The sequence below is a fragment of the Streptomyces vulcanius genome (assembly GCF_042653945.1).
Classification (GTDB): domain Bacteria; phylum Actinomycetota; class Actinomycetes; order Streptomycetales; family Streptomycetaceae; genus Streptomyces; species Streptomyces mangrovi.
The window spans coordinates 1-111,152 of record NZ_JBHSFK010000040.1 but is presented as its reverse complement, the minus strand read 5'-3'; the positions used below and the strand labels follow the sequence as shown (position 1 = coordinate 111,152).

Genomic DNA, 111,152 nt, shown 5'->3' with positions numbered 1-111,152 from the left:
CAGCGGCGGCGACATGCGCCCGGCACACGACCGGGGTGTGTAAAGCCAACAGCCCGCATCCGCGCGGCTCGACGGCGAAGTGCAAGGACAGCACCTACTCCTACAGCACCCATTTTCGCGGCACGTGCTCCAGCCACCGCGGCGTGAAGTACTGGTACCGGTAGGACCTGCACTTCGCGTCCCGCCCCGACCAGGGAGCCGAGGCGGGACGCACCGCATCCGGGCCGACGGCTGCCCGGAGCGGCACCGTCCCGGTCTGCCGACTCACTACGGTCGGTGCATTCCAAGAGCGCCCGGGTAGGGGCGTCCCTCCAGGTATGCCTGCATGTTGACCACGATGCCGGCGATACGGCGGGGCCCCCAGGAAGCAACGTCGGCGTTCACGGGGGCCGCGGTCGTGACGAAGTTCAGGATGAAGGCGTCACGCAGGAGCAGGTAGGGCTCCAGGAGGCGGGAGAAGTCGGTGGGCAGGGGGCGCACCTGGGTGTAGCCGTCCAGGTAGCCGCGGGCGAATTCCTCGTAGCCGCCCGGTTCGTTGTGCGCGATGCGGTGGACGGAGGACAGGATGGTGGCGATGTCGAGGAGGCAGTGGCCGGTGCCGCAGTCGTCGAAGTCGATGACGCCGACGCCGCCGTCAGGCAGGGCGATCATGTTTTCGCGGTGCAGGTCGCCGTGGATGCGCCCCCGGTCGGTCGGGCCGCCTTCCTCGAGGGCCGGGGTGATCAGCTCGGTGACCTTGCGCAGTGCGGCGGTACCGTCGGCGCCGAGCTGCTCGTGGGTACCCGGGCCGGTGAGGGCGTGGCCGTGGTGGAGGATCGTCTGCGCGTCCCAGACCGGCCGGTCGAAGTCGGGCAGGTGCACGGTGGCCGCGTGCTCGTGCAGGTGAGCGGTGGCGGTGCCCATCTTCTGCGCGGTGCCCGGTCGGCGGTATGGGGGTTCCGCCGTGCCGGGGAGCCAGTGCAGCAGGGCGAGGGTGGCCGGCTCGTCGTGGTCGGGGACCTCGATGGGGACCACGTAGTGGCCGCTGGTGGTGGTGACGGGATCGGGAACGGCGACCGTATGGGCGGAGGCGAGGCTCTCCAGCCATCGCATCTCGCTGCGCTGCTGGTGGGCGGGGCGTCCGTCGCGGATGGACAGGCGGGCGACGAAGGAACTGTCGTGGTCCGGCGGGGTGATCCGCCAGACCGCGTTGTCCTCGTACTGCTGGACCTCCACTGCTGCGGCTGCGCCGTCGAATCCGTAGTGCTCGGTCAGCGCGGCCCGCGTCAGTCGCTCAAGCAGGTCGAGCTGCGCGGCGTGGGAGAGGTCGTGGGAAAACTTCGGCACGGGTTTCCTCGGTGGTTGGCTCGGAGATGCAGGCTGGTGATGCGGCGGCCCGGTTAGGCACGGGCTGCGGCTGTGCGGGTTCGGTGGGGCCGGTCGGCGCTGGCACAACCGTGGCCTGGGCGGCTGTTGTGCTCTTGGTTGCGCTACGGGGACGATCCGGGGCGGAGGCGGCGCCTTTTTCGACGCTATCAGGAGGATGCGGTCATTCCGGATCATTTTCTCGCCCCCGTGCCCGCCTCTGCTGGAGCGCGGAAGCCGCCTCGGGAAGGAAGAACTGCTGGCCGTACAAGCGCTCTTGGAAGCAGCTGTTCACCGGCTTGGGCTCCTTCCGGCATCGAGGACGGACCGGTGCGGGAGCGCGCCGGTGGGGGCGACGATGCCGAGGAAGGCGTGGGTGTAGCGCTCCCATTCGCCATGAAGGGTGGTGGTGTCGGGATGGTGGGGCTGGGGGTCGTGGAGCAGGGCGAGGAGGTGCTGGGCGAAGGCGGCGGTGTCGTCGACGGGGACGAAGGCGGCCGGGGAGGCCGCGGCGCCGTCGCGGTGGCCGGGGATGTCGGTGAGGACCAGGGGGAGGCCGTGCTGGCGGGCTTCGAGGACCGAGATCGGCACTCCTTCGAAGCGGCTCATGGACACGAAGCCAGCGGCGCCGACCAGCACGCTGTCCACGAGGTCCTTGCGCCAGACTGCGCCGAGCCAGATGACGCGGTCGGTGATGTTCAGGCGGTCGGCGAGCAGGCGCAGCGGGATCGTCTGGTCTCCGTCGCCGATGATGACGAGGCGGACGTGCTGGTCGGTCTGGTCGACGACGCGGGCGAAAGCCGTCAGGAGGGCGTCGTGGCCCTTGTGGGGGTAGAGGCTCTGGATGGCGACGACGTAGGGGCCGGCTGCCCAGGGCCAGGGTGGGGGTGCGGGGGTGGTGCGGGGTTCGGTGGCGTTGGTGAGGGTGCTGACCTTGGCGGCCGGGACCCGGACGTCGTCCAGGAGGAAGCGGGTGGAGCGGCCGCCCACGGCCACGACGTGGTCCTCCCAGCGTGCGAGGGTCCTGTCGAGGCGGTTCTTCGCCCGGGTGCGCAGGTGGGAGTAGTCGGAGTGGCAGAAGCGGATCACGGTGCGGGCTGTGTGCAGGGCCGGGCGGATCGAGGGGTAGAGGCGGCCGTCGCCGAACTGGAGCAGAACGACGTGGCCGCGCACGAGGCGGGCGAGGAAGGCGTGGCGGGCCAGGCGGCCTGGGGGCGCGGTGACGAGCCGGGCCTGCGCCGGGAGTTCGGCGATGAGGGCGTTGTCGCGGCCCGGGTCCAGGACGCAGACGGTGACCTCGCATCCGGCGTCCAGCAGGATGCGGGCGTGGGAGAGCAGGACGCGCTCCAGGCCGCCCACGGTGAAGTGGCGCAGGATCATCACCACATGGCGGCGGTCGGTCGGCTGGGCGGTGGGCATGGCGGTCTCCCCGGGTGCTGGTAGGGCGGGCCGGGGCCGTGAACGGGGCCCCGGCCCGGAGGGGGGTGGGGTCAGTGGGTGCGGTGGACCTTGTGCTGGGCGGCCTGGGCGAGGGGCCGTATCTCCATGAGGTCGATGTCGACGTGCGCGGGACGGGTGGCGCACCACACCACGCACTCGGCGATGTCCTCGGGGGTGAGCGGGTTGTCGACGCCCTGGTAGACGGCGGCGATGGCCGCGGGGTCGTTGTGGAAGCGGGTGCGCATGAATTCGCCGCCGTCGGCGTCGCCGCGCATCATGCCGGGGGCGATCTCGGTGATGCGGACGGGTAAGCCGTTCGCCTCCAGGCGCAGGGTCTGCACGAGCGCGGTGAGGGCGTACTTGCTGGCGGCGTAGGCGGCGCCGCGCTCGTAGGGGACGCGGCCGACGGTGGAGCCGATGAACTGGACGTGGCCGTGATGGCGGATGAGGTGGGGCAGCAGGGCCTGGGTGGTCTGGACGACGCCGATCACGTTGGTGTCGTAGGTGGCGCGCCAGTCGGCGAGGTCGCTGTCGGCGATCGTGGCGGCGTGGGTGGGGATGCCGGCGTTGTTGACGAGCAGGGTCAGCGGGAGGGGGTGGGCGGCGACGGTGCGTTCCAGGGCGGCCACCGAGTCGGCGTCGGTGACGTCGAGCTGGTGGGTGGCGATGCCGCTGTCCGCCGACGGGACGGTCGTCAGGCGGCGGGAGGCCGCGATGACCGTGTATCCGGCCTTCTCCAGGGCTTGGGCGGTGGCCTGGCCGATGCCGACGCTGGCGCCGGTGACGACCGCGAGACCGCGTGGCGCCCGGTTGTTGGAGGTGGATGTGTTCATGGACGTGTTCCCTTCATGACGGTGGGTGGTGCAGGGGGCAGGGCCTTCTGCGGGCGTGGGGCTCAGGAGTCCAGGAGCCAGGCGTGGGCCGGGTCGGTGTGCAGGGCGAGGTGGGTGTCGGTGTCGCCGTGCGCGGCCCACAGGTAGTAGAGGTCGTGGCCGGCCGCGGCGGCGATGGTGTGGTAGCCGCCAGGGACGGCGGCCAGGGACGTGTCCGTGAGCACCGTGGTGTTGGCGTCGCGGACGCTGTCGTCGTAGGCGAGCAGGACCCCGAAGCCGGTGTCGGGCCGTACCCGGAAGGCGAACGCCTCCTGGAGCTCGGTCTCCATGGGCGGGTTGCTGTGCTGGTGGCGGTGCGGCGGGTAGGTGGACCAGCGCCCGTCGAACGCGAGGGTCTCGCCGATCAGTAGCCCGGCGGTGCGCGGCGGTGTCAGCAGGGTGGTGACGTGCCGCTCGAACGAACCGCGGCCGCGGACCTCCCGCCCGGGCGCGGTGATCGCGGTGGGCTGTATGGCCTCGGGCGGTGCGGCGGTGACCGGTGCGTGCGCCTCAACGGCGTCGGCGCCGTCGGGGCCGGCGGTCAGGTCTGCGGTGGAGCCTGGCGGGAGGTACCAGCCGGCCGCGGGCTCGGTGAAGGGGTCGGTGCGCGCGATGGTGTGTTCGCCGTCGGGCAGGGTGGTGGTGAGTTGGCCGCAGAGCAGGATCAGCGCGCTCTCCTGCCCGGGGCGGGCGGTCAGGGCGAGTGGTGCGCCCGGGGCGAGCCGGTGGTGGGTCAGGTCCAGGCCGTTGGGGGTGCGGACGGTGGAGGGGGTCATCGTGGCTCTCCGGATATGTGGTGGGGCTGGGGTACCGGCAGGCGGCGGGCCTGGCGGCTGGCCTCGTACATGGCGGTGCCGGTGGCGACGGCGAGCGCCGCTTCGGCGGCGGTGGCGAACTGTGTTGGGGCGCCGGGCTGTTGGCGCAGGGCGTGGGGCAGGGCGGTGAGCATCCGGCGGTCCGCGCCCGCGTGGGGTCCTTCCTCCCGGGCGATCTGCCTGCGGGCACCGTCGCCGCCGGCGTCGCCGTTGGAGGCGGTGCGCAGCTGCACGGTGTGGGGGCCTGAGCGGGCGTCGTAGCGGACGGTGCAGACGCCGGCGGTTCCGCGGAGGGTGCAGGTGTAGCCCTCGGTGGGCGCGTCGGTGGTCAGGGTGTAGCGGGCGGTGGCGCCGGAGGTGTACTCGATCAGGGCGCTGAGGCTGTCGTGGATGTCGGCGTCGGCGGGGATGCCGTCGGCGCCGGGGAAGTAGTTGCGGCGTGCGAGTTCGGCGGTGACCGCGGCCGGTTGGGAGCCGAGCCACCAGGCGAGCAGGTCGAGGTGGTGGGAGGCCTTGGTGACTTCCAGGCCTCCGGAGGCGGCGCGGGTGCGGTGCCAGCGGGTGAAGTAGGAGCGGGAGTGCGAGGCGTTGAGGGTGTAGTGGAAGTCGGCGACGGTCACCGTGCCGATGTGTCCGTCCGCGAGCAGCGCGCGGACGTGGGTGTGGAGGTTGGTGAAGCGCAGGTTGTGGCCGACCAGCAGCCGTCCGCGCGAGACGGTGTCGGCGTGGACGAGAGCGAAGGCGTCCTCGGTGGTGGTCGCCAGCGGCTTCTCCACCAGCGTCGCTACGCCCGCGGTGAGGGCCTGCATCGCGTAGTCGCGATGTGCAGCGTCGGGGGTGGCGACGATCACCAGATCGGGCCGCTCACTCGCGAGGATGTGGTCCAGGTCGCTCGGGCGGGCGGCTGCCGCGCCCGGCAGCGCGGCAGCCACTTCACGGGCGGCTCGGACATCGGTGTCCACAACGGCCAGCGCCGCCACCGGCTGTTCCTGGTGGGGCGGCAGACAGGCCAGCCAGGGGCCATAGACCTTTCGGGTCCGCCGTCCGGCCCCGATCAGCACCACCCGCAGCGCCCCGGTCACCGGACGGGCTCCGCAGCAGTCGCGGCGAACGGGCGCCCGGCAAGGACGACGCGGCGCACGTTCAGGTCGGTGTCGAGCATGACGACGTCGCCGTCCGCGCCCGGGAGCAGGCTGCCCTTGCGCGGGTAGAGGCCGGCCGCGCGGGCGGGGGTGGCGGTCGCCATGGTCAGCACGTCCTCGATGGGCGCTCCGGTCATCTCCCGCATCCGGGCCACACATGTCGCGAGCGGGGTGACGCTGCCGCACAGGCTGGCATGATCGGCGGTGGCGGCGTAGCCGTCGTGGACCTGGCCGCGGCTCGCCCCGGTGCGGAACGTGCTGCCCGGGGGCAGGCCCATCCCGGCGGTGGCGTCGGAGACCAGGCACAGCCGGTCTGGTCCCAGGCAGCGCAGGGCGATAGTCAGCAGGGTGGCAGGCAGGTGGTGGCCGTCCGCGATGACTTCGGCCGTGACCGTGTCGGACGCGAGCGATGCCTCCAGCAGACCCGGAACACGGTGCAGGACGGGGCGGGTCAGCGCGGACTGGCCGCTCCACAGGTGGGCGAGGTGGCTGAGGCCGAGCCGGCGGGCCCGGGCCAGGTCCTGGGCGGTTGCCGCGCTGTGGCCGGCGGACACCCGCACCCCCGCCTGCGCGAGATAGGTGATCAGCGCGTCGGCGCCCGGGAGTTCCGGCGCGAGCGTCACCATGCGCAGGCCCTCCGGCAGCGGCGTGAGCTCGGCACGGAGCTGCCCGGGCGTGCACAGGTGGCCGGGGTCGTGCGCGCCACGCTGGCCGTGGGCCAGGCACGGGCCCTCGAGGTGGACCCCGGCCAGCGTAGGGGCGTCGGGGCCGGACAGCAGAGCAGCGGCGGTAGCCAGCGCGGCGGCCGTCCGTGCCGGGGACGTGCTCGCCAGGGTGGCCAGGACGGTGGTCGTGCCCGCGGCCAGGTGGGTGTCGAGCACGTCGTGCCAGGCGGCGGGCTCGGGCTCGGTGAAGTCGTGCCCGGACGCGCCGTGGACGTGGATGTCCACCAGGCCAGGGGCGACCAGCAGCCCGTCGGCGTCGACCGGCACCGGACCGTGCACGCAGGTATCGCTGACGACGCCCCGGCAGATCACCACATCGCCGCTGCCCCGGCGCCCGGGCGCAGTGTGGACCTGCAGGCCGGAGCGGACGACCGCACACCCGGCGCCGGACAGGCCGCTCACCGGTGTCCTCCCGGCCCGGTGACGGCCGCCGCGGTGGTGCAGGCGCAGGCGGTGCCGTCCGGGCCGCCGGGCAGGTGGCGGTCGTACGCCTTGCCGTCCCAGAGGAAGCGGGTGCCGTCCGGGACCAGCGGCTCAGTGAGGGCCAGCGCCACCGCGTCGGTCAGCGCGCCGCCGAGGGCGTCCAGGAGATCGACCTTGCGCAGCAGACCCAGCTCGTGCAGACGCCGGGCATGGACCAGCTGCTCGCTCTCTCTGATCTGCCGGGGAATCGCGATCGTGTTGGCCCTGGTCGCCAGGACCTCCCCCAGCATGTTCGACCCGGCCGCGCCGACGAACAGATCCGCCGCCCGCATCCACGGCAGCAGGTCCGGCTCGTACGTCCGGATCTCCACCCCGGGGTCGTCCTCCCACAGCTGCCGCAATGCCTCCTGGTCGGAGGGCTCCAGGTAGGGGCCGGTGACCAGCAGGGCCCGGTCGAAGAAGTGGCGGCGGCCGCGCAGGGCCGTCGACAGCGCGCGCCACAGGTCCCCGGCGCCCTGGCCGCCGCCCATCGCGGCGACGACCAGCCGTTCATCGGCGCCGATGCCGGTCTGCGCGCGGGCCTGGTCGCGGGGCAGGGTGCAGGGCTCAGCGAGGTAGCCGGTGTAGTGCAGCCGGTCGGCAGCCTCGGGCGGGATGTCGTAGTAGTCCGCGAGGTCGAACACCTCGGGGTGGGTGTGCACGTTGAACTGGCAGTAGTGGTCCAGCACCCACGGCCCGCGGCCGTCCCGGCCGAAGTACTTGCGCGTCGTCTTCTCCTTGTCCAGCAGCACGCCGCGCAGGCTGAGGACGGTGTGCTGCGCGTACCGGGCCTCCAGCGCCGGCACGAGTTCGTCATCGGTGCCGCGGGGGATGTGGTCGCTCAACAACACGTCGGGCCGGTAGTGGCGCAGGAACGCGGTGATGAGGTCGGCCCGCACCTCGTGCAGGGTTTCGGTGTCCATGGCCAGGCGCGGGCGCAGGTGCCATCCGTCGGGGTCGTCGAAGTTCGCGAAGGAGGGGATCTTGACGACGTCCACCTCCGGCGGGAGGAGGCCCAGGCCGCGGTAGGCGCCGGTGATCCCGGCGACCGAGTACGGGTGCTCCGAGCGCAGCAGGTAGTGGGCGACTTTCGCGGTGCGGGAGGTGTGGCCCAGGGAGCGGCCGTTGTGCCAGTACAGGGCGACGGTGCGGGCGCGGGCGCCGGGGTTCGTCATCGGCGTGCTCCTCAGGGTGTTGCGCGGGTGGTGGTGAGGGCGTCGGCCGCGCGGGCGGCGCGCTGCGCGGCGGCCGGGTCGGCCGGGCTGTCCAGGGCCGTGCGGAACGCGTGCAGGCTCCAGCCGGGGTCGACCTGGATCCGGGACAGGGCGTAGGGGTGGCGCAGGTCGGGCTGATGGTGGTCGTCGGTGGCCAGGGCCAGCGGGTACAGGCCGGCGACGGCGCGCTGCACGCGCGGGTCGTAGGCGCCGTAGGGGTAGGCGAAGGTGCGCGGCGGGCGTCCCAGCAGATCGGCCAGCGCCTCGTGGTCGCCGGCCGTCTGCCAGGCCAGTGCCCTCTCGCTGAGGGCGGTTAGGCGCCGGTGGGTGTAGCTGTGGGCGGCGACGTCCCGCCCGGACGCCGTCCACTGCTGCACCTGGTCGGGGTCTGCGGTCTCCTGTGCCGGGTGCGGCACGTGGCGGGGCCGCTGGTCGGTGAGGTAGCCGCCGCAGACCGCCATCAGCGCGGGCAGGCCGAGTTGTTCCAGCACGGGCAGCGCGGTGGTAACTGTGTTGGCGTAGCCGTCGTCGAACGTGAGCAACACGGCGTTCGGCGGCAGTGGCCTGCCTTGGGTGAGCATCGTGTGCAGGTCGTCCTCGGTGACCGCCGTGTACGGTCCGCCGGCCAGCAGTTCCATCTGTTCGCGGAAGCGGTCGGGGGGCACGGCCATCGGGCTGGGCAGGTCCTCGATCAGGTGGTACATCAGGATCTTCACCGGCTCCCCCGGGCATCGACGTGCGAGCGGGCGGGGTGCTGGTCCTGGTGCCAGGCGACTGTGCACTCGAGGCCCTCGCGCAGCGGCACCGCGCTCACGCCGGGGAACAGTTCGCGCAGTTGGGTGGGGTCGGCCTGCGAGTGGGCGACGTCCCCGGGCCGGGGCGGAGCGTGTTCGACCCGCACTGGGGCGTCGAGGACCTGGTCCAGGAGGGCGATGACGTCCAGCAGCGAGGTCCGGGTGCCCAGCGCGAGGTTGACCGGCCAGGGCGAGGTGACCCGGCCGGTGATCGCGGTCGTGATCACCTCGCACACCGTGTCCACGAAGGTCCAGTCGCGGGTCTGGGTGCCGTCGCCGTGGACGGTGACGGGCCGGCCGGACAGAGCGGCGTCGATGAAGGCCGGGACGACGGCCGCGTAGGGGTGCCCGGCCCGCTGCCGGGGCCCGAACACGTTGAAGAACCGCAGCGGCAGCACCTCGAGCCCGTAGCAGGCGTGGTAGGCGCCGAGGTACGCCTCCGTCGCCAGCTTCGACACCGCGTACGGGCTCAGCGGCATCGCCCGGCTGGTCTCCGTCTTGGGGAGGTCGGGCTGGGCGCCGTAGACGGACGACGAGGACGCCGCCACCACCAGCGGCCCGCCGGCGCGGCGCGCGGCCTCAAGGACCTGGAGGGTGCCGGTCGCGTTCGCGTGGTGGGTGGCCAGCGGGTCGGCCACCGACCGGGGCACGGACGGCAGCGCGGCCAGATGCACCACCGCGTCCGCGCCGGCCACCGCGTCCTCGATCAGGCCCGCGTCCAGGACGCTCCCCTGCCGGAAGTCGGTCTCCGCCGGGTCGCCGCCCAGCAGGCTGGTGCTGCCGGTCGACAGGTCGTCCACCACCGTGACCCGGCCGATCGCCGGATGCCGCAGCAGCCAGGAGACCAGGTTCGACCCGATGAACCCGGCGCCGCCCGTGACAGTGACCCGCAGTCCGCCGGTCACAGCTGTTCCACCACGGCCGTGGCGGTCCGGCCGGCCAGCCGTCCCCGGCAGTCCAGCACGAACGCCGGGCAGGCGGCCACCAGGTCGTAGTCGAAGACGTCGTGGTCGGTCAGCACGACCACGACGTCCGTAGCGGCCAGTTCCTGCTCGGTCGCGGCCACCAGCCGAACCCGGCCGACCGCCGCCGGGTCGACGAAGGGGTCCGCCGCGCACACCCGCGCGCCGCCGGCCTCCATCAGCCGGGCCACCTCCATGGCCGGGGACTCGCGCAGGTCACCGCTGCCCGGCTTGTACGACAAGCCCAGCAGCAGCACCCGCGCACCCAGCAGTGTCCGGCCCTGCGTAGCAAGGTGTCCTTCCACGCGGTCCACGACGTGGGCGGGGCGGGCGGTGTTGATCCGTCCGGCGAGGTCGATCAGCTGCGAGCCCCGGCCGTCACGCACCTGCGCCGCCCACCACGACAGGTACACCGGGTCGATGGGCAGGCAGTGCCCACCGATCCCGGGGCCGGGGGTGAAGGGCATGAACCCGAACGGCTTGCTTGCCGCCGCGTCCAGCGCTTCCCGTACGTCCAGGCCGGTGTCGTGGGCCACCTCCGCCAGTTCGTTGACCAGCGCAATGTTCACCGCCCGGAAGGTGTTCTCCACCAGCTTCGCGAGCTCCGCCTCCTCACACCGGCTCATCGGGACGACGACGTCGACCAGTCCGGCGTAGAAGGCGGCGGTGCGCTCCCGGGAGTCCTCGTCAATGCCCGAGACGAGCTTCGGGGTCGTCTCCAGCGTCCAGGCCCGGTTGCCCGGGTCGATCCGCTCGGGGCTGAACCCCAGCGCGAAGTCACGGCCCATCCGCAGCCCCGACGCTTCTTCCAGCACCGGCCCCAGGACGGTGCGAGTCGTGCCCGGATAGCTGGTGGACTCCAGCACCACCAGCGCGCCCTCGCGCAGATGACGGCCCACCGTCCGGCCGGCCGCGGTCACGTACGACAGATCGGGTATGCCCTCGCGCAGCGGCGTTGGCACGGCGATCACCGCCACGTCGAATCCCGCCACGTCCTCCGGGCGCGCTGTGGGCCGGTAGGCGCCCTGCCGCAGCAACAACTCCAGCTGCGCCGCGGTGACGTCTTCGACCGGCGACCGGCCGGACGCCAGGTCCTCGATCCGCCGTGCGTCGGTGTCCAGACCGATCACACGGTGACCTGCCTGCGCGGCATGTAACGCCAATGGCAGCCCCACATAGCCCTGGCCGACGACCACGACCCTCAAAGACGCCGTACGGGCGGGAGCGGGTACGGCGCACACAGCCGTGCCGGCCGCAACCGGCGCGCGCAGGACCGCTGGTGTGGACACACTCACCATCAACTTCTCCTCTTCGTATGGGGCGGTCGTGCGACGCGGCCGGAACGGCCCACGCCCCGGCAGCCGCGCCCGGTCAGGCCATGGGGAACGAAGGGCGGCGGCCGCGGTCCGCACGACAGCCGGGAGCCTCGAGGTCCGTCGTCGTGTCCGCCCGGTGCCCGGAGACGGGCCGGGCGCCGGGCGGCACGTTCTTCAGGTAACCGGAGCCGACTGGCGCGGTGGAGGCGCACAAAGGGGGCCAACAAATCGCAGGCTGTGTCTGGGTGTTGTGCACCCGCCTGCCCGTCCTACGCTCGTGCCCATTCCACGGCTACGGGGGCCGTGGGCCCCAACCCGATGGGGGCTCAGTGCCAGGCACACCACGACGGTCTCAGGGCCGCAACGAGGAGCTGGAGCGCCTCATCAAGGCGTCCGGCGCCAGTCACAAGTCGCTCGCCTTCCGGGTCAACCAGATCGCCCGGGCCTCAGGGCAGGACACGAAGTACGGTCATACAAGTGTCTCCAATTGGGTGAATCTCGGAATGATCCCGAGAAGCCCAGTTCCCCGATATCTGGCCGCTGCGCTGGGAGAACGCCTCGGACGGACGGTCTCAGTCGAGGAACTCGGCATGTATGAGCGTCAACGCGGCAAAGGTGACCTGGGGTTGGATTTCCCCCGCGATCCCTCCGACGCGATCAGCGTCGCCGCGACTTTCTGGAGAACCGTGGACCGCCGACACTTCCTCAGCAACGGCTTCGCCGTCTCCGCTTTCACCACGCCCGTCACGCGGTGGCTCACTCAGCCCGCGGACGCGGCCACCACCCACCAGGGCGGCCGGCGCGTCGGCCGCAGTGACCTGACCGAGCTGTGGCAGGCTGCCGACGAGGCCCGCCTGTGGGACTCCAAGTTCGGCGGGGGCAACTGGAAGACCAGCTCCGTCACCGAATGCCTGCGCCTGCGCGCGGCTCCCCTGCTCTCGGGCACCTACACGGAGGCCATCGGCAAAGAGCTGTTCGCCGCCACCTCCGAACTCTCCCGCGTCGCGGGCTGGGCAGCCTTCGACGCCGGCCGCCACGAAGAGGCACAGCGTCACTTCGTCCAAGCGCTGCGCCTCGCCCGGGCCGCCGGTGACGTGCAGGCCGGCGCCTACGTGCTGACCACGATGTCCCTGCAGACCATGCTCCGCGGATTCCCGCGCGAAGCCGCCGACATGGCCGAGGGCGCCTACGAGCGGGCCAAGGACTCTGCCGCGCCACGGGTCCTGGCCTTCGCCAAACTGGCCGAGGCCCGCGCCTACGGCCGCGCGGGCGACGCCAAGGCCGCCGGAGCCGCACTCGCCTGTTCCGAGGACCTGCTCGGCTCGATCCGCCCCGGCAGCGACGACGATCCCAACTGGCTGTCGTACTTCACGCACGCCCGGCTCGCCACGGACGCCACCGAGATCTACCGCGACCTCGCGCAGCCGCAGGCCGCGATCACCTGGAACGAGCAGGCCGACGCCATGCCCCCCGGGCGTTTCACCCGCGCCGTCGGCATCCGGCTGTCGGTCCTGGCCAGCACCCACCTCCAGGACGGGGACCTCGAACAGAGCCTCGATGTCGGGTCCCGTGCCCTGGAAGTCCTGCGCACCGTGTCCTCAACCAGGGCCCACGGCTACCTCCACGGCCTCACCACCGATCTCGAACCGTGGAAGACGGGCAACGCCGACGTGTCCGAGTTCATCGGCAGGGCCCGGAGCGAGCTGGCAGCTGCCTGACCGGTCACTCGGGAGACGCCTCAGCTGGAGGAGGTGGCCTGGAGCTTTTCCAGGATCTTCTCCACGCCGAGCAGGCGTCCAGGCCGATCTGCTGGAGCCAGTCGATGAGTGCGCGCCGTTCCGCCGGGTCTCGCTGGTCGACGCCCGGGCATCACATCCGTCACCGCCCTCACGACTGTCGAGCGAATCGCTGGCGGACTGAGCATTCCCGGTGCCCCTACTGGGGCTTGCTGCGCAACCCTGGGAAGACACCGCCGTTCTCAGCACGGAGTCCGACCATGGAGAAGATCCGATGAAGCGCCGCAACCTGCTGCGTGGCGCTCTGGCCACCGGCCTCACCGCTCCGGCCCTCGCCGCGCTCACCGCCGCCCGGACCGACGTCGCCCAGACCTTCTCCCCCGACGCTCCCCAGGACCTTGCCAACCTGGAAGCCGCTGCCGAGAGCTACGGGTACGGCTACCACGGACAGGCACCCACCCGCGTCCTGGCCGACCTGGTCACGGACTTCACCACCCTGCGCCCGCTGCTCACCGTCCCGCAACCCGCCAGGGTCCGGGCCAGGTTGTGCCGGACGGCCGGGCAGATGGCCGGGATGACCGCGATCGTCCTGCACGACCTGGGCAGCCGCCGCGAGTCCCGCGCCTGGTTCGCGACCGCCGCCCGGGCCGCCGCCGAATCCGGCGACGACCAACTGCACGCCTGGGTGCTGGCCCGGGAGGCGATGGTCCCGCTCAACTACGGCACCCCGCGGGCAGCGGCCGACCTCGCCGACCAGGCCCGGCTTGCCGCTGGCACCCGGCCGACCGCCGCCGCTGTGCTGGCGGCGGTCGTCGCCGCCCGCGCCTACGCCCTCAACCACCAGAGCGAGCAAGCCCGCGCCGCGCTCACCGCCGCGGACGCCCTCATGGCCCGGCTCCCCGAGTCCGAGCGTTCGGACACGTGGCTGACGTACGGCGAGCAGAAACACCACGTCCACCTCAGCCACGCCTTCACCACGCTCGGGACACCCGCCGCGCCCGGGAGAGCCAGCAGCGGGCGCTGGAGCTGTCCGCGCCGACCAGCACGATGACGCGCACCCTGCTGAACATCGACGCGGCGGCGTGCTCCCATCACGACGGCGACACCGAGCAGGCGTGCCACCGTACGGTCGCCGCCCTGACCGCGCTGCCCGTCGACTTCCGCACCGGCCTGGTCCGCCGCCGCGCCCTGGACCTGTACGAGGCGATCCCCGCCCAGCACCACCGCGAGCGCGCTGTGCGGGAACTACGCGACGTCGTGGCCGGCTGACGACTACGGCTCCCACAGTGGGAGGGCAAGCCCGGTCCCCTCGCAGTGGAAGCACTGGCCGCCACCTGGTGTGTTGCAGGCGCCGATGGTGCCAGCGGCGTTCTGGAAGAGCCGGGTGAGGCCGATGGTGTGCTCCGCGTGGATCGGGAGTTCCTGTCGTCTGCCGAGCGTGACGTCCAGCGCAACGTCAGGGCGGGCGAAGTGGGTGTAGGTAAGGTCGGCCGTCAGGGTGCGGAGCGTCTCGTGCAGTTCGCCCATCGTCTCCGCGCCGGACAGATGGACGCGGGCCGCGAGGATGGTGTCGGTGGCTGCGGTGAAGGACAGCAGCCCGGCTGGCCGGGCGAGCGGTCCGGTCCGGCCCACGGGGTCGGGGTGCGTGTGCTGGAGCCGGATCAGGGCGTGCCACAGGCTGCCCGGCAGGTCCGGGGCGGGTTCTTCTTCTCTGCTGCGTTTCATGAGCCCTGTCTACGGTCCGGCACAGACGTGCAGCCGTGTTCGGCCTCTGCTGTCCCGGACGGCGGCGTCCCGACTTCGAGAGCTGTCCCGCCGGGCGGGCGGTCACCGGCTGCCCGGCGTCCGTCGCCTCCTTGCGGACCGCCCCGGCCTGACCGGCGCGGTGCGGTCCGCGAGGGCGCTCCCCCACAGCTGTTGCGTGGGGGAGCGCCTTCGTCTCTGGCAGGTCTGCCTCAGCGGCAAGGCGGTTCGGGGTATCGGGCGCGGCGCCGGCCCGGGTCGTCGACGCCGATCTCGTACCAGGGCTCGCCCCGCTGGAGCCGGGGCAGGGTGTTCACCCACACCGCGACGGCGATGCCCTTCACGTCGTCGGCGAGCGCCTGGAGGCGGTTGTCGAGCAGGTGCTCCTCCTTGCCCGCCAGGACGACGTGCAGCCGCGGGAAGGTCGTTGAGCGGGTGTAGCGGTGACGCTGCCAGAACGGGAACGTCCCGCCGATCGTGCCGCGGGCGCCTTCCCAGACGCGGTGCCCGGCGTAGCGCTCGTAGTCCCAGACCTCCTTGGCGAGCCGGGCCTGGGACATGGTGCCGTTGTCGAGCTCGAAGTGGCGCACCTCGCTGGTCTTGGTCGGCAACGCGAGGACGGCGTCGGTGTTGAAGCTCAGGCCGGTCTCCTTGATGGCGTGGTTGACCTCCACCTGCCAGTCGGTCAGATGCTTGCGGCCGCCGAAGGCCAGGATCATGTCGGTCACCGCGACGCCGTGCGGACCGAACCCGGCTCGAACGGCCTTCGCTCCGGTGCCGGCCTTCGGTCGGGGAGGCAGCTCGTTGCCGTCGGCCAGAGCCTTCTGTCCCGCCGGGGTCAGGTTCCAGATCAGGTGCTTGCCGTCCTTGCCGTTCGTCTCCGCCAGCCCGAGCTCCGCCAGCTTCCTCATCGCCCTGCGCACGTACGACCGGCCGTCCCGATCCTCCGCCGTGATCACCTGAGCCATCTGCCGCACCGTGGCTATCCGCACGCACCCCAGCATCCGCAGCGCATCGGCCCGCACTTTCCTGGCCGGAGTGGACTTCTTCCCCTTCGTCGACGTCTCAGGGGAAGGGAGAGAGGTGTCAGCGTGCTGGGAGGCCCCCTGGCGGGCGATGTGAGCTGCGGTGATGGGCACGACGTTGGAATCGTTCGCGGCACCGTTCACGGCACTGGATTCCGGGTCGCCCGGAGGGCGCTCAGCACCCCTTGTCCAGGTCGGGTGCGGCTCCGGCTCGGGCTGCCGGGTGCTGCTGGTGTACATCATGGCAAGGCTCCTCACGCAGGTGGCGCGGGGGTTCGGGATGGAATCCCCCGTCACCTGTTAGAGGTGTGGCGAGAGTCGACGGTGTGACACTCGCCTGAGCGCCGTTACCGATCCGTGATCGTCAGGCGGGCTGTCCACTGCCACCGAACCTGGATCGCCTGCCAGTGGTGTTGGACTGCTGCTTCGTTTGAGGGTTGTCCGATACGGGCCGGAGGGCGCGGGCGTACGCCAGGTGTGTGTCAGCTTCTGTCTCGTGCGCTCGCCCGGACGGTCGGCGTCCGCTTCTGGGGGATAGGGAAGGACCCCTTGCGCAGGCCGTACTCGTACTTCGCGCGGCGTTTCGTGGCCTGGTCTCGTGTTCTTCGGGGCCATCTCGCGGCCGGTCCCCCCGGGTTTGGGCACCGGGCAGGCCACAGGAGCCGGACGAACCGGGAGCGGCACCCCCTGCGCCTGACTCGAAAGGTGATCTATGACCACGCGCACGTCGGCTGATCCGTCCGCACAGGCGCTCTACGAAGCCATGTCGGGCCTCGCCGGTCCGCTGAGCTCCGGCGAAGGCGCCGCTCCGGACTTCGCCGCCGCACCACGCGCGGCGGCCGGCGAGGAGAAGTCGGTGCTGATCCTCGGTGCGGGGGTCGGCGGGCTGACCGCCGCCTACGAACTGGGCAGGCTCGGCTACCGGTGCACGGTCCTGGAGCCCCAGACCCGTACCGGCGGCCGCAACCGCACCGCCCGCAAGGGCGACAAGCTGTACGAACTCGACGGCGAGGGCAACAGCCCGGTCCTGACCCACACCTGCGCCTTCGACAAGGGCCTGTACCTCAACCTCGGCCCCGGACGCATCCCGTACCACCACCGCCGCGTCCTGAAGTACTGCACCGACCTCGGGGTGGCGCTGGAGCCGTACATCATGGAGACCACGGCGAACGTCGTGCACCGCGCGGGCCACACCCCACCCGGCCGGCCCTGGCGCAACCGGCGGATCGCCAACGACACCCGCGGCCACCTCGCCGCGCTCCTGTCCGCCACCCTGACCGAGAGCGACGAGTTCACCGGGCTGCTGCGGGACCTGCTGCGCAAGTTCGGCGACCTGGACGAGGAGGGCGAGTACCACGGCTCCACCCGCTCCGGGTATGCCGAGCCCCTGGAGGTCCAGGAGTTTCCCAGGCCCGCGCCCCCGCTGGCCCTGGCCGACCTGGTCACGTCGGAGTTCTGGAAGCACCGCTTCTACCAGCCCGTGGACTACCTGTGGCAGGCCACGATGTTCCAGCCGGTCGGCGGCATGGACAAGATCGTCCACGCTCTCACCGAGCGGGTCACCTCCGAGTACGACGTGACCGTTGAGCTCAAGGCCGAGGTCACGTCGGTCGATCTGACGGGCGACGGGGTCAGTGTCACCTACCGCTCGGGGGGTCAGGAGCTGACGGCGTCAGCCGACTACTGCGTGAGCAACATCCCGCTCCCGGTGCTCAAGCAGCTCACGCTGACCGGCTTCTCCACAGAGTTCCGCAACGCCGTGGAAGCGGTGGGCTTCGCGCCGACATGCAAGGTCGGCTGGCAGGCCAACCGCCGGTTCTGGGAGAACGACCACAACCAGATCTACGGCGGCATCAGTTGGACCGACCACCCCATCACCCAGTTCTGGTACCCCTCGAACGACTACTTCTCCAAGACGGGCACCCTCACCGGGGCCTACAACTTCGGCGACCACGCCGAGGAGATGGGCAAGCTCGCGCCGGGCGACCGGCTGCGCCTTGCCCGGGACGGAGCGGCTCAGCTGCACCGCGAGTTCCTGGAGAAGACCACCGTGCCCCAGGACCTCGGCGTCACCATCGCCTGGCACAAGGTGCCCCACCAACTCGGCGGCTGGGCCGACTGGGACCCGGCCGACCCCGCCCACCAGGTCGCCTACAAGCAGCTCCTCCAGCCCGAAGGCGACGGCCGCTTCTACGTCGTCGGCGACCAGGCATCCCCACTACCCGGCTGGCAGGAAGGAGCCATGATGTCCGCCCAATACGTCGCCGCCCAGATCCTCGGCCTCCTCCCCCGCACCGCCCCCGAAACCGTCCAGGTCCCCGACGCCACCTTCCTCACCCAGGGCCTCTGACCACAGCACACGCCCGGGGCCCGGCCCACAGCAGCCGGGCCCCGACCGACCGACCGACAGACGGATCAGCGGAACCTCCGCACCCCGACGCCGCCTGATCCAACTTCACTGGCAAACGATCCAGGTTCGATGCCAGAGGACACGGGCGCGGCGCAGAGCTCGGAGACGATCGCGAACGAGGTCGTCACCATCGGCACCGCCATGGCCGGCGGCATCACCGCGTGCGTGGTCTGTCCGTGCGCCATGCCGTTGCGGATCTGTCGGCCGTAGTCGAGGTACTCCGCCTGCCGGGCCGTCAGGACCCCGTCGGCGGCGCCCTGCTTGATGAGCTGGAACAGCGGCTTGGTGCCCGCGTCCGGGATCCGGTCGCGCAGCACGATCTCCACCGCGATCAGGGAGTGCATGACCGCCACGGTGGAGAACTCGTAGCAGTAGTAGGACTGGCGCAGCAGCTCACGGGCCGTACGCAGGACGGTCGCCGCGGCCTCGGGCACGCCGTCGGGCACGACCAGGTCCTCAACGAGGTCGTGCATGTCGGCGTAGCTGTCGACGAAGAGGTGGGCGCGTTCGTCCGGGACCGGGAACGGCAGCCGCTGCGTGGTCATCTCCGCAGTCTCCCAGTGCCACGCACCGTCCGGCAGCGGCTTTTCCCGGGGCGTCGCGCAGCGTGGCGGGACGGAGATTTCTCCCTGCCGGAATGGGTGGAATGTCGCAGGTAGCGGAACTGGACAAGGGGTAACGCGAGCGCCGAACGGGCAAGGCCGTTCACCGTCAGCGGCCGGGCTCTGTCCACAGGGCCGCGGTTCGAGGGTGTCTTCGAGGCCGCCGCGATCAGCGGGGCGGCCCGCAGATGAGGAGCCACCCATGCCCGAGAACACCGTCACCGCGTCGCTCGCCCCGATGGAGCCGGACGACGTCGCCGACGCCTTCGCCTACATCCGGGCGTTGCAGGCCAACGACATCGACACGGCCAGCGCGGTCGCCAACGACACGGGCCCGAAGATGCGCCGACTGCTCCTGGACGTCGCCGCGCGCGTCGTCATCCCGGTCACCGCCGTGGACGACTGCGACGGGCAGCCGTGCGCGCACTCCTTCCTGGCAGCGGCGCTCGGACGGCTGCTGCTGGAGGTCCTGTGCCACGGCGACGGCGCCTGCCTGGCCTTCCCGCCGGGCATCGCCCAGACCATCATCCGCTTCACCGAGAACATCCTCACCGAGGACCACGGCGACGTCGCCAACGTCCTGCGCCAACTGGAGGCCGCAGGGATGAAGCAGGCGATGCAGGCGCACTCGGCGCACGGCACCACCGCGTAGCCGCACCACGGTGGTGCGGTCCAGCGCGCATGCAGGCGCACCATCGCACCACCGTGGTGCGCTCCACACACCACCGCACCGCACCGGGCGCGCGCGCCACGGCCGGGCGGGCTCCCCTATCACACACCCCCTTGACCACGACCTGATCGCCAGCCGAAACGGGCTGTGTCAAGGGGAAACGTCCTCGGTTGCGGACTTGGACAAGGGGTCGCGCGCGTCCGGCCTCACCTGGTCAAGGGGTCGGTCGGCGGTGGGCGCACCGGTGCGGTGCGGGGCATCGGGTGCGGCGCACCGGGCGCGCGAGAGTGCCCAGCATCGTCGGGTGGTGCGGCGCACCGGGTGCGGTGGCGCACCATCGCGGTGCGCACCACGGCGGCGTCCATCGTCATCCGGCGCACCGGAGTGGAGTCCATTCGGTGGAGCCCACTGAGTGGGCTCCATTCGGTGGACCGATGCCCGGCATCGTCACCACAGCCAGGCGGTGGAGTGCCGCACCCGGGACAGGGCGCGTGCGTCGCGGCGCGCGGCCGCGTTGCCGATCCGGTTCTGTCGGGAGCGGGGCCGGCGGGACTGCGAGGCGGCGAGGCGGCGCTTCCCGGCGTCCTGGAGTCGCCGCCGCTGCTTGCGCAGCTCCTGCTTCTTTGCGGCCTTGGACTTCGGCTTCCGAGGGCGCTTCCAGATCGGCTGCCACCCCTGGGGCTCATCGGGCTCGGGCTCCTGGTCCTCGTTGAGCGCGGCGGCCATCTGCGCGCGGGCCGCGTGGGCGCGTGCGAGTGCGTCGTCGGGGTTGGGGCGTTCTTCTGGGGTGCTCATGCGACTCCTCCTGTGGTCCGGCCCGGTGTGTGCTGGGTACCGGGCTGCTGGGTGTGCGGCGGCGGGGCCGTCGCCGGGGCGGGCTGTGGCCTGGGGCTGTGGACGACGCCGCGCTCCCGCGCGCCGTCCTGGAGCTTGGCCGCCAGCTTGGCGGCGGCCTCGAAGGTTCGGCGGGTCTGCTCCACCACGTCGACGTCAATGCCGAACTCGGGTTCCAGCGACAGGGGGCGGTCGGCCTTCGGGTCGGTGCGGAACGGCCGCGGTTGCGACCTCGAGGCGGCGGGCACGGCGACCGCGCCCGGCCGGGAACGGGAGCCCAGGCGCTCCGCACGCCGCGCGGCACGGACCCGTGCGGCCAGCGCTCCAGCTGCGAGGCGGGCCCGCTCGTACGGGGGCGCGGACCGGTTGCGGGTCAGCGGGCGCAGCACGGCCTGGTCCTCGGTGTCGCGCGGGTACAGGGCGCGCAGGTCAGCGGTCATCTTCAGACCGCGCCCGACGGGGCGGGTGTAGTCGTCGACGACCGCCTGCACGATCTGGTCGTCCAGGCCGGGCTGATGGGGTCGGCCGCGCAGGACGTAGGAAAGGTGGCGGCGGGCTTCGGCGAGCAGGTGGTGCCGCTTGAACGCGCCGCGCATCACGTACACGACGGCGACGACGTCGACGGCCGCCAGCGCTATGTCGACCACCGGCCGCACCCGCGCCCACACTGCCGCGGCCGCCGCCCGCGCCCGCTCCGCCAGCCGGTCGACGGCGTCCACGCCGTAGGCCCGGATCGCTGAGGTGCGCCATCGCTTGCGCAGCTCGGTCAGGGACAGCAGCTCCGTGCGCTTGGGCGGGCGCGTCTGGTCGGCGGCCTGGCAGGCCAGCGCGTAGGCGGCCCGCTCCCACGGCGCGTGCCCGTGCTTCTCTTCGTACTTGGCCGTGAGGACGGGCAGCGCGTCCTCGATCTGCTGGCGCCGGGTCGACTGCCAGCCGATGAGCCGCTGGTCGATCCCTGCGATCTCCATGACCGGCCGGCGGCCGGGCGTCACCTCGCGCGGCTCCCACGCCCACCCGAGCCGGGCGGACACCTCCTCCATGAAGTACAGGAGGTAGAGGGTGTCGGCGGCGACTATGTGGGTCATCAGCGAGTCCGCCGAAAGATTGCCCCACGTGCCCTGGTCGTCCGGCCGTCGGGCGCGGATCGACACCACCGCGTGATCGTGGAGTAGCGGCTTCGACTCGGCAGCTCTGGACTCGTAGTGCCGGAACACTGCAACGATCAGCCCGTCCCGAACCGGCTTGCGGTGCTTGCCGCCGCTCCCCCAGCGGATCTCCGCGACCGCATCCTCAAACCACGCCAGCGTCTTGTCCCGGGCGATGTCCTGGCACAGCTCCAGTACCAGGCGCGTTCCGTCATCCCCGAGCGCCCACGCGATGTGTGCCGTCGACGGCGCCCGGAACACCAGGTGCATCGCCAGCCAGGGCGTCCGCTCCTTGGCCTTCTCGGTCTCCGGCGACTTGTTGTGCTCGATGGGCCTGCCCAGCACGGTCGCCCGCCGGGCACGGGCCGGGCTCTTGCCCTGCGCCAGGAGCTCGCGCTCAATCCGGTCGGCATCCGGGTGCCGGCCTTCTCCCAGGAGCAGTTCGGCCTGCCGCTCGGTCACCACGTCCCCGGCCGTCAGGCCTACCGCGGCCAGACCGCGCCCCTTCCAGACACCGGGCGGGACACCGGCTTCGTCCTGGGCGGCGCGCAGCGGCGTACCCGCCGCGCGGTGGCCGTCGCCGACCATCACGCCGCGGAAGAGATAGCGCCACCCGCTCCCCGGGCGAACCTCCGACATGCTGATCATCGCCCCATGGAACCCCGGCTTTGACCTGCGAAAAAGCGTGATCCGGGTCCTTCCCGCCGGGCGGGAGGCGATCACGAAGTCTTTACCGTGGCGCCCGCCAGGCGGGCCGTCTCGCCAGCCCGAGACGGTAAGCCGTCGACGTGTGCACTCTCCCGCCCATGCATACGACCAGAACCGGAATTGCCTGCGCTCTTTGCCTCACGCCCACTACGGAGGTGGTGTACCTGGTCCTCAGCGCCCAGTCGCCCTTCCCGCAACGAGAGGACGTCCAGGACCGCTGGTGCCCCGTCGGCTGCCGCCAGCTCCACCCCGAGCGGTGGAAGGAGGCGATGCCGCTGCTGCCCGGCGACGACGCCTGACAACGTCGTGCGAATGCTGCGGCGCGAAGCGAAGGGTCGGTTTCCCGAGTTTGGGAAACCGACCCTCTCGACACAGTCGGGACTCAACCGGCGGTGGCGACCTGGCTGTCCCTGTGCTTGATGAGCAGGTCCAGCATCTTGTTGAACTCGCCAGGCGGCATCTTCTGGATCAGGTGCATCGCGGCGTTGCCGCCGTCACTGTAGGGGAACAGCTTCAGCTTCTGTTCTGCGGCCCGCTGCCTATCGGATGGTTCGTCGCTTTGGGATCGCGGTTCGGGAACGGACTGCTCCGTCCCGTCTTCCTGATGCGGTTCTCCCGTGTCCGGCGTCGCCGTACCAGGATTGTCGCGACCTGGTGGGTGGGCGTCGTCGTCCCCGTTGTCACCGGCTGCCGAAGGGGGGGAGGGCGACGCGTTCGTCGCATCGTCTATTACCCGGTAATGGCCGCCCGGCTTTCCAGAGTCCTGGCCGGCTGACGCGGCACTCTCCGCTGGCTTCTTCTGGCTGTGTTCCTGCTTCTCCGCCTCTTGACGGGCCCGTTCGTCCTTGAGTTCCTTGAGAGCCTTTCCCTGCTCGGCCGCTGGCTTGTTGCCCACCGCTCGCAGCAGTTTGATGGGCTCTTTGCCGATCCTGGCCTGGAGTTCGGGTGTGAGGTTGAGCAGAGCCAGGCGTTGCGACACCCAGCCTTGGGAACGGTGCAGCCGTTTGGCCAGGGCGGTCTGGCTGCCGTGGATTTTCAGGAGCCGGTCGAGGGCACGGGCTTCGTCGAGTTCTTCGAGATCTTGGCGGTGGATGTTGGCGACGAGAGCGGACTCCAGGAGTTCCTCGGAGGTGCTGCCCTGGTCATCGCTGACCATGATCTTGATGCTGGCCAGTTGTGCTTCGCGGGCGGCGGCGAGGCGGCTGCTGCCGTCGATGACGACGTGGGTGGTGTCGGCTTCGAGGTCGGCTGCGCGCTCGGGGTTTGCGGTGACATAGGCATCACGGTTCATCACCGTGATCGCCTGCTTCTGACCGTGGGTCTTCAAGCTTCCGGCGAGGTCCGTGAGGTCGCCGAGGCTGGAGCGGGGGTTGTCGGGGTTGAGGCTGACGCGGTGCGGGGGGAGTTCGGTGGGCGGGGCGATGCCATCGGTGGGAACTCCTGTGGCGGCGGCTACGGCTTGTCGGCGTGCGCTGACGCCCCGCACTCCCCCTCCGAAGCGGCCTGCGCCCAGTTGGTCGGCCTTGCTCATGCGATCTCCCTGGCCAGTGCGCGCATCCCGATCGCCTGCTGTGATTTGGGGGCGTATGACAGCAGGGGCTGTTTCATGCGGACTGCTTCCTTCTGTTCCTTGAGGTCTCCGATGAGGCCGACGACGCGTGGATCCTTTATGTCGACCCACCCCTGCAGTGAGGATGTGGCGATGAAGCCGCGGCGGGAGTCGTAGAGGTTGACGACGATGCCGAGGTAGTCGATGTCGATCTGCAAGTCGCCGCGCAGGTCGTCGATCTGGGTGGTGAGCAGCTCGTAGGCGTCTGCGGAGCTGTCTTCGGCCTGTACGACGATCAGGGCGCCTGACTGGCCGGGCTTTTCTCCGTCACGGCGGCGGCCGTAGTAGGCGGCGGCGTCCATGCTGAGGCCGAGGCTCGGCGGGCAGTCGACAAGGATCACGTCGTAGTCGGCTTCGAGCGGAGCGAGCGCACGTTCGAGGGCGGCTTCCCGGGCTCGTACGGCGGACAGCCGTACGTCGAGGAGGAAGGCGTCGTTGCAGGCGGGTAGAAGGTGTAGTCGGCCGCTGAAGGTGTCGTCGTCGACGGAGACGATGAGGTCACGGAGGTCGCCCTTGGGATCACCTGCCATGTGATTGGTGAGGCTGTCGCCGTTCATCGGCAGTGGGGCGGCACCGAGTTGGTTGGTGAGGTGACACTGCGGATCGAAGTCGACGAGCAGGACGCGCAGGCCGAGTCCGGGCAGGTTTTCGATGTCGAGCGGATCGTTCGCCGGCTCGTTGCCGGACTGGTCGTCGCTCGCGCGGAGCGCCTTCGCCAGTGCCTTGGCGACACGGACGGAGTACAGGGCGTTGGGGTCTTCGGCGAGTGCTTCACCGAGTCCGGCGGTGATGGCCGTCTTGCCTACTCCGCCCTTCTGGTTGCAGACGACGATGCGGCGGGTGACTTCGGGGCGTTCGACATCGGGGCTGGGGTTGGAATCGAGCCACAGCTGGACGGCCTGAGCGAGGCCCTGGATGAGGGAGACGCGACGGTCTGCAACGACTTGACGGAACTCTTCCCACTGCCCGGGAGGCAGGAAGGTGGAGAAGGAGTCGGCTCCGGCGGTGTCGATGGTTGCTGTGGCGGAGGCCAGGCCGCACCAGTCGTTGATGCCCTGTTCAACAGCGGCCTGGATCTCGATGCTGTGTTGGGCGGCTCTGATCTTGAGGTTCTGCCGGAGCCATCCCGGCAGCTTGGAGACGACCTTCTCGCGGTCGCTGGAGGTGGCTGGCGAACTCATGCGGGACACCTTACTAACGTCCTTGATCGATTGCGCCATCGACACGTTAGTTTGGAGGACCTGTTGGGCCGTCAGCGAGCCACCTGGCCATTACCCGGTAATAGCTCCAGCTGTCCAACCCGGGAAGGCCGCACGCTATTACCCGGTAATGGGCGATCGCTGGAGCCCGATGTCCCGTCTCAAACGATCTGACACCGGCTCAGCTCTGTGACCTGCCGCGACCAGATCAGTTGAGACGTGGGGATGCTCGGAATCTCGGTTGATCTGGTCTTGGGTGAGAGGATCTCGGATGTTGTCTCAGCTGATCTGGTCCAACTCTGCCGTTTCGGACTGATACCACGCATGGGTCGTCAGCCACGGCTGGTAGTCCCTGAAGAGGGAGTGCTCCCGGGCATCGGCGGGCTGATGCTGAGTGCCGTGTTGCTCAAGAGCCTGAAGGACATGTGGGACAGGGCCTACGGCAGCGGCAGCTCGGTCCTCGTCATCGCGGTGGGCCCGGCTTCGTGCTGATGCTGGTCATGCAGCGCCGCAGCCCGGCCCTCTTCCGTGGCGAGGTGCTGCACGCGTCCGCGTCGGCTCTAGTGGCCGAGGACTGAACCGCTCCCTCCGGTCCCCCGGCGCGGGTGCCGGACGCCCACCGCGGGGTCATCATGGGAGCGTGATCGAGCTGTTCCCACCGATGCCACTCGCGGAGTGGCGGGATACCAAGGAGACGCTGCACCGCTTCGCGCAGATCGTCGGCAAGATCCGCCTGGCGGCGAGCGCCCGGCGCAACCACTGGTGGAACGTCCCGTTTCATGTCACGGGGCGCGGCATCACCACGCGTCCGATGGGTCAGGTCGACGGGAATCCGATCTTCACGATCGACTTCGACTTCGTCGACCACCGGCTCGTCGTCGCGACGCTGAAGGGCGAAGAGCGGTCCTTCCCGCTTCCGGGCCAGTCCGTCGCGGCCTTCCACGACGCGACCCTGGCCGCTCTGGCCGCGCTAGGGGTCCGGGTGGACATCGCCATTCCCAGGCCCTTCGACCTGCCCGACGCCGGCCGGCCGTTCGCCGAGGACACCGAGCACGCGACGTACGATCCCGTGGCCGCCAATCGTTACTGGAGGGTCCTGAGCCAGGTGGCATCCGTGCTGGAGGAATTCGCGGCGGGCTACTCGGGAAAGAACAGTCCGGTGCACCACTTCTGGCACACCTTCGACATCGCCCACAGCCGGTTCTCCGGGCGACGGATCGACCAGCCCCGGCAGGCCGACCCCGTTACCCGGGAGGCATACTCCCAGGAAGTGACCAGCTTCGGCTTCTGGTTCGGCGACGACACCTTCACCGAGCCCGCCTTCTACTCCTACACCGCCCCCGAGCCCGCCGGCCTGGCCGGGGAGCCGCTCAGCCCCGCGTCCGCGCGGTGGGTCGCGCGCGGCGACAGCCACCTGGCCGTGCTGCGCTACGACGCGGCCCGCGTCGAGAGCGATCCCCGTGCCGCCGTCCTCGCCTTTTACGAAAGCGCCTACCAGGCAGGGGCCGGACGCGCCGGATGGGACATCGCGGCGCTCGCTTGCCCCGGAGGCATCACGGACCCGGTCCGGCAGATCTGACTCCCGGACCGGAAAGTCCAACGCGGTCAGTGGAGCTGCCGCTCCCAGTCCTCAGGGACCTCGTCCCGGGGGCCCGGAGTGGGCTGCGAGGCCGGGTGCGCGGTGGGCGGGGCCAGCTCCGGCCCCTCGTGGTACTGATCGGTCTCGATGTTCCAGAACCAACTCTCTCCCGGTTCGAAGCTGGTCAGGAGGAGGTGTCCGGCCTCGCGCGCGTGCTTCGTTCCATGCGGCGAGGGTGAGGAGTCGCAGCATCCGATGTGCCCGCAAGGGCGCAGCGCCGGAGGTGGAACCAACCCACTCCTCGCCCGCCATGCACTCCACGCAGCCTGCTCCGCTGCGCGTTGCCGTCGGATCGAGACCTGGCATCTGGTCGTGCGGCATGAGGGATGCCTCCCTGATGAAGCGCCATCGTCAGGTTTCGGCGCCGGTGCGCGCCAGGATGCCTTTGAGCAGGCCCGTGGCCTGTCCGACCTCAATGAGGTAGCCGTCCGGGTCGCGCATGTAGCAGCGCAGCTCAGCGCGGCGGTCGATCGGCGGGGTGAGGAACTCGGCCCCTTTGGCACTCGCCGTGGCGTAGAAGTCGTGGATGTCCGCCACCCGTACGTTCAGGAAGCTGGAGACGGTGTTGGGGTCCTCCGGTGTGCGAAGGACGACGTCGGGTTTGTCATCGGTGGGCCCGCCGCCGGGGTTCATGATGATCCAGCTGTTGGCGACCTTGACGATGCAGGGGTTCTCACCCAGCACCACCCTTCCCCCAGTACGTCCGCATAGAACGCCCGCGAGCGAGGGACATCGCTGACCGTGAGGAAGTGCGTGAGCAGCAGGCCCTCGGCCGGTGCGGGTAGATCCTCGGCCGACGCGCCTGCGGAGATGAAATCGGACATATGCCGAGCGTATGGCGCGGGCGGCCGCCCGGCATTCCCACCCGGCAGACCCCGTCAACCGTCGTCCGGCCCGCGGCCGAGCCCTTCTGCAGAACCCGCCGCGGGCGGATGAGGACACCGGCCTAGTGTCCTGCGCGACGAGGCCAGGCCGGGCGTCCCCAGGAAGATCACCGACGCGAGAGCCCTTCGAGCTTCCACAGCAGGGCATCACGGGCGGACTGCAAGGTAGGCCGCGGCGTGCGGGGTGTCGGGGTGGGCCAGGGAGACGACGATCAGGTCGGCCGTGGTCGTCGCCCGGGCGGGGGTGGGCCCTTTCCATAAACGGTCCGACGCGTACAGCGATGTCCCGGTAGAGGCCGGGCGTCCAGGTCTCCATGTCGCGCAGTGCGGCGAGCAGCGCGCGAAACTGGTCGACGGCGGCCTAGTCCTCGAGGCTGAGGGCGCCGGGTGCGTGGCCGCAGCGGCGGAAGAGACGCTTCATCGGGTGGGCTCCTGCTCGGGGTTGGTGTGGGCGGGACTGGCGGTAGGCGTTTTCAGCACGCGCGGCAGGTGGACATGGAGGTGTTCGACTTCGACCTGGCGGCCGCGGTCGCGGAGTGCTCGGGCAAGGAGTTCGGTGAGACCACTTGCTCGGTGCTTGCCGCCTGCGCATCCGATGGCGATGCGGCGGGGGCCGGCGGGGAGGTCGGCGTAGTCGGCGAGGTTGGCGATGAGTTCGCGGGCGCCGGGGGTGTTCAGGACGATGTCCTGGACCCGGGGGTTGAGGCCGTCCAGGTCGAGGATGTCGCGGGCGGCGGCCGGGTCGCGGAGGCGGTCACGGACGTCTTCGATGCGGTCGGCCGACGGCGGGACGGGGCGGCCAGCGGCGTCCTTGGGAAGGTGGAGGAAGCCGAACGACGTGAGCACGAGGACGGGTTCGGTTGCGGGCTCGGGCATGTGGCGGGTTCCTTCGCAGCGCGGTCTGGTGCTGCGGGGCCGCCGGAGTCGGTGTCGACGGCCGCCCCGCAGGCATGAGGGGTGTCCGGCCGGGCCGGTCGGGGTCAGCTGGCCGCGAGGGCGGCGTGCTGGTCCTGTTTGGTGGCCGCGTGGTCCGCTTCCGGCGACGCGGGGGAGTCGTCGACGGGCCACTGGTGCCGGCAGTCGGGTGAGGGGCAGAGGTGTACGCGCTGCCCGGTCACGTGGTCGTAGTCGAGTCCGCGGCTGGAGCGCCCGCAGGCCGGGCAGTGCACGGGGTCGCCGAGGTCCTGGGTGTCGCCCTCCTGGGCGTACATCCAGGTGACGGGGAGGGCTCCGGGGGTGTCCTCCGACGCGCTGCGGATACGCCAGTCGGTGCGGGTGGGGTAGGCGACGAACCGGCACCAGCCACGCGCGATGCTGTCGGCGAGGTCGCGCCCGTCGAACGCGCGCAGGCGCTGCCCGCAGATGTGGCGGTAGTAGGCACTCGTGGCGGCCAGGACTTCCCGCACCGGCGGGTGGCCGCTGAAGAGCAGGTCGCCGTCCTCCCCGATCTCGGTCACGAGCAGGCCCCGCAAGGTGAAGCTGACGTCGTCGCCGGACGGGACGAACACCGCCTGGTCCATGTCGTAGTCAGCCTCGGGGATCGTCGCCGACCCCCAGATCCCGATGCCGTCCAGGACGGTGTCCAGCCGGTGGCGGGCGCCGTCGATGACCGGCTCGGTGCCCAGGGCGCGCGCCCATGCCGTGATGCCGTCGGTATCGTGTTCACCGACGCGCAGGATCAGGCTGTGCAGGGGGCGGCCCGGCTCGGGGCACATGCTGCTGGAGATCGCGAAACCGGTCAGCGGCAGGTCGGGGTGCTCCTGTAGGAGGCGCCGGCCGATGGCGAGCTGCCCGTTCTCGCGGGACCCGTACCGCTCCAGCTGCGCCAGCAGCAGCTGGGCTCGCTCGGGTACTGGTGGACCGATGGGCATCTGTGACTCCTTGGTGAAAAGGGGAGCGCCGCGCCCGCACGGTGGCGGGCACGGCGCTCTGGGGTGGTGGCTGCTACTTGGTGGTGGTGTCGGCGGGGGTGTGCGCGGTGGAGGCGAGGAAGGTGGCCAGGGCGCGGGGCTGGTCGGTGGCTTCGAGCGTCCACAGCCGGATGGGCGTCTGGTCGACGGTCGTGTCGATGAATGTCATCCGCCACCACAGCCACTCGGGCAGGCCGGTCTGCTGGTGCGGCTCGGTGGTGCCGTAGCCGCTGGCGCCCGTGGTGCGGGCGGTGGTGTTCAGGGCCTGCGCCCAGGCCCGCAGGGCCGGCTTGTTCTCTACCTGGATCAGGGCGGCCGGTCCGAGGCCGCCCACGTGGGCGACGTCCACCGACGTGGCGGGGAGGTCGGGGTGCGCGGCGAGCAGGGCGTCGGCCGCGTTGGAGGCCGCGGTGTGGGGGCTTGGATGGGGGATGGTCATGGGTTCCTCGGGTGGGGGCTGTCGGTCGGAGCGCTGCGGGTGAGGCCTCGGAACGGCCGGACGACGGTCGATCCGTCGGTGCGGCGGATCGCCACGTTGCGTGGCCCGGCGGCGGGTCGCCGGCCGGGCCACTGGAAGTGCAGCCAGTCGCCGGTGACGTCGGGAACGCGGCGGGCGCAGTACGCGATGAGCACGGTGACGGGCTGGCCTCGTTCCAGGTACACCCGGCCGGTCATGCCGGTCACCGGGCTGGTGCCGGGACGGCGTCGTGGTGCTGGCCGTCCAGGATCCGTCCGGCCCGCGTCTTGCCCACGCGGCGCATGCGGACCGTGTCCTGCGGGGCGGGGGCTTCCCGTTCCGTCCAGCTCCGGCCCTGGGTGTCGATGAGGGCGACCCGTCCGTGGTCGTGTCCGTGGTCCTCGGGTGCGAACGCCCCCCACTGTTTGAGGAAGAACGGCACCCCGGCCCATTCACACTGATCACGCAGGTGGCGGGCCCACTGCGGGTGCATGGGGCGTGCCCGGGGCCCGCTCTCTCCTCCCGTGATCACCCAGTCGATGCCGTGGAGGCCGTTCTCGCAGCATCCGGCAGCGTGGACGAAGGAGGCGGTGAGACCGTGACCGCGCTCGCTGCCCCTGGTGATGACGGCCCGTTTGAGGTCGACGGGCCCCAGCAGTGGTTCGCAGGAGAGGAACCGCACGGCGGCCGGCGTGCCCAGCAGGGCGGGAATCCGGATGTCGGCCCACTTCTGGTCTTCGACCGAGACGCCCAGCCACACGTTGGGCAGCGGCTCTCCGCCCAGCATCGCGCCGACGGCGAGCCAGTCCTGCTGACACCCGGTGAAGTGTTCACGGCCCTGCTTCGCCACGAGATGCCAGAAGGTCGGGCGGGACAGCAGCGTCTTCATGCGGCCGTGCCGCTTGGTGAGGACCTGGTAGGTGTGCTGCGGGGTGAGCGCCATGACGGCGAACGCCTGGGCGATGTAGTGGTCGGGGATGTCGGTGTGGAAGAGGTCGGACATGCTGTCGAGGAAGACGCGGCGCGGGGTGCGCCACGTCATCGGCAGCCGCAGCCGGTCCGGCCGCAGCGTGATGTCGAAGCCGTTCTCGAAGTGGTGGCCGGCGGTGCCGCGCCACCGTTCGGCGAAGGTTTCCGCGTAGCAGTTGTCGCAGCCGGGGCTGACCTTGGTACAGCCGGTGACCGGGTTCCAGGTGCTGTCGGTCCATTCGATCGACGTGCTGTCAGCCACGGCCGTCCCCGTCGTCCACGGGGTGGGTGTAGCGGATGGACTTGCCGAGGCTGTGGGCGTAGTCGATCTCGCGGCGGGTGCTCTCGCCGATGTAGCCGCCGGGGTTGACCACGAGGACGTCGTCGGCGAGGTCGATCTTCCGCAGGTGCAGGTCGTCCAGGGCCTGCTTGAGGCGGTCGGTCTGGGCGGGGTCGGCCCACAGGGGGTGGGGCTGCTTGAGGTTGCAGCCGGGCGCGAGGACGATCCGGCCGGCCGCGGTCTCGTACAGGTTGGCCTCCTGGAACTGCTCCCAGTACCTGGTGGAGCCGCACAGCACGACGACCTTCGGACGGCGTGCGGCCTTCTGTTCGCGTGCGTATCCGTTGATACCGAGGGCGGTGAGGCGGTGGACGGTCTTCCAGAATGCGCGGGCGCTCATGCGATTCCTCGTCTCTGAGATGTGGGTTCTGGCGTGCCGAGACAGGTGGTGGTGTGGCTGGTCACGTGGTGCTGCGGGGCGGCCGGAGCGGTGTCGACGGCCGCCCCGCAGGCAGGGTGGCGCCCGTGGCCGGGCGGGGGTGGTTCAGCCGCTGATGCTGGTGAGGCGGATCGGCATGACCAGGCCCCGGAAGACGTCGGCCTGGTCGACGCCGTGTACGAGGGCGGGCTTGGTCGCGGTGGTGAAGTTGAACTGTGTGACGGGCCCGTCGATCTGCTGGAGGGTCTTGAGGAGCAGGCTGGGGTTGAAGGCGATGTCCAGCGGGGCGCCTTCGAGGTCGGCGTGGACCTGGTCGCGGCCTCGGCCCTTGTCGTCTGTTCCGGCGCGCACGGTGATCTGACCGTCGGTGACTTCGAGGACCATCGGGTCGGCTTTGCCCAGCAGCGGCTGGATGTGCTTGATGGCGTCGATCAGGGCCTCGGTGCCGGTGGTGGCGACGGACTCGAACTCGGTGGGAAACAGGGCGGCGTAGTTGGGCAGTTCGCCTTCGATGAGGCTGCTGGTGGCCCACCGGCCGGGGACGCTGATGGCGAACTGGGAATCGGTGATGGTGAGTTCCGCCGTGTCGGCGTCGGCAAGGATGCGGGCGGCGTCGCGCACGGCGTCGGCGGGTACGAGCGCCGTGCCCGCGACGCGGGGTTTGTTCTTGCCCTTGCCCTTGGTGGCCGGGTTGGGGGTCCAGGGCATGTCGGCGACGTGGAACGAGTACCGGTCGGTCGCCGACAGTGTGAGCGTGGTGTCGGCGAGGCCGAACTGGACGCCGGTCAGGGTCGCGATGGTTTCGTCGGTGCAGGCGGCCACCGCGACCGCGGCGCCGGCTGCGGCCAGGGCAGGACCGTCGACCGTGCCGCTCGCGGCGGAGATCGTCGGCAGGGTCGGGTAGTCGTCCAGCGGCAGGGTCGGCAGGAGGATGTGCGCGGTGCCGCAGGACAGGGCGAGGTCGGTGCCGTCCAGGGCCAGCGTGGTGGGCTTGCCCTTGGGGAAGGCCTTGACGATGTCGGTGAAGACGCGACCGGGGACCAGGAGCGTGCCGGACTCGGACACCTCGCAGTCCTCAGCCGCGCGGGCGGAGCGGTAGTAGTCGTACCCGGCCAGGGTCAGGGTGTTGTCGTCGGCGGCATCGAGCCGCATGCCGGCCATGACCGGGATGGGCGGGTTGCCGGGGACGGCGCGCAGCGCCCACTGGGCAGCGTCGGCGAGCTGGTCGGTGTCGATGGTGAGCTTCATCAGGGCCTTTTCGTCGTGGCTGCGGATGTGAAAGGGCCCGGGCGGGCCGCCTTGAGGTGGAGGCGGCCCGCCCGGGCCGGTCGATGCTGATGGGGGCCGCGCGGTGGCGGTCTACTGGTCGTTGTCGTCGATGCCGGTGACGGGGATGTCGCCGAACAGGTCGTCCAGGGCGCGGGTGACCGCGAGCCGGTCCTCGGGCCGGGTCTCGTCGAGGACGTCCCGGGTGAGTTCGGTGAGGTCCAGGTCGTCGAAGTAGTCGGTGAGTTCGGCGATGGTCAGCGGGTCCAGGCTGGTGTCGGCCTGCGGGGGCAGGCTGGCGAGCATGGCGGCCATCGCGGTGACCGCGCTGGCGAGTTCGTGGGTGGTGGCCGTGGTGATGTCGATGATGTGGCCGTGGGTGAGGTCCAGGGCGTTGTCGTCGACGGGGCCGATGACGAGGCGTATCCCGGGCTGGTCTCCGTGCTGGTGGGGGAGCGCGGTGAGCGCGTCGGCCAGGGCCTGGACCGCCGCAGGCCGACCACCGTGGTCTGCGGTCTCCGGTGCGTCCGACTCAGCGTCGTCTTCTTCTGGCAGAGACTGCTCCAGTTCCAGCGCCACCTCCCACAGGACCTTGAGGTTGTCGACGTCCAGCCGGATGTGGCCGTCGGCGGTGTCGGGGAGGGTGAGGTGTCCGGTGACGCGCAGCAGGTCACCGGTCTGGCACCTGAGCACCCTGTCCGCGAGGGCCGGGTCGCTGGTGGTGCACGGGATGATCGCTTCTTGTTCCTCGGTGCAGTCGTCGGGGGATGAGGTCAGCCGCCAGGCGGCTGTGCCGGGGCGGGTGCAGGACACGACGCTGCGGTCCAGGTAGCCGGTGAGCGCGTACGGGATGGGTTCCATCAGCGTGCCGCCGTCCGGTGTGCGGTACGGCTGGCGGCCTGCCGTTGCAGGGCTCGGGGCAGGGAGCCGAGGGACTTGCGGTGCCGGGCGCGGGCGCGGGCCTGGTCGCGGCCGTCGGCGAGGCTGCATCCGTCGCACGGCTCGGTGCCGGCGCCCTCGTGGCAGCGGTGGCCTTCCACCGTGCCGTGCGGGGCGGTGATGCCGTGGGTGGCGGCGAGCGGGTACAGGGTGTCGGCGGTGACGCCGGTGCGCTGGGTGATGCTGCGTTCGCTGAAGCCGTCGCGCAGCAGGACCAGCGCCACGGCCTGGCCGGCCGTGAGCGGGGAGAGCGTGACGGTGGCGTCGGGGGTCGCCATGGGGCGGGTCCTTCCAGGGGCCAGAGAGTCCATGGGCGCGGGCCGTCGCGGTGACGGCGCGCGCGGGGAGGTCTGCGGGGCGGCGCAGGCCTGCGAGAGGGAGCCGGACGCCGCTTGCAGCAGCGCGGCTTTGATCTCCGGGGTGCTCAGGTTCTGCAGCGCGCGACCGCCCAGCCTCTGGGCCGCGTGCATGGTGCGGTCCATGCGCTGGCCGATGTCGCCGAACGGCAGGTCGTGCCAGTAGCGCAGCCACAGGCACTTCCACTGGTCGGGCGTCAGATCACCGAGGGCTTTGCGGAGTTCGGCGAGGACGTCGGCCTTGGCCAGGTGCTCGGTGACCTGTTCGCCGACGTCGCCGACGGGCAGGTCCTGGTCGTACATATCGCCCACCGGGATCTCCCGCCGGTGCCGGGCGCTCTTGTAGTGATCGAGCAGCAGGTTGCGGGCAATCGTGGCCAGCCAGGCGCCGAAGTCGCTGCCGTGCCAGGTGAACGTGCCGATCCGGGCCAGGGCCCGTACGAACACGTCGCTGGTCAGGTCCTCGCTCACCTCCCGGTCGTGGGTGCGGCGCCACAGGTAGGTGTAGATCTGCGGCCGGTAGCGGGCGTACAAGACGCCGAACGCCTCGCGGTCACCGCCGCGGGCCCGGTCGACGATGGCGGCCACCGGCTGCTCCGCCTCGGAGGCCGGCCGCGTCGTCGTGTCGATGACGGTCACGAGCCGCCCCCCGCGTTCGCGGCGGCGAGCCAGCCGCGCAGGTGCGGGTTGGCGTCGCCGATCCTCCGCAGCAGCTTGGGCGTGGGCTTCCACAGACGCTGGGCACCGCGGGCCGGGACGGGCGTGGTCAGCCGCTGCACCCGGGCCAGCTCCCAGTGGAAGCAGCCCTCTTGGGACCAGCGCGTGCACGCGCCGTCGTCGGCGTGGATGCCGGTGAGGTCGGCGATGGCGACCACCGAGCCGCGCACCAGCTCGCAGTCGTCGTCCAGCGTCTCCCGGACGGCGTCCAGGGCCAGGGCCTCGATGTCGACCTCGGATCCGGCGTGGATGAGCAGGGTGCCGCGCCAGCGGGTGGTCCACACCCTGTTCTCGATGCGCTTGGCGACCTGGTCGTCCTCGAGGGCGATCAGGTCCGACCAGGGCGGCCGGATGGTCATGCACCGGATCGGGGTGAGGTCGTGGTCCGGCGCGGTCTGAGGCCGGCGGGAGACCGTGGCGAGCGCCTCGTAGTTGGTGCGCTGCTGCTGGGGGGTCAGCGGCAGCGATCCGGCCGGGGTGCGGGTGCGGAAGTACTCGCCGGTGGGGATGGCTTCGCGGGACAGCCTGGCCAGCAGGGCGGTGTCCGCGACGGGGAAGAAGGTCGTCATCGCAGGTCCTCCGGGGCGAGGGGGTGTGCGGTGGTTCCCGTGCGCCCGAGGCGCCGGCCGTTGACGGTCGGCTCGCCTGCGTGCTTCGGGGTGGCGATGCGGTAGAGGCCGGTGCGCTCCCGCTTGTGCTCGTACATCGCGCCCTCGGCTCCGCGCAGCACGTAGGTGTAGTCACGGGAGTTCAGGTCGCTGGGGCTGGACGCGCCGATGGACACCGCGACGTCGACCGCCTGGCCGTCGACGTCGACGCTCTGGTGGAGCAGGTGGTGCAGTTGCTCCAGGCGCTGGTCGCGGTCGGCGGCGGGGCAGGTGAGGACGGCGGCGAGCTCGTCACCGTGCAGGCGCGCGGCGATTCCGTCGTCGCCGACCCACTGCTGAAGGCGTTCGGCGACGGCGATGATCAGGGCGTTGCCGGTGTCGTGCCCGAGGCGGTCGTTGACGGCCTTGAAGCCGACCATGTCGAGGAACACGAGCATCACCTTGTCGCCGTGGCGGGTCAGGCGGCGGGTCGCGTGCTGGACGTAGCCGGGACGGGCGTGCAGGCCGGTGAGCGGGTCGCGGCGGGCCGACGCCAGGCGCCGGTGCAGCGCGATGGCGTGTACGGTCCAGCCGGTCAGCGGAACCGCGGCGGTGGTCAGTAAGAGTGTGCGCTGCCCAAACAGGGCCCGTGTGTGCAGGGCTGAGCCCATAATGAGGATCTCCCTCTCATCTCGTACGGGGTGGGTTGGGCCCGGGGCAGCCGACGAAGCCGCCAAGCACTGACGGCTGTCCCGGGGCGGAGCTACTGGTCGAAGTCGCTGGAGTGGGCTTGCCTCCAGCCGCGCGGGTCGTCCCACGGGCCGGCCGACGCCGCCATCCAGTCCGGCTCCCAGCCGGGCCGCACGGCACGTGCGCTCCAGCCCGCCGGTCGCCTGCGGGGGATTTCGAGTCCGGCCTGCTGCGTGGCGACCGCGTCGGTGTAGGCGCCGTAGGCGAGGCGTAGGGCCTCGCCGGTACTGGCCGCCGGTCCGGTGAAGACGTGCCAGCCAGACAGCCCGGCCTGGGTGGTGCTCCTGATCGGGACGTCGACCTCGAAGTAGGGCAGTGCGGTCATGACGTCCAACCTCCTTTCGTTGCTCGTGCCTGAGGGGCCACTGCGACCGTCCCGGTCCCGGCGGGCAGCCGGGGCGGGAAGGTCCCGGAGAGCTCTCAGAGCGGGCCAGCGAAGGGAAATGCCTTGCCATTGCTGGCTGTCGGGCTCGACTCCCCAATTGGGGAGTCGAGCCCGACAGCCGGAGGTGCGGGGTCAGCGGACGGCTTCGACGGCGTTCCGCAGATGGATGCGCGCCCGCGCCAGCTGCTCACGCTGGTCGTCTCCGGGGCCGTTCAGCGCCTCGGTGAGCTCGGTGACGGCGTCCATCAGGTCCCCGCTGACGGGGTTGACGGTGTCGCGGACGCGTGCGACCAGGTCGATGAACTCGTTCGGTGTGGGATCGTGCGGTGCTTCCTCGGAGATGAGGGCGGCGAGATCGCGGCTGAAGCAGGCGCTGAGCGCGGTGAACGTGTTCTTGGCGGGCTGGGCGGGAGCGGCCACAAGGCCTCCTTCGCAGTCGGGCTGCGGGGTGTTCGTGCCGAGCACAGCCGTGGGCGACGACGTGTCGCCTCCCGTGTTCTGCTGCCGGTCGGCGAGGGCCAGAAGCTCGAAGCCGAGCTCCGGCGCGGACAGGATCGTGCGGAGGATCGAGGCGAAGCCGTCACGCTCGATGGGGTTGAGGCGGTCCCACACGACGTGTGCGTCGGTGTGGACGCCGACGGCCTGGAGGTAGGCATCTTCCGTGGTGACGGTGTGCTCGGCTCCGCACCGGCCGCACCGGTAGGTGGCCCGGTCCCAGCCGGGAGCGGATACGGGGGTGGGCTCGGTGGTCATCCGCGGGCCTCGTGCAGCGCCTGTGTGGCGCGGTCGTCGGCCTCCTGGTCGATGTCGTCGACGGAGCCGTGGACGGTGCAGACGATGTCGGGGTCCTGGTCCCGGTCGCCGGTGAGCGCACTCCACAGGTCGGTGACCGTGTAGGCCGGCGCCCACGCCTCGCCGTCGCAGTCGTCGTCGAAGGGGCAGGGCAGCAGGACCTCGAAGCCGACGCTGCCTTCGTCGTCGATGTTCGTACGCAGGGCGAGGGTGAGGTACTGCTGGCCGATGCGGATCTCCGCGACGCGGTCGTCGCCGGCGAGGCGGGAACCGTCCTTCCACCGCCACAGCGGCAGGAGTTCGGGGCCGAAGAACCGGCGGGGCAGGATGAGGTCGCCCAGTCCGTCGCTGCCGCCCGTGCCGAGCTCCCGGATCCGTATGTCGCTGATCTGGCTGAGGAAGGGCTCCAGCCGGTAGAGGGTGTCGGAGAAGAAGACCTCGTTGAAGCCTTCCGCCCGCAGGTTCGAGTGGGAGTGGACCATGGACTGGTGCTGGGCGGTGACCGTGTCGTCGGGCACGCTCCGGTTGGCGGGCCGGTCCTGCTGCCGCTCGATGCATACCGGCAGCGGGGTGGAGACGAGGACGGCGATGACCGGCATGCCGTGGCGTTTCGCGGCATCGATCAGCGGGGCCCTGTCCTTGGCGTAGACGGACGTGGCGTCGACGACCGTGTTGAGCCTGCGGGCCATCCGGCGGTCCACGATCAGGTGCATCGCGTCGACGGCGTCGGCGGTGGCCTCCTGCGCGCCGCAGTCGTCGGCCATGACGCCCCGGAGCTTGTCGAGGCTGACGACCTGGTGCTCCGGCCACGTGCCGGCGAGCGTGGACTTGCCAGCGCCGGATGCTCCGATCAGCACCAGGAGCGCGTTCTCGGGCAGGTCCGGGTAGAGAGGGGCGGTCATTCGGCTGCTCCTTGGGGGTCAAGGGCGCGGGCTGCCCAGATCAGGAGCTGCCCGGCGTTGTCGGTGATCAGGGCGGCGGCCTCGTGCAGCGGGCAGGAGGCGTCGCCGTCGCGGTCCGGCTCGATCTGCTCAGCACGGCGCGCGGCGACGGTGACCAGCTGCGCCACGGTCGCGATGAAGCCGCCGGGCGGGTCGGTGTCCTCGATGAGCTCGCGCAGGATCGCGGCGAACTCCTCCTGGTCGACGTCGCCGGCGGTGAGGTCGTCCTCGACCTGCTGGAGGGCGAGCTGCGCGATGCCGACCGACGCGCGGACGCGCTCCAGGCGGGTACGGCTCACCGGCGGGCCCGGGTACGGGTGGTGAGCCAGGTGGTGACGGCGGCGGCGCCGATCCCGATCGCACGGTGCAGGGCCGCATCCAGCTCCATCCACGCGCTGCCCGGCCCGGTCAGCTCCGAGGTGACCTGGTCCTTGTCGTCGACGCGGACGGCCTTGCAGTGCTCGATGTAGCCGGTCTTGCCGCTCTTGCGGGCGAGCCACATCAGCAAGGCGCCGCGGTCGATCGCGGCGTGTGTCCCGGCGTTGATGACCGTGCCGGCGAACAGTGCGGTCGGCGTGACCCGGTAGCCGAACGCCCGGGTGACCGCGACGGTCGCGGCCAGCTGCACGGCGGTGTAGGACGCGACGTGGCAGGCCACCGCGCGCCTGCCGAGCTGGCTCTCGGTCATAGTCGGGTGGGGGGAGTCCGGGTCGGCCGGGGAGCCGTCGGCGTGGACCAGGTCCTCGCCGTACAGCCGCTTCTGGGAAGCCGACTTCGAGCCCTGCACCCAGTGGTCGCAGAACGGGTGCAGCTCACCGAAGACGCTCAGCAGGGTGCCGAACAGGGCCAGGCGCTCGGTGGTGAGGGGCAGACGGGGCATGCTGGTGGTTCTCCTGATCTCGCAGAGGGTGAAGGGGGTTGGGGCGGCTGGCGCGGTTCGAGCGCGCCAGCCGCCCCTTCGTGCTGTCACGGCCGGGTGTCGCTCCATTCGCGCAGACGGCGCTGGCTGTCGCAGTCGAGGTCGTCGCTGTTGTGCGGGAAGCGGCCTCCGGTGGCGCGCAGGTCGGTGAGGACCTGCAGTAAGTCCGACTCGCCGTCCAGGACGGTGTCGATGTAGCCGTTTCCGCAGGTGCAGGGCGCGATGAGGGTGAGGACGTCGCGGTCCTGGTCACCGTCGCTGGAGTGGTGCAGCCACAGGCCGCCGTCCAGGTAGGCGACGGCGCTCGGCTCCAGTCCGGCTCCGGCCAGGGCAGGCCGGCCGCTCCAGTCGACGTCGTCCAGGACCTTGCCGAGGGTGTCCGGGTAGGCGTTCCAGATGTGGTCCAGGGCCGCCGTTTCGGCGTTGTCACGCTGTTCGTCCTCGCCCTGCACGCCGATCTCGCGGGCGATGTCGAAGAGGAGGGCGAGCGGGGAGGCCGCGCCGACCGTGGTGGTGGGCGGCGTGAGGGTCTCGGTCATGTACGGCTCCTTCGGAGTTCCGGGCGACCGGGCTGTCCGGTCCTCCGCGCTGCCCCGGCCAGCACTGGTCAGCTGGTCGGGGCGGCACGGGGATCCGTCAGAACGGGGGTTCGTCGTACGGGACGGTGGGGCGAGGCAGGAGGCGCAGGGACAGCTCGCGCCGCTCTGCCCAGCACCAGCAGGCCTCCATGTCCGGGTACGGGCCGCTGGTCCACCAGCCGCCCGCGCCCCGGCAGTCGGGGCAGTTGGGGCGGGGGAGCGGCTCCAGCCAGATGCCGTGCCAGGAGCAGGTCAGTCTCCAGTGGCCGGCCTTGAGCGCGACGGTGGCCGCCGTGGCCGTGAGCGGTACGGCGGCCACGAGCAGCAGTGCGGTTCGGGCGCGCACGGCTCAGACGACCGGGGACGGCTGGACGTCCGACCGGGTGCTGCTCTCAGAGATCGCGGCCGGGGCGGGGTTCGCCTCCAGTTCCATGCGGACCAGGCTGTCGGCGGTGCGCGGGATACCCAGGCGGTCCTGCTCACGGATCGCGTCGTCCGGGTCGCTGAACGCGGCGCAGGGCAGTCCGCCGCTCATCAGGACGTACACAATGCCGAAGTCCCACGGGGTGATCCATGGTGCGGTGGCGTCCACGGTGAGCGTGGTGGTGCTCCAGGGGGCGTCGAACCATGCGGCGTCGAAGTCCTGCGGGTTCGTGTATCGGGAGGGCTCCCAGCCGTCGGGGGCGGCGCCCTGCCGTTGGGCGGCTGCCTTGGCGTCTTCCACGGTGGCGTGGGCGGACTGGCGTCGCCCGTAGCGGTACAGGAGGGTCACTGTCTGCGGCTCGGTCAGCTCGCGCATCGCCTCCAGCCCGGCGCGGCCTTCGGCCGTGTCGGCGATGCGGAACTGGTCGGCGTGGGCGAGCAGGACGCGGGCGGCGTGGTAGCCGGCAGCCGCGGGCGGAAGGCCCGTGGCCATCAGCGCGGCGATCTCGTCACCAGCCCTGCGGAGGCTGTCGAGCGTGGTGCGGAGCTTCTCGATCGTCCCGTCGCGCTCCTCCAGGAGCTGCTCCAGGTTGGAGCTCTTCTGCTCGAAGTCGCCGGCCCTGCCGCGTTCCTGGGCGAGTTCGCTTTCCAGACCGGGGACACTCTTCGCGGTCTCCACCGCTTCCTCGTACGTGCGGCGGGTGGACCGGCGGATGATGCTGATCACGGGCTTTCCCCCTTGATGGTGTGGAGTAACCGGGTGTTCCGGCTCCCCTTCACCGCCCGGACCGCCAGGCGGCGGGACGGGCGGATCAGGCAGCCGTCAGCGTTCGAGGCGCTGCCGGGTCAGGCGGCGAGCCGGTGTGTGTCCGGGGCCGGGATCATGACCGTGTCGGGGCTGGGCTCGATGCCCATCTCGCAGGGGTCGCAGCGGCCTTGGGAGCGCAGAGGGAGGCACCCGTAGTACCGGTTCCGGCATTCGGGACACGTTTGTCTCGCCGCCATCGCCCGGTCCAGCGCCTCTTCCTGGGCGAGGGTGGGTGTCCGCTTGGGAACCGCCAGGTCGACGCGGTACAGCCACGCCCACCGGTTCCCGCCCCGGCATATGAGCCGGGCGACGGGATCGTGGCCGCCGGGGCTCAAGCCCAGCGTCCGTAACTGGCGGCGGGTGGCGAGCCCTCCGGGCGGGACGGGCCCCTTCCCTCGTACTGCGGTGCGCACGGCCACGGCGCCGGGTGCCTGGTTGTTGCCGTACTCCGGGAAGCTGCCGTCGTCGTAGAGGTCGACGTCGACCAGGGCGACGTCGTCTTCGGCGGGGCTGTCCATCACGGCCTCCAGGCGCCGGGGAGTTGACGGGGCTGCTGCGGGTAGCGGGGGCCGGGGCGAAAGGGGCGGGGTCGGCCGATCCGGCGGCGCGGTCTGGGGATGAGCACGGGCAGTCCTCCAGGCGTCGGTGGGCAGGAAGCAGTGCGTCCCGCCGACGGTGTTCGTCGGCGGGACGTGAGGGCGGTGCTGGCGGCCGGTCGGCCTGTCCGGTCCTCGCCCACCAGCTCGTGGTGGGCGAGGACCAGGCGGAGCGACCGGATGGTCAGCGCTGGAGCGGGTAGATGTCGTCGCCGTAGTCGTCGCCCGCCGGGGTGGGGGCGGGGAGTGTGGCGTGGAGGTGGAGCGCGGGGTTGAACTGGTACTGCGGCGGGTGGTTGTGGACGATGGGCCGCAGGGTCAGCCCGCGCAGGGCGAAGATGCTGGCGAGCGCCCACATGAGGGCGGCCAGCCCGGTGGCGGCGGCGCGGCCTCCGGCCGGGGAGGCCGACCAGACCATCGCCAGCGATACGCCGCCGAACAGCGCCCACGTGATGCGCGCTCCGGCGTTGCGGAAGAAGCCGCCGATGAGGGAGAGCAGTCCGGTCAGCTGCCAGAACGCGTATAGGGCGGCGGGGGCGACGGAGAGGTGGGCGGCTTGGTCTGCGAGGAACACCCGGACGGGGTGGTCGACTGTGCCCCACAGTCCGCCGCCGTCACCGGCGTTGGTGGCCGGGACGGCGGACAGGCCCTTGAGCGTGGCGGAGGCGATGTCGCCGACGGTGTCCACCATCATCACGATGAGGCTGAGCCCGCCGAACAGTGCGGCCGCCTTGATCCAGTTGGCGATCTCGTGCCAGCTGCCGCGCCGGGCCTGGAAGACCTCTTCCCACCGCTGGTAGAGGAAGCCGCCCTCTTCCCACGACTTCTTCCAGGCGGCGCGCAGCTTCGCGAGCCGCCTGGTGCCGTGCTTGCCGTCCAGCCCGAGGACCGGCGGCGGGGGCGTCTGGCCGATCAGGTCGAAGAAGGACGGGTTGTCCTGGCCGTTGACCGGCTTGTCGTTGGTGGGCATGGCGTAGCTGCTCCTTCGGCGGAGGGGTGGTGAGCGGTGGTGGGCTGGCCGGAGTCGGTCAGCGGATCTCGTTGCGGGTGCGGGCGAAGAACGCCCCGCGCGTGGTGCTGTTGTTGTGGATCTCGGTGTGGTGGGTGACCGGACCCTCGTAGACGTTCTTGGTGACGGCGGAGCGCGCCTTGCTGATCACGCCGCCGATGGCGGTGGCGGCCATGGCCAGGCCCGCGAACGGCAGGGTGACCATGAGGACGCCGTTCAACGTGACGGAGGCCAGGCCCTGGAGCACGAGCCAGGCGCCGCAGCCGATGCCGGTGACGCCGGCGCCCACGCCGATGGAGGCCACCGCGATCCCGGCCGCCCAGGCCGGGACGATCCGCTGGTCGTCCTGCGTCACGGGCGGGGTGGTGCCGAAGGCCGGCGGCTCGGTGTCGTCGCGGAACGAGGTGGGGTGGTGGCGTACGGGCTTGCTCGCCCATTCGTCGATCAGGCGGTGGGCTTCGGCCGCGGCCTCGGACTCGGGCATGCCGGACTGGGTGTTCAGGGGGTCCATCGGGGTTCTCCGATCACGCGGAAGGGGAGCGCCCTCCTGGCCGTCGTGGCCGGGAGGGCGCGTGGGGGAGAGGACGCGCGACGGCGATGGGCGCCGCCGGAGTTGATGTCCGGCGGCGTCCATCGGCGTCGCGCAGCAGGGGAGTTGGCGCTGACGGTGGGTAGCCACCGCACCCGTACCCCGGGCATCCTCGAAGCCGACAGGCGCGGGGAAGGGGATGGGGTGGAGTTCGTCTTCGAGTGCGGGTGGTGTGGTGGGGACAACTACTTCGTGGGCAAGCAGGTCGGCTTCTGGGTCGACAAGTGGGAGATCCCCTCGGAGTGGGACTGCCGCTTCTGCGACGGGCTCAACTACACCCACGACCCGCCCTGGACAGAGGCGTAGTTCCCGGGGAAGCTGCGTTGTCGGCTGTGTCCGGTCAGAAGCTGGAGATCAGTCCGGCGAGCGAGGCGAGGCCGCTGTTGATGATCGGGGCCAGGCCGGTGGCGGCGAGGGTGAAACCGAACAGCGTGCAGGCCAGCGCGGAGCCGACGCGGACGTAGCCGCCCTTGAGCAGGACGAAGACGATGATGCCCAGCAGCACGGCGGCGGAGATGGAAAGGGCCACGGCAGGTGGTGCTCCTTCGCGGGGGTCGGGGTGGGGCCGGCCGTGCTCGGGCAGGCCGGCCCCGGGATGGATGGGGTGGGGAGCGGTCAGGTGTTGTTGAGGCTCTTGATGGCCTCCAGCGCCTGGCGGGGTGAGGTGACCTGCTCGGAACGGCCACCGGAGCCGGAGCTGCGCTTGCCACCGCCGCCCTTGCCGCCTCCCCCGCTGCGGCGGCGGGAGCGGCCGCCGCCGTCACCGTCGTCGTCCTCGTCGGGCTCGGGCCAGAACTCGCCGGGTCGCACGGGCTCGTTCCAGTCGAACCACAGGCCGCGCTTCTCCAGCTCGCTGATCTCGTAGTCGGTGAGCCGGTTGACCTCGCCGGGGAACAGGTTGGACAGGTCGGTGTCGAAGTCCGCGTACAGCGACCGCATGAGCACGGCGCGGCCGTTGTCGAGGACGATGACCGCGACGCCGCCGGTGGAGACGCCGTTCTCCGGGTCGGCCTCGCCCTTGATGGCCCGCTCGATCGCGGAGCCTTCGCTGCGGGAGTAGCGGGCCGGGATGGTCGGCACGTCGTAGGCGTTCTCCATGGTGCCCTCGGCCGCCTTGCGGGTGGCGCCGGGCGAACCCATGTTGAAGATGACCGGGCGGCTGTTCTGCCGCAGGTTGTCCTTCATCTCCGTGGAGAACCCGTTGTGCGCAAACGGCGACTGGCCCGCCGGGTTGAAGCCGATGCCGTACTTCAGCCCGGTGACCGTGAGGTCCTCGCCGTCTTTCTGGATGAACTCGCCGAAGTCCCCGTCCTGCGCCGCGGTCATGAATTCATCCGCGTACACGTTCAGCTGCCGGTACGGGCAGCGCGTGTCGCCCGGCTTGTAGTCGTGCGGCTGGCCGTCGTGCGGCCAGGGCATCTCCGCCCTGATCTCGCACAGCGCCTTTGACGCCCGCAGTTGCCGGGCCATCCACAGCGCGTTCGAGCCCTGCCGGTCGATGTACCGGCCGAGCACGGTGGTCTTCTCGTCCTTGCGGACGGTGGACAGCCACACCACCTGGCCGTCCAGGGACTGGGCGGCCATGTTGATCGCGAAGTACTGCGTCTTGCCGGAGCGGGACACCCCGAGGGTGAGGCCGTGGGCCGCGGCGTTCTTGTCGTGCTGGTACACCATGGTCTTCACCGGCTGGCCGGTGATGGTGAACCCGCACACGTACATGCCCTTGGCGTCCGGGGTGAGCAGCTCGCGGGTGGCGGGGAAGATCGCGCTGAGCGGCGGGGTGTCGAACGCGCTGATCAGGAACTCGGCGCCGTCGATGAGGACGAACACGCAGGAGTCGTCCTCGGGGAGGTTCAGCGCGCGGCAGACCTTGGCCAGGTCGATGCGCGGGGTCTCGGTGGAGTCGGCCATCTTCGCCCGGTAGAACGTCACCCCGCGTTCGTCGTCGCGGGTCTTGTGGACCAGCTCGGAGCCGGGTGCGCCGCCCTTGGGGCCGCCGACCCGGTCCGTCCAGCGCTCCTGAGCGGTCGGCTTGGTGCGGCGGCGCTGGTTGGCGTCGGGAGTGATCCGGGCCTCCATCCAGCCCGGCCCGCCCTGCCGGCCGGGCTGGATCGCGACCTCCGCCAGGACGACGTCGCTGGAGGGCACAGCGAACGGGGCGGCGACCGTGGCCTCCGTGAGACCGGTGATCGGCCGCCCGGTCTCCGAGGCCCGCAGCAGGATCGTCATGTCGTGCCGCATACCGGGGTGCCGGGTGGCCTTGACGACGTGCGTGCGGCCGGGCATCCCGGCGTTCTCCCACATCATCCGCACCTCGCGGGTGAGCAGGTCGGCGCCGTCGTGCTGCGGCTCCGGGGACGGCTCCGCGGCTTCGACTACCTGCAGCTGCGGGGCCGAGACCGCGACGGCGGGACGGTGGCGGCGGCGGGCGTGCCGGGAGAACGGCATCACCAGGTAGCCGGCCGCCGCCCATCCGGCGGCGAGCAGTCCGTCCAGCCAGTACGGGCCGAAGCCGGTGGTGTGTCCGGCGGCGACGTCGACGGCGGCGGCCAGGACCAGCGGGGACCAGCGCAAGATCTTGCGCCCGGCGCCGGGCTCATCGCTCTTGTAGGCCAGGAACCAGGCTCCGATCCCGGCCGCGCCGGCCAGCTGCACGACCTGGTTGACGGGGCTGTCGGGATAGACGTTCGGGGCCACGGCCAGCACAGGCGCGGCAAGGGTGTAGGCGAGGCGTTCGAGCGTGACACTGCGCGGCGTGGTCACCGAATCTCCTTCGGGAACAGGACGGGCGGCCCCGCGAGGTGTCGCGGAGCCGCCCGTGGCGGGGTGGGTTGAGGTGGAGGGGTTCAGCGCTCGAAGAAGCCCGGCTTGGGAGTCTTCTCGCGCCGGTTGGAGCGCAGGTCGTCCAGCGCCCCGTAGAGCTTGGAGTGAGTGCGCCGGCTCCGGTGGGTGAGGTCGGCGGTCTCCTGCGCGGTGTCGGCCAGCTTCTTGACCTGCACGGCCGCGCCCCCGAGGGCGACGGAGACGTTGCTGGTCAAGTCCACGAACTTCGCGTCCAGTCCGGCGGTGGCGATGTCACGGGCCACGTCCTGGGCGCGTTCGGCGTTGGCCTTGACGCTGCGCACCAGCGACTCCAGCTCGAGGCCGGCGTCGTCCAGCGCACTGCCGAGAGTCATGAGCTTGGCCTGGACGGCCTTGTAGCGGTTGTCGTCGTCAGCCGGGGCGGGCACCGGGCTGGCGCCGCTGGGTGCGAGATCGCTGCTCATCAGCGTGTTCCTCCCTGCTTTCTAGTCGTGGTGGGCGGCGGCCGACGTGTACTGCAGGCCCGCGTCTTCCTTGGCGGCCATGTCCTGGCCGTAGATGCGGGCGACCATCGCGGCCGCGAGCTTGGCGGCCTCCAGGGCGACGCCGCACTCGGCAGCGCACCGTTCGGCCTGCTGCCTCATCCGGGCCGCGGCGTCGGCGAGGTCGGCGATCAGGTCGGTGACCTCGGTGGCGATGTTGTGGTCGCCGATCAGGTCGGCCGACATGTCCCGCAGGGCGTCGGCGACCTTGTCGAGCGCCTCCGCGAGGGCTTCGGCCCGCTCCTGGTCGGAAGCGGCCTGGATGGCGATCCTCGCCATCTCCATCAGGTACTCGTCGAACGTGATGTCCGTGCGGTGCTGGGCGCTGAGGCCGCCCGCGCCGGACGGCCTGCTGACCTCCGCGCTGCTCACGCTGCTCCCTTCGGTGCTGGTGGGTCGGCTGCTGGTGGGCGGGCGGCTGGCGACGGGCCGAGCGCTCTCGCCGGGTGCGTCGGTGGCGTCCGGCCGACTGGTGCCGGGGCGTTTGACGACCCCCCGCCTGGCGCGCGGTTGCCTGGGTGCGCGGGGCAGGCCGGCGCGGCGGGCGGCGTACCAGCCGAACGGGTCGCTCTCGTCGTCGACGATCACCGCGTCGGGGATGTCCTCGCTGGTGTCCGGCTTCGGGGTGGGACGGTTCGGGCGGCCGTCGGCCCACTCGGGCGTGGGCGGCGTGCGGTCCCGGCCGAACGGACTGCCCGGGTCTCTGCGTGGGCCGCGGCGGCGTTTCCCGCGCCAGCGGAAGTCGGAGCGCCCGGCCCGCCAGAACCAGCCTTTGCTGTCCCGGCCCGTGTCCGTCCAGTCGTCCTCGTCCGCAGCCTTGTCTGCGCTGCTGGGACGCTTCGGGTCGCCCGTTCCTTCAGAGGCCCTGTCAGAGCCCTTCTCGGCTCCTTCCTTTGCGGGTTTGTCCCCGGTGTCTCCGGGCTTGAGCTCTTTCTTCTTCTCGCCCTTTCCTTCGGTGCCCTTGGCGTCCTTGTCCTTGGTCAGGCTGACCTTCTCCGCGCCGGCCTTGTCGGCCTTCGTGTCGGCTCGGCGCTTGTCCCAGCGGCGCTGGGCTTCCTCCCCGACGGCCTGACCCAGGGTGGTGCGGCCGGGATCGGCCGACGCCGCGGCTTCCCGCTTCGCCTTCCGCGCCGCGTCCCGCTCCTGCCGCTTCGCGCGGCGGTCGTCCCAGTTCTGCTGCCGGTTGGCGCGGGCCTGGTCGCGGTCCTTGGACCGATCGGTGATACCGGCGGAGTGCCCGGCGCTGCGCCGTTCCTGCCGGGCGGCCTGCCGGGCCCCGGCGCGCTCCTGGCGGCCGCGGGCCCGCTCGGCACGGGCGTTGGAGGCCGGGCCGTCGGCCTTCGAACTGCCAGATCCCGTCTGGGAGCCTTTCGAGCCCCCGGACGCCCCGTTGCTCCCGGAACCGGTTGTACGGCTGCCAGAGGACCGGTCAGAGCCCTTCCCGCCGCCTTTGCTGCTTCCGCCGCCCCCGGTCGTCCCGGACCCCGAACGCCCGGCGCTGCCGCCGGAGTTGGGGCCCCGTGCCCCGGGCCCCTTCGGCCCCGGCCCCGAGTTGTTGCGGGACGGACCGCCGCCGCTGCCGCCCCCGCCGCGCGAGGACCCGCCACCACCGCCGGCCTTCGAGCGGCCCTTGTCCGTCCCCAGGCCGGAGCCCGGCGACTTCATGCGGTCGGCGTCGGCCTTTCCGCGTACCGCCGCCTTGTCGCCCTTCGCTTTCATCATCGCGGCGTGGAGCTTTCCGTTCTGCTCCATCATCGCGACTTCCTGCGCGGTGCGGCCTTCCAGCAGCGCAGCCTTACGCGCTATTTCAGCCTCGCGGAAAGGCGCTTCGCTTTCATGATTGGCCCGCGCCATTTCCAGCCGGAATTCGAGCCAGTCACCGAGACGGTCAGCGAGGGAACGAGGCTGCGCGTATTCGCCTTCCTCGTATTCGCCGTCGTCTTCTCCGGTTTCCGGTGCCGTAATTCCGTCCGAGCGCAGTGCCGCCGCCGGGTCCGGAGCTGCCGGAATCGGCGGCAGTTCCATCGTCGTCTCTTCCGGCGACTCCGGCGGCGCCGGGGGAATGTCCTCCGGCGGCGGAATGGTGTCGGCGTAATCCGCGATCGGCGGTGGCACGTACGAGGATTCACCGCTCCAGGGTCCGCGGACCAGGATCCCGTTCGGATCGTCAACGTCGGACACGGTGCACCTCCCTCCTGGGGACTTGACAGAGCGTGGGGTCTTGTGTGCACGCGTGTGCACGTGCACGTGTGCACGCTTTACACGCGTGAGGCCCCGCCGGAGCCCGGCGGGGCCTTCGCTGGTGACGTTCAGTGACGCGGGGGGTGCTTCGCCACGACCTGCTCCGCGTACTGCAGGAGGTCGTTCCAGATCCGCGCGTCGCCCTCCGCGCGCTGGTCCATCGCCGTGATGAACAGGCGGCAGATGAGGGCGAATCCGGAGTAGACGTCGCCGCGACCGGCTTTGACGTCCTTGGCGATTCGGGATCGTGCCAGGCGGAGCCAGAATTCCATCAAGCCCGCCTCGCCGCGAGATTCGCGGGCTTTGTCCGCCTCTTCCTTCAGCCAGTTCCTGCGCCGTTCGATGGAGCGTTCGGCGCTGCTGAGGGGGCGGTTCACGCCGACTCCCTGTTACCCAGGTCGTAAATCGACGTAGGGACACTGTAGCTGGAATTCTGAATCTGTGCACCCTGCTGCGGCGGGTTGGGCGCAGCCTGGAGCGACTGCGGGGTCTTCTTCTGCTTCCTTTCCAGCTCCTTTTCCTTCCTGTCCTTGGCCGTATTCACAACGGCCTCGTCGTGAGCGCGGCGCTTATAGGCGCTCTTTTCCAGGCCTTTGGTGAGGTTGTTCAGGTTCTTGAGAACCTGCCCGAGGGCCTTTTCGACGGGCATTGCACGCAGCCGCGCGTGGTACCAGCGGTCGCCCTCCACGTGCGTGTCGCGCAGGTGCACGCGGGTCTCGTGCGCGAGGGTTTCCAGGTTCTTGCCGATGTCCAGCAGGACCCGCTGAACGTCGGCCAGGTACCGGGCGGTTGCCTCCGGGCTCTGCGCGACGTCGCGCAGAGGTGCGTGATTCTGGTCGTTGTCGCTGTTCACGGCGGGGATTCCTCCTGGTGTACTTGGGGATCTGGGACTGCTTCCGGCAGTCGCGGCGAGGGCCAGCCCACTTCCGATGGGCTGGCCCTCACTGGTGGTGCCGGACGGGTGGATCAGGGGCGGTAGCCGTCGGCGAGCAGCGCGACGGCCTCCTGGCGGTACTTCGAGGCGGTGTCCGTGGACGACACGTCGAACTCCCGCTGGATATCGGCGATCGAGATCACGCGGCACAGCTCGCGGTGAATTTCGTCGGGCCCCAGGCCGACCGTCACCAGGCCGGCCGCGAACGCCATGCGCGCGACCTTGCGGACTGCCCGCTCGCGCGGGTGCAGCTTCGCGGTGTCCTCGATTTCGACCGCGCGCCGCTCGACTTCGGCGGCGGCGAGTCGCGTTTCGGCAGCACGGAGTTCGGTTTCGGCCTCACGCTCCCGGGCCGCCTGCGTGTTGGCGCGGGCGGTCGCCGTGCGCTCGGTCTCCTCCGCCGTCAGCCGGTCGGCTTCGGCAGCGCGGCGCCGCGTTTCGGCAGCGGCCTTCGCCGTTTCGGCAACAGCCGCGTCAGCTTCGGCAGCAGCCTTCCGGGCTTCGGCGATACCCCGGGTCTCGATCGCTTGAGCCTCCGCCGCGGCGACCCGGTCGGCCTCCGCAGCTTCCTTCCGCTTCTCGGCTGCCTGGCGCTCCAGTTCGGCCGTCTGCAGGTCGGCGGCCGCCGCCGCGCGGCGTTTATCGGCCGCCTTGCGCTCCGCCTCCGCCTGACGGGCACGGGATTCGGCGACCAGCGCGTTCTCCGTCGCCTTCTCCTCCAGCTCAGCGGCCCGCTCTGCGGCGCTGACCTGGGCTCGGGCGTGTGCGCGGGCCTGGCCGGTCTGGCCGTCGACCTCAGCGCGGACCGCCTCCACCTTGCCCTTGGCGCGCAGCCGCTCCGCTTCGGACTCCGCCTTGGCGACCTCGCCGCGCGTCTCCGCGTCCAAGCGCCTGCGCTCGGCTTCCTCCTCACGCTCCTGAGCTGCCCGTTCCTGCGCATCGGGCATGGCCAGGGCCTGGTCGACGGTGTAGCCGTACGGGGCCATCTTCATCGGCAGCAGCTCATCCTCGCTGGCCTTGGAGATGTCGCCCTCGTACTTGCGCTTGAGCCACTGCTCGTAGGCGATGAGCTGCTGGTCGCGGTGGATCATCTCCGGGTAGGAGGTGACCCCCCACAGCCGCATCCGGCGGAAGATCCGGGCCGTCGCCACCGGGGCGAGGACCCACCGCAGCCACGGGATCGAGTCACGTCCGGCCTGGTCAGGCCGGACCATGCGGTCGATCGAGGTGCGCCCGATCTCCACGACCGTGATGAAGAGGATCGGCACGACACCGTGGGCGCCGGCGGCGACGTAGTCGAGCAGCCTCCAGGCCCCTTCCGGGGCCCCGGACGCGGCGTTGAGGATGACCGTCGCGCCGGTCAGCAGCCACACCGGGTAGCGAATCCAGCTGATGGGGCGCTTGAGCCAGGCCATCAGCAGGTCGACGGCGATCATCACCATGATGCCGACGTCGACGCCGACCGCGAACAGCTGGCCCTTGCCCAGCGTGCCGAAGCGGAGCTCCTTGAAGGCGAAGTCCGCGACGTGCTCGAAGCTGAGGTACAGGCCGATGCCCGCGAGGGCGAGCGCGGCGATCACGATCGCTCCGGCGGCCCACTTCTGGCTGCCGGTCAGCTTCCCCGGCGAGGTCTTCGTTCCGGTTCCGCTTTCCGTCTCCGAAGCGAAGTCCTGCGCCTCCGAAACGGCGCCGGGCATCTTCGAAACCGGCTCGTGCGTTCCCGAAACGGCGGCCGGAGTAGCCGATTCGGGGTCGGGTTCGGCCGCGGTTCGCGGCCAGTCGGTGATCGTCATGAGGGCCTCCGGAGGGGGTCGTTCAGGGTGTGGGCGAAACGGTGGGGGCCGCTCCCGAAACGCGGGCGGCTGCTCCCGAAACGGCGGTCGGCGGAGCCGAAATGGGCCTCGAGGGGCCGTTGCCTTCCCGGAGCGGGCCGTGCTGAAAAGCCCGCTGCCCGTGGTGCGGGCGGCGGGTCCGGGGGAGTGCTGGGGGGCGGGCTCGAAACTGTCCGTGGCTCCCGCCGGGCGGGAGCGAAACGGGACTGTCCGACTCCCGTCACCGCCCGATCCTGTCCGCCGTGGTGCGGCGGCCGGTGCGAGCGGATCAGGCAGTCGTCAGGCCGTGATCGTGAGGGGACGGTGCGGGTCGATGACCCGGCCGTCGGGGAGCAGCTCGCCGGTGTCGTCGAAGACCAGCACGGCGTTGCACAGCAGGCTCCAGCCCTGCTCCGGGTGGCTGGCCACGACGCGGGCGGCCTCCGCGGCCGGGCTGGAGGCCGGCGGGCAGTGCGGCGTGTGCGTGCACAGCGAGTCCGGCAGCCGGGTGGTGCCGGCATCGGTCGTCGCGGTGTCGAGCGGGGTGGTCGTCGTGCCCATCAGGGCCTCCCTGGGCTGTCGGTCCGGGCTGTCCGGCTCCCCGTCACCGCCCGTCCCGGCCGCCAAGGTGCAGCGGTCGGTGCGGGCGGATCAGGCAGCCGTCAGGACCAGATTCAGGAGGCGTTGCGGGCCTGGCGGGCGGCACGGCGCTTGATGCGGCGGCGGTCGTTCTCGGACATGCCGCCCGATACGCCGTGCGTCTGACCGGTCTCCAGCGTCCAGGCCGCGCACGTCTCCAACACGGGGCACCTGCGGCACACCGCTTTGGCCTCGTCAATCTGCAGGAGCGCCGGGCCGGTGTTGCCGATGGGGAAGAAGAGCTCGGGGTCCTCCTGGGCGCAAGCGCCGCGGACCCGCCAGTTGCTGTTGACCGGCAGGTCGGCAGCGGGGGCTTGGGCGGCGCGCGTCGCCTGGACGGTGGTTACGATGACGGAGCGGTTCATATGGGGCCTCCCATAGGTCCGTTGCGTACGAGACAGCCCCAGGGCGGCCACCCTGGGGCTGTTCGCGTGGTGCGGCGGCCGGACGGCCGGAGCGGGGTGACATCCCGACGCTCTCCGCCGGCCCCGCCCGGCGAGGGGCGGAGACGACGGGCAATGCCGGAGGTCAGCGGCGCTGCTGCTTCTGCCGGGCCTGGTAGGCGTCCTGGAGCCGGGCGAAGCGCTCGTGGATCGGCGCCCCGGCCACGCACTCCTGACCTTCCTGGCAGGCCTCGCAGCTGGTGGTGTGTTCGGTGGAGTCCTGGAACGCCTTCATGTAGCGGACGTACAGGTCATCCGTCTGACGGGCGGTCATCGGCGGTTGTCCTCCGACCGCTTGTTCTGCTCCGCGTTCTTCCGCGAGAGCTCCGCGCGCTCCGCGTCGGTCAGGCTGGTGATCACGCCGCCACCCCCCAACCGGCGAGCACCGGGGTGGTGGCGGGCAGGAGCACCAGGGCGACGTCGATGCGGGCAGCGTCCTCGGGCTCGTAGCCCTTGGCGTCGTCCTCGCGCTCGATGTCGTCGACGATGCCAGCCGTCGGCCGTGCCGCGGAGCGTGTCATGCTGTGGTGCATCAGGTCCTCCAGACAGGTCCTGGACAGCCCCGGGGGCCCAATCCCTGGGGCTGTCGCCGTTCACTCCCCAGTCGGGGAGTCGGCTGCCGTTCGAGCAGCCACGGCCCCGGCCATCCCGCGTACGGGATGGCCGGGGCCGTGGTCGATCGTGCGTGGCGGTTCAGCGCTCGGAGCGCTTGGGGCGAAGCGTGGTCAGCGGGACCAGCGGGCTGCCCAGCGGAGCGTCACCGGCGGGCAGCTCCGCGCGCCGGGTGTCGGTCTCACGCACCGCGGTCTCCGTCGATGCCCACTTCATCTCCCGCAGCAGCCACAGCGCCCGGCCGTCACCCGGCTCCTCTTCTTCCTGCACCGCAGTCGCCCGGCCGGGCGCGTTGCGAAGCTTGTAGAGGTAGAGACGGGCGAGCGGGCTGCCTTCGGCGCAGTGAGCGTGACCGGACTCCTGGCAGACCTCGCACTGCTCGCAGTGCGCCCGGAACAGCCGGAGCGTGCCGCTCGCGTCCAGGTCCGGCGCCGTGATGTGGACGATGGCGGGGACCGGCGAGATCTTCGGCTTGCGGAGCACGTTGGTCGGGCGCCGGGACGACGTCTCCGTGATGGCGTCGGCCAGGAGCTCACGCCACTCAGCGATCGTCAGATCCAGCTTCACCCTGCGGTTGCTGCCGATGCACCGGCGGGGTTCGGCGGTGCCGGCGCGGCCGGTGTGGTGGGGGACCAGCTTCGGGTTGTGGCCGTCGTGCCCGGTGATGGGGCACCAGGTCCGGCAGTTCGGGCAGACCAGGCTCTCCGTGCCGGGGAGCAGGTCGATGTCGATGGGGAGCAGCTTCGAGACGACGATGGCGGGGAGGCTGCTGACCTGCTTCGTGCGGGTCCGGGTCAGACGCTTGCGGGCCGTGGGCATCGCGGACGTGATGGTCATGCGGATCTCCTTGCGTAGGGAGGGAAGGGGCTGCGTCGCGGTGCTCTCTCCGCCCGCCAGGCGCACGGGAGACCCGGCGTCCTGGAGGACGGACAGCGCATAGCGCTGCGACGTGCACGCAGGTGAGTCGCGCCCAGGGGATTTAGTGGTGCATCAACCCCGGCCCCCTCTCGCGAGGCGGACGACTTCCTGCGGTGGTGCTGGTAGGGGACCGAGGTTCCGGCTCCCTCATCCGGCGTCGCCCTCAGGCGATTCCGGGTGGGGGAGCCGGGTCCGTGGGGGACCCGACTAGGGATTTCACAACCTCGGTACCGAGGTTGCTTCTCTAGTAGAACTCTCCTCGGTACCGATGTCAATAACATCGGTACCGAGGCTGTAGCATGTGCGGGCTACTCCCGGTGTGTTCAAGCCGTCCCGCGAGGTACCTCGGTAACCAGCGGCCTAGGATCGATACCGAGGTTGGGAGACAGATGACCGATGAGACGGGCGCGCAGCTCACCAAGGCTCAGCAGATCGCGGCTGAGCTGAGGGCAGCGATCGAGCGCGGGGACTACGGCCCCGGCGATCGCCTGCCTGGAGAAAACGCGCTGGCCACACAACACGGCGTCGCCGACCTCACGGCCCGCAGGGCCATGAAGATCTTGCGCACCGAGGGCCTCATCGAGACCAAGAAAGGGGCCGTCGCCCGCGTTATCTCGTTCCAGCCCATCCGCCGCCGCGGCATCCAGCGGCTTGCCCGCAACCAGTGGGGAAGCGGGAAAACAGTCTGGTCGGCAGACGACCACCGCGCTCCGGACGTCGACCAGATCAAGGTGCTGGAGAGCACGGCCGCACCTCAACACATCAGCGACGTATTTGAGTTGGCGCCCGGCGAAACGGTCTGCGTACGCAGCCGGCGATACGTCATGGAGGGACGCCCGGTCATGATCGCGGAGTCGTACCTGCCGCAGTTGCTCGTTGCAGGCTCGCCCATCGTGCAGGCCGACACCGGACCCGGCGGCATCTACGCTCGCCTGGCCGACCTTGGTCACGCACCAGCCCATTTCCGCGAGGAGATCCGAGTGCGCATGCCTTCCGCAGAAGAAGCAGCCCGACTGGCCATCCCTGCCGACAGAACCGTCATCAAGGTGGCGCGCACGGCGTTCGATGCCGAAGGGCGAGCAGTGGAGATCAACGAGATGACTCTGGACTCGACAGCGTACGTACTGGACTACGAGTTCGACGCGTGACGTTCCTGGGTCCCGCCCAACACAATCCGCCATTGCGATGCCCTCCAAACACTCCACTGCGTGTGGGGGCCATCACACCCGGCGGAGGCTCGGAGGAACATCACGAACTGCTCGTCACTTCGCTGAACGAGTTCCTCAACGCGTTTTCAACGACAAGCTACACACGGGTTTCCGGGGCCCGCCCTTAGGCTCCGGATCATGGTGAAGACGGAGGACCACGGGGTGGGAAAGCGCGCAGGGTGGCGCCCGGACAGGCTCAGGGAGCACCGGGAGGCTCACGGACTGACGCTGGAAGACGCGGGTGAGCAACTGCGGCTCGTGGCAGAGCAGGCCGGGCTGAAGGATGTACCGGCCGCGAATCCTCAGACCTTGAGCCAGCACGAGACGGGCGAGAGCTACCCGGGTCCGCCGTATCGTCGGGCTTACTGCCTCTTGTATCGGGCGACGGAGCCATCCCTCGGATTCCGGCCAGCACTACCGGGGGAGGAAACGAAGTTCGAGGTCAGTCCTCTTCCCGAGCAGCGCAATGGGCTGCATGTCATCGCCGTGGAACGGGCCTTGACGCGGATTGCGGACGGCGACGGGTTCGACAGCTACAGCTGGCAGAAGCGGGTGATGGAGGCCTGGAAGCGTCGTCGTACGGGCGGAGACCCGCACCGCCCCTGCGTGGTGCTGGTCGGCGGCTTCGCGGGATCCGGGAAGACCGAGTTCGCGCGGTTCCTGACCCAGCTGACGGGCTGGCCACTCGTGGACAAAGATCCCCTGACCAGGCCCTTGGTGGAGCCGTTGCTGGCCGCGCTGGGATCACAACCGCAGGACCGCCACACCGACGTGTACCGCACGAAGGTCCGGCCAGCCGAGTACGCCGCGCTGATGCAGGCCGTCTACTCGCACGTGACCTGCGGCATCTCTGCGGTCGTGACCGCCCCGTTCATCGCGGAGCTCACAGACAAGCACTGGATGGAGCGGCTGATCAACAAGTGCGCGTCGCATGGTGTCGACGTGGCACCGATCTGGGTGCAGTGCGACGTGGAGTCGATGCATGAGTACATCTCGCATCGCGGCGCGGCCCGGGACGCGTGGAAACTTGAGCGGTGGGACGAATATGTAGCCACGATCGACGTAGATCTGCGTCCGGCGGTCCCACATCTGGTAGTCGATAACCGCATGGGCGGAGCGATCTCCCTGGCAGACCAGGCCCGGCAGGCGATCGGGGCGATGCCGGCATGAAACCGGGCATCATCCTCTACGGGCCGCCGGCGGCCGGGAAGGACACCGTCACTGCGGCGCTGGCGAAGGCCGACCGCAAGTACGAACAGTTCACCCGGATGAAGGTCGGGACAGGGAAGACCGACGGCTATCGCATGGGCGCCGTGGCAGAGCTGGAGAGCCTGGAGGCAGCCGGGGACGTCGTCTACTACAACGAGCGGTACGGCAACGTCTACGTCATCGACCGGCCCGGCCTCGCTGACGCGTTCGCGGCCGGGGTTCCGATCGTGCATCTTGGTCAGGTCGCCGGGGTACAGGAGCTGCTCGCCGGGTATCCGGCGGAGTGGCTGACCGTGCTGTTGTGGTGCCCGAGGGCGGTAACCGAGCAGCGCTCGCAGGGCCGTGGGGATGCGGACACGGCGACGCGGATGACGGTGTGGGAAGAAACCCAGGCCGATCTGGTCGCGCACGCCGGGTTCCGGTTCGATCTGACGCTGCGGACGGACCTGACCCAGCCGCCGCAGGCCGCGCGGCTCATTCGGCAGGCGCTGTGGCGTCGTTCGGAGGGGCCGGCGGCGTGATCGGGGCAGCGAGCTGGTCGAGGGCGGCATCGAGCGTGATCTCCGTGTCGTCCTTGATGGCGTGCCACCGTTCCAACGTGCGCGCGGCCGCGCGCAGCACATCGTCCGGGATGCCTGCGGCGGCGAGCATGTCGCCGGCCTCGTCCAGCTCGGGGCCCCAGCGCCAGGCGCGGGCTGCGGTCTTCGGGATGTACTGCGGCTCGGTGAGGTATGAGTCGGTGCGCTTGGATGCGACGGTGATGAGCTCCTGGTCGACGCCATGTTCGCGGGCGATGCCGATCGACAGTGCGGCCAGCAGCCGGGATGCCTTCTGGAACGCGGTGTACGAGAGCTTGAGGGCGCTGGCCTGCCCGAGCTCGGAACCGAGCCAGTGGGTGTGGACCGCGGTGTTCGCGAAGACCGCGTCGACGCACTCCGTCGCACCGCTCGGGCCCGACAAATACAGGGTCGGGGTCTTCCCGCCGGTCGGCGGGGAGCCGACGACCGAGGCGTCGACCACCGCCCACGTCTCGGGCAGCAAGCCAGCAATCCGGCGCACACGCTCGGGACTGATGGCGTTCGCCTCCACGTACAGGCCCCCGCGGAAGCCGTGCTTGGCGACCTGGCGGGCGATGTCCTCGGCGGCAGCGGGCGGGCACAGGCTGATCAGCATGTCCGCGCGGTCCAACAGCTCGCTCAGTGACTCCACCGCCTCCAGCCCGGCCTGCTCGGCGCGCGCGATCGATGCCTCGCTGCGGCCCTGGCTGCACCACAGGACGTTCTTCGCGTTCAGGTTGGCGCAGGCGGCGACGGCCGCGCCCATGCTGCCCGGGTGCAAGATCGCGACGGTCTCCTTCACAGCGTTCACGGGTCTACCTCCGGTGGTCATGGGTGCGCAGGATGCCGATCGCGTCGAGGACGTCGTCAACGGTGTAGTCGGGGGCGTCGACGTGGGCGGGCCAGGGACGGCCGCGCAGCCAGATGGTGCGCAGCCCGGCCTGCTGGCCACCGCCGATGTCACCGCCGGGGTTGTCGCCGCACATCCAGCCGCCCTCGGTCAGGTCGTGTCCGCACCGCCCGGCGGCGAGACGGAAGAGCCGCGGGTCGGGTTTGCGGATCTCAAGGTCGCCGGAGACGGCGACGCCGTCGACCAGGTCGGCAAGGCCGGTGGCGGTGAGTTTGGCGCGTTGAATGTCGGCGGCGCCGTTGGTGACGACGCCGATCGTCCAGCCGCCCTCGCGGAGGCGGGCCAAGCCCTCGAGGACGGCGGGACGGCAGGAGACGGCAGCTGCCATCTGGTCGACATACGTCTGCCAGAGCTCCGCTGCGGGCTCGGTCAGCGCGAAGGCCTCGCACACCCGGAGGAAGCTGCCGGGACCAGCTCGGTCTGCGAGTTCGGTAAGCAGCCACGCTTCGACCTCGGACCCGAAGCCGTGCGTCCGGCACACGCCGACCACGGCATCGCTGAAGGCCGATCGCCGGTCAACCAGCGTGCCGTCCAGATCGAAGAGGGCCAGTCGCTGTTGCACGAAGGTGACCCTATCCGCGACGCAGCATCGTCTCCCTCTGGGCGTGCTTTCGGCGAGCTTGAGTCGGACCACATCCCGTGGCGCGGGACGCTCGGGCATCAAGTTGACCGCCCCACGGGAATCGCAGATCGACCTGTCCAAAGGGCTTTTGATTTGCGATCAGAATGTGCTCGAATCAAGGAAACTTGCCTGTTCACCAGGGCGTTCCTGCACATGGAGATGCTTCATTTCACGAAGGGCGTGGCGCGTTTGACGGACCGACAGCAAACGTGGGGCCATGCGACACGTAAGCCCCTGGCGCCCGTATCGGAGAGGCGGGGGAGTATCGTGTCCCCGAGCTTGATCAATAAAAAAATGGCCCCCGCGACCTTGAGCAAGTCGAGGGGGCGGGCCGAAGGACTTTGTCGAAGGAGTCCGACGGCCAGCCGACCACCCGTCCTTTTCAGCGAGTCCAAGGTGATCGACATGACCCAGGGTACCCGCACCCTGCCCCAGACACACAGCACCCCGCCGTGGTGCCAGCAGCGCATGAGCGACCGCTGGCCCTTCGACGGGGCGTTTGTGCTGCGCACAGCCGCCTGCCCCTCGGTTGAGGGGAGCGGCATGAGTTAGTCGAGGGGCGGCTTGGCCGCCCGGGGACCAGCTCCCAGGTGATTCGCAGTCACCTCAGCTGGCGCCCCATCTGCCACCGGAGAGCTTCGCAGGCCCTCCGAAGGGATCGCCCGACCGGTTCGCACCCGGCCAAGCGGTTCAACTCTCGGTTCTCACCAGAATCAGAAGCACCCCGAGGGGGCTTCTGCACGACCACCTTCAGAGAAGGAGGCCGTCGTCATTTTGCACGACTGCTCGGGCTTTTACCAGCCCAGATACGCCCGTTTCATCACCCTTTGCCCGTCTGTGACGTCCCACATTGACGGATTTCACAGCACGATTCATCCCGTATGCCCGGCCTTTCGCTCGGTTCATCGCGTGTTTCCTGCGGCAGGCCTGCCTCAAGTACGGACCCCTTCCTCGGTTGTCCACAAGCCCGTCGCCGCTCGCTGGAATCTGTCCACAGGCCGGAGGTCGGAGCCTGCACGGGTGATCCGTATCGACCTGTCGCCTGTCATCGTCTCCGCCGAGGTGGCCCGGTGAGTGCCATGGCGGCGTCGGCCGCTTCCGTGTTCGACATCCCCGTTGGCGATGTTTCGCGCCGTCAGCTGCGGTCGGTGCCGGCGCAGGCCGGTCCGGTCGTTCAGTTGGAGCTGGGCAACCCGCTCCAACTGTCGAAGACGATGCGGACCCGGCTGCTTGCCGCGGTGCGGGCTCTGGTGTCGGACCCGGCGCTGAAGGGCGCTGGTGACCCCGCGCGGCTCGCGGCGGTGGTGCTGATGGCGAAGGCGAAGGTCGCGGACGACTACAGCACCCGGATCACCGCCAAGGAGCTGGGCCGGTGGGTGGGACTGAAGACGTCCCGGATCGCGCACAAGGTGCTGCCTGAGCTGCGTGAACGCGGCGTGGTCGGGTCGAACGAGACGACCAGCGCTGCCGGGCGGATGACGGGCCTGGAGTGCTGGGTGATCCCGATGTACCGGGCGCAGCACGGCGGGGACCGGCGGCATGTCCTGGCGTTGTCGCGGGTGGAGCTGGTCGTCCTGCTGAAGTTGATCGAGGCGCTGTTCGCGCCGGGCTGGGCGGACAAGGACGGGCGGGTCACCCGGGCGGGGATGCTTGCGGACCGTACGGGGCGCGGGGCGGCGACGGACCGGCTCGGGCTGCTGCTGATGGTGCTGTCCTCGAACTCCAGGGGCTGGCTGCAGCTGTGCTCCGGCAGCGTGGACACCGAGCGGGGCCGTCCGGCCGCGACGGCGGGACGGCTGCTGGGCTGCTCGCCGGCCGCTGGAGCGAAGGTTTTGGCGCGGCTCCAGGAGCAGGACGTGCTGACGGTGGACCGCCGCGAGACGGCGTCCGGGCTGAACGCGCGCAGCCGGGTGCGGCTGCTCCCGGTCGCCCGGGCTCACGGTGTCCTCGTCCGGGAGGCCCGCGAGGCCGCCGCCTCCGTGTTTTCAGACCTCGCCGGTAGTGCATCCGGAGATCATGAGACGGCCGGAAGCCTTGTAACCCCTGTGGTTACTGGGGTGGAGGACGCCGGGCAGGGCGGGGAAGCCGGTTCCACAGACCTCGCCGTTGCTGCACACCTTCACGCCTTTCACGCTCCTGTGGTTACTCCTGCTGGTTCTCTCCCGCTCTCTGGTGGCTTTTCCGGCGAAGGCCGTGGTGGGAACCCTGGTCTGCCGGACCGCGCGTGCGTGCGCGAGGACGGCGGCCCGCTGCGCGGGGAACAACCGAAGAAGTCCCCGTCGATCAGCAGCGAGAAGCCCGGCTGCGGGCCGGTGGCGGGTACTCCGGTGCGGGTCGTGCACGGTGCGGGTCAGGGCAGGCAGCAGCGGGGGAGGGTGCCCCTGCCGCCGGAAGATCTGCGGGCCGTCCTGGCTGCGGTTGACCTGGTGTGGGCGCGGCTGGACCGTCCGGCCGCCCGCCGCCTGGTGGAGGCCGCAGCCCGCAGCGAGCTGAAGCGGGTGATCGGGTTCGCCGGTCGCGCCGACGCTCCGCAGGTCCTCGCCGACCGGCTCGCCCGCCGCCTGGCCGACCAGATGCGGCTGCACGGGCCAATCAAAGACCCAGTGGGCTGGCTGATCGGCCTGGCCCTGCCCCAGCGTCAGCAGTGCGGCGACGTGCGATGCGACGACCGGATGCTGCTCGACTCCGGCCAGGACTGCCCGCGCTGCGCGGAGAAGCAGGAAGACCGCCGCGACCAGCGCCGCGCGTTGGCGGCCGCCGTCGACGCGGCGTTGCCCGGCGCCTCCGAGACCGAGCGCCGGGCGGCGACCGAGCAGCAACTGCACCAGGACGTGACCGCCCGGGCGTGGGCGAAGGCGTACAAGTGGGAACAGGTCCGCGCCCGGCAGACCGCCGCCAAGGCCCGCGCCGAAGCCGCAGCCGCGCAGCCGGCCGACGTCGTCCCAGCCGCGCCGGTGGCCCCGGTCGTACTGCCCGCACCGCGCCAGGCCGCCGTCGTCCCCGCACCGGAGCCGGAGACCGCCGACGTCGACGACGACCAGGACCTGGTCCTCGAGGAGCTGACCCGTGAGCAAGTCCGCAACTGGCGGGTGCGGGGGATGAAAGACCACAGCGTCGTCTTCGACCACATCGACCGGTACAGCGAGACGTCCGCGCGACGGCTGTTCAGCCACCAACTGGTCGACCAGGCACAGCACCTCTCCCGGCTCGGGCACCTGAACCTCGGCTACGCCACCTGGGGGCAGGCATGAGCGGCGGCGAGGTGTCCGGGGTCGACCTGGCCCGGGTCGCGCTGCGGGCCGCGATGGAGACGGCGCGCAAGAACGGCAGCAGCCAGAAGGCGAAGCAGAAGCCGCAGCCGGTCCGTACGGTGCGACGCGACGGGCGCGAGCCGATGGGGCTCGGTGCCGCGATCGGCGCGCTGGTCACCGAGCGGGCCTGGGAGCTCCCGGCCGCCGGCGCCACGCTGCGCCAGCGGTGGGAGGCCATCGCCCCCGAGCTCGCCGGGCACGTCACCGCCGTCGGCTACGACGCCGACTCCGGCCAGCTCACCGTGTGCCCGGAGTCGACGGCCTGGGCGACGAAGACGCGCCTGGAGCAGACCCGGATCATCGCGGCTGCCAACAAGGCAGCGGGCCGCACGGTCGTGCTCACCCTGCGGATCCTGCCGCCCGGCGCCGTACCCATGCCTGCTCCAGCCGACGTAGCCCCGGAAGTCCCGGCCGCGCCCACGGGCCCGGCGAGGACCGGGGAGACGGCGCGCAAGGGCTACCGCCGCGCGCTCGCCGCGCACCAGGAGACCGCGTCGCCCCGCCGGGTGGACCCGGGCATCGAGGAAGCGGTGGAGCGGCAGACCCGGGCGATGCGCGAACTCAGCCGCCGCGCGTTCCCCGACCCCGAAGTCGTCCCGGACGATGCGACAGCCTCGATCGAGGTGACCCGCGCTCAGCGCCGCCGCGCAGCCGCTACCACCGAGGCCGCCGCCCTGCGCCGGGCCCGCACGGAACGAGCAGGACGGGATTCCGGGACGGCTGCCGCAGTGCCGGGGTCGGCGGCACTGCGGCCCACAGCGTGAACAGGGAGGGGGCTGGCTGCGGGAGGCAGCAGGCCAGCACCCAGGGGACGGCTGGTTTGCAGTACGTAGACCATCACAAGGAAGGGAACATATGTTTCATTTTTGGGGTAGTGAGTACGGTGCGGACGTCGGATGGTTGGATGCCAGTACCCGGTGGTGCGGCGGGTCGTTGGGGTTACAGCGGGCCGCGACTGCGCCGTCGGGGATGAGGCTCGGTTCGAGTGGATGGAGGGCCGGCCAGTGAGTGACCGCAGTGCGATCGAGTGGACCGAGGCGACGTGGAACCCGACCACGGGGTGCGACCGCGTCTCCGAGGGGTGCGACAACTGCTACGCGCTGACGCTGGCGAAGCGGCTGAAAGCGATGGGATCGCCGAAGTACCAGGCCGACGGTGACCCGCGCACATCCGGGCCCGGGTTCGGGCTGACGGTGCATCCGGACGCCCTGCTCGTGTCCCTTGATGCTTGAACAGTGCGTGCGTCAAGCTGACTGAGCGCTCCAATTCCTCTCACGCTAGGTGAAGGGTGGCTACTATTTGTAGTCATTGCGTGGCTGCGAGGCGGCTCTTGCGCTGACCGGAAGCCGAATTCCCGGGCTCGCCGCACGGGCCATCTCCTCTGGCGAAGGGAAAATCCCGGCGTGACCGCCAAGTCCAGGAAGAAGACCGCCGCCTCGCCGAAGAGGACCGCATCCGCTGAGAAGGAGCGGATCGAGTCGCTACGGCGCTTCATCCGCGCCTGCAGCCCCGAGCTGCTGGAGGATCCGAACATCACCTCCGTCGGGATCGGTCGCAAGGTCACAGACGGCAGGTATGGCCGGCAGCTGGTGGTGCAGTTCACCGTGGCCACCAAGGCGGAGCAGGAGGCGCTGGGCGCTCTGGGCACGAACCTGATCCCCGAAACCATCCCTTGGGAAGGCGTCGAGGTACCCACCGACGTGCTCGAGCGCACCTACGAGCCGCACTTCCGGACGGTGGAAGAGGGCGAAAGCCCAGCTCGCAAGACTCGGCTGGACCCGATCGCGCCGGGCGTGAGCGTCGGTATGGCCGGGACCGTGCCGCCCGGAGCGGGCACCGTCGGCTGCATCGTCTTCGATAAGAGCGACGGCAAGCCGTACATCCTGAGTAACTGGCATGTGCTGCACGGCGGTGACGGAGAGCTTGGCAACGAGGTCTTCCAGCCCAGCCCGCACGACGACAACCGCACCCACCGCAACCTCCTCGGCGTGCTCACTCGCTCCCACCTCGGCGTGGCCGGCGACTGCGCGATCGCGACCGTTGAGGACCGCTCTTTCACCCGGGAGATTTTCGAGCTTGGCGTGGTGCCCAAGGAACTGGGCGAGCCCGAACTAGGCGACAAGGTGGTCAAGAGCGGGCGGACCACCGGCGTCACCCATGGCGTCGTCCGCCGCATCGATACGGTCGCCAAGATCAACTACGGCGCTGAGGTTGGCGTGAGGAGCATCGGCTGCTTCGAGATCGGCCCCGACCCCACCAACCCGCCGGCTGACGGCGGGATCAGCCTTCCGGGGGACTCCGGGGCGGTGTGGCTCTTCAAGCATGGCAACGGCCGCCCCAGCACGGTCCTGGCCGGGCTGCACTTCGGTGGTGAAAGCGTGGGAGGACCAGACGAGCACGCCCTGGCCTGCTTGTCTACCTCAGTCTTCGAGAAACTTGAGATCAGCCTTACACCGCCCACCACGGAGGCCATCCAGGCCACGACTGGATACGACGCCGGCTTCCTCAGTGAGCACGTCGACGTCCCACAGTTGGATGCTGGCCTCGCCCGCAACGCAGTCAGTCTCGATGGTTCCGAGGTCATTCCCTACACGCATTTCTCCCTGGCGCTTAGCGCGGATCGGCGCTTCCCGTTCTGGGTCGGATGGAACATCGACGGCGCTTCTCTCAAGAAGCTCAGCCGCAGCGGGATCCCTTTCGTCAAGGACCCCCGACTGCCCGCCGCCGCTCAGGTGGGCAACGAGTTGTATGAGAACAACAGGCTGGACCGCGGCCACATCGCCCGCCGCGCCGACCTGCTGTGGGGCAGCTTGTCGGAAGCAGAGAAGGCCAACTCCGACTCGTTCTTCTACACCAACATCACCCCCCAGATGGATGACTTCAACCAAAGCTCCAAGAACGGAGTGTGGGGCCAGTTGGAGGACGCCGTCTTCGCCGATGTCGACGTCGACGACCTGAGGGTCAGCATGTTCGGCGGCCCCGTCTTCCAGGACAACGATCGCGCTTTCCGTGGGGTGAGACTCCCCCGGGAATTCTGGAAAATCATCATCTTCACCGAGCAAGGCGAGCTCAGGGCCAAAGCGTTTCTACTCACCCAGAACCTCAACCAACTCGAAGCACTCGAACTCGACGAGTTCCGTGTCTTCCAGGTCACCCTCGGCGAGATCGAAGACCGTACCCAGCTGCGCTTCCCAGTAGTTCTTCACAGGGGCGACAACCTGCTTGTGCCCGAAGTGACAGCCGACCGCACTCCTGTGGAGAACTTGTCCTCCATCGACTGGGGCTGGCTCCGCCCTCCCCCCCTATCAGCTGCAGCCACCAAGCCGGCCCAGTGGAATCAGCCGCGTACACCGTGAGAAGAGCCTCACTGCCAGCACAGCACAATGGTCTCCTGGTTCAGCCGGCCGCGAGCGCGAACGTCGTACAGTTTCTAATAGTCCGGGATAACGGCCACATGCCGGCTGAGGAAATCGATTCAGGAACAGTGATCCAGCATGGCAGAATTATGCGCTACCTGCCCCTCGTCACACCGCGGCCCTAAAAGCTGCAGCTGCAAGCACGAGCGCGGTCAAAGCGAGAAGTATCACTGACGCCAAGTAGAGTCCTTGACCTGGCAATTCACGATCTCGATCAGCGTCCATTTCATGACTGTGGTCTCGCTCGATTTCGAAAATTGCTCTCTGGCAGGGTTCCCAGGCAAGACCAAGACTCGCCCCTGTAGCCAGGGCTAGAACCATGAAGGCAACACGAAATCCGGAGGCGTGACTGAAAATGCCCGCACCTACATCGCCAGCTCCAAATAGTCCGATACCTGCGAGGCCGGCACCCAGATACGTAATCCGTCTGATTTGATACTCGGCTTGACGCTGGAGCCAGTGCCAACTTTTTTTATCCATGACCCCACTTTCTTCGATAGCCCTTCCTCGCCGGAAATCAAGCGGCAGCCACTCACAGAGTGCAGGTGGTGCCCCTGGACATTCGGATTCCGGTCACCTCGAGATCGAGGCCGATAGTCGAAACCGACGCCTCGCCTTTCGCGGTCATCGAACGCGCCTCCGCCAATCGAACACTCCCTGCTTACTGTTGGGAATTTAGTGTGCTCATAGGCGTATGTCAGCGTCACCGGCGAAAGGTCACCCGTTTGACTGGCCTGCATGGGTTGCTTGCAGGAGCCGTCGTCTTCTAAACGAGGTCGTGGCCCAGGACGGTTGCGCTTCGTAGAGCCAGCCGCGTGACAGCGCCAAGCCGCTGCCGCAGTGAAGGGCGAAGCGGCGGAGGTGGCGATGAGGAGGGCGAGAGCGGCAACAAGCCTGGGCAGGAGTCAGCCGGGAATCCGCGGGGCCCATGAAAAGGGCGGGGTTGAGGGCCAGATCGGCTGGTTCCGCCGAAACCATCTCGTCCCCGTCCCGAAGTCGCGACACCGCGAACTGCGCGAGATCGACTCCGACGACGTCCCCGACCCCCTGCACCCGGAACCCGGCGGCCTGCACCCCTGGGGCACCACCACCAACAGCCACAGACTCCACTGGTATCCCAAACACGGCCACATCGTCGTCATCGGCCGCGCCGGAAACTGGGAATGGACCGGCGCCATGACCGGTTTCCTCACCCGCCAGAAGCTGACCTGCCCCCTGATTCCAGGCCGCTTCCCCAGTTCCGGCTTCACCACCGAGGCATCCCCAACCAGGTAGTCACGCCAAGGAGTCGGTGACACTGGGGCGGGCCCGAGAGCACCGGCGCGGTCGTACAGTCAGGCGGCACGGCAGATCGCGGTGTTGTTGCGCTGCTACTGGCCGCTGCCGCGGCACGCTCGGCTGGCCTGGCCGGCCGCTTCCGCCAGCGGGAGGCTGGGCGGAAGCGGTGCGGTCCCCTTCGGTCGTTCTTCAGCACAAGGGGGCCGCGCGGCCTTCCAGACAGGAAGGTGCAACGCCGGGGGAGGCGTCCGTGTTCCATAGTGCTCCCTCCCCGCAGTGCCGCAATGAGAAGTGCGGTTTCGCCACCAAAAGCATTCATTCGGCCATGATTTGCCCCTCGCTGGTGACCGCCGTGGCGTAAAGGGCTCTTCATGTTGCCGGGGTTGCGTGAGCCCTTTGTTCCGTATCTTCATGATCGCGTTGAGTGGCGGGGTGTTGACGGACCATGCTGGCGTCCAGCTCCTCCGCGGCGCTTCAGCACCGCCGCGGAGGTGCCTTCCAGACCCTCTTCACGTCAGGGAAGATGCACATGTCCCGCACACAGGTGATGACCGTAGCCGTACTGGCAGCGGTCCTCGCGTGGAGCACGGTCATGACCGTGCTCGGGCAGCTCGCGGCCGTGGCCACGCTGCTGCCCTCGCTCGGACTGCTCGTCCAGCAGATCATGGCCGCCCTCAGCGGCACAGAGCGGCAGCGCACCACAGGGCCGGGGTCCTCGACGGCTGCCGCGGCAGCCGGGCGTGAGGAGCCGTCATGACGTCACCGGAGCCCGAGCAGCCCGACGAAGAGCCGCCGAGTCGGCGTGGCCGTCCGCCGGAGTCGATCGAGGAGGAGGTCGGCGCCACCCACCGCGCGTGGCTGGAGTTCCTCCGCAACCGGCTGTTCACCAGCGGCCTGACCCTCGACGAGCTCGTCAGCAGGTCCGGATACTCCAAGAGCCGCCTCTCGGAACTCCTGCGCGGCAAGGGCTACTACCCGGGCTGGGAGATCACCTACAGCGTGGTCCGTGCCCTGGACCTCCCGGCCTGGCCGCTGCGCCGCCTGTGGACTGCCGCGGCCCGGGAGGCGAACAAGAACCTCACCTGGATCGAGAGCCGCATCCACGACGTCCAGCCATTAGGCCCCGAAGAACGCCCGGTAGCCCACCACGGCTTCACCGAGGCCATGGAGAAGCCCTACACCGCCTACGCGCGCGTGTTCCTCCAGTCCGACCAGCGTGCCCAGTGGGTTGTCGCGGAGACCTTTGACATCCTCTGGCTCACCTGGGAAGAAGCAGTCGCCAGCCCCAACACCCCCCGCCACGCCTGGCTGCTGCTGCGCTCCCGCGTCATGTGCCGCGCCCACCAGCGGCACGACGGGCGCCCCGACCTGCGGACGGCCGCGCTCTCCACCGCCACCCAGGCCCAGATCCCCGACCTCGGAGCCCGCCTGGCCCAGATCGAGAAGCTCGCGCGGTTCTTCGACGCGATCGCCCAGCTGCCCCGAGACCAGCTGGACGTCACCGTACTGCGCTACCTGTGCGGCCTTGATCCCGACGCCATTCCCGGCATCGTCGGGCTCTCCCCGGCCTTCACCCACACCCTGGACCACCACGCCCGAGGAGCCCTGAACGGCATCCACCCCCACACCGACACCCGGGAGTGATCACCTCTCCATGCCCGCCATCGACGAACTGCTCGCCCAGTCCTTGCTCCTGCAGGAGCCACACGTTCCGTCCGACGTCATCCCGTACGAGGACACCGCCTACCCCGCACTCGCACCAGACGGCGCACCCCTGTGGGTCGCCCACGGCCGCGACGTGGCGGACGACGGCGCCGCACGCAGTCTCTACGCCCTGTGTGAGGCGGCCCTCGTCCACTGCACCGCCGACCAGCTCGCCGACTTCATCACCGACCAGCTGCCGCAGCCCCGGGCCGCCTGGATCCTCGGCTGCGTTCTCCAGCTCGCCGAAGCCGAAGCCGGCGCCCGCTTCTGGTGGCAGTACGCCGCCGGGGCCGGTGACGCCGCCGCCTCCTACAGCCTCTACCTCCAGCACCTCGCCCACGGCGACCCCTACGCCGCCAGCTTCTGGCAGGCCCAGGCCTGCTCCGACCTCCGGGAAGGACTCACCCGCACCTACCCGGCCGAGAACGACGATGCCCCCGCCTACACACTGATCACAGCCGACACCAGCATCCCCACCGTCCTGCGTGTTCTCAGCCGCCTCACCCAGGCCGCGCCCCGGGAACACACCGAGACCGCCACGGCGGTGATCGACTTCGTGGCCGCGGCCGTGGCCATCGGCTACGACCGTCACCCCGGCATCGAAATCCCCCTGCCCGGACCGGACTTCGCCGAACACCTGGGAATCATCCTTGCCGCCACCGCGGCCTCCTGGTCGACAGGCGAGGACACACTGTCGGCGGAAAGCCTGCCCAACCGCCCTCCACTGCAGGCCACCGCCGAACCCGGCCCGCCCGAGGAACACTCCCCGGAGCCCGATCGCCTGCTCGTAGAGGTGACTTCCTCAGACGGCGAACCCGTCTCCGCCTTCTTCAAAGCAGCCGTCGCCGTCTGCTGGGAGGCCGCCACCGCCGACCGCGCGGAAAGCAGGGCCGATGAAGCAGGTACCCGCCTGCGCTACTACCTGGACCGGCGGCGGATCACCGATTGCCGCCACAGGGCATTCCGTCCCCGAGCCGCACAGCCGTCCAGGTAGCAGCACCCAGCTCCGCTCCTCGCACCCCGCGCGGTCATCCCGCAGAGCGGTGGTGCCGGCCGCGAGCACAACAACATGGTCCTGATGCTGGCCGGCCGTCGCAACTCCGGGCGTCTGGCGCAGCGTTGGCGACCCGAGGGAAGACGCCCCGTTCCCTGCGGGGAAATGCAACGGCCTGATTGCGGGCGTCGCGGACGGCCTCGCCGAGGACGGGTCCGTCGGTGGCGGCCGCGGGTCGGTGAAGTCGAAGGCAAGGGCGCGCTGGGCCTGGCCGATAGCGCCTTCCCCGGCGACGCCGTGCGACGCGTTGCGGCGGGACCGGTTCAGGGCAGGCGGCCCCACGCCCGGCGTCGCGCTGCGCGGCCGGGGCCGCCGGTCCTCGCCGCCGAATCCGACGTACCTATTGTGCGCCGCCTCTGTATCGGATCAATCGCGAGAATCCAGAGTCCGGAATTCTTTATTCCGGGGTGGCGAAGGGTGGCGCTCTACCCGGCAGGGGGTGGCGAAGGGTGGCGCTCTTTTGAATCAGGTGTCCAGGCCGAGCGGGCCGCCCTTATGAATAGCGAGGGACATGGCCGTCTGCGCGCCCTGCCGTACGCGGGCGTGCGGGACGGCGTATGTGCCGTGGGTCACGGCTTGGCGCGGCCCGACCGCTGTTCTTCGTCGGCACCGTGCCGTATCGGAGGCTTTCTTCCGGAGAGGAGAATCGCGCGTGCGGAACAGCCGCAAGCGCGTTGACCTGCCATGATGCAGAGCGCTTTACACGAGGTCTGGCCCCAGTACCTTGCCGGAGTGCTGGTTCTGGCCACCGGGGCGGCGGCCGCGGCCGCCGCACGTGCCATCCGCCGGCGCCGTTCGGCAGACCACGCCCAGGACGTCGAGGCCAGCCCCGAAGAATCTCACTGACCCTAACCAGACTTCATATTTGGAGACACATATGCCTGCACAAGAAAATGTCGTCCGGCGGACGACAAAAAGCGTCGTCATCAGGACGACACGTAGCGGTCGACCTGAAGAGATAAATCGCGCTGCCGCCTGGCTGCATTTACACACCCAGCCCGAACGCGACCCGGATGAATGGGCCGGCGAACTGGCCCTCGCTGCCAGCCGCGAGTTTGCGATCGAGGACCGTGACCTGACTGGCGTGGCCGCCAAATACGACGAGTTGATCCAGCGCGTCCGCTACCGGGCCCCGGACATCGACGAGACCAGCGTGCTCGCAGCCCTTCTCGTGATCCGCACCCTGCGTGACAAGCTCCTCCTGGACGAGCGGCGCCTGATCGGCGCGGCCCGCGGACTCAACGTCACATGGCGGCGCATCGCCTACGCCCAGGAACTCAAGAGCCGGCAGGCCGCCGAACGCCGCTACCTCCAATTGCGCGACGACCTCCACGGCATCGCCCCCGACGATGGGGAGAGGACTCAGGCCGAACGTGTGGAGGCCGCGCGCGCCCGCCGCGCACGCCGTGCCGAGTCCATCTGGGCCGCCAGCCGCGCGGCCGCGATCATCTCCCTGGCGATGCGCCTGGACGCGGTGGACAGCCTGCAGCAGCGCGCCGACGCCTCCGAAGCCGCCCGCAAGGCCCACCAACTCGCCAACGCAGGTGCGGTCTTCGAGGGTCGGCCCGCTCCGCCACCGGTCCGCATGCCGTGGCCGGACCTCCTGCGTGAAGCAGTGGTCATTTACCGTACCCACCAGAGTGCCTTGGCCGAGTATCGAGTCCGCCCGCAGCCCACGCTCGGTGAGGATGCCCGGCCGCCTCAGGGGCTTCTCCTGCCCGTGATGTACGACCGACTCGTGCACGACCTGTTCGGCCTCATGGGCCACGCCCTGGACATCGACCTGCATGACCACGCCGGCCTCGCCGACGACCTCCGAGCCCTGTACGTGGAGGCTGGAGCCGCCTCGCCACACTTGAAGGAATGACTCCGCTACGACCAGCGCCACGCCTGCCTACAGCACGGCGGCCGCCCCGCTTCGGGGCCGCGGCGTTCGTCCCTGATCCGCTGGGCTACTTGCGGCGCGGTGAACGCGACCAGGTGCCGGGGCGGCGTCCGGACCGAAGGCCTGTTCACACGAGGCCGCAAGCAGAACGCGGCCGGACGCGCGGGCGTAGTGGTCGACGAGCTGGGGGGGGGACGTCGGTCAGACAGTCCGCGCTGCGCGCGGAGATGAGGTCGAGGGCCGCGGCGAGTTCGTCGTCACCCCGGCGTCGACCGGCGCGGGTGCGATGCCGGCCGGTGCCTGTACCTCGTCCGGTCGGCGCAGCAGCTCGACGGTCAGGGCGTCGCCCTGGGGCCGCAGCAGGCCGAGGCGCTCGCGGTCGCCGCGTACGGTGAGTTTGACGGCGACGGCCTGGCGGCGCCTGGCCAGGCCCGCGGCCAGCAGGAGGTAGGGGCGGCCCCTGTGGGGGAGTCCTGGGCGGGGAGGTAGTAGGCGCCGGGCCGCCGGGGGTCGATGCCGTCGGCGGGGACGGTACCGGGCAGCTCGATGGTGTGCGCGGTGGGCAGCGGCAGCCGGTCCAGGTCGTCGTCGGTGACCGGCACGAGGGCGCCGGAGGCCCTCTCATACGCGCGGCCCACGTCCTGCTCGGCGACGCGGGCGCCGTCGAGTTCGCACACCAGGAGATCCCGGCACGGGACCCCGGGCCCCCGAGGGACCGTCGGAGGGCACGGCCGAAGCCCTCGCCGGGGCACCCCGCTCTGCGTGCCTGGCTGGCACGTAGGCTGGCCCCGGACTCGGTGATCACGTGCCTGGGGGCGCTCGTACAGCCCTATGACCGAGAGACCCGATGGGGTCCGGGTTCGCCGATGAGGGCGATCGGCCGGACGACGGAAGAAGGAGGCGGCGTCGGATGGGCGGAGATGTTCTGCGCTGGAGCGGATACCGCAGCATGCCGTGGAAGAACGGCGGCGGTATGACCCGGCAGGTCGCGTCGGGCGCCGTGCAGGCGGCCCTGGCCCCGGTGGAGCCCGAGGACGGCTTCGACTGGCGGGTGAGTGTCGCGGACGTGGACGCGGGAGGCTCCTTCTCTTCCTTTCCCGGGATCGACCGCGTGATCACCCTGGTCGAGGGCGAAGGCATGGTGCTGACCGTGGACGGGACCCCGCATCCGGTCGCACCGTTGAGCCCCTTCGCCTTCTCCGGCGACGCGGCGACGGACTGCCGGCTGGAGGCGGGCGCGGTGCGCGATATGAATGTGATGACCCGCAGGGGCCGGGCGACGGCACAAGTACGGATCGTCAGCGTCGCCGCCGCACAGGGGGCGCAGATGGCGTGCGCCGCGGGCGAGACCCTGCTCGCCGTGGCCGTCACCGAGGGGATCGCCGTCGGCGCACCGAACGGGCGGGAGACGGCGCTCGGCCGTCTTGACTGCGTACCGCACGAAGGCCCGGGGGCGCTGGCTCTACGGGGCGACGGCACGGTGGCCGAGATCAGGATCACCGCGGCGCGCTGATGCCGGGAGCCGGCGCCCGCCCAGTCATCTCCGTGCCCGCGCCCTGGCGCTCTACGGCCGCAACTCTGTCCTCTCCCGCTCGGCGGCCGCTGTCCCCGCCCGGACCTCGCTGTTGTCGCGCATCAGCAACCACGCGGTGTCTTCAGTCAGGTGGTGTCTCTTGTGGGGGCTCCGCGGGCGTCAGAGCAGTGACCAGCGTCCGCTTCGCCATCCGAGATGCCGGATCTCCGCGCGGTGTCTTTTCACCGGGGCGTTCGTCGCCGTTCTGCTTGCATGCGGAGCGGACGAAACCCTTCTTGGCAGCGCTCGTTGTGGTCTCCGAACACCACGGGTACTCAGGTTTGCAGTAGGGATTGCTGCTGCGTGGAGGCGGCGAGGTGTTCTTGTAGTCGGGCATGGCGGAATTCATATGTGGCTCCGGCCTGTCGCAGCACTCCTCGCTCGTGGGCTTCGTCGAGGAAGTCCATCAGGTGCCACGGAAGGCGCCCAGTGGTGCTCAGCCACAGCCGGGTGACGAGGAACCAGCCCCATGCACTGAGGCAGATGGCTAGGGGGCCGACGAACAGCCAGGGGAGGAGGGCGAAGAGGAGGTACCCCGATTCTCTTTCCGAGCCGATGGGAAGGATAACGAGCCCGGTGGTGATCAGGTAGCTCAGCACGGTGAGTGTGACACCTCGGGTGATGGCGGTCGTTCGGTCGGTGCGCAGGCCAGCCTGCGGGCTGACGGCGCGTGCGGTGTCGGCCGGGGAGACCAGCCAGGTGTGGATGGCGGAAGTCAGGCCGCTGACCAGGCCCAATGCCACGCCGACCGTCAGGGCCAAGTCCATCATGATGCCGAAGAGTGCGCTTGGCGGCGCCGTGAGCAGCCAGTCACGTGAGCGCGCGGGCGGCAACCGATCTACAAGGTCGTAGTCGTCGGCGTATGTGCCGTTGGGGAGCCTGATCTCGGGATATTCGTCGGGCTTGCGGACATGGAGCTCGATGGGGCCGTGGAAGGGTGTGCAGCGATCGGCTGAGCAGCGTGTGGCTTCATCGAGGGATGCCGCAGCGCGTGCATATCGGGTGCCGTCCTCGTATTCCTCGACCACTCCGTCGACAGGCCCGGGGGTGCGCAGGTAGCGGTCACCGTCGGAGTGCAGGCCGTGGCGCCATCCGTCCGCGGTGATGACGTAGCGGGTACCGTCCGGCAGGCGGTGCGGTGTGCCATGAGGGAAGTCTGCGTGTCGGGCGCCGCGGATGCTCAGCGTCGTGGCGGCGGCGATACCGAAGGCGGACCCCAGGCACAGGCCGGCCAGCAAACCAGCTGTGAGCCCGCGCAGCAGGGCACGCAGCAAGCGTCGGCGGCGCCTGCGCCCAGCGGCCGGTGGGGAAGCGGCCCCTGCAGCACTGCTCTGCCGGTCGTACAGTCCCGCTGCCACGAGGACTGCCGCGAGCGCCGCTGCCACTGCGCTCCAAGTAAGAGGAAGCGAGAAGATGCTCGTGACGAGGAGGGCCAGCAGCGCGGTCAACAGGACGATCACGACGGCTCTGACGAGGGGGCGCCTGGCGAGCGGTGTGTACAGGGGAAACGGATCGCCGACGATGCCCAGCACGGCCAGGGCGGTGGCCGTGGCCAGACCACAGGCAGCGGCCATGGCAAGCGATCCCATGTCGCCGAATGTGATGGGCAGGGACCACGACCCGGTTGTGAGGTCGGTATGGGTGGTGAAGCCCACCGCCATGCCCGCCAGAGCCGCTGTGGCCGCGAGGAACAGCACGTCACGCGCCACCTGCCGACCCTCCCAAGCGCCCGCTCGCACCGCTGCGGGCCGGCCGCTCAGTGCCAGGTAGCCCAGGCACACCCCGCCGATGAAGACGCTCATCACCAACGGCAAGTCGCTTGCCGGCGTCCACAACCCTTCCGTGAACACGCCGCGTGCCAGGGCCATCACCGTGCTGAGGACTACGGCCGCGCAGCCCAGCAGCAGGATCGGTCCCAATCTGCGCAGGGGCCAGGGCAGCTCCAGGCGTAGCTGCCACCAGGCAAGCCGCCGGGTGCTGCGCCGCTGCATGGAAGCAGCCAAGTAGCCGAGCCAGTCGCGGGCCCGCTCGGCGTATGGGCTGTCGGTGAAGGCGGCCGGCACGAACGCCTCCAGCAGGTGCTGCTCCAGTACGGCCGGATCAGCGAACCGCTCCTCAAGAAGGTCGGCTGGGTCCTTGCCCGTGTCGCCGTAGACCGCCCGGGCCATGGCCACCATCAAGGGTGTGCTCAGGACCAGGCGCAGGGCCCGACCGAGGGGAGTGTCCGCGTGCGCTCGCAGATGCGCCAGGACGGGGTCCCAGAGCGTGGTCCGTTGCCCGTCGGCCCCCCGCACCGGCCGGGCGGTGCGCACCAAGTACCCGCTGGCGGAGGCGAAGGCCAGCGGCTGTAGTTCGATGACTGCGGCTTGCGTGAACACGTCCCCCGTCTCCACGGCTTTCGCATACGTCTGTGTGCGGCAGGTAAGCAACACTCCTTGCCCCGGATCGAGTTCGGCGTTGAGCCGATGCAGAGCCGCGCCCCAGGACGACTCCGGCATCTCGTCCAGTCCGTCCAGGACCGGCAGTACAAGGCTGGCGTGCAGTAGTTCCCGACTCCAGTGGGCACCTGGGTAGGTGGTGCGCAGATAGGTGGCCATCCAGTCCCGCAGTCGCTCCCGCTCGGGCTGCCAGCCGGACAGTGGGAAGACCACTGGGACGGGATCGCCGGAGGCGCGGTGTGCCAGCCGGTCCAGGGTGAAGCGGACCGCCAGAACCGTCTTGCCGCTGCCCGGACTGCCCAAGACCACTATCCGCCGTGAGGGCACAGCATCGAAAGCGGCCGAGACACCCTCGAGCTGGTCCTCCGACTCTGCGGCCTGGCCTGTGCCGTCCGACTCGTCGACAAGCCACGCCTCGGCAGGCGACCACTGCACCTGAAGCGGAGACGGGTCCTGGAGCCGACGCAGCCGCCACTCCGCCTGCCACTGCTCCTGTACCGCTGAGGCTAACCGGTCAGCCAGTTGCTGCAGCCGCTCCAGTGACGAGGTCTCGTCGGCACGCTCGCTGGCAGCGCTTTCCCGCCAGAGGTTGACGGCCAGGCCGATGGCAGACAGCCCGAAGCCGAGTACGGCTGTCAGCGAGGCGGTCTCGTCGAGTTCTCCGCCGCGCTGCGCCACAAACAGTACGGTCCCCGTGACCGCCACTGCCCCCAGCCAGATGCCATGGCGCCGCCATCGCTTCAGCGAACCACCGACCCGCCCATTCCTATACACGGAGCGTACGATATAGGTGACGTTAGGTGTTCATCCCTGGTGGGCCACCCGCGCGCGTGTCCACATCACGGGGCGCCTATAGGCGCTGCTGCTGCGGCGATGTTCGCGAGTTCCGCAATGCTGGTGAGCGAGTCCTCGCCCACCTTGATCGGGCGCACCCACACCAGGCCGACCAGCACTCCGCCTACCAGGTGACCGGGCGGGGCACGGTGCCCGCTCCGAGGCTGGCGGTGTACGCGTCCGGCCAAGAGCAGGAACAGGCTCTGGTCCGTGCATGGTCGGAGAACCAGCCCATGCCGTGGCCCAAGGCGTCGGCTCTGGTGCAGCAGGATGAGGCGCAAGGGGAGCGGGCCCGACGCAAGCTGATCCGGCTCGGCAACGAGTGGCGCAGGCGTGAGAACAACCGCCGGGAGCTGCAGTGAGAACGTCGTCCGACCGGTCGCAGAAACCGCTGATGACCGTACAGCCCGCGGTCATCTTGACGCTGGGCACGCAGATCGCCGTGCTGACCGTGCTGGCAGGAAACGCGTGGGCTGTCGCGGGACTGGCTGCCGGGGGCGCCCTCGCCGGCACCGTCGCCTTCGCCCGGTCCATGATCAGCTGAACCGGCCCGGGCGAACAGTGCGCCCGGGCCGACGCTGTGACGTGCAATGCAGGCTGGAAGGCCCCCTCCCTGCCATCGAGTGAGGCTTCTCCACGGAGGTTTGGCGGAAGATGGCACCAGGAATCGCTATGGCGTCGGCGGACGGTCCGGGTCGAAGCCCTTGATCAGCCGTGATGTCTCTGCCGACGCCACCTTCGCGACCTCGGGCCCAACCTTCGGGAGAGTAGCTGTGGTCGATCTCGGCTTTGTGGGCCACAGCCGGCCCGCCAACGACTACCGATTCTTGAGCGTCACCGACGGCGACACCCCCAACATCGCCATGGCGATCCGCATGGTGTCCATCGACACTCCGGAGAGCCACTACGGCGGTGCTCCACTCACCGCCCAGGCCACTCTGGAGCGCGCCAAGGCAAGGCTGCTGGACGGCACCTACGACGCACTGCCGCATGAACTGCGCGACTATCTCGTCTCCCGGATCACCCCCGACGCGGCGCAGCGCCATCAGGACGCGGGCAAGGCAGCGGCCGAGGCCCACACGGCGATGGTGGCCACCCGCCTGGCCCGCCCCGACGGCTCTCAGCGCAAGATGGCCGTGATCGCCACGGGCGAACTCGTCGAGGGCAACGGACGCCTGCTGGCCTACACCGCGCCCTGGTTCACCGGCAGCGCCTCTGATCCGCTGCCGCCACGCGACGACCCCCGGCGGCGCACGTTCAACCTGGACATGGTGGCGCTCGGCTGGGCAGCCACCTTCGTCATCTACCCCTCCATCCCGCCCACCAAGGACTTGAACCTGTTGCTGGACGAGGCCGACGCGGCCTGGACACAGCAACTCGGCGCCTGGGCGCAGTTCGGGCAGAACCTGCTGCTGGGATACGAGTACCGGGCCTGCATGAAGCTCGGCGCCAGGGAGCTGACCAATCCGGCCGAGGCGATCGCCCAGGCCTATCAGCGGGTGTGCGTGGACCTGTGGACGCTGACGGAGGTTGGCCTGTACGGCTACCACCAGGTGCCGCCCCAGCAGCGGCTGTGGATCTGGGCAACCGACCTGGAGCAGGCACGGAAAGACCTACCGATCAGTGCCTGAACCCAGCGGCTACAAGCCGGTGACTGCGCCACCCCGTCCCATTGAGCCGCACCTGCCGCGCCAACGCCGCCCGGACCATGCGCGGGTATGGCCCGGTGGAGTGAGCCTGGCCCGTCGCCTTCCCCCATGGCGACGCCCGATTGACTGAAATCGGCAGCCAATGTGTGGCATCTGCTCACCTATCCCCGAAACAGAGCAAATCGCTATGCAATCTTTGCGTCTCCTGTGCTTGTATGTCGTCAACGCGCGGCGGGGGCACGTGAGTTGACCAAGGTGTGCCCCTGTCGCATGCGACAACACCGGGGGTACAACTTGAAACTGATCAACCTGTTCGCCACGGGGGCTGCGGGACTCGGGCTGCTGGTGACGGCGGCCGCCCCGTCAGCGATGGCCAGCCAGCCGGGCGACAGCCGGCTGCGCGTCACCGTCACCTCACCCACCACCGGCTCACCCACCGCCCAGGCACGCGCGGCCGCCAGTCCGGCCGCCGCCGCGACCTGCACGATCAACCGCATCACGATCAACCGCTTCAGCGAGTGCGAGTGGGTCACCGTCCACGTCGACGTCATCCAGATCGTCAACGGACGCCCGGTCATCAAGGGCACCGCGGACTTCAACGTCAAGCACCAGATGACCCTGAAGACCAACTCCGCCAACTGGAGCGAGAAGTTCACCATCTCCAAGGCGCGGACCACCGGGCAGGGCAAGGGCGTCCACGTCAACGCCGCCGCCAAGTCCGGCGGCGGCACCAAGGCGACCGTGTCCTTCCCGCAGGGCCACACCCTCGACAGCGCGGCCGGCGGCTCGGTCGGCTACAAGACCACCATCGCCCCGAAGAAGATCCTCGCCAAGGCGAAGACCACCTACACGTACACCTTCACCAAGGCCGGCTACAGCCCCGGCAAGGTCTCCTACGCCTCGGCCGTCTACCGCTGCGACAACTACTACGGCTCCACCCGCACCAACCGCTCGGGCTGCGCCATCCCCGAGGTTCCCACCGGGGTGAGCATGGTCGGCCTGGCCCGCATCGACGAGGGCATCCGCAACCTGCGCGCCCGCGGCGGCCACTACGGCGACCCCAACGGCGGCAAGCCCCTGCACTGGATGATCAACAAGACCAAGGAGACCCAGCACCGGACCGCGGTGTGCCCGCGCACCGCACCCGCAGACATGCAGGCCGCCGGCCGGACCTCGTGCGACGAGTACCCCTTCGCCTCCACCTACGAGGGCGGCACCACGCTCGCCGCCGGCCAGCGGGAGATCACCTGGGTCAAGGTCCAGGAGAACAAGTCCCAGGGCGGACGCATCACCGCCTGGCGCGGCCAGATGCACGTCATGGACCACGACCCCTTCTACGTGATCGCCTGACCGCCGATACACTCCCGCAAGCCAGGGTGCCCCGTTCCCGCGTCACACGGGAACGGGGCACCGGCCGTGTCCAAGGAGGCAGTTCATGCTGGTGCGCGCGTCCTCGTTCACCGTCGACCTCGGCGAGAACGGCTACCTCATCGGCTTCACCGACGACTACGACTACCCCGCCGAAATGCCCTTCGGATGGCGCTGCGGCCCGGCCAGCGAGGCGAACGCCGTGGTCCTGACCACCACCGACACCGGCCCCCTCCAGCTGACCGTCCAGATCCACGACGCCGAGCCGCCCCCCGAGACGAGCGGCGGCTGGGAGAGCGCGGAGGAGCTGAGCCTGCACGCCGACCTGCCCGCGGTCTGCGTGGCGACCCTGGACCAGGGCGACATCCCCGACGCCTGGCCCCCAGACGAGGAACCCCTCGGCATCCAGCCCTCCCCGGAGAGCGGAGACTGGGTGCGCATGCGCCTGTACTGCCACGCCGACGACCCCACCCCCGGCATCGGCGACCACGGCGAACGCCACCTCGTCCAGTTCTGGCCCGCCCCCCAGACGCCCCCAGTGCACCCCGACATCACCGAGGAACACCGCCAGGCGCGCGCCGAGTACGCCGCGGACCGAGCCCTGACCGTGGACGACTACACCGTCACGTACACCCAGTACGACGCGTAAGGCCCCCAGCCTTCCGGTCGCACGGACCGCCGCCGGTGAGCCGGCGCGTGAAGCCCGCCCCGGCGGTCACCGGTTCCTCCGCCCGGCGCGCGGGAGACCACGCGGCCAGCGCCGGTACGAAGCGGCCCAGGTGCGAGCCGGCACGGAGCATGTACCCTCCGGTGATCGTGAAACAGCGACAACAAATTGTCGCAACCTGCTGCGTCCGGGGCATCGGTGAAGCCCCCTGAGCCGGCGTCCGACGGCTACCGCCAGGCGCTCGCTTGTGCACGCCCGGTCACAGAATCAGTGTCACCGGTGACATTCCGCCGGCCCTGGAAAACGACTGCATCGATGCCGAGCGGGACACCGTTCGCGCCGACGCCCGCCGGGAGTGGATCACTGCCCACGAGAGATGGGCTGTGTGCCGGCCTGAACTGCCCACCGCCTCGCAGCACGTCTACGTCCAGGCCCCCGGCGGCCTGGGCACCCTGTAGCCCTTCGACCCCGCTGGCCGAGCTGACCGCAGCAGGACTGCCTGCACGCCGGGCCACTCCTGGCCGGCCGCGCCATATGTCGTAACTTCCGCGTGTGACACAACGTTTGGTCCCTTTCGGCTGTCCAACACACGACGGCGAGGAAACGGGCCCCGCCGTACCCCTACCGCTTCGTTTCCGGCTATGAAGCGATCCAGGAGCGCGACGTGTCGAGTAAGCGCCTCACCTCCGCAAGCAGGACAAGAAGCCTACGTCTGTCCGCAGCGGCCACCGCGGCCGTGTTACTGCCGCTCGGTGCCACGATCACCGCGACGGCCGCCACCGCTGCCCCAGCCCCTGCGGCCCATGACGACTTCAACCACGACGGCTACCCCGACCTGGTGGTCTCCGCCCCGGGCGGCACGGTCAGCGCCCAGAAGGGCGCTGGGTATGTCGCTGTGCTGTACGGCTCCGCCAGCGGCATCTCCACCTCCCGGCGGGCGACTTTCAGTCTGAGCACCCCCGGTGTACCGGGAGTTGCCCAGGCCGGCGACGGCTTCGGCCGGACCACCGCCTCCGGTGACCTGGACGGCGACGGCTACGCCGACCTCGTCGTCGGCGCTCCCGGCAAGGACATCGGCACCGCGGCCGACGCGGGTGCCGCAGTCGTTCTGTGGGGCTCTGCGACCGGGCTGCGCTCCGACGGCGCCCTCTGGCTGAGGGACAGCAGCCCTGTGCCGGGCGACCGCTTCGGGACGGGCCTGGCGACCGGCCGGTTCAGGGGAACCGGCACCGGCACCGAGCTGGGCGTCCTGCACAAGAAGGACCTGCGTACCTACAGCTTCGACGCCACCGGCAGGGACCGGCACGCATCCGCAGCCGCTCCTGTGCCCTGGCACTGGGACCAGGACTTCACCCCCGCCGGCCTCACCTCGAGCGACTACAACAAGGACGGCGCCGACGACCTCGTCCTCCTCGGCACCTTCACCGAATACGAGGGCTACTACCCCGCGGAAACCCACGGCTCGGCCAGTTACCTTCCCGGAGGTCCCCAGGGGCTGAGCTATGGCCACTATGTGCCCGGTGGCCCGACCGGCGCCTCCGGCGACATCAACAAGGACGGCTACGCCGACCTCGTCATGGGCTCCCCCGCCGACCGCGACGACCTCAGCGGGGCCCTGCTCGACGGCGGAAGCATCGATGTCGTCCTCGGCGGACCCGACGGCCCCGGCGCCCCAGGATCCGCCTCCCACCGGCGCTGGACACAGGACTCCCCCGGGGTCCCGGGCACCGATTTCGTCGGTGACCGCTTCGGCGGTGCCGTCAGCGTCGGTGACGTCAACGGCGACGGCTACGCCGACGCCGCCATCGGCGCCCCGGGCAACAACGTCCGCACGAACGACGCGGGCACCGTATGGATCATGCGCGGTTCTGCCACCGGACTCACCAGCAACGGCAGCAAGACCATCAGCCAGGACCTGTCGTCCGTCCCCGGCACCGCCGAAAAGGCCGACCGGTTCGGCGGTGCCGTCCGGCTCATCGACACCAACACAAACGGCAAGGCCGAACTGATCGCCTCCGCCCCCGGCGAGGACTCCTACGACGGCGCCGACTGGATCTTCACCGGCACCAGCAACGGCCTCACCACCACCGGCTCATGGTCCTTCAACGGCGCCAGAATCCGCGCACCCTACGTCGACGCCCTCTTCGGGGCGACCCTCGCCCCCTAGCACTCCGGCTGCCTGGTTCTACACCACGTGAAGCCCAAGCCCCAGGGCCGCACGCCGCCGGGCCACGCCTCCTGGGAGGCCGGCCTCAACACCTTCACCAAGGACGACGAGGACTGGGCCTCAATTCCGATCATCGCTGTTCATCCATCACCTCGCGCGTGTCTGACATCGTGGACCAGACGTTAGGAGCTGCCTGCGAGCACGTGTTACCGAACACGGGAAGATCGCCTGCGGCGCAGTTGTCCGACATAGGCACCCTGCAGAGCCCGTGGTCTGAGGGCGCTCGGGGCGCCGCGGAGGGGTCACCGGCCTTCGGCACGACTGCGCGGATGGATCCCACCAGCCAATTCCTTCCCGGCGGGGACCGGGCCCAGCTGCCGTGGACGGCATGGCCCGCGAAATCCGCATCATGATCGATGACTAGACCTACGAAGAGTTGCAGCGTCTCGCCGCCGACGACCACGAGAACCCAGATCAGTACGCGAGCCGACGGCTGCCCGCTGACCTCGCGCGCCCGGTTCCTCGAGGGAGCGAAGACGTTCATCGAGGAGCACGTGCATGCCTTCGCTGACCGCTTCGGGACCAGCGCCCGCAGCCACGCCGCCTGATGGCGCCCGTTCTGTTCATCGATGAGCGCTGGCTGCTCGATATCGCACAGAACCTTCTGCCCGACGATCACTATGTCACCGACTACGGCGCGCTGGCCGCCGCCGTCGCCCGTCACCGGCACGAAGTCATGGGGACCCTGGTCCACCCGGCCGTACACCACCGGGCAGCCGCGCTCCTGCACGCCCTCGCCCGGATCCCTGCCCTCGAGCACTCGAACGAGCTGTTCGCCGCACAGGTCGCCTACGCCTATCTCCACGCCAGCGGCGTTCAGATCAAGGTCGGCAGTCAGGAGGCGATCACGTTGGTCGCGGACGTCATCGAGGGACGTCTCGACGTCCGCCAGGGTGCCGAGGCACTGAGGAACTGGGGCTGAACAGCCGGCACGCCTCGCAAGAGAGGCCCTGCAACATCACGCAGGGCCCGACACCGTGCCAGGCAACCGGCGCACGACTCGAGCGCGCCGAGCAGGCCCGCCTCCCTCCTGGGCACCACACCCACTCAGGAGGCCGAAGCCAAGGCCCGCGGCCTACTGGAGCGCGGCAGGATCCGGCGGCCGCGTAGTGGCGCCGATCGCTGTCGTCCTGGACCACACGACCGCCACCGCCCTCCATGATCCCAAAGACCCACGACACCAAGCGGCCCGGCCTGCTCGCCTACATCGACGGCCTGCGGTTCATACAAATCGAGCCCTTTGACACCGCGGCCGCACTGACCGCTACCGGACTGCTGCACGCCGGGCACTCCTGGCCGGCCGTCCACGCCATCCACGCCGCCCGCCCGTCCGCAGCCTTCCCCGCGGGCCGCTTCCTGCTCACCCTCACACCCGAACTGTACGAGATCACGGGTGTCCAGGCTGTCCATCCCGGCCAGTCGCCCCTCGTATCGGGACACGCCGGGTGCGGCCGGCACAAAAGGCAGCTGTCAACTGCGGGCAGTGCCACTATGGGTTGTCGTAGCGGTCGTGAAGGATCTTGACGGTGTCGGTCCACGCGCTGTCGGCCTGCTGGGGCAGGTGGTGGCCGGCATGGTTGGCCAGCTGCCGGTAGATCGGGTGCATGGTTCCCGCCTCGGTGGTGATCAGGGCGGTGAGCAGGGCAGGGCGCTGGGGTTTGGCACTGCGAGGGCGAGCGGTGGGCGTGACCCGCCGAAGCACCTGTACCTGATCAGACTCCGGCAGTTCCCCCAGGTCCTTGACCTGGGCACACAGATCGGCGAAGGCCACAGTCTTCCCCAGCCGGGCTGCGTGCTCCAGGACGTCCCGGACCGCGTCGGCCAGGCCAGCCGCGTCGAAGCGCGCGGAGCGGGGAGCCACAGGAGGAATGCGCGACGGCCGGGGACGTACCGGCGGCTGGGGGGCACGCGGCGCGGGTGCGGACTGCGCCGGAGCTGTCTGCCATGCCTGGACCTGGGCGCGCTGGGCGTCGGTGAGCCAGGCGGAAGCCTGTTCCGCGGCCAGGGCGAGCTGGCGGCGCTGGGGAGGTGTGATGATCGGAAACCCGAGTCGTTTCCCCTCCGCCAGGTTGCCCAGTAGTCGCTGGACCCTCTGCAGGGCCTTGCGCTCCTGAAAGGTCGGCTCGCGTGGTGTGGGCAGGCCGACGGCCCGTTCCAGCCTGAGCAGCGCGTCTGTCGCTGCCCTGATCAGGCCGTTCTCTTCGGCGGTTGCCCCGCCGCGGGTCACCTCTTCCGCCCGGTTCAGCCAACGGCGGATCTCCGTACGGCTGCGCCCGTCACTCACCGCCTGCTTCAGGGCCGCCATGACGTCCGCCCGGTCCGGCGAGGGGAAGTCGTGCATCTCGCCGCTGGTCGCCCGTACGGTCGGCCGGGGCTGCTGCGGCGCGGCCTTGGGTACCTGCACGCCGATGGGCCGCCGCGTGGTCCGCAGCCGGCGGACTTCTTCGACCGCCGGGGTGGTCAGCCCCGCGTCGGTGAACTCCACCTCGTGCAGGTCGAACCACTCGGTGGTGCCGCCATGGCGTTCGGTTCCGACCTGGATCCGGCGGCGGGTCCCGTCCGGGATGAGCTGGATGCGGTTGACGTATCCCTGCCGCAGCAGCACGTCCGGGTCGGATGCCATCTCGGGCCCGAGGACCAGCTGGGCGGAGTCCTCTCCCGCAGGTGCGGGTGAGCCGGCGGACTCGGAGAGCATGACCCGCAGGCCGGTGCGCCCAGCGGGGGTGAAGAACACTTCCCGGCCGATCGAACCGTCGGCTTCGCGCGGGATGGTGGCCGTAGCGGTGACATCCTGGTCCGTCATCCAGGCCAGCAGCCCCTGTTTGATGTACAGGTGGTCCGCGCTGGAGACCCCGGCCGCCTTCCGGGCACAGGTGGAGGTGTGCTCGGGATCCGGCCCGTGAGCGAAGTGGCAGGCGCGATCGGTGTACAGCTTGGTGAAGAGCTGGTGCCCGCACCCGCCCAGCCAAACGCCGCACCAGTAGGTCTGGCCGGCGTGGTGGGCCCGGAAGTCGTCGAGTTCTATCGCTTCCATCGGAAGGACCACAGGGAGCTCGGAATCGGCGTCGCCGATCACTGCGGTCTGCACTCGGCGTCTGTCCAGGGCCATGCAACCTCCAGCCGTACTGGAGACGAGATCCGCCTCCGGTCGGCGCCCCGCCACACTGCCGGGCGCCCAACTGACTGACGGTACCTCCCGCCACTGACAACGCCGGAGGTACTGAGGCGCCCGCGCCGCAGCCGGGCCCCGGTCGTCAGCCGGGGCCCGGCCGTCTTGATGCGCACTACGCCCTCTTTGCCGCCAGGCCGCTCAAGCGGCTCTGACCCGACTCCTTGCTTCACCCGACAGGCACCTACTAGGTACCATCGCTGGTATGCCATCTCTGAACGTGTCCTTCACCGACGAGGAGCTTGAGGGTGTCCGGGCCGCAGCTGCGGCCGAGGGCAAGAGCCTCAAGCAGTACCTGCACGACCTCGGAATCCGTGAGATGCAGCGCAAGCGGTTCGTCGCCGGCGCGGCCGAATGGGCCGAGCGGCTGCGCGGCGAGTTCGACGAGGCTTTCCCCGAGGAAGTGCCGCCCGGTGAGCGCGGTGACGGGGCTGCTGCCGCCTGATGCCGCCTCTCTACATCGACGTCTCCTGGCTGCTGGATGTCCAGGAGCGCGCGCTCGGCCATGACGACCTGTCTGTTTCGGACTACTCGGCGCTGGTTGCCTCTGTCGCCCGCCACAAGACCCGGCTGCCCACTCTCGCTGCCGCAGACCCGGACGCGGCCTGGCGTGCCGCGGCCCTGCTGCACACGATCGTGCGCCTGGAGCCGCTCCCGCACCGCAACAGCCTGTACGCCGCATTCATCGCCGCCCAGTACATGGCCCAGGCCGGCGAGGGCATTGATCCTCCCTACGGCGCTCTGTCTGACCTGGTCCGCAGGGTCCGCGACACCCGTATCAGCGTCCAGGACGTCGCCAGCCTGCTGCGCGGCTGGAAGCTGTAGTTCCCCGCCAGAGCCGGACGGCGGGCCTTCGCCCTCACGCAGGTGACGGCGGCCGGGCAACTGGATGCTGCGGGAGTGGTGTTGGCGGGCGGTGACCAGGCCGCGCCAGCGGGTGCGGACAGCGTGTTCGTCGTCCAGCCAGCGGATGGCGGCCCCCGGGCCGGGGCCGGTCGGCCACGGCGGGCCTGGTGGGGACGCAGTAGGCGTAGTGGCCGTTCGTGGTCGCGTCGCGTAGTCGGCCGACGGTGTCTGTCGGGTCGTCCTCGGCTTCGCGTACGGCGTGCTGGAAGGCGAGGGCGGTCTCCAGGAGCGGGGTGAGCCAGGGAGCCCGGTGACGGTGATCTCGGTGCGCAGCACCGGACGAACATGATCGCCCAGCCGTACATAGAGGGGGGCTCATGCCGGTGGCTGGCTCAGCCCCCTTCTGCGCCGACGCGGTTAGCGGGCGAGGACGGTGACGAGGGCGGCGGTGGTGGTGCCGCCGCCCAGCAGCGCCGCCAGGACGGTGGGGGAGAGGTAGAGCTTGAGCTCGAAGTGGCGGCCGACGCGTACGTGGACGGCGTGAGGGCTTGATCTGTCGGTGCCCTGAGCAGACGGGTCGGGAGGGGCCGATTCACTCGGTCGTAGCCATGCACCCCTGACCTGGGTAGAAACCCCAATTCAGGGACTACGGCGGGCGCGTTGGCCCACCTTCTTGTAGAAGGGCCGACCGACAAGACGAGACCCGGGACCGAGCATCCCGGGGTCTCTCTGTGCTCTGGCGTGTCCGGCTATTCCATGACCGGCCGGACACGGTGCCGCGCCCATTGCACACCCAACTCCGCGAGAGTGTCCCGCTGCTCACCGGTGAGCTTGTTCCGCCTCGCGCGGGTGATGGTGCAGTGTCAGCTGCAGGTCCGGTAGTCGTAGCCAGCGAGTCGCTTGATGCCGTCGCCGTCGTAGAAGTTGTACCGGCCCTCACTGTCACGGGAGACGTTGGCGGCGTACTTGGAGCCGGCGAACTTGTCAACGGCGGTGTCGGCGTCATCGCTGTCGATTAGATAGATCCCCGCGTTGTACCAGGTGTCCGTGCCGGCCACACCGTCAGCCGGCACCACGCCTTCCCTTTCCTGCCACTTCTTGGTCGCGGTCACGGTTGCGTTACCGAAGACGCCGTCGATTTCCGAGGAGGAGAGGAGACCAGATGCCCACAGGACCTTCTGCCACAGGCAGGTGGCGTTGGAAGATGTGTTGACGCTGGTCGACACAATGCCCTCGTTTCCCCAGTCGTCCTGGAAGATCCCCGCGCCGTAGACGTAGGCGAGACCGCTGTAGGTCCCGCTCGCGGAGGCCGGTGAGGTGCTCAGGGCGAGGGTGGCGGCGGTCAGGAGGCCGATCGTGCATGCGGCCAGTCTGGTCCGCTTTGTACGTGAGTTCATGGGTGTCTCCAATTCGGCGGGTGCGGGTGACGTGGGTGCGCGATCGCAGCAGGACCGGAGGGCGCCGTTGTTCCCGGCGTAGCGCGTACGGCAAGCAGCCCGATGGGCCATCATGCGGCGAAAGCGCGGGACGTGGAGGGATGGAGTGGCCTCTATCGGCCTTGCGGCGCTAGTCGTAGGCGCCGACGGCTGAGGCGCAGCCGTCGGCTGTGGACTTTTCATAGTCAGCGGCCTGAGCCTGGCCGGAGAAGGCCAGGCCCAGGCCTGCGGCGGCGGCCGCAACCGCGAGCTTCTTCCGGGTGCCCATGAACGGCATGCCTCGTGCAATGGTCGTCTCCTGAAAGTGAGAGAGTGTTTGGAGAGCGCCCGAGGCGATGTTGCCCGGCTGGATCGAAAGTAGCTGGGGGGGCTGTTCCCTTTCGTCCACCCAGGACTTGAACTTCGTCTACAACCAGTGTGGTTACCGGTGTACAACCTAGGGTGTAGCTCGGGCGGCAGGCCGGATTGACGGGATTGCGCACCGAGTGTGGAAGTTCGCGTAATTCCCCAGCCGGAACGGCATGGAATGGGCCAGGGACATCCCGGAGCCAACGCCTTCGTCTCCCTGGGGGCGACGGAGATGCTCCGTGGTCCCCACAGACGACGGCCGCACGGTCACGGTGAAGGGCGGCCTGCATCTGAACACCGACCCCGCCACCCAGGGCTCCGTCAAGTTCCGTGATTGCGTGGAAAGTTGGCGATCAGCCGGTAGGGGCGGATAGCAGAGCAGGCACGGGGGTTCGTGATCATTGTGGTGTCGAAGCCAGATGATCACGAGGACGTCCCGTGCCTGCTGTTGCATCTTCCCCTATCCCTGCCGTGCTGGAGAAACTGGGGCCGCTGGATGCGGACCGGATCGCTGACCTGCGTCCCTACCTCGAATCGGTTCCGGATCCGCGCTCACGCCGGGGCCGGTGGTACCCGCTGACTGCGATCTTGCTGGTGTGTGCCTGCGCGGCCGTCTGCGGCGCGAAGAGCATCGACGAGTTCGGCGAGCGGGCCACGAACTCGCTGCTGGCATCCCTCGGGATACGCCATCACCTGCTCGGCTGGCGGCGCAGCCCCAAGCCGGTCACTCTCGGACGCGTCCTTCAGGCACTTGACGGCGACGCCCTGGACCAGGCCGTGGGCGCCTACCTGGCCGACCAGCACCGCGTCACCGCGTCCGAGGAAGTGCCCGAGGCCCGATCGCGGCAGGTCATCGCCGTGGACGGCAAGGCCCTCAAGGGCTCAGCCCGTCTGGCCGCGCCGCGCCGTCATCTGCTCTCGGCGGTCACCCACGACCGCGTCGCCACGATTGCCCAGGTCGAAGTCGGTGCGAAGACCAACGAAGTGCGCCACTTCAAGCCCCTGCTGGCGCCACTCGACCTCGCCGACACCGTCGTCACCTTCGATGCCCTCCACTCGGTGAGGGCCAACATCACCTGGCTGGTCGAGACGAAGAAGGCCCACTACATCGCCGTCATCAAGACCAACCAGCCCACCGCCTACGCCCAGCTCGCCGCCCTGCCCTGGACGTCGATCAAGGTCCAGCACACCGCCTCCGCCACCGCCCACGGCCGCCGCGAGTCCCGCTCGATCAAGACCTGCGCTATCGCCGACAACCTCGGCGGCATCGCTTTCCCCCACGCCCGCCTCGCCCTCCGGGTCCACCGCCGTCGCAAGCCCACCGGTCGGCCCGAAACCCGCGAGAACGTCTACGCGGTCACCAGCCTCGCCGCCCATCAAACCCGCCCCGCCGACCTCGCCGCCGCCATTCGCGGGCACTGGGGAATCGAAAATTCCTCCCACTACATCAGAGATGTCACGTTTGCCGAGGATGCCTCGACCATTCACGCCGGCACCGCACCCCGCGCCATGGCCACCATCCGCAACCTCGCCATCGGCGCCCTGAAGATCCTCGGAGCCGACAACATCGCCAAGACCACTCGAGCCATCCGCCACGACCCCGAACGATCACTCGCCATCCTGGGCATCAGTAGCCGTTGGTGAGGCGTTGGGCGGGCAACAGTCCCTGCTCCTCGTAGTACCGCAAGGAGCGGGTGCTGACCCCGGTTGCGCTCGCGAGCTCTCCGATCCGCATATCACTGCCTCCTCACCAGGCCTTCCCGGCCCATGGGACTTGACATTCACGTCCAATGTGAAAGTTAGCGTTGCGACCATGTGTCGGTCTGTGGCTTGGTCGGCGCCAGTCAGCCAAGCCACAGGCCGACACACCGGTGGTCGGTCAGTGACCGGGCGGGTCGAATCCGAGAGCGGCCAGGGCCTCCTCGGCGGCCTGCTGGTCCTGCTCGTAGTCGCCGCCGGAGATCCCCAGCCCCCCGATGTACCGGCCGTTCTCGATGATCGGGTAGCCGCCGCCGACGGCCAGCACACGAGGGTGGCCGCCCAGCGGCGCGATTTGCGGGTTGACGAGCAAGTCGTTCCACGTATGGGTGGGGATGCGGAAGGAGATCGCGGTCCAGGCCTTGTCGACGGCGACCTCGGCGGTGAGGAAGGGCGCGTCGTCGGCCCGATCGAACGCCTTCAGATGTCCGCCCTGGTCGGTGACGGCGACGGCCGCCGTGAAGCCGATCCGGGCAGCGGCGGTGTGTACTGCCGCGATGAGTGCGCCGGCGGCGGCCTGGGTGATTGACGAGGCGGGGGCCGACTTCTGGACTGTGACGGTGCTCATGAATGTTCCTTTATTGCTGTGCTGTGCGCGTCGGGTGGAGGGGCCGCAAGCCAGGTCACCGCAGGGGTGAGGCCGGGGTGGGGACCACACAGGTGACGACGGACTTCTCGGGGATCAGCAGGCCGTAGACGACCGGGCCGATCTCGTTCTTCCAGCGGTCGTGCTCGTACACGGCTGTGTACAGGGCCTCGCTCTGGGCCTCGTCCTGGAACCGGCGGATCCACACGTAGCCGTCCTCGTCCTCGGCGTCGACGAAGGAGGCGGTCACGTCCATGCCCAGCGAGGCCTGGAACGGGATGACCACGTCCTCCATGTAGCGCACCCACTCCTCGCGGCGTCCGGGCTGCGCCTGGTAGCGGCGGATCTCGTAGTACACGGTGCTGCTCCTGCCTGTTTGCAGGGATGGTCAGTCGGTCACGGTGAGGACGATCTTGCCGCGGGTGCGGCCGGCCTGGACGTGGGCGTGGGCCGTGCCGACCTGTTCCAGTGGGAAGGTCTCCTCCACCTCGACGGTGACCTCACCGGCGTCGATCAGGCCGGCGATCGTGGTCAGCGCGGGACCGTCCGGCTCGACCAGGTACGCAGTGAGGCGCACGCCGGCTGCCTCGGCGGCCTGGGCCAGGTCCGGGGAGACACCGGACGGTACGGCGACCAGCAGGCCGCCCGGACGCAGGACCTTCAGCGAGCGGGTGCTGGTCTGGTCGTGGGCGTCGCCCACCAGGTCGATGACGACATCGACGTCCTTGACGACGTCCTCGAAGCGGGTGGTGGTGTAGTCGATGGTCTCGTCGGCGCCGAGTTCCTTGAGCCAGGGGTGGCGTGCGGCGCTGGCGGTGGCGATCACGTGGGCGCCCAGGTGCCGGGCGAACTGGACCGCGAAGTGGCCCACCCCGCCGGCGGCGGCCGTGATCAGGACGCGCTGGCCGGCCTGGACGTGGGCGGTGTCGACCACGGTCTGCCAGGCGGTCAGCGCCGCCAGCGGCACGGCGGCCGCGTGCGCGTGGTCGAGGGTGGCCGGCTTGCGGGCCCACTGGCGGGCCGGGGCGGTCACGTACTCGGCGTAGCCGCCGGCGGCGCGCGGGAACCACGGCATGCCGTACACCTCGTCGCCGACCTTCAGGGTGGTGACGCCGAAGCCGACCTCCTCGACGACACCGGACACGTCCCAGCCCAGGATCAGCGGGAGCGTCTGCAGCCCCGCCATGCCCTGGCCCTCGCGGGTCTTCCAGTCCACCGGGTTGATCCCGGCGGCGTGCACCCGTACCAGCACCTCGGTCGGCAGCGGCTCGGGGCGCGCGACCTCCCCGACGGTCAGCACCTCCGCTCCGCCGAACTCGCTGATGGTGACTGCCCGCATCGTGTGCTCACTCATGGTGCCCTCGCTCATGTCCGTCTCACGCTTTCTTGTGCCGGGACCGCGGTCCCGGCACAAGAAACAGTGGCGTGTGCCCGCAGAGGCGAGTGAGTGGCCGGGAGGACATCTGTCGTACCATTCCAGCCATGACGCATCGTGTTGTCGTTCTCGCCCTCGACGGAGTCCTGCCGCTGGACCTGGGCATCCCGGCCCGGGTGTTCAACGAGGCCTGTGAACCGGATGGGACCCCTCTGTACTCCGTCAGCACCTGTTCCCTCGGCGGCCGGCCGGTGCGCACGCACGAGGACTACCGGATCCTCGTCGACCACGACGAGTCGGTGCTGGAGACCGCGGACACCGTCGTTCTCGCCACGCAGGAGCCCAGCGAGCAGCTGCTCGCGACCGGCGCGCTCCCTGAGGAACTCGCCGCGGCGCTGGACCGGATAGGGCCGCAAACCCGCATCGTCAGCCTGTGCACCTCGGCCTTCCTGCTCGCGGCGGCCGGTCTGCTGGACGGTCAGCGGGCCACCACGCACTGGGGGCTGTGTGACGCGCTGGCGCGGCTGTTCCCCGACGTCGAGGTCGATCCGGACGTATTGTTCGTCGACAACGGACGCATCCTGACGTCCGCCGGCGGAGCGGCCGGCATCGACCTGTGCCTGCACCTGGTCCGTCTGGACCACGGGGCGGCGGTGGCCTCGGCCGCCGCGCGGCGCTGCGTCGTGGCGCCGTGGCGCGAGGGCGGGCAGGCGCAGTTCATCGAGCACCCGGTTCCGCAGGACACCGACCGTTCCACTTCGACGACCCGGCAGTGGGCGCTGGACCGGCTGGCCGAGCCGGTCACACTGGAGGACATGGCCCGGCACGCGCACATGAGCGTGCGCACCTTCACCCGGCGGTTCCGCAGTGAGGTGGGCAGCAGCCCGCTGAAGTGGCTGGCGCAGCGGCGGCTGGCGCACGCCCGCCTGCTGCTGGAGTCCACCGACCTGACCGTCGCACGGATCGCCACCGTCTGCGGCTTCGGCGACCCCGTCGCCCTGCGCAAGCACTTCCACACGTACCTGGGCCTGTCACCACTGGCCTACCGTCGCGCTCACAGCGCACCGGAGCCGATGACGGCACGGTGACCACCCAGCCGGGTCAGGGCTGCGACAACGCCCCACCCATCACCCGGCGCGTCGAGTGGCTCCTGCTGCCCTTTACCACCACTTCAAGGCAAAGTCCCGGACATCATGTACCGGGTTACCGAGGACATCGTCGATGACATGGACCGCCGTAGGCGGCGGTGCCTCGCCGAGTACTGCAACGACACGCTGGAAGACGGTCTGGCGATCGCGCCCACGGGCTACACCGTGGGTCTGTACGGTCTTCGGCTCTGGCCCGTAGTCGGCGGTGACGCCGAGTAGCCGCCTCGGTCATGATCTTGTGGTGGATATCACATTCACCACCGCCTGGCAGCGGGCCACCCAACTGCCGGCCCTCGCCCTCACCTGGCGGTCGGCCACCGCCCCGACGGCACCGCAGAGGAGAGCATCGCACCACCCTCGGGCCCGTGGAACCCGACGCCCCGCAGCGTCACGCGACGGCCAGTCCCGACACGGCACGGGACATATCGGGCGACCAGCCGCTCACGACACCGCCGTCAGCCCTTGGAAGAATCGAGGTCGACACCGCAATGATCACGAACCCCCGTGCCTGCTCTACTATCCACCCCTATCGGCCGATCGCCAACTTTCCACGCAATCACGGAACTTGACGGAGCCCTGCCCGCCACCGACAGGGAACCCGTCATCTACACCTTCACGCTCATGGCTCTCCTTGATGCCGAGCCGGGCACCCACTCCGACGGCAAGGCCTTCATCGGACCGGACGGCAGCTTCGGATCCGCAGCCATCAGTCGGCGAGGGGGACCAGGTGGTCGATGTCGAGGGCGCGGGCCTGGGTGAAGGCGGTGTCGTCGTACAGCGAGTACCAGGACCCGCCGCTCAGCGTGCAGTTGGGGCCTTGCTCCGGGGCGGTGACGGCTTCCTCGATCAAGACCTCCGCTCGGGTGTTGCACGTGTCTCGGTCGGCGTCGATCCAGTGGCGGAACAGGTCGCGGCTGTAGCCGGTGCGGTCTTCGTCCTGGACCACGACCGCGGCCAGGGCGTCGCGGACCGGCAGGGTGACCGTGTCGCCGGGGGCGTGCCGCTGCGGTGCGGAGGCCGGCACATGGGTGTGGGCCTCGGCGGTGGTGGGGGTGAGCAGAGCGGCGAGCGCGGCGACCACCGCGACAGCGGTGCGGGGGATGCGCACAGGGTTCCCTTCCGGAGATCACAGACCGTCGGTGATCTCCGTAGCGGTTCCTGCGCATGCCGCGCCCGGCCTTGGAACGCCGTATCACCCGCTCGGGCGTTAAGTCGCATCATCGCTCTGCCGGTGAGCGGGGTCCTGAACCGCTGCCGGGCTCACCGGTTGTACGGCACCCTCGTGTCGGGGCGTGCCGGGCGTGGCCGGCGCAAGAAGCAGCGGGATCGGCGAAGGGACGGGCACGGAGTGCGGGTGGAGAGGATCCTCGATGCGCTTCAGACGGTGCGGGCGTGTGAGGAGAGGTCCGAGCACGGCTGGGTGCTGGACACGGTGGTGGAGCCGCTGCGCCCCAGTGTGCGCATGCTCGCCCGCGAAGGTCTGGTGGAGGGCGCCAGCCGGGAGACGCGCGCTGAGCTGTCGGCGTGGGAAGGCCGGCCGGTGCGCTCGGCGGTCCGTGTCTCCTCCGCCGGACGCGACCTGCTCGCGTACGCCCAGACCCGCCCGGACCCCGCGCCGTCCGGGCCGGGGCCGGGCGAGCGGCTGGTGGAGCTGCTGCCGTCTCAGATGGCGGCATTGCGGGTGTTCGTCGGTCTGGCCGGCGAGCTGGCGTCGCCGCCCGCGCCAGGGCTTGCCGAGCGGGTCCGTACGGCGGTGCACGACCGCGGCGCGGGCCGGTGGCGGCTCCATCTGACGCAGGAGCAGATGGAGTCGGTGGCGTACGGGTTCTGGCTGCACCAGATGACCGGATCTGCAGGCGAGGCCAACCGCTTCGGACGTGCCTACGGTGTTCTGCACCAGCCGGAGACGGCGGCGAATGCGGCTGCGGCTGCAGAGCCGCGCTCGCCCTGCCCGGCGTCGCCTGGCCGGTAGCGCTGCAAGTTGCCATGTCGGGGTGGTCATTCCTGTCGGAGGACTTCCTCACCGAGCACCGGTTGGCCGTTGAGGAATTCGTGGTCACATCCGTCGTAGAAGCGTTCGGCGGTCTGGCCGGTGTGGACGACTTCGGTGACGACTACGGAGTCCGTCCGGCAGTTGGGGTCGGGGCAGGGGGCGTCGGCGGCGCGGGTGATGAGGACGTGCTCAATGCCATTGCGGCCGACGGCGACCAGGCTGACGGGCTGGATCAGACTAAGGAAAAAGAGCCCCGCCGCCGGGTGTCCGGTGCGGGGCGCTGGGGCCGGAGGGCCTGGCCGTCGGGTTGTGCGGCCCTCCGGTCTGGAGGTGCGGTCAGACGTTGGCGCAGATGGCGTAGACGCTGATGCCGACCGTGCTGTAGTTGTTCTGCCGGCCGAGAGCGACCCAGCCGGTCGCGTCGTCGGTGGGGAAACTGCCGACGAGGATCGCGTCGTTGCCCTGGGCTTCGGCGCCTCCGCCGATCACGTGCTTGCCCGCCGGGCAGTAGACGGTGCGGCGCTGGAAGTTGGGCACGTTCGCGTTGGGGAGCTTGACGATCTGGTAGCCGTCGACGACCCGGGCCTGTGCGGGTGTGCCGGCGGGGGTGTGGTCGGGGGACGCCTGAGCGGTCCAGCCGATACCGGTTGCCAGAGCCAGCGCCAGCGCGCCCGCGGTGACAGCCCTCGTACCTCGCATGTGTCTCCTCCACGTCGTACGGGACGCCTTCGGCGGTGTCCCGTTGCAGGCGCCAACGCTGCCCGACGCCGAAGAGCGCAGGCGGGGGATCAGGGATCAAACTCCCTGATCGGGGGAGGCGGGGGTGAAGCAGTGCCGGGGGCGTGGGCGGCGCGGCCAGTCGGCTGCGGCTTCGAACAGAGCGTTGTGAAGTGGTCAGCCGTTGGCGAGGGCGGCACGCGCATCATCTCGTGGATCTGCGGCACTTCGTCGCGGGTAGCCCGCGACGACATCGCCAGGTAGCCGATCACGGAGAAGCTCAGTTCCCTCACCGCGGGGCTCTGGGCAGTTTTCGCCCGCAGCCGGTACGCGTCGATCGGCACTGCGGTGACGGCCGCGGCGGGGTCCTCGTCGACCTTGCGTTCCGCCTCTTCGCGCTCGCTGTCGTCCATGTCGTCGCGGTTGCCGTGGCGGGCGATCAGGTACAGCTGCCCGAAGGCGTCCGCGATATCGATGACCAGATCGAGGATGCCGCGCTCGGAGCCGTCGCGTTCCGACAGCACCGTGACCGCGTCGCCGTCGCCGTCCCACACGGCCTGGTGGTGGGCGACGGCGGCGAGGATCTCATCCTGGGTCAGGCCGGCCGCCGTTACGAGCGTGCCTTCCTTCCAACGCACAGCAGGTCGTGGACCGTCCTGGCCGCCCCACAGGGTGCACACGTCGATCGCGGGCAGCGGCGACCGCCGCCCACCCGCGCGGACCGGCCGGGGCGACCGGGGGCGGCGGATCCGTCGAGACGAGGCATGGCCAGAGCCGCCGGTTTTCCCTCGCAGACCCAGGTGAGCTCGGGGCTGGGGCCGTTTCCCGTCATGCTCGCCTGCCGTCCGGATACGGAGCGGGGGCTGACGCCGTTGCCGGCTCAGCCCCCGCTCCGTGCCTGTGCGGTTACCGGGCGAGGACGGTGACGAGGGCGGCGGTGGTGGTGCCGCCGCCCAGCAGCGCCGCCAGGACGGTGGGGGAGAGGTAGAGCTTGAGCTCGAAGTGGCGTCCGACGCGTACGTGGACGGCGTGACGGCTGTCGTGGTCGGCGTCCTGAGCGGACGGGTCGGGAGGCGGCGTGGCGGGCAGGGTGGTCGACACGGATGGTCTCCTAGGGTGTTGGCCCGGCGGTGCTGGGGCACCGCACGGGTGGTGTCTGGCGAGTGGCAGACCCAGCGGTCGGCGGGCTCCGGCCAGAAGGCCACCGTGCTGGGAGCGTCAGAATGCACGGACTGTGGGGTGCGGGCAACTTCCCTGTGTCCGCGCAGCATTGGCCCCGGGAACCGGGGGGTTCGGGCCTGCGTTTATAGTGCCGAGACGCCCCGCCCAGGATCGGGCAAATCGGTTCACTGATGGGCTAATCACCAATTGATGGTGCGACGGCACGTCAACACCGCCCGTACTCGCACGGTATCGAACGAGTGACATTGGGCAATGGTCCACACACTGTGCGTGTAGCCGAGATCACTTCCCCTCGGGAGAGGGGATCGGCCGCCGCCCCCTCCTTCTCTGGCCGGAGCGGGGAGCGGCGGCTCTCGCCAGACATGGCAGCCACGCCTGTGATCCCCCTGCCCACCGAACGGACCGCGAGCTGGTCACGGGCGCAAGGCCAGGCAGGGATGTTCGAGGATATTGCCCCATCGGGTGATCATCATTCGCAGAAGCAGGGAATTCGCTCTCGATCGGCGGAAGGCCTGGACACCAGTGTCTGCAACCGGGTAGAGGACGTCACACCCTGACGGGGAGATAGGCAGCGCGGTCCTTCACCGCAGGGTGCCCAGGTGGGCGCGCCGCGCGGTGACCAGGCTCCGCCAGCGCTGCCGGGTTGGGTCTGCGCCGTCGATCCACTGTGCTGGTGAGGGTGCTTCGAGGGGCAGGCCGGCCATGAAGTGGGCGATGTCGGCGTAGTACGCGTAGTCCCCGTTCCGGGTCTGTTCGCGCAGCCGGGAAAGGGTGGCGGCAAGTGCGTCGTGGTCGGCGAGGACGGCCTGGTGGAATGCCGCGGCGAGTTCGAGGGTGGGAGTCATGGAGGCGAGGCCGGCGAGGTCGAGCTCGGTGCGCAGGGTGTGGATGCGGTCGTCGAGTGCGGGATTTCCGGCGTCCCGGATCAGTGCGGCGATGGCCGCGTTGATCGTGGTGGCGCGCAGGTCGAGGTTGGCGAGGAGCTGGTGGGCCAGGTCGATTTCGTCGTCGGCCTGGTGGGGATCGAAGAAGGCGACGGCGAGGGCGCGCAGGGCCTGGTTGTGTGCGGCTTCACCGGAGTTGGCATGCTGTTCGGCTTCCGTGCGTCCGGCGAGGTAGGCGACGGCCGCGCGTTCCGGTTCTCCCTGCAGCCACCACAGGTCGCCCAGTACGCGCTGGTGGCGTCCTTCCCAGCCCAGGGTCTGTGCGGCGGTGTGCGCGGTGGGGAAGTCTCCGGCAAGCCGGGCGGCCTGGGCGAGGCCGCGCCGGGCGGCTGGGGCCAGGCGGCCGGCGCCGTCGGCGACCTGCTGGTATCCGCGGCGTGAGTCCTGGCTGTGTCCGATGTCGCGGTAGGCCTTGGCCCGGTAGTAGAGGGCCATCTCGTGCAGCTCGGCGGGCAACAGGTTGCAGTCGATGATGGTGGTGAGCCGGGTGACGGTGTGTGCGCGGTGTTCGCGTTGACGGCGCGCCAGGGCGCTGAGGGTCTCCACCAGCGCTTCAGCCGGTGTGTTCAGTGCGGCATCGGCTTCGTGGTCTTGGGCGGGCGGGGCGAGGGGCTCCCACACGGAGTCGCCGACGTAACTGAAGGCGGCCTCGGTGAGCCAGTCCAGTTCGAGGCTGAAGTCGCGGGCGAGGCGCAGGCCCTGGCGCAGGCAGCCGATCAGCATGGCGCGGTCGCGCCGCGGCCCGTGGCTCCACTCGTGGCCCAGAGCTGTCAGGGCGCGCATCGCTGCCCGTTGCCAGTCCTGCGGCGACCAGCGGTCATCTGTGTGGTCCTCGGCGTGACGGATCGCGGAGCGGACCACCTGGTGGAGGTGGAAGGGCCACAGCCCTGCCGGTTCGTCGCGGATGAAAGGGCGCTCGGTGAGCCGCAGCGCCGCCGCGTCGTGGGCGAGTCCTGCCACCTGGGTGGCCAAGGGGACCGAGAAGGCGTCCAGGAGAGACACCGAGCGCAGTACATGCCGCTCATCGGTGGTCAGATCGCTGACGGTGCGGGAGATCAGGGCGGGGAAGCCGCCGAAGTCGGCCAGCTGCGGCGCCCGGCCACTGCGCCGGATCTCCAAGAACCGCATGACCGCCAGATCGAGGTACAGGGGCAGGCCGTGGGACCGTGCGGCAATGGCGCGGCGCAGATTCTCGTCAATCAGAGGCTGCCCGCTGCGAGTCAGGCGGCGGGCGAGGTGGTCGTCGCAGTCCTCGGGGGAGAAGTCGCCGATCAGGATCTGCCGTGCGGTGGGCCCGCTCCTGCCGCGGGAACCCGGCACGTGGCCGGCCAGGCCCGGCCAGGCGGTGGGGCCGGTCCAGTCGAGCTGCCCCTGCAGGCCGTCCTCGGCCCACTGCAGCCGGTTGCGCCCGGTGATCACGAACATCGCATTGGGCATCAGCCACACGATGCGCTGCAGCAGCCGTTCCAGGTCCCGGTTCGTCCGGTCGCCGACGTCCTCGAAGGTGTCGAACAGGATCACCGGGGTGATCTGCTGGTCTGCAGGGAGTTGGGCCAGATCCCAGGCCAGCAGGTGAGTGGCGAAACTCAGGGTCTCCAGGTCGGGCTCGGCCTCCAGGATGTCCGCCAGGCGCGTACAGCCGGCCAGCGCGCGTACGGTCTGGCGTCGTTCGCGCAGCGCGCCGACCAGTGCGGTGGTGAGCTGGCCGACGGCGCCGCCCACGGTGCCGGGGAGGGTCAGCGCCTGGGCGACGTCGGCCAGCGCGGACTGCATCTGCTGCGGGAGGTTGACCGCGTTGCTGAAGCGGCTGAGCATGCCGCCGCGCCGCAGGTACTCCTCGAGGGGTTCGCCGGGGTGGTTGCGCTCCCAGTGACGGCGCAGGGCCAAGTCGAAGGCGGGCATGGGGCGGCCCAGGGCGGCGATCGCGAGGCGGATCGACAGCACCACGTGTTCGAAGTCGGTGCCGGTGGACCGTGCGAGGTCGATGCGTACCGGCAGGATCCGCTCGGTCGGCCAGGAGGGCGCGTCCCATTGGGCGGGCCGGTCCTGCCGGTGGGCGAGGGAGGCCTCGATTTTGCGGGAGAGGGTGGATTTGCCGATCCCGCCGACGCCGTGGCCGACCAGGATGTTGTGCCGGGCACTGGCCAGGTCCTCGACATCGAACGAGGGGCTGGCGACCCGTTGCAGGTGGTCGGCGAGCGCGGCGACGACGGCCTGCCACTGGGCCTGGCGGTTTGTGAACGCTTCTTCGGCCGCGACGGACCGGTCGTTCGAGCCGAACAGCATCCGTAGATCCCGCGCCACGACACCCCCCGAAAAAGATCATCAGCGGTATCAACCTATGTGCCCCTGCCCCTGTTTCGCGGACCCTTCCCGCAACCCGGGCCCCCGGCGGTGTTGTCTCGGCCAGGGACAATGGCGCCTCCTGGTCCCGATACCCGAAGGACACCCCGCTTTGTCTGAGAACGTGAACCCTGAGGTCGCCGAGAGGCTGGTGCAGGACGTGAGCACCTGGTACTTCGAGCAGATCGTCAAGGAGCGGCGCGCCGCCGTGCCCGACACCGAGCGCCTGGAGCTCCTGAAAGCCGGGCTGGCGGAGTGCGCCGCCGACCAGCAGGCACTGGAGGACGCCGGCCCGGACGAAGTGGCCGAGATCGCGGCCCGCTACGCGGCCCGGTCCCAAGAGCTCAGGGGCCAGTAGCCAGGGCCCTGCTGGACGGGGACGGGCAGCGCCGCCCGTGTGATGGTGGAGGCGAGGGTGCGCGGTTGCAGGTGGGCGGGCATCAGCGGCCAGGCGAGCGCGGCGATCTCGACCAGATCCGACCGGTACTGCGGCAGCTCGCCCTGCACGCTCTGCAGGGCGGTGAGGAACTGGGCCGCTTCCGTCAACGTGTACGGGCGGTACTGCTCCCCGACCAGGGCGTGCCCGGCCCGGGGCGGTCGCACCCACGCTCCGCCCGAAGTGCGCTCGTTGCGGTACACCGCGGTCAGATCTCTGCGGATGACGGAGACGGAGCTCACGGTGTGCGGTTCCTGTTCCGCCGCGCGGACGGCGTCGGCGACCACGTTGAAGGACACGCCGTGGGCGGCGGCTGAAGTGAACCGGGGTGTGCCGCCGACGCGGGCCACCTCGGCGCACCGGGTTGCGGTACCCAGCCGGCTGTCCGCAGCGCGCACTCCCAGCACGATCAGCTCCACGCGGTAGCCCGCCCGGTGGTGGCGGCGTGCACCGTCGAGGAAGTGGCCGACGCTGTCGGGGGCGATCTCGATGAGCAGGTCGCCGCGGCGCTGGCGTACGTAGGCTTCGGCCTGTTCCTGCCAGGCCCGGTAGTCGGCCCTGATCCGGGCCGAGGCCGTGCGCGGCTGCTCGGCAAGGAGCTGGCGGTAGTCGGGGTGCGCCGCCTTGAACATGCCGCCCTCGATACGCGTGGGCCTGCGACGGCGCAGTGCGCGGCGCAGCGTGTGCGACGTGCGGGTTTTTCCGGCTCCTTGCGGACCCATCACATACAGCGCCACCGGCTGATCCTGTGCGGTGATGTCGCCCAGGTACATCGGGACGATCAACTCGTTGAAGATGAAGCTGTGCTCGTCGGCGGACAGACGGTGGTAGTCGACCCCGGGCGGCACAGTGAGGGGCTGGGCGATGCGGCGCACTGGCTCGGCCAGCGCACAGGCGCGCTCCAGGCCTCCGGCCACGGCAAGGCGTCGCTCCGGCGTGCTCACCAAGGGGTGCAACTGCTGTTCGACGCCGGCGATTTGGTGGCGGAATCGCCAGGTCTCCGGCGCTGTCCACGGCCGGGCCAGCTCCGCAGCATGCGTCTGGTGCGCGCCCGCTGAGGACCGCCAGACTCCGTCCTCGGTCAGCTCGTTGTCGAACAGCACGTCCAGGTCGCGCCGCACAACCATCAACCGGTCGGCGAGCTGCTCGGCCTCGATGACCGCAATCGACCGGGGCAGACCGTGCACGCATCGGTCGAGGTTGTCCCAGGAGACGTACCGGCCGGTTCCGTCCTCGCTCGCCAGGAAGCGGTCCAGCACGCTCAGCTGTGTCACGGCCTGTGCCGAGGCCAGCACCACCACCTCGACGCGATAGCCGGCCGCCCGGTAGGCGAGAGTCGCCGCACGGGCCTCCTCGGGATCGGCGAGCGGGGTTTCCACCACCGCGTCGAATTGCTTGCGGCGCACGTACTCCTCGACCTCCGCCTGCCACCGCAGCACGTCCGGCCGCACCCGCACACCGGCTGTGCGCTCATCCCGGTGCAGGAGGGCGGCGTACTCGGGGTGAGCGGTCTTGTAGAGGTCGCGGCCGACCAGCACCGCTCCGCCGCGCTGGTCAAGGACTGCCAGCAGGAGCTCGCAGAGAGTGGATTTCCCACCGCCCGGCGGTCCGGCGACAAGTACCACCACAGGCCGTTGCTGGGGGACAGCATCCTTGGTCCAGGCCGGCAGGATCTGGGACGCCAGGATCTCCGCATGCTGATCCTCAGTCAGCACGACCGGTATGACGTCCGCGTCCTTCACTGCAACCCCTTGATCTCGCCCGTACCGATCGGCACATCCGTCACTGCCACGCACACGCCGACCGGGCCGGGGAACTCCGGGCCCGGCCAGCGCACCCCATCTGCTCAGCGCACACGTCCGAGGTGGATCACGCTGACGCGGACCTGCTGGTCGCTGATCTCGTACATCACGCGGTAGATCCCGACGTGGATGCGCAGCAGGTCGGCGCTGCCGAACGCGCCGTCGGGCCTCGGTTCGTCGGCGAGGCGGTCGACGGCGGTGAACACCTGACGCACCCCGGCCGGGTCGTCCTTGGCGAGCCGCTCCGCCTGGGCTAACGCCTCGGGCTCCCAGATGACCTCGTAGCTCACGCCTCAGCTCCGCCGAACACGCGGCGGTACGCCTCGTCATGCGGGACGCCGGCGTCCTCACCCCGGGCCTGGCGGGCACGATAGGCGGCCAGGGCCCGCATCTCCTGCAGCTCGAGGGCGTCAGCGGGGCTGACCAGTATCGCGATGGTCTGCCCGTGGTCGGTGATGGCGACCGGTTCACGGGTGGCGCTGACCTCGCGCGCGATGGCGCCCAGGCGGGCGCGGGCTTCCACGATCGAGTAAGTCGTCTCCGTCATGCACACCACCTTACAGAAGTGTGCACTTCCCATGGACCGCCCTCCGGGGCCCGCGTGTGCGCCGGGCCGCTTTCACCACCGTGCGCCCCCCGAACGGGTGAGGGCGGATCGGTTGTGCGCACTGTCGGCCGGAGCTGACGGGAGTGCTTCGCCGGGCGCCCACTCACCAGCGAGACGAGTGTGATGTGCACCACGAGTGCGACGCTTCTTGAACGGTGAACTGCCCCAACTGGTCCCGTTATCCCAGCTCGCAGGCCATTGGTCGAACATCTGCACATGTGTCGTACTCACATTCCGCTTCCATGGGTGATCTCTGAGTAATAATTTTCTAGGGCCGCATGAGTCTCAACGCTCCGAAATCGCCAGGGTGGTGCCTGGGAGCCCGGGCCAACTGGGCGCTCACGTGGGTGAGTTGACCCGCGTCCGCAACCGCCGGCCTCAACGGAGAGGACCGGCACTCGCACCAGCTGGAGGATCCATGGGCGACGGCGACGTCGGCACGGACGTATCGCCCCAGGACGGCGGCCACGGCCAGCCCGTTCAGGCCCCTCCCGATCTCCCCCTGGACTTCGAGGGCTTCTACCTCGGGCACCAGGAGTTCTTCCACGACTTCGCGGAGATCCACCTCGGCAGCCGCCGCACCGCCGAACAGGTGGTCCACCAGGTGTTCCTCGAGATCCTCGGAGGCTGGGACGGACTGCTGCAGCAGGGCGACCTCGAACAGCAGACGCTCGCCGTGCTGCACCGCGGCGTCACCCGCCGCCTTGATGCCGACGGGCGCCCGCCGGCGTTCCTCATCAACGGACCCATAGCGATGAACCTCGAGGCGGTCCGCAAGGAGATGGAGCTCAGCAGCAGCGCCGACGGCGTGTACGAGGCGATCCTGGAGCTGTCCACCCGCCAGTTCACCGTGACCGTCCTGCGCCACCTGCTCGGCTATCCCACCAAGCGGATCGCCCGCTACATGGGCCTTGACGCCCGTACCGTCGATTACCACGGCCGCAAGGCCAAGGAGCGCCTGCGCATCCGGCTGGGACTGCCTGCCGCGCCCAAGAACAAGAAGGGGACGGGACAGTGACCACCGCCATCGACGAAGTACTGGCCGACGCACGCATCCCCACCAGCCCGTGCGACGGCTTCGACGTGGGCGCCGCGCTGCGCCGCCTCGCCGCCGACGCGGCCGCCGCCACCGCCAGGCCGCACCCCGACACCGTCCGCGCCGCCCAGGCCGGGGAGCGCCTGTCCGTGGTGTGCCGCTGGATCCTCAACAAGCCCGACGCCGCAGACCACGTCGACCGCCTCGCCCAGGAACCCAAGACCCCCTCGGACGACGGCCACCTCGACGTCGACGGCGCCCTCGTCTTCGCCTGCCTGCTCCACCTCACCGACCACCCCGAGAGCGCCCAGTTCTGGTGGCAGCTCGCCGCAGGGGCCGGCCACCGCGCCGCCGCCTACTGCCTGCACCTGCACCACCTCGCCCTCGGCGAGACCCGCGAGGCACGGCACTGGCTGCACGAGGTCACCGACGACGTCCTCGACTCCGAAGCCCCCGACAGCGCCTTCCTCGCCACCCTGGAAGCCGTCGCGACGTACGTCCGCAGGACCGGCACCAGCCTCGCCGGCGCCCCCACCGGAGGCCTGGAGATGGAGATCGACCGCCTCGCCACCGCGAAGACCGACTCCTGCATCATCGTCCAGCGCCCCGACCAGCGCCTCGCCGACCGGCTCCACGACTTCACCCGCCGCTGACACACGGCCCTGCCGGGCCGGCCGCTGCCATCGGGACCCTCCGGTCCGGCGCGGCCCGACGGAACTCGGCAGGCATGGCGGGGCGCCCGCTCCGGCGTATGACTGCCCGTCAAGGCCCGCCGCGCGCGCTCACCGTCGGTCCCGTCCAGGACTGTTTGTGGAATCACGGCAGCGCACGTACATTCCACTGCCCCGAGCCGAAAGGAGGTTCAGGAGCATGACGACGACCTATGGCCAAGGTCACACTATGGCGACTCCGTGCCCTTGAACTGCGCGTTTACGCGCTATCCGGTCGCTGCCGGTCGCTGCCGGTCGCCCGAGGGCTAACTAGGGCGAACCAGGGCTGACGACTTGCCCTCGCCGGGCGCCGCTCGTCAACGCCCGTCATTAAACTTCCCCGAACGCGCAGAAGGAGCCCTGCATCCCCAACGGGTTTCTCAGGCCACGAGTTGGGAGGGCTCCCTGCGCGGTGTTCCAGCACGCCTATCAACGAGAGGAACTCCGTATGGAGGAGAGTAGCGCCAAACGCTGGGCCAGGCATCTGGCTCGCGTGGACAGGTGGCGCACCAAGACCATCTGCTACCTGCGTAAATGGATCGGACGCCGTGGACAGGGCGTCCACATGCACTTCCTGCAGGGGGTCGCGTACAAGCTCGGCAGCGGCGCGGTGACCCTGCTCATCCTGTGGTGGGAGACCCGCCACTGACCTCCCTGGGTGGGCCCACTCCGGTGGGTCCACCGAGTCCTCTGCAACCCACCGTTCTCCGACTCCGTCGAGGACCCCGGATGCTGGCCGCAGCCACATCCCGGAAGTGATGCAGCTACTCGGCCGGTTCGTAGTGCAGTTTGCTGTTGGGGCACTCAGAGGCGTAGTCCAGCAGGGCGTCCTTCTCGGCCTGGTCGACGGAGAGGTCCCAGCGCAGCTTCGTGACGACCCATTCGCCGATGTAGCGGCAGCGGGCCTCCGGGATGGGCATCCAGTCGGCGGGGTCCCTGTCGGACTTCTGCCGGTTGGAGCGGGCGCTGACGGCCACGAGAGTGCTCTCGGCACCGAGGTCATTTGCGTACCGCTTGCGGCGCTCAGGGGTCCAGCTATAGCCGCCGGAGTCGTGGACCTCGGCCAGAGGCACCATGTGATCGATGTCGATCTTCCCGGGGCCGGAGCCGTGGATCTCCAGGTTGTCGTAGTAGGAGAACCAGACGCCGCCGGTCAGCTTGCAGCCGACCCCCACGACGGGGTCCTCGATGGCCTCGTCGATCAGGACGTCCCGGTCTGCGTTGCAGCCGTTCTTGTCGAGGTCCTTCCAGTGCGGGTACAGCTTGTCGGGGTGCCGGTAAGAATGCTGTCACCAGCCGCAAACGGTAGTGATCTTGCGACGGCGTCACTCGTGTGGGTGAGTCCTGGGCTGTACGGCTGCGGTGGGTGAAGCTCTGCGGGGACGATCGGCGATCGTGGCCCGTACTCCGTTGGACCTGGACGAGTTGGTCGAGCACTGGACGCTGCTGAAGGACGAGCAGGCGCTCGTGTCCGGCAAGCGTGGTGCGACGCGACTGGGCTTCGCCGTGCTGCTGAAGTTCTACACGCAGTACGGCCGGTTTCCCCGGAACCGGGCAGAGCTGCCCGGTGAGGCCGTGGAGTTCGTCGCCCGGCAGGTGCAGGTTCCTGCCTCGGAGCTGGGTTTCTACGACTGGACGGGCCGTACGGTCGAGTACCACCGTGCGCAGGTCCGGGAGCACCTCGGCTTCCGTGAGTGCAGCGTCGCGGACGCGGAGAAGCTGACGGCGTATCTGGCCGAGCACGTCGCGCACAAGGAACGCAGGCCCGAGCAGGTGCGGGTGGAACTGCTGGTGCGCTGCCGCGCGGAGAGTATCGAGCCGCCCACGTCGGGCCGGTGCGACCGGATCGTGGGGGCTGCCCTGCGGGCGGCCGAGGAGGCGCTGACGGCCCTGATCTCCTCGCGGCTGACCGTGGAGAGCATCGAGCGGATCGTGGCTCTGGCGGCCAGCGCCGACCAGGACGATGCCGGACCCGCGGACGGCGGTACGGAGGGTGAGGATGTGCCACCGGTGCTGGCGAAGGTCAAGGAAGCGCCGGGCAACGTGAGCCTGGAGACGATGCTCACCGAGATCGACAAGCTCCTGGCGGTGCGGGCGATCGGTCTGCCACGGGATCTGTTCATCGACGTCGCGCCGAAGGTCGTAGCTGGCTGGCGGGCGCGGGCCGCGGTGGAGTCGCCTTCCCACCTGCGGACGCACCCGGTGTCACTGCGGGTGACCTTGCTGGCCGCCCTGCTGCACGAGCGGGAGCGGGAGATCACCGACACACTGGTGGAGCTGCTGATCTCCACGGTGCACCGGATCGGGGCGCGGGCGGAGAAGAAGGTCACCGAGCAGCTCATCAACGCGTTCAAGAAGGTGTCGGGTAAGGAGAACATCCTCTTCAGGCTCGCCGAGGCGTCGCTCGGCACCCCGGAGGGGACGGTCCGCCAGGTCGTGTTCCCGGCGGTGTCCGGGGGCGAGGCGACACTGCGGGAGCTGGTGCACGAGTTCAAGACCCGCGGGCCGGTCTACCGGCGGACGGTGCAGACGACGCTGAAGGCCTCTTACACCAACCACTACAGGCGCGGGCTGATCAAGCTGCTGGACGTGCTGGAGTTCCGCTCCTCCAATCACGCCCACCGGCCAGTGATCGAGGCCCTGGCGCTGGTGGCGCGGTACGCGAACGCCGGGAACACGACGTACTACCCGCTGGGTGAGACGGTGCCGGTGCACAAGGCAATGGGCGGGGACTGGGCGGAGGTCGTCCACCGTGCCGACAAGCGCGGCCAGCGCCGGGTGGTGCGCATGGTCTACGAGGTCGTCGCCTTCCAGGCCCTGCGCGATCAGCTCAAGTGCAAGGAGATCTGGGTCGTCGGCGCCGACAAGTGGCGCGACCCGGACGAGGACCTGCCCCAGGACTTCGAGGCGAGGCGGGCGGAGAACTACCGAGAGCTGCGCAAGCCGCTGGACGCCGCGCTGTTCGTCGACGAACTGCGCGGGCAGATGACGGCCGAACTGACCTTGCTCAACGACCAGGTGCCGAAGCTGACCTGGCTGGACATCGCCGAGCGGAAGTCTGGGGCGATCCGGCTCACGGCGGCCGAGGCCCAGCCCGAGCCGCGCAACCTGCGCAGGATCAAGGCCGAGGTACAGCGCCGATGGGGCATCGTGCCGCTCGTCGACATGCTCAAGGAAGCGGTGCTGCGCACCGGATGCCTGGACGCGGTCACCTCCGTCTCCGGCGGCGGCAGCCTCTCACCGGAGGTACTGGCCGAGCGCCTGCTGCCGGTCATCTACGCGTACGGCACGAACACCGGGATCAAGGCCGTGGCGTCCGGCGGCCACGGCCACACCGAGGACGAACTGCGCTACGTACGCCGCCGCTACCTGTCCGCCGAGGCCGCTCGCGCCATCGCCATCCAGATCGCGAACGCCACCTTCGCCGCCCGCAGCACCGAGCTATGGGGACAGGGCTCGACCGCGGTCGCCTCCGACTCCACCCACGTACGCGCCTACGACCAGAACCTGTTCACCGAGTGGCACTCGCGCTACGGCGGCCGCGGGGTGCTCATCTACTGGCACGTGGAGAAGAAGTCCCTGGCCATCCACTCCCAGCTGATCAACTGCACCGCCTCCGAGGTCGCCGCGATGATCGAGGGCGCGATGCGGCACGGCACCACCATGGACGTGGAAGCCAACTACACGGACTCGCACGGCCAGTCGGAAATCGGGTTCGGCATCACGAGGCTGCTGAACTTCGACCTGCTGCCGAGGATCAAGCGGATCAACAAGGTGAAGCTGTACTGGCCAGTGGCCGGCGAACCGGACGCTTACCCGCAGCTGACCCCGGCGCTGACCCGCCCGATCCGCTGGGAACTCATCGCCCAGCAGTACGACCAGATGATCAAGTACGCGACCGCGATCCGGACCCGTACCGCGTCCACCGAGGCGATCCTGCGGCGCTTCACCCGCAACGCCTCCCACCCCGCCTACGCGGCCATGCTGGAGGTCGGGCGTGCGCAGAAGACCATCTTCGTGGCCCGGTACTTGCGGCTTCGGGACCTTCAGCGGGAGATCGAGGAGGGCCTGAACGTGATGGAGTCCTCCAACGGCGCGAACTCCGTGATCGCCTACGGCAAGGGCGGGGAGATCGCCTCGAACCGGCGCGACGAGCAGGAGATGTTCGTGCTGTGCCTGCGGATTCTGCAATCGGCCCTGGCCTACGTGAACACCCTGATGCTCCAGGACATCCTCGGCGAACCTGAGTGGGCCGAGCTCCTCACGCCCGCCGACCGGCGTGGCCTGACCCCGCTGTTCTGGTCGCATGTGCGTCCGTACGGGGAGGTCACCCTGAATATGGCCGCCCGCCTCAGCCTCACCGCGGTCACGGTGCCCAGCCCTCGTACAGCGGGCGATGAGGAGCCGGCCGAGGAAGGTGCGGACGCGTAAGGGCGGTTCAGTTCCGCCACCGACGCGGTGCCGGTGACACGGGCCACCAGCTCGGCGTCTACGAACGGGCGCCGTTTGCACTGTTCGACCAGCTCAGCCAGGTGCTCGCGCGAAAATGCGGTCAGCCACGGCTTCCCGGCGAACTGCGGATCAGACGCGTGGACGACCGACTGATCCGGCACCAGCGCATCATCTCGGAGCCATTGGCGACCACCGTTCCTCACAGATCACCTCGGGCAGGCCCCGGCACCGCCCCGCCGGACTCCGTCCGTCGCCCCTTCCTTCCTGTCTCCCAGCCCCCGCCGCCGCGCGTCAAGAGCGTGAAGAACGAAGAAGAAGCAGCTCAGAGGCTTGGCGTTTCTCACCGATCAGCAAGAATCGAAATCAAGTTCTCAGATCTGGTTCTGCCCGCCGTCGACGTAGATGTTCGCGCCGACGATGTAGCTGCTCTGTCCGGAAGCTAGGAACGCCACCACTGCGGCGACCTCCTCAGGACGCCCTATGCGGCCCTTGGCCACGGTCGCGGCGACATTCTCCTTGACAGCGGACAGTGTCTCCTCGCCGCCGAGAATGTTGGCGAGTCCGGGAGTTTCCACCCCGCCCGGCGACACCGCGTTGACCCTGATGCCCCGGCCTTTGAGTTCGTTGGACCATGTCCGCGCGAATGACCGGACGGCGGCCTTGGACGCCGCGTACGCACCGAACGCCTCCGTGCCGTTGTCGGCGGCTGTGGAGGAGGTCAGGATGACCGAGGCGCCGTCGTTGAGCAGCGGGAGCGCCTTCTGCACGGTGAACACAGTGCCCCGGACGTTGACTCCGAAGGTCTGGTCGAAGTGGTCTTCGGTGGTCTGCTCCAGCGTGACGAACGTACCGACTGCCGCGTTCGCGACGAGCACGTCCAGTCCCTGTCCCCGGGCCCGGACCGCGTCGTAGAGCCGGTCCAGGTCGGCTGCCTCGGAGATGTCGCCGGCCACCGCGGTGGCCCTGGATGCTCCGATGGTCTCGATGGCGGCGTCCAACTCGGTCTTGCGCCGGCCTGTGATGAACACGTGCGCGCCCTCGTCTGCCAGACGTGCGGCGGTGGCCAGACCGATTCCGGTGCTGCCGCCGGTGACCACAGCCGTCCTGCCCTCAAGCTGTCCCATGCGAGTGTCTCCATATCCCTCTGTGTTGACCTGCTTCGATAGCCATACTTCAGGTACACCCCGGTACGGTGCATCATGTGTAGTCCTTGTTTCTTTACGTATCGTCCAGAAGGGAGGTGGGCGTGCTCGGCTCCAGCGATCCGATCGCCGACGCCATCGGTCTTCTGCGCCCTCGCACCGTGATCGACCCCGGACTTCATGCGGCAGGACCGTGGGCGCTGCGCTTCGATCAGTCCTCGCATGTCAAGCTTGGTGTCGTCGCGCGCGGCGCATGCTGGCTGACCCTTGACGGGCACAAGCCCGTACTGCTGGAAGAGGGCGACTTCTACCTGCTGGGCAACCCCCCGCCCTACGTCCTGGCCAGCACACTCACCGCACCATCGCGCCCTGCGAAGCCGGTGTGGGGGAGCGCCAAGGACGGTGTCGTACGCATCGGCCCGGAGGCCGAGGAAGACACGTACCTCTGCGGCGGGCACTTCTCGTTCGAGGACACGAAGACCCCAGTCCTGACCCAAGTCCTACCGCTGCTCGTGCTTGTCCGTGCCGCAGATCCCCGCGGCAAGCTCCTGGCACATCTCAGCGAGCTCCTGGTCTCCGAGACCAGGACCGCCGCCGCTGGCAGCTCTCTCGTCCTGAACCACCTCGCACAGGTCCTGTTCGTCCACATGCTGCGCGCCCACGCCGAACAGGCCGATCAGCCCACCGGCTGGCTGGGAGCGCTCAACGACGACGGTATCGGTGCAGCCCTTCGCGCCATGCACACCGACGCAGCACACCCCTGGACACTCAAAGAGCTTGCCGGTATCAGCCACATGTCACGTTCCGCGTTCGCCTCATCCTTCAAGGGCCGGGTCGGAACCACCCCGCTGGACTATTTGATCCAGTGGAGAATGAGCCTCGCCCGCGACGCCCTGAGCCATGGCACGCGAACGATCTCCGAACTCGCGTTCATGATCGGCTACAAATCCGAGAGCGCGTTCAGCACCGCATTCCGCCGTGTGGTCGGCTCCTCACCCAAACAATTCCGGATCAGTAGCACTGGGGCCGACAACCCGAAGGTCACACAATCGCACGGGTGACCGAAAGGCGTCGCGCATGTTCGCGAACACACGGCTCGTTTGCGTGGCGCTCACCTATCGACCGATTGATGAGCAAGATCGTTACTGACTTCGGCTCGTCAGGGTGAGGTCGGGTTGCCGAGGGCGAGGCCGGTGCCGGCTATGAAGCCGTCGAGGGTTTCGGGCCGGTACTGGAGTCGTTTGAGCCGGTTGCGGACGAGGGCCTCCAA

113 protein-coding genes and 5 pseudogenes (1 of these 118 running past the window's edge) are annotated in these 111,152 nt (G+C 69.9%); 43 read left to right on the top strand and 75 right to left on the bottom strand.

The window, feature by feature from the left end:
* Positions 1–164: the 3' portion of a DUF3761 domain-containing protein gene (locus ACFPIH_RS43225; RefSeq protein WP_381183537.1), read on the top strand. Its footprint begins 82 nt before the window's first position; only the last 164 of its 246 coding nucleotides appear in the window; the start codon falls outside the window, past its left edge; it ends in the stop codon at positions 162–164.
* 103 nt (positions 165–267) lie between these two features.
* On the opposite strand, the gene ACFPIH_RS43220 is transcribed toward ACFPIH_RS43225, so the two are convergent.
* The 10 genes from ACFPIH_RS43220 to ACFPIH_RS43175 all read right to left on the bottom strand — a co-directional run bounded on the left by ACFPIH_RS43220 (position 268) and on the right by ACFPIH_RS43175 (position 11,068).
* Positions 268–1,326, bottom strand: coding sequence for a phosphotransferase enzyme family protein (locus ACFPIH_RS43220; protein ID WP_381183540.1), 1,059 nt, complete (start codon positions 1,324–1,326; stop codon positions 268–270).
* Positions 1,327–1,635: 309 nt separating this feature from the next.
* On the bottom strand, positions 1,636–2,763 hold the full coding sequence (locus ACFPIH_RS43215; RefSeq protein ID WP_381183543.1) for a glycosyltransferase: 1,128 nt from the start codon (positions 2,761–2,763) through the stop codon (positions 1,636–1,638).
* A gap of 71 nt (positions 2,764–2,834) precedes the next feature.
* On the bottom strand, positions 2,835–3,617 hold the full coding sequence (locus ACFPIH_RS43210; protein WP_381183546.1) for an SDR family oxidoreductase: 783 nt from the start codon (positions 3,615–3,617) through the stop codon (positions 2,835–2,837).
* Between the two features lie 62 nt (positions 3,618–3,679).
* Positions 3,680–4,432 carry a 5-deoxy-glucuronate isomerase gene (locus tag ACFPIH_RS43205; protein ID WP_381183549.1) on the bottom strand — a complete coding sequence of 251 codons (753 nt, stop codon included), beginning with the start codon at positions 4,430–4,432 and terminating at the stop codon, positions 3,680–3,682.
* The gene (locus ACFPIH_RS43200) at positions 4,429–5,553 is read right to left on the bottom strand and encodes a Gfo/Idh/MocA family protein (protein ID WP_381183551.1); all 1,125 of its coding nucleotides are present in this window, start codon (positions 5,551–5,553) and stop codon (positions 4,429–4,431) included. Before ACFPIH_RS43200 ends, ACFPIH_RS43205 begins: the two co-directional genes overlap by 4 nt.
* Positions 5,550–6,740, bottom strand: a complete 1,191-nt coding sequence (locus ACFPIH_RS43195; RefSeq protein WP_381183554.1) for an N-acetylglucosamine-6-phosphate deacetylase — start codon at positions 6,738–6,740, stop codon at positions 5,550–5,552. The genes ACFPIH_RS43200 and ACFPIH_RS43195 overlap by 4 nt, the downstream gene beginning before the upstream one ends.
* On the bottom strand, positions 6,737–7,975 hold the full coding sequence (locus ACFPIH_RS43190; protein ID WP_381183557.1) for a glycosyltransferase family protein: 1,239 nt from the start codon (positions 7,973–7,975) through the stop codon (positions 6,737–6,739). Before ACFPIH_RS43190 ends, ACFPIH_RS43195 begins: the two co-directional genes overlap by 4 nt.
* A gap of 11 nt (positions 7,976–7,986) precedes the next feature.
* Positions 7,987–8,730 carry a polysaccharide deacetylase family protein gene (locus ACFPIH_RS43185; protein WP_381183559.1) on the bottom strand — a complete coding sequence of 248 codons (744 nt, stop codon included), beginning with the start codon at positions 8,728–8,730 and terminating at the stop codon, positions 7,987–7,989.
* The gene (locus tag ACFPIH_RS43180; protein WP_381183562.1) at positions 8,727–9,713 is read right to left on the bottom strand and encodes an NAD-dependent epimerase/dehydratase family protein; all 987 of its coding nucleotides are present in this window, start codon (positions 9,711–9,713) and stop codon (positions 8,727–8,729) included. Before ACFPIH_RS43180 ends, ACFPIH_RS43185 begins: the two co-directional genes overlap by 4 nt.
* The gene (locus ACFPIH_RS43175; RefSeq protein ID WP_381183564.1) at positions 9,710–11,068 is read right to left on the bottom strand and encodes a nucleotide sugar dehydrogenase; all 1,359 of its coding nucleotides are present in this window, start codon (positions 11,066–11,068) and stop codon (positions 9,710–9,712) included. The genes ACFPIH_RS43180 and ACFPIH_RS43175 overlap by 4 nt, the downstream gene beginning before the upstream one ends.
* Positions 11,069–11,772: 704 nt before the next feature.
* On the opposite strand from ACFPIH_RS43175, the gene ACFPIH_RS43170 reads away from it, so the two are divergent.
* From ACFPIH_RS43170 to ACFPIH_RS43160, 3 genes are all read left to right on the top strand, one after another.
* Positions 11,773–12,804: a sporulation protein gene (locus tag ACFPIH_RS43170; protein ID WP_381183567.1), complete on the top strand. Its 1,032-nt coding sequence runs from the start codon at positions 11,773–11,775 to the stop codon at positions 12,802–12,804.
* Between the two features lie 292 nt (positions 12,805–13,096).
* Positions 13,097–13,873 (top strand): hypothetical protein, encoded by a 777-nt coding sequence (locus tag ACFPIH_RS43165; protein ID WP_381183570.1) that lies wholly within the window; start codon positions 13,097–13,099, stop codon positions 13,871–13,873.
* Complete coding sequence (locus ACFPIH_RS43160) at positions 13,870–14,091, top strand: hypothetical protein (RefSeq protein ID WP_381183572.1); 222 nt, start codon at positions 13,870–13,872, stop codon at positions 14,089–14,091. The genes ACFPIH_RS43165 and ACFPIH_RS43160 overlap by 4 nt, the downstream gene beginning before the upstream one ends.
* A gap of 3 nt (positions 14,092–14,094) precedes the next feature.
* Here ACFPIH_RS43160 and ACFPIH_RS43155 read toward each other — a convergent pair whose 3' ends face one another.
* Positions 14,095–14,547 carry a hypothetical protein gene (locus tag ACFPIH_RS43155; RefSeq protein WP_381183575.1) on the bottom strand — a complete coding sequence of 151 codons (453 nt, stop codon included), beginning with the start codon at positions 14,545–14,547 and terminating at the stop codon, positions 14,095–14,097.
* 230 nt (positions 14,548–14,777) lie between these two features.
* Positions 14,778–15,569 carry a replication-relaxation family protein gene (locus ACFPIH_RS43150; protein ID WP_385878754.1) on the bottom strand — a complete coding sequence of 264 codons (792 nt, stop codon included), beginning with the start codon at positions 15,567–15,569 and terminating at the stop codon, positions 14,778–14,780.
* A 733-nt stretch (positions 15,570–16,302) separates the two neighbouring features.
* Here ACFPIH_RS43150 and ACFPIH_RS43145 point away from each other — a divergent pair.
* Positions 16,303–17,940 carry a flavin monoamine oxidase family protein gene (locus ACFPIH_RS43145; protein ID WP_381183580.1) on the top strand — a complete coding sequence of 546 codons (1,638 nt, stop codon included), beginning with the start codon at positions 16,303–16,305 and terminating at the stop codon, positions 17,938–17,940.
* Positions 17,941–18,005: 65 nt separating this feature from the next.
* Here ACFPIH_RS43145 and ACFPIH_RS43140 read toward each other — a convergent pair whose 3' ends face one another.
* Positions 18,006–18,545, bottom strand: coding sequence for a hypothetical protein (locus ACFPIH_RS43140; RefSeq protein WP_381183582.1), 540 nt, complete (start codon positions 18,543–18,545; stop codon positions 18,006–18,008).
* A 259-nt stretch (positions 18,546–18,804) separates the two neighbouring features.
* Here ACFPIH_RS43140 and ACFPIH_RS43135 point away from each other — a divergent pair, with 259 nt between their 5' ends.
* Positions 18,805–19,254 (top strand): hypothetical protein, encoded by a 450-nt coding sequence (locus tag ACFPIH_RS43135; protein ID WP_381183585.1) that lies wholly within the window; start codon positions 18,805–18,807, stop codon positions 19,252–19,254.
* Positions 19,255–19,719: 465 nt separating this feature from the next.
* Here the strand turns inward: ACFPIH_RS43135 and ACFPIH_RS43130 are convergent, their stop codons facing one another.
* Both ACFPIH_RS43130 and mobF read right to left on the bottom strand, forming a co-directional pair.
* Positions 19,720–20,067, bottom strand: a complete 348-nt coding sequence (locus ACFPIH_RS43130; protein ID WP_381183588.1) for a hypothetical protein — start codon at positions 20,065–20,067, stop codon at positions 19,720–19,722.
* Positions 20,064–21,899, bottom strand: a complete 1,836-nt coding sequence (mobF, locus tag ACFPIH_RS43125) for a MobF family relaxase (RefSeq protein WP_381183590.1) — start codon at positions 21,897–21,899, stop codon at positions 20,064–20,066. Before mobF ends, ACFPIH_RS43130 begins: the two co-directional genes overlap by 4 nt.
* A 158-nt stretch (positions 21,900–22,057) precedes the next feature.
* Between mobF and ACFPIH_RS43120 the strand changes: the two genes are divergently transcribed.
* Positions 22,058–22,258, top strand: a complete 201-nt coding sequence (locus ACFPIH_RS43120; RefSeq protein WP_381183593.1) for a hypothetical protein — start codon at positions 22,058–22,060, stop codon at positions 22,256–22,258.
* An 83-nt stretch (positions 22,259–22,341) separates the two neighbouring features.
* Here the strand turns inward: ACFPIH_RS43120 and ACFPIH_RS43115 are convergent, their stop codons facing one another.
* Complete coding sequence (locus tag ACFPIH_RS43115) at positions 22,342–23,490, bottom strand: ParB/RepB/Spo0J family partition protein (RefSeq protein ID WP_381183596.1); 1,149 nt, start codon at positions 23,488–23,490, stop codon at positions 22,342–22,344.
* Positions 23,487–24,749 carry a ParA family protein gene (locus tag ACFPIH_RS43110; RefSeq protein WP_381183599.1) on the bottom strand — a complete coding sequence of 421 codons (1,263 nt, stop codon included), beginning with the start codon at positions 24,747–24,749 and terminating at the stop codon, positions 23,487–23,489. The genes ACFPIH_RS43115 and ACFPIH_RS43110 overlap by 4 nt, the downstream gene beginning before the upstream one ends.
* 375 nt (positions 24,750–25,124) lie before the next feature.
* Between ACFPIH_RS43110 and ACFPIH_RS43105 the strand changes: the two are divergent.
* Together ACFPIH_RS43105 and ACFPIH_RS43100 are read left to right on the top strand one after the other, a co-directional pair.
* Positions 25,125–25,345, top strand: a pseudogene (locus ACFPIH_RS43105) (amino acid transporter); the annotation flags it as partial.
* A gap of 65 nt (positions 25,346–25,410) precedes the next feature.
* On the top strand, positions 25,411–26,346 hold the full coding sequence (locus ACFPIH_RS43100) for a DUF5996 family protein (protein WP_381183827.1): 936 nt from the start codon (positions 25,411–25,413) through the stop codon (positions 26,344–26,346).
* A 26-nt stretch (positions 26,347–26,372) separates the two neighbouring features.
* On the opposite strand, the pseudogene ACFPIH_RS43095 reads toward ACFPIH_RS43100, so the two are convergent.
* The 24 genes and pseudogenes from ACFPIH_RS43095 to ACFPIH_RS42980 all read right to left on the bottom strand — a co-directional run bounded on the left by ACFPIH_RS43095 (position 26,373) and on the right by ACFPIH_RS42980 (position 42,922).
* A pseudogene (locus ACFPIH_RS43095) lies at positions 26,373–26,727 on the bottom strand (UBP-type zinc finger domain-containing protein).
* 30 nt (positions 26,728–26,757) lie between these two features.
* Positions 26,758–27,230 (bottom strand): annotated as a pseudogene (locus tag ACFPIH_RS43090) (VOC family protein).
* A 477-nt stretch (positions 27,231–27,707) separates the two neighbouring features.
* Entirely contained in the window at positions 27,708–28,166 is a 459-nt protein-coding gene (locus ACFPIH_RS43085; protein WP_381183602.1) for a RapZ C-terminal domain-containing protein, read from the bottom strand.
* A gap of 104 nt (positions 28,167–28,270) precedes the next feature.
* Positions 28,271–29,161, bottom strand: coding sequence for a hypothetical protein (locus ACFPIH_RS43080; RefSeq protein WP_381183605.1), 891 nt, complete (start codon positions 29,159–29,161; stop codon positions 28,271–28,273).
* A gap of 73 nt (positions 29,162–29,234) precedes the next feature.
* Entirely contained in the window at positions 29,235–29,639 is a 405-nt protein-coding gene (locus ACFPIH_RS43075) for a hypothetical protein (RefSeq protein WP_381183608.1), read from the bottom strand.
* On the bottom strand, positions 29,636–29,875 hold the full coding sequence (locus ACFPIH_RS43070) for a hypothetical protein (RefSeq protein ID WP_381183611.1): 240 nt from the start codon (positions 29,873–29,875) through the stop codon (positions 29,636–29,638). Before ACFPIH_RS43070 ends, ACFPIH_RS43075 begins: the two co-directional genes overlap by 4 nt.
* 5 nt (positions 29,876–29,880) lie before the next feature.
* Positions 29,881–30,888 (bottom strand): DUF5131 family protein, encoded by a 1,008-nt coding sequence (locus ACFPIH_RS43065; protein ID WP_381183614.1) that lies wholly within the window; start codon positions 30,886–30,888, stop codon positions 29,881–29,883.
* Positions 30,881–31,306, bottom strand: coding sequence for a hypothetical protein (locus ACFPIH_RS43060; protein WP_381183617.1), 426 nt, complete (start codon positions 31,304–31,306; stop codon positions 30,881–30,883). Before ACFPIH_RS43060 ends, ACFPIH_RS43065 begins: the two co-directional genes overlap by 8 nt.
* A 144-nt stretch (positions 31,307–31,450) precedes the next feature.
* Complete coding sequence (gene dnaN / locus ACFPIH_RS43055; protein WP_381183620.1) at positions 31,451–32,593, bottom strand: DNA polymerase III subunit beta; 1,143 nt, start codon at positions 32,591–32,593, stop codon at positions 31,451–31,453.
* 111 nt (positions 32,594–32,704) lie between these two features.
* Positions 32,705–33,472, bottom strand: coding sequence for a hypothetical protein (locus ACFPIH_RS43050; RefSeq protein ID WP_381183623.1), 768 nt, complete (start codon positions 33,470–33,472; stop codon positions 32,705–32,707).
* Positions 33,472–34,545, bottom strand: coding sequence for an RNA polymerase sigma factor (locus ACFPIH_RS43045; RefSeq protein ID WP_381183625.1), 1,074 nt, complete (start codon positions 34,543–34,545; stop codon positions 33,472–33,474). The genes ACFPIH_RS43050 and ACFPIH_RS43045 overlap by 1 nt, the downstream gene beginning before the upstream one ends.
* A complete protein-coding gene (locus tag ACFPIH_RS43040; protein WP_381183627.1) occupies positions 34,542–35,192 on the bottom strand; it encodes an ASCH domain-containing protein in 651 nt (216 codons plus the stop codon). The genes ACFPIH_RS43045 and ACFPIH_RS43040 overlap by 4 nt, the downstream gene beginning before the upstream one ends.
* Complete coding sequence (locus ACFPIH_RS43035) at positions 35,189–35,881, bottom strand: GGDEF domain-containing protein (protein ID WP_381183630.1); 693 nt, start codon at positions 35,879–35,881, stop codon at positions 35,189–35,191. The genes ACFPIH_RS43040 and ACFPIH_RS43035 overlap by 4 nt, the downstream gene beginning before the upstream one ends.
* Before the next feature lie 92 nt (positions 35,882–35,973).
* Entirely contained in the window at positions 35,974–36,285 is a 312-nt protein-coding gene (locus ACFPIH_RS43030) for a hypothetical protein (RefSeq protein WP_381183633.1), read from the bottom strand.
* A 192-nt stretch (positions 36,286–36,477) separates the two neighbouring features.
* Positions 36,478–37,098, bottom strand: a complete 621-nt coding sequence (locus tag ACFPIH_RS43025) for a hypothetical protein (protein ID WP_381183635.1) — start codon at positions 37,096–37,098, stop codon at positions 36,478–36,480.
* Positions 37,095–38,039, bottom strand: coding sequence for an AAA family ATPase (locus ACFPIH_RS43020; RefSeq protein WP_381183638.1), 945 nt, complete (start codon positions 38,037–38,039; stop codon positions 37,095–37,097). The genes ACFPIH_RS43025 and ACFPIH_RS43020 overlap by 4 nt, the downstream gene beginning before the upstream one ends.
* Positions 38,036–38,377, bottom strand: coding sequence for a hypothetical protein (locus tag ACFPIH_RS43015; protein WP_381183641.1), 342 nt, complete (start codon positions 38,375–38,377; stop codon positions 38,036–38,038). The genes ACFPIH_RS43020 and ACFPIH_RS43015 overlap by 4 nt, the downstream gene beginning before the upstream one ends.
* Complete coding sequence (locus ACFPIH_RS43010; protein WP_381183644.1) at positions 38,374–38,958, bottom strand: hypothetical protein; 585 nt, start codon at positions 38,956–38,958, stop codon at positions 38,374–38,376. Before ACFPIH_RS43010 ends, ACFPIH_RS43015 begins: the two co-directional genes overlap by 4 nt.
* Positions 38,959–39,044: 86 nt before the next feature.
* Positions 39,045–39,536, bottom strand: coding sequence for a hypothetical protein (locus tag ACFPIH_RS43005; protein ID WP_381183647.1), 492 nt, complete (start codon positions 39,534–39,536; stop codon positions 39,045–39,047).
* A gap of 97 nt (positions 39,537–39,633) precedes the next feature.
* Complete coding sequence (locus ACFPIH_RS43000) at positions 39,634–39,921, bottom strand: hypothetical protein (protein WP_381183649.1); 288 nt, start codon at positions 39,919–39,921, stop codon at positions 39,634–39,636.
* A 3-nt stretch (positions 39,922–39,924) separates the two neighbouring features.
* Positions 39,925–40,725 (bottom strand): hypothetical protein, encoded by an 801-nt coding sequence (locus tag ACFPIH_RS42995; protein ID WP_381183652.1) that lies wholly within the window; start codon positions 40,723–40,725, stop codon positions 39,925–39,927.
* Positions 40,726–40,844: 119 nt separating this feature from the next.
* On the bottom strand, positions 40,845–41,324 hold the full coding sequence (locus ACFPIH_RS42990; protein ID WP_381183655.1) for an RRQRL motif-containing zinc-binding protein: 480 nt from the start codon (positions 41,322–41,324) through the stop codon (positions 40,845–40,847).
* A gap of 262 nt (positions 41,325–41,586) precedes the next feature.
* The gene (locus ACFPIH_RS42985; RefSeq protein WP_381183657.1) at positions 41,587–42,372 is read right to left on the bottom strand and encodes a hypothetical protein; all 786 of its coding nucleotides are present in this window, start codon (positions 42,370–42,372) and stop codon (positions 41,587–41,589) included.
* Between the two features lie 58 nt (positions 42,373–42,430).
* A complete protein-coding gene (locus ACFPIH_RS42980; protein WP_381183660.1) occupies positions 42,431–42,922 on the bottom strand; it encodes a hypothetical protein in 492 nt (163 codons plus the stop codon).
* 222 nt (positions 42,923–43,144) lie between these two features.
* Here ACFPIH_RS42980 and ACFPIH_RS42975 point away from each other — a divergent pair, with 222 nt between their 5' ends.
* Entirely contained in the window at positions 43,145–43,306 is a 162-nt protein-coding gene (locus ACFPIH_RS42975; RefSeq protein WP_381183663.1) for a hypothetical protein, read from the top strand.
* Between the two features lie 34 nt (positions 43,307–43,340).
* Here ACFPIH_RS42975 and ACFPIH_RS42970 read toward each other — a convergent pair whose 3' ends face one another.
* The 12 genes from ACFPIH_RS42970 to ACFPIH_RS42915 all read right to left on the bottom strand — a co-directional run bounded on the left by ACFPIH_RS42970 (position 43,341) and on the right by ACFPIH_RS42915 (position 53,861).
* Positions 43,341–43,529 carry a hypothetical protein gene (locus tag ACFPIH_RS42970; RefSeq protein ID WP_381183666.1) on the bottom strand — a complete coding sequence of 63 codons (189 nt, stop codon included), beginning with the start codon at positions 43,527–43,529 and terminating at the stop codon, positions 43,341–43,343.
* A gap of 86 nt (positions 43,530–43,615) precedes the next feature.
* The gene (locus ACFPIH_RS42965) at positions 43,616–45,763 is read right to left on the bottom strand and encodes a chromosome segregation protein ParM (protein WP_381183669.1); all 2,148 of its coding nucleotides are present in this window, start codon (positions 45,761–45,763) and stop codon (positions 43,616–43,618) included.
* A gap of 83 nt (positions 45,764–45,846) precedes the next feature.
* Entirely contained in the window at positions 45,847–46,266 is a 420-nt protein-coding gene (locus ACFPIH_RS42960; protein ID WP_381183672.1) for a conjugal transfer protein TraB, read from the bottom strand.
* A 21-nt stretch (positions 46,267–46,287) separates the two neighbouring features.
* Positions 46,288–48,525, bottom strand: coding sequence for an ATP/GTP-binding protein (locus tag ACFPIH_RS42955; protein ID WP_381183675.1), 2,238 nt, complete (start codon positions 48,523–48,525; stop codon positions 46,288–46,290).
* Between the two features lie 128 nt (positions 48,526–48,653).
* Positions 48,654–48,962, bottom strand: a complete 309-nt coding sequence (locus tag ACFPIH_RS42950) for a hypothetical protein (RefSeq protein WP_381183677.1) — start codon at positions 48,960–48,962, stop codon at positions 48,654–48,656.
* Entirely contained in the window at positions 48,959–49,438 is a 480-nt protein-coding gene (locus ACFPIH_RS42945; protein WP_381183680.1) for a hypothetical protein, read from the bottom strand. The genes ACFPIH_RS42950 and ACFPIH_RS42945 overlap by 4 nt, the downstream gene beginning before the upstream one ends.
* 113 nt (positions 49,439–49,551) lie before the next feature.
* Positions 49,552–51,312, bottom strand: a complete 1,761-nt coding sequence (locus tag ACFPIH_RS42940; protein WP_381183683.1) for a DUF2637 domain-containing protein — start codon at positions 51,310–51,312, stop codon at positions 49,552–49,554.
* A gap of 318 nt (positions 51,313–51,630) precedes the next feature.
* Positions 51,631–51,822: a DUF5999 family protein gene (locus ACFPIH_RS42935; protein WP_381183830.1), complete on the bottom strand. Its 192-nt coding sequence runs from the start codon at positions 51,820–51,822 to the stop codon at positions 51,631–51,633.
* Between the two features lie 182 nt (positions 51,823–52,004).
* Complete coding sequence (locus ACFPIH_RS42930; RefSeq protein ID WP_381183685.1) at positions 52,005–52,334, bottom strand: WhiB family transcriptional regulator; 330 nt, start codon at positions 52,332–52,334, stop codon at positions 52,005–52,007.
* 163 nt (positions 52,335–52,497) lie between these two features.
* Positions 52,498–52,686 (bottom strand): hypothetical protein, encoded by a 189-nt coding sequence (locus ACFPIH_RS42925; protein ID WP_381183688.1) that lies wholly within the window; start codon positions 52,684–52,686, stop codon positions 52,498–52,500.
* 82 nt (positions 52,687–52,768) lie between these two features.
* Positions 52,769–52,933 carry a hypothetical protein gene (locus tag ACFPIH_RS42920; RefSeq protein ID WP_381183690.1) on the bottom strand — a complete coding sequence of 55 codons (165 nt, stop codon included), beginning with the start codon at positions 52,931–52,933 and terminating at the stop codon, positions 52,769–52,771.
* A gap of 172 nt (positions 52,934–53,105) precedes the next feature.
* On the bottom strand, positions 53,106–53,861 hold the full coding sequence (locus ACFPIH_RS42915) for a hypothetical protein (protein WP_381183692.1): 756 nt from the start codon (positions 53,859–53,861) through the stop codon (positions 53,106–53,108).
* A 470-nt stretch (positions 53,862–54,331) separates the two neighbouring features.
* On the opposite strand from ACFPIH_RS42915, the gene ACFPIH_RS42910 reads away from it, so the two are divergent.
* The 3 genes from ACFPIH_RS42910 (at position 54,332) to ACFPIH_RS42900 (ending at position 56,880) form a co-directional block, all read left to right on the top strand.
* Entirely contained in the window at positions 54,332–55,090 is a 759-nt protein-coding gene (locus ACFPIH_RS42910; protein ID WP_381183694.1) for a GntR family transcriptional regulator, read from the top strand.
* Between the two features lie 198 nt (positions 55,091–55,288).
* Positions 55,289–56,320, top strand: coding sequence for an AAA family ATPase (locus ACFPIH_RS42905; RefSeq protein ID WP_381183697.1), 1,032 nt, complete (start codon positions 55,289–55,291; stop codon positions 56,318–56,320).
* On the top strand, positions 56,317–56,880 hold the full coding sequence (locus tag ACFPIH_RS42900; protein WP_381183699.1) for a phosphotransferase-like protein: 564 nt from the start codon (positions 56,317–56,319) through the stop codon (positions 56,878–56,880). The genes ACFPIH_RS42905 and ACFPIH_RS42900 overlap by 4 nt, the downstream gene beginning before the upstream one ends.
* On the opposite strand, the gene ACFPIH_RS42895 is transcribed toward ACFPIH_RS42900, so the two are convergent.
* Entirely contained in the window at positions 56,834–57,727 is an 894-nt protein-coding gene (locus ACFPIH_RS42895) for a DUF1932 domain-containing protein (protein ID WP_381183701.1), read from the bottom strand. The two genes, ACFPIH_RS42900 and ACFPIH_RS42895, sit on opposite strands and share 47 nt — an antisense overlap.
* A gap of 4 nt (positions 57,728–57,731) precedes the next feature.
* Complete coding sequence (locus tag ACFPIH_RS42890; RefSeq protein ID WP_381183703.1) at positions 57,732–58,388, bottom strand: HAD family hydrolase; 657 nt, start codon at positions 58,386–58,388, stop codon at positions 57,732–57,734.
* 465 nt (positions 58,389–58,853) lie between these two features.
* Between ACFPIH_RS42890 and ACFPIH_RS42885 the strand changes: the two genes are divergently transcribed.
* The 10 genes from ACFPIH_RS42885 (at position 58,854) to ACFPIH_RS42840 (ending at position 71,078) form a co-directional block, all read left to right on the top strand.
* Positions 58,854–59,000, top strand: a complete 147-nt coding sequence (locus ACFPIH_RS42885; RefSeq protein ID WP_381183706.1) for a hypothetical protein — start codon at positions 58,854–58,856, stop codon at positions 58,998–59,000.
* Positions 59,001–59,527: 527 nt separating this feature from the next.
* The gene (locus ACFPIH_RS42880; RefSeq protein WP_381183833.1) at positions 59,528–61,699 is read left to right on the top strand and encodes a hypothetical protein; all 2,172 of its coding nucleotides are present in this window, start codon (positions 59,528–59,530) and stop codon (positions 61,697–61,699) included.
* On the top strand, positions 61,696–62,523 hold the full coding sequence (locus ACFPIH_RS42875; protein ID WP_381183709.1) for a DciA family protein: 828 nt from the start codon (positions 61,696–61,698) through the stop codon (positions 62,521–62,523). The genes ACFPIH_RS42880 and ACFPIH_RS42875 overlap by 4 nt, the downstream gene beginning before the upstream one ends.
* 240 nt (positions 62,524–62,763) lie before the next feature.
* Positions 62,764–62,991, top strand: coding sequence for a DUF5131 family protein (locus ACFPIH_RS42870; RefSeq protein WP_381183711.1), 228 nt, complete (start codon positions 62,764–62,766; stop codon positions 62,989–62,991).
* Between the two features lie 171 nt (positions 62,992–63,162).
* Positions 63,163–65,115 (top strand): DNA/RNA non-specific endonuclease, encoded by a 1,953-nt coding sequence (locus tag ACFPIH_RS42865; RefSeq protein ID WP_381183714.1) that lies wholly within the window; start codon positions 63,163–63,165, stop codon positions 65,113–65,115.
* A gap of 927 nt (positions 65,116–66,042) precedes the next feature.
* Positions 66,043–66,450, top strand: a complete 408-nt coding sequence (locus ACFPIH_RS42860) for a hypothetical protein (protein ID WP_381183835.1) — start codon at positions 66,043–66,045, stop codon at positions 66,448–66,450.
* 532 nt (positions 66,451–66,982) lie between these two features.
* Positions 66,983–67,210 carry a hypothetical protein gene (locus ACFPIH_RS42855; RefSeq protein WP_381183717.1) on the top strand — a complete coding sequence of 76 codons (228 nt, stop codon included), beginning with the start codon at positions 66,983–66,985 and terminating at the stop codon, positions 67,208–67,210.
* Positions 67,207–68,097, top strand: a complete 891-nt coding sequence (locus tag ACFPIH_RS42850) for an XRE family transcriptional regulator (protein WP_381183719.1) — start codon at positions 67,207–67,209, stop codon at positions 68,095–68,097. The genes ACFPIH_RS42855 and ACFPIH_RS42850 overlap by 4 nt, the downstream gene beginning before the upstream one ends.
* A gap of 10 nt (positions 68,098–68,107) precedes the next feature.
* The gene (locus ACFPIH_RS42845) at positions 68,108–69,151 is read left to right on the top strand and encodes a DUF6207 family protein (protein WP_381183722.1); all 1,044 of its coding nucleotides are present in this window, start codon (positions 68,108–68,110) and stop codon (positions 69,149–69,151) included.
* A gap of 937 nt (positions 69,152–70,088) precedes the next feature.
* Entirely contained in the window at positions 70,089–71,078 is a 990-nt protein-coding gene (locus ACFPIH_RS42840; protein WP_381183725.1) for a hypothetical protein, read from the top strand.
* A 353-nt stretch (positions 71,079–71,431) separates the two neighbouring features.
* On the opposite strand, the gene ACFPIH_RS42835 is transcribed toward ACFPIH_RS42840, so the two are convergent.
* Entirely contained in the window at positions 71,432–71,773 is a 342-nt protein-coding gene (locus tag ACFPIH_RS42835) for a Ku family protein (RefSeq protein WP_381183727.1), read from the bottom strand.
* 233 nt (positions 71,774–72,006) lie between these two features.
* Here ACFPIH_RS42835 and ACFPIH_RS42830 point away from each other — a divergent pair, with 233 nt between their 5' ends.
* Positions 72,007–72,609 (top strand): HutD/Ves family protein, encoded by a 603-nt coding sequence (locus ACFPIH_RS42830; RefSeq protein WP_381183730.1) that lies wholly within the window; start codon positions 72,007–72,009, stop codon positions 72,607–72,609.
* A gap of 335 nt (positions 72,610–72,944) precedes the next feature.
* Here the strand turns inward: ACFPIH_RS42830 and ACFPIH_RS42825 are convergent, their stop codons facing one another.
* Positions 72,945–75,881: an NACHT domain-containing protein gene (locus ACFPIH_RS42825; protein WP_381183733.1), complete on the bottom strand. Its 2,937-nt coding sequence runs from the start codon at positions 75,879–75,881 to the stop codon at positions 72,945–72,947.
* A gap of 56 nt (positions 75,882–75,937) precedes the next feature.
* Here ACFPIH_RS42825 and ACFPIH_RS42820 point away from each other — a divergent pair, with 56 nt between their 5' ends.
* The 7 genes from ACFPIH_RS42820 to ACFPIH_RS42790 all read left to right on the top strand — a co-directional run bounded on the left by ACFPIH_RS42820 (position 75,938) and on the right by ACFPIH_RS42790 (position 82,774).
* A complete protein-coding gene (locus tag ACFPIH_RS42820; protein WP_381183736.1) occupies positions 75,938–76,303 on the top strand; it encodes a hypothetical protein in 366 nt (121 codons plus the stop codon).
* A gap of 32 nt (positions 76,304–76,335) precedes the next feature.
* Positions 76,336–76,485, top strand: coding sequence for a hypothetical protein (locus tag ACFPIH_RS42815; protein WP_381183739.1), 150 nt, complete (start codon positions 76,336–76,338; stop codon positions 76,483–76,485).
* A 283-nt stretch (positions 76,486–76,768) separates the two neighbouring features.
* A complete protein-coding gene (locus ACFPIH_RS42810) occupies positions 76,769–77,572 on the top strand; it encodes a hypothetical protein (RefSeq protein ID WP_381183742.1) in 804 nt (267 codons plus the stop codon).
* 288 nt (positions 77,573–77,860) lie between these two features.
* Positions 77,861–78,940 carry a NucA/NucB deoxyribonuclease domain-containing protein gene (locus ACFPIH_RS42805; RefSeq protein ID WP_381183745.1) on the top strand — a complete coding sequence of 360 codons (1,080 nt, stop codon included), beginning with the start codon at positions 77,861–77,863 and terminating at the stop codon, positions 78,938–78,940.
* 85 nt (positions 78,941–79,025) lie between these two features.
* Positions 79,026–79,607: a hypothetical protein gene (locus ACFPIH_RS42800; RefSeq protein ID WP_381183748.1), complete on the top strand. Its 582-nt coding sequence runs from the start codon at positions 79,026–79,028 to the stop codon at positions 79,605–79,607.
* Between the two features lie 682 nt (positions 79,608–80,289).
* Positions 80,290–81,792: an FG-GAP and VCBS repeat-containing protein gene (locus ACFPIH_RS42795; protein WP_381183751.1), complete on the top strand. Its 1,503-nt coding sequence runs from the start codon at positions 80,290–80,292 to the stop codon at positions 81,790–81,792.
* A 607-nt stretch (positions 81,793–82,399) separates the two neighbouring features.
* Positions 82,400–82,774 (top strand): fic family toxin-antitoxin system, toxin component, encoded by a 375-nt coding sequence (locus ACFPIH_RS42790; protein WP_381183754.1) that lies wholly within the window; start codon positions 82,400–82,402, stop codon positions 82,772–82,774.
* A gap of 567 nt (positions 82,775–83,341) precedes the next feature.
* On the opposite strand, the gene ACFPIH_RS42785 is transcribed toward ACFPIH_RS42790, so the two are convergent.
* Positions 83,342–84,886, bottom strand: coding sequence for a hypothetical protein (locus ACFPIH_RS42785; protein WP_381183756.1), 1,545 nt, complete (start codon positions 84,884–84,886; stop codon positions 83,342–83,344).
* Between the two features lie 340 nt (positions 84,887–85,226).
* Between ACFPIH_RS42785 and ACFPIH_RS42780 the strand changes: the two genes are divergently transcribed.
* Together ACFPIH_RS42780 and ACFPIH_RS42775 are read left to right on the top strand one after the other, a co-directional pair.
* Positions 85,227–85,466, top strand: a complete 240-nt coding sequence (locus ACFPIH_RS42780; RefSeq protein WP_351418544.1) for a hypothetical protein — start codon at positions 85,227–85,229, stop codon at positions 85,464–85,466.
* Positions 85,466–85,846, top strand: a complete 381-nt coding sequence (locus ACFPIH_RS42775) for a toxin Doc (protein ID WP_381183759.1) — start codon at positions 85,466–85,468, stop codon at positions 85,844–85,846. The genes ACFPIH_RS42780 and ACFPIH_RS42775 overlap by 1 nt, the downstream gene beginning before the upstream one ends.
* Before the next feature lie 884 nt (positions 85,847–86,730).
* Here the strand turns inward: ACFPIH_RS42775 and ACFPIH_RS42770 are convergent.
* Both ACFPIH_RS42770 and ACFPIH_RS42765 read right to left on the bottom strand, forming a co-directional pair.
* Positions 86,731–87,264 carry a peptidoglycan-binding domain-containing protein gene (locus ACFPIH_RS42770; protein ID WP_381183762.1) on the bottom strand — a complete coding sequence of 178 codons (534 nt, stop codon included), beginning with the start codon at positions 87,262–87,264 and terminating at the stop codon, positions 86,731–86,733.
* Between the two features lie 169 nt (positions 87,265–87,433).
* A complete protein-coding gene (locus ACFPIH_RS42765) occupies positions 87,434–87,691 on the bottom strand; it encodes a hypothetical protein (protein WP_381183764.1) in 258 nt (85 codons plus the stop codon).
* Positions 87,692–88,089: 398 nt separating this feature from the next.
* On the opposite strand from ACFPIH_RS42765, the gene ACFPIH_RS42760 reads away from it, so the two are divergent.
* Complete coding sequence (locus ACFPIH_RS42760; RefSeq protein WP_385878729.1) at positions 88,090–89,295, top strand: ISAs1 family transposase; 1,206 nt, start codon at positions 88,090–88,092, stop codon at positions 89,293–89,295.
* Here the strand turns inward: ACFPIH_RS42760 and ACFPIH_RS42755 are convergent.
* The 4 genes and pseudogenes from ACFPIH_RS42755 to ACFPIH_RS42740 form a co-directional block, all read right to left on the bottom strand.
* Positions 89,282–89,386 (bottom strand): annotated as a pseudogene (locus ACFPIH_RS42755) (MerR family DNA-binding transcriptional regulator); the annotation flags it as partial. The gene ACFPIH_RS42760 and the pseudogene ACFPIH_RS42755 sit on opposite strands and share 14 nt — an antisense overlap.
* A 144-nt stretch (positions 89,387–89,530) precedes the next feature.
* A complete protein-coding gene (locus ACFPIH_RS42750) occupies positions 89,531–89,977 on the bottom strand; it encodes a GlcG/HbpS family heme-binding protein (protein ID WP_381183769.1) in 447 nt (148 codons plus the stop codon).
* A gap of 55 nt (positions 89,978–90,032) precedes the next feature.
* A complete protein-coding gene (locus ACFPIH_RS42745; RefSeq protein WP_381183773.1) occupies positions 90,033–90,353 on the bottom strand; it encodes an NIPSNAP family protein in 321 nt (106 codons plus the stop codon).
* Between the two features lie 30 nt (positions 90,354–90,383).
* A complete protein-coding gene (locus tag ACFPIH_RS42740; protein ID WP_381183776.1) occupies positions 90,384–91,349 on the bottom strand; it encodes an NADP-dependent oxidoreductase in 966 nt (321 codons plus the stop codon).
* 128 nt (positions 91,350–91,477) lie between these two features.
* On the opposite strand from ACFPIH_RS42740, the gene ACFPIH_RS42735 reads away from it, so the two are divergent.
* Positions 91,478–92,458 carry a GlxA family transcriptional regulator gene (locus ACFPIH_RS42735; protein ID WP_381183779.1) on the top strand — a complete coding sequence of 327 codons (981 nt, stop codon included), beginning with the start codon at positions 91,478–91,480 and terminating at the stop codon, positions 92,456–92,458.
* A 138-nt stretch (positions 92,459–92,596) separates the two neighbouring features.
* Positions 92,597–92,737: a hypothetical protein gene (locus ACFPIH_RS42730; protein WP_381183781.1), complete on the top strand. Its 141-nt coding sequence runs from the start codon at positions 92,597–92,599 to the stop codon at positions 92,735–92,737.
* A 487-nt stretch (positions 92,738–93,224) separates the two neighbouring features.
* Here the strand turns inward: ACFPIH_RS42730 and ACFPIH_RS42725 are convergent, their stop codons facing one another.
* Positions 93,225–93,626: a hypothetical protein gene (locus ACFPIH_RS42725; RefSeq protein ID WP_381183783.1), complete on the bottom strand. Its 402-nt coding sequence runs from the start codon at positions 93,624–93,626 to the stop codon at positions 93,225–93,227.
* Between the two features lie 246 nt (positions 93,627–93,872).
* Between ACFPIH_RS42725 and ACFPIH_RS42720 the strand changes: the two genes are divergently transcribed.
* Positions 93,873–94,490, top strand: a complete 618-nt coding sequence (locus ACFPIH_RS42720) for a DUF6417 family protein (protein WP_381183786.1) — start codon at positions 93,873–93,875, stop codon at positions 94,488–94,490.
* Positions 94,491–94,847: 357 nt separating this feature from the next.
* On the opposite strand, the gene ACFPIH_RS42715 is transcribed toward ACFPIH_RS42720, so the two are convergent.
* The 4 genes from ACFPIH_RS42715 to ACFPIH_RS42700 all read right to left on the bottom strand — a co-directional run bounded on the left by ACFPIH_RS42715 (position 94,848) and on the right by ACFPIH_RS42700 (position 99,640).
* Positions 94,848–95,210 (bottom strand): hypothetical protein, encoded by a 363-nt coding sequence (locus tag ACFPIH_RS42715; protein ID WP_381183789.1) that lies wholly within the window; start codon positions 95,208–95,210, stop codon positions 94,848–94,850.
* A gap of 89 nt (positions 95,211–95,299) precedes the next feature.
* The gene (locus ACFPIH_RS42710) at positions 95,300–95,908 is read right to left on the bottom strand and encodes a hypothetical protein (protein WP_381183791.1); all 609 of its coding nucleotides are present in this window, start codon (positions 95,906–95,908) and stop codon (positions 95,300–95,302) included.
* A 226-nt stretch (positions 95,909–96,134) separates the two neighbouring features.
* Complete coding sequence (locus ACFPIH_RS42705; protein WP_381183794.1) at positions 96,135–96,329, bottom strand: hypothetical protein; 195 nt, start codon at positions 96,327–96,329, stop codon at positions 96,135–96,137.
* 662 nt (positions 96,330–96,991) lie between these two features.
* Positions 96,992–99,640: an ATP/GTP-binding protein gene (locus tag ACFPIH_RS42700; RefSeq protein WP_381183797.1), complete on the bottom strand. Its 2,649-nt coding sequence runs from the start codon at positions 99,638–99,640 to the stop codon at positions 96,992–96,994.
* A 169-nt stretch (positions 99,641–99,809) separates the two neighbouring features.
* Between ACFPIH_RS42700 and ACFPIH_RS42695 the strand changes: the two genes are divergently transcribed.
* Complete coding sequence (locus tag ACFPIH_RS42695) at positions 99,810–100,055, top strand: hypothetical protein (RefSeq protein ID WP_381183800.1); 246 nt, start codon at positions 99,810–99,812, stop codon at positions 100,053–100,055.
* Here the strand turns inward: ACFPIH_RS42695 and ACFPIH_RS42690 are convergent.
* The 3 genes from ACFPIH_RS42690 to ACFPIH_RS42680 form a co-directional block, all read right to left on the bottom strand.
* Positions 100,019–101,875 (bottom strand): zeta toxin family protein, encoded by a 1,857-nt coding sequence (locus tag ACFPIH_RS42690; RefSeq protein WP_381183803.1) that lies wholly within the window; start codon positions 101,873–101,875, stop codon positions 100,019–100,021. The two genes, ACFPIH_RS42695 and ACFPIH_RS42690, sit on opposite strands and share 37 nt — an antisense overlap.
* Before the next feature lie 104 nt (positions 101,876–101,979).
* A complete protein-coding gene (locus tag ACFPIH_RS42685) occupies positions 101,980–102,225 on the bottom strand; it encodes a type II toxin-antitoxin system RelE family toxin (RefSeq protein WP_381183806.1) in 246 nt (81 codons plus the stop codon).
* Entirely contained in the window at positions 102,222–102,482 is a 261-nt protein-coding gene (locus ACFPIH_RS42680; RefSeq protein ID WP_381183807.1) for a type II toxin-antitoxin system Phd/YefM family antitoxin, read from the bottom strand. Before ACFPIH_RS42680 ends, ACFPIH_RS42685 begins: the two co-directional genes overlap by 4 nt.
* A gap of 478 nt (positions 102,483–102,960) precedes the next feature.
* Here ACFPIH_RS42680 and ACFPIH_RS42675 point away from each other — a divergent pair, with 478 nt between their 5' ends.
* From ACFPIH_RS42675 to ACFPIH_RS42665, 3 genes are all read left to right on the top strand, one after another.
* Positions 102,961–103,560, top strand: coding sequence for a sigma-70 family RNA polymerase sigma factor (locus ACFPIH_RS42675; RefSeq protein ID WP_381183810.1), 600 nt, complete (start codon positions 102,961–102,963; stop codon positions 103,558–103,560).
* Positions 103,557–104,231, top strand: a complete 675-nt coding sequence (locus ACFPIH_RS42670; RefSeq protein ID WP_381183812.1) for a hypothetical protein — start codon at positions 103,557–103,559, stop codon at positions 104,229–104,231. The genes ACFPIH_RS42675 and ACFPIH_RS42670 overlap by 4 nt, the downstream gene beginning before the upstream one ends.
* Before the next feature lie 505 nt (positions 104,232–104,736).
* On the top strand, positions 104,737–104,937 hold the full coding sequence (locus ACFPIH_RS42665; RefSeq protein ID WP_381183815.1) for a hypothetical protein: 201 nt from the start codon (positions 104,737–104,739) through the stop codon (positions 104,935–104,937).
* A gap of 115 nt (positions 104,938–105,052) precedes the next feature.
* On the opposite strand, the gene ACFPIH_RS42660 is transcribed toward ACFPIH_RS42665, so the two are convergent.
* Complete coding sequence (locus ACFPIH_RS42660) at positions 105,053–105,463, bottom strand: HNH endonuclease family protein (protein WP_381183817.1); 411 nt, start codon at positions 105,461–105,463, stop codon at positions 105,053–105,055.
* 220 nt (positions 105,464–105,683) lie between these two features.
* On the opposite strand from ACFPIH_RS42660, the gene ACFPIH_RS42655 reads away from it, so the two are divergent.
* A complete protein-coding gene (locus ACFPIH_RS42655) occupies positions 105,684–108,719 on the top strand; it encodes a Tn3 family transposase (RefSeq protein ID WP_381183820.1) in 3,036 nt (1,011 codons plus the stop codon).
* Between the two features lie 392 nt (positions 108,720–109,111).
* Here ACFPIH_RS42655 and ACFPIH_RS42650 read toward each other — a convergent pair whose 3' ends face one another.
* The gene (locus ACFPIH_RS42650; protein ID WP_381183822.1) at positions 109,112–109,864 is read right to left on the bottom strand and encodes an SDR family NAD(P)-dependent oxidoreductase; all 753 of its coding nucleotides are present in this window, start codon (positions 109,862–109,864) and stop codon (positions 109,112–109,114) included.
* Positions 109,865–109,986: 122 nt separating this feature from the next.
* On the opposite strand from ACFPIH_RS42650, the gene ACFPIH_RS42645 reads away from it, so the two are divergent.
* Complete coding sequence (locus tag ACFPIH_RS42645) at positions 109,987–110,943, top strand: AraC family transcriptional regulator (protein ID WP_381183825.1); 957 nt, start codon at positions 109,987–109,989, stop codon at positions 110,941–110,943.
* Positions 110,944–111,041: 98 nt separating this feature from the next.
* Here the strand turns inward: ACFPIH_RS42645 and ACFPIH_RS56550 are convergent.
* Positions 111,042–111,152, bottom strand: a pseudogene (locus tag ACFPIH_RS56550) (IS630 family transposase); the annotation flags it as partial.

Bases quoted from the DNA above. Each gene is read 5' to 3' on its own strand.
- ACFPIH_RS42830 (WP_381183730.1), top strand. From the start codon at position 72,007: ATGGGCGGAGATGTTCTGCGCTGGAGCGGATACCGCAGCATGCCGTGG.
- ACFPIH_RS42735 (WP_381183779.1), top strand. From the start codon at position 91,478: ATGACGCATCGTGTTGTCGTTCTCGCCCTCGACGGAGTCCTGCCGCTG.
- ACFPIH_RS42800 (WP_381183748.1), top strand. From the start codon at position 79,026: ATGCTGGTGCGCGCGTCCTCGTTCACCGTCGACCTCGGCGAGAACGGC.
- ACFPIH_RS42860 (WP_381183835.1), top strand. From the start codon at position 66,043: ATGAGGAGGGCGAGAGCGGCAACAAGCCTGGGCAGGAGTCAGCCGGGA.
- ACFPIH_RS42990 (WP_381183655.1), bottom strand. From the start codon at position 41,324: ATGGACAGCCCCGCCGAAGACGACGTCGCCCTGGTCGACGTCGACCTC.
- ACFPIH_RS43050 (WP_381183623.1), bottom strand. From the start codon at position 33,472: ATGGAACCCATCCCGTACGCGCTCACCGGCTACCTGGACCGCAGCGTC.
- ACFPIH_RS43110 (WP_381183599.1), bottom strand. From the start codon at position 24,749: ATGAGTTCGCCAGCCACCTCCAGCGACCGCGAGAAGGTCGTCTCCAAG.
- ACFPIH_RS42675 (WP_381183810.1), top strand. From the start codon at position 102,961: ATGGGCGACGGCGACGTCGGCACGGACGTATCGCCCCAGGACGGCGGC.
- ACFPIH_RS42855 (WP_381183717.1), top strand. From the start codon at position 66,983: ATGTCCCGCACACAGGTGATGACCGTAGCCGTACTGGCAGCGGTCCTC.
- ACFPIH_RS42780 (WP_351418544.1), top strand. From the start codon at position 85,227: ATGCCATCTCTGAACGTGTCCTTCACCGACGAGGAGCTTGAGGGTGTC.
- ACFPIH_RS42815 (WP_381183739.1), top strand. From the start codon at position 76,336: ATGACCGTACAGCCCGCGGTCATCTTGACGCTGGGCACGCAGATCGCC.
- ACFPIH_RS42905 (WP_381183697.1), top strand. From the start codon at position 55,289: ATGGTGAAGACGGAGGACCACGGGGTGGGAAAGCGCGCAGGGTGGCGC.
- ACFPIH_RS42740 (WP_381183776.1), bottom strand. From the start codon at position 91,349: ATGAGTGAGCACACGATGCGGGCAGTCACCATCAGCGAGTTCGGCGGA.
- ACFPIH_RS43130 (WP_381183588.1), bottom strand. From the start codon at position 20,067: ATGAGCACCCCAGAAGAACGCCCCAACCCCGACGACGCACTCGCACGC.
- ACFPIH_RS42650 (WP_381183822.1), bottom strand. From the start codon at position 109,864: ATGGGACAGCTTGAGGGCAGGACGGCTGTGGTCACCGGCGGCAGCACC.
- ACFPIH_RS43190 (WP_381183557.1), bottom strand. From the start codon at position 7,975: ATGACGAACCCCGGCGCCCGCGCCCGCACCGTCGCCCTGTACTGGCAC.
- ACFPIH_RS43150 (WP_385878754.1), bottom strand. From the start codon at position 15,569: ATGCTGGGGTGCGTGCGGATAGCCACGGTGCGGCAGATGGCTCAGGTG.
- ACFPIH_RS43155 (WP_381183575.1), bottom strand. From the start codon at position 14,547: ATGAAACGCAGCAGAGAAGAAGAACCCGCCCCGGACCTGCCGGGCAGC.
- ACFPIH_RS42845 (WP_381183722.1), top strand. From the start codon at position 68,108: ATGCCCGCCATCGACGAACTGCTCGCCCAGTCCTTGCTCCTGCAGGAG.
- ACFPIH_RS42910 (WP_381183694.1), top strand. From the start codon at position 54,332: ATGACCGATGAGACGGGCGCGCAGCTCACCAAGGCTCAGCAGATCGCG.
- ACFPIH_RS42925 (WP_381183688.1), bottom strand. From the start codon at position 52,686: ATGACCGCCCGTCAGACGGATGACCTGTACGTCCGCTACATGAAGGCG.
- ACFPIH_RS43080 (WP_381183605.1), bottom strand. From the start codon at position 29,161: ATGCCCATCGGTCCACCAGTACCCGAGCGAGCCCAGCTGCTGCTGGCG.
- ACFPIH_RS43085 (WP_381183602.1), bottom strand. From the start codon at position 28,166: ATGCCCGAGCCCGCAACCGAACCCGTCCTCGTGCTCACGTCGTTCGGC.
- ACFPIH_RS42885 (WP_381183706.1), top strand. From the start codon at position 58,854: ATGACCCAGGGTACCCGCACCCTGCCCCAGACACACAGCACCCCGCCG.
- ACFPIH_RS43020 (WP_381183638.1), bottom strand. From the start codon at position 38,039: ATGACCGCCCCTCTCTACCCGGACCTGCCCGAGAACGCGCTCCTGGTG.
- ACFPIH_RS42770 (WP_381183762.1), bottom strand. From the start codon at position 87,264: ATGAACTCACGTACAAAGCGGACCAGACTGGCCGCATGCACGATCGGC.
- ACFPIH_RS42920 (WP_381183690.1), bottom strand. From the start codon at position 52,933: ATGACACGCTCCGCGGCACGGCCGACGGCTGGCATCGTCGACGACATC.
- ACFPIH_RS43035 (WP_381183630.1), bottom strand. From the start codon at position 35,881: ATGGGCTCAGCCCTGCACACACGGGCCCTGTTTGGGCAGCGCACACTC.
- ACFPIH_RS42700 (WP_381183797.1), bottom strand. From the start codon at position 99,640: ATGCTGTTCGGCTCGAACGACCGGTCCGTCGCGGCCGAAGAAGCGTTC.
- ACFPIH_RS43040 (WP_381183627.1), bottom strand. From the start codon at position 35,192: ATGACGACCTTCTTCCCCGTCGCGGACACCGCCCTGCTGGCCAGGCTG.
- ACFPIH_RS43030 (WP_381183633.1), bottom strand. From the start codon at position 36,285: ATGACCGCACTGCCCTACTTCGAGGTCGACGTCCCGATCAGGAGCACC.
- ACFPIH_RS42785 (WP_381183756.1), bottom strand. From the start codon at position 84,886: ATGGAAGCGATAGAACTCGACGACTTCCGGGCCCACCACGCCGGCCAG.
- ACFPIH_RS42730 (WP_381183781.1), top strand. From the start codon at position 92,597: ATGGACCGCCGTAGGCGGCGGTGCCTCGCCGAGTACTGCAACGACACG.
- ACFPIH_RS42850 (WP_381183719.1), top strand. From the start codon at position 67,207: ATGACGTCACCGGAGCCCGAGCAGCCCGACGAAGAGCCGCCGAGTCGG.
- ACFPIH_RS42665 (WP_381183815.1), top strand. From the start codon at position 104,737: ATGGAGGAGAGTAGCGCCAAACGCTGGGCCAGGCATCTGGCTCGCGTG.
- ACFPIH_RS42915 (WP_381183692.1), bottom strand. From the start codon at position 53,861: ATGACCATCACGTCCGCGATGCCCACGGCCCGCAAGCGTCTGACCCGG.
- ACFPIH_RS42960 (WP_381183672.1), bottom strand. From the start codon at position 46,266: ATGAGCAGCGATCTCGCACCCAGCGGCGCCAGCCCGGTGCCCGCCCCG.
- ACFPIH_RS42790 (WP_381183754.1), top strand. From the start codon at position 82,400: ATGGCGCCCGTTCTGTTCATCGATGAGCGCTGGCTGCTCGATATCGCA.
- ACFPIH_RS42805 (WP_381183745.1), top strand. From the start codon at position 77,861: ATGCGACAACACCGGGGGTACAACTTGAAACTGATCAACCTGTTCGCC.
- ACFPIH_RS43145 (WP_381183580.1), top strand. From the start codon at position 16,303: ATGACCACGCGCACGTCGGCTGATCCGTCCGCACAGGCGCTCTACGAA.
- ACFPIH_RS43135 (WP_381183585.1), top strand. From the start codon at position 18,805: ATGCCCGAGAACACCGTCACCGCGTCGCTCGCCCCGATGGAGCCGGAC.
- ACFPIH_RS43075 (WP_381183608.1), bottom strand. From the start codon at position 29,639: ATGACCATCCCCCATCCAAGCCCCCACACCGCGGCCTCCAACGCGGCC.
- ACFPIH_RS43120 (WP_381183593.1), top strand. From the start codon at position 22,058: ATGCATACGACCAGAACCGGAATTGCCTGCGCTCTTTGCCTCACGCCC.
- ACFPIH_RS43160 (WP_381183572.1), top strand. From the start codon at position 13,870: ATGACGCGCACCCTGCTGAACATCGACGCGGCGGCGTGCTCCCATCAC.
- ACFPIH_RS42775 (WP_381183759.1), top strand. From the start codon at position 85,466: ATGCCGCCTCTCTACATCGACGTCTCCTGGCTGCTGGATGTCCAGGAG.
- ACFPIH_RS43140 (WP_381183582.1), bottom strand. From the start codon at position 18,545: ATGACCACGCAGCGGCTGCCGTTCCCGGTCCCGGACGAACGCGCCCAC.
- ACFPIH_RS43005 (WP_381183647.1), bottom strand. From the start codon at position 39,536: ATGACCGAGACCCTCACGCCGCCCACCACCACGGTCGGCGCGGCCTCC.
- ACFPIH_RS43115 (WP_381183596.1), bottom strand. From the start codon at position 23,490: ATGAGCAAGGCCGACCAACTGGGCGCAGGCCGCTTCGGAGGGGGAGTG.
- ACFPIH_RS43175 (WP_381183564.1), bottom strand. From the start codon at position 11,068: ATGGTGAGTGTGTCCACACCAGCGGTCCTGCGCGCGCCGGTTGCGGCC.
- ACFPIH_RS43060 (WP_381183617.1), bottom strand. From the start codon at position 31,306: ATGAGCGCCCGCGCATTCTGGAAGACCGTCCACCGCCTCACCGCCCTC.
- ACFPIH_RS42680 (WP_381183807.1), bottom strand. From the start codon at position 102,482: ATGACGGAGACGACTTACTCGATCGTGGAAGCCCGCGCCCGCCTGGGC.
- ACFPIH_RS42715 (WP_381183789.1), bottom strand. From the start codon at position 95,210: ATGCGAGGTACGAGGGCTGTCACCGCGGGCGCGCTGGCGCTGGCTCTG.
- ACFPIH_RS42880 (WP_381183833.1), top strand. From the start codon at position 59,528: ATGGCGGCGTCGGCCGCTTCCGTGTTCGACATCCCCGTTGGCGATGTT.
- ACFPIH_RS42930 (WP_381183685.1), bottom strand. From the start codon at position 52,334: ATGAACCGCTCCGTCATCGTAACCACCGTCCAGGCGACGCGCGCCGCC.
- dnaN (WP_381183620.1), bottom strand. From the start codon at position 32,593: ATGAAGCTCACCATCGACACCGACCAGCTCGCCGACGCTGCCCAGTGG.
- ACFPIH_RS42840 (WP_381183725.1), top strand. From the start codon at position 70,089: ATGCCTGCACAAGAAAATGTCGTCCGGCGGACGACAAAAAGCGTCGTC.
- ACFPIH_RS42900 (WP_381183699.1), top strand. From the start codon at position 56,317: ATGAAACCGGGCATCATCCTCTACGGGCCGCCGGCGGCCGGGAAGGAC.
- ACFPIH_RS43215 (WP_381183543.1), bottom strand. From the start codon at position 2,763: ATGCCCACCGCCCAGCCGACCGACCGCCGCCATGTGGTGATGATCCTG.
- ACFPIH_RS43205 (WP_381183549.1), bottom strand. From the start codon at position 4,432: ATGACCCCCTCCACCGTCCGCACCCCCAACGGCCTGGACCTGACCCAC.
- ACFPIH_RS43010 (WP_381183644.1), bottom strand. From the start codon at position 38,958: ATGCCCCGTCTGCCCCTCACCACCGAGCGCCTGGCCCTGTTCGGCACC.
- ACFPIH_RS42985 (WP_381183657.1), bottom strand. From the start codon at position 42,372: ATGCCCACCAACGACAAGCCGGTCAACGGCCAGGACAACCCGTCCTTC.
- ACFPIH_RS42940 (WP_381183683.1), bottom strand. From the start codon at position 51,312: ATGACGATCACCGACTGGCCGCGAACCGCGGCCGAACCCGACCCCGAA.
- mobF (WP_381183590.1), bottom strand. From the start codon at position 21,899: ATGATCAGCATGTCGGAGGTTCGCCCGGGGAGCGGGTGGCGCTATCTC.
- ACFPIH_RS43025 (WP_381183635.1), bottom strand. From the start codon at position 37,098: ATGACCACCGAGCCCACCCCCGTATCCGCTCCCGGCTGGGACCGGGCC.
- ACFPIH_RS43165 (WP_381183570.1), top strand. From the start codon at position 13,097: ATGAAGCGCCGCAACCTGCTGCGTGGCGCTCTGGCCACCGGCCTCACC.
- ACFPIH_RS42750 (WP_381183769.1), bottom strand. From the start codon at position 89,977: ATGAGCACCGTCACAGTCCAGAAGTCGGCCCCCGCCTCGTCAATCACC.
- ACFPIH_RS43070 (WP_381183611.1), bottom strand. From the start codon at position 29,875: ATGACCGGCCGGGTGTACCTGGAACGAGGCCAGCCCGTCACCGTGCTC.
- ACFPIH_RS42980 (WP_381183660.1), bottom strand. From the start codon at position 42,922: ATGGACCCCCTGAACACCCAGTCCGGCATGCCCGAGTCCGAGGCCGCG.
- ACFPIH_RS43210 (WP_381183546.1), bottom strand. From the start codon at position 3,617: ATGAACACATCCACCTCCAACAACCGGGCGCCACGCGGTCTCGCGGTC.
- ACFPIH_RS42875 (WP_381183709.1), top strand. From the start codon at position 61,696: ATGAGCGGCGGCGAGGTGTCCGGGGTCGACCTGGCCCGGGTCGCGCTG.